This window comes from Amycolatopsis orientalis DSM 43388 (assembly GCF_000411975.1).
Classification (GTDB): domain Bacteria; phylum Actinomycetota; class Actinomycetes; order Mycobacteriales; family Pseudonocardiaceae; genus Amycolatopsis; species Amycolatopsis orientalis_D.
On sequence record NZ_ASXG01000122.1, the window covers coordinates 1 to 115,343 of the forward strand.

General features: G+C 69.7%; 110 protein-coding genes (1 of these 110 running past the window's edge). 48 read left to right on the plus strand and 62 right to left on the minus strand.

Annotated features, from left to right (window positions below; all coding sequences use genetic code 11):
• Positions 1-1,191 precede the first annotated feature (1,191 nt).
• A complete protein-coding gene (locus L942_RS23325; RefSeq protein ID WP_037364169.1) occupies positions 1,192-1,773 on the plus strand; it encodes a YqgE/AlgH family protein in 582 nt (193 codons plus the stop codon).
• On the opposite strand, the gene L942_RS23330 is transcribed toward L942_RS23325, so the two are convergent.
• Positions 1,770-2,189 carry an SdpI family protein gene (locus L942_RS23330; RefSeq protein WP_037364171.1) on the minus strand — a complete coding sequence of 140 codons (420 nt, stop codon included), beginning with the start codon at positions 2,187-2,189 and terminating at the stop codon, positions 1,770-1,772. The genes L942_RS23325 and L942_RS23330 overlap by 4 nt on opposite strands.
• A gap of 65 nt (positions 2,190-2,254) precedes the next feature.
• Here L942_RS23330 and L942_RS23335 point away from each other — a divergent pair, with 65 nt between their 5' ends.
• The 4 genes from L942_RS23335 (at position 2,255) to L942_RS44395 (ending at position 7,345) form a co-directional block, all read left to right on the plus strand.
• The gene (locus tag L942_RS23335) at positions 2,255-3,427 is read left to right on the plus strand and encodes an esterase-like activity of phytase family protein (RefSeq protein WP_037364173.1); all 1,173 of its coding nucleotides are present in this window, start codon (positions 2,255-2,257) and stop codon (positions 3,425-3,427) included.
• 157 nt (positions 3,428-3,584) lie between these two features.
• Positions 3,585-6,473 carry a leucine--tRNA ligase gene (gene leuS / locus L942_RS23340; protein ID WP_037364175.1) on the plus strand — a complete coding sequence of 963 codons (2,889 nt, stop codon included), beginning with the start codon at positions 3,585-3,587 and terminating at the stop codon, positions 6,471-6,473.
• A 51-nt stretch (positions 6,474-6,524) separates the two neighbouring features.
• Positions 6,525-7,154, plus strand: coding sequence for a hypothetical protein (locus L942_RS23345; protein ID WP_235079348.1), 630 nt, complete (start codon positions 6,525-6,527; stop codon positions 7,152-7,154).
• A 23-nt stretch (positions 7,155-7,177) separates the two neighbouring features.
• Positions 7,178-7,345 (plus strand): hypothetical protein, encoded by a 168-nt coding sequence (locus tag L942_RS44395; protein WP_158684515.1) that lies wholly within the window; start codon positions 7,178-7,180, stop codon positions 7,343-7,345.
• Positions 7,346-7,352: 7 nt separating this feature from the next.
• On the opposite strand, the gene L942_RS23350 is transcribed toward L942_RS44395, so the two are convergent.
• Positions 7,353-8,120 carry a hypothetical protein gene (locus L942_RS23350; protein WP_037364177.1) on the minus strand — a complete coding sequence of 256 codons (768 nt, stop codon included), beginning with the start codon at positions 8,118-8,120 and terminating at the stop codon, positions 7,353-7,355.
• Positions 8,117-8,992: an ATP-binding cassette domain-containing protein gene (locus L942_RS23355; RefSeq protein ID WP_037364179.1), complete on the minus strand. Its 876-nt coding sequence runs from the start codon at positions 8,990-8,992 to the stop codon at positions 8,117-8,119. Before L942_RS23355 ends, L942_RS23350 begins: the two co-directional genes overlap by 4 nt.
• 154 nt (positions 8,993-9,146) lie before the next feature.
• Between L942_RS23355 and L942_RS23360 the strand changes: the two genes are divergently transcribed.
• The gene (locus tag L942_RS23360; protein WP_037364182.1) at positions 9,147-9,884 is read left to right on the plus strand and encodes a 3-oxoacyl-ACP reductase family protein; all 738 of its coding nucleotides are present in this window, start codon (positions 9,147-9,149) and stop codon (positions 9,882-9,884) included.
• On the opposite strand, the gene L942_RS23365 is transcribed toward L942_RS23360, so the two are convergent.
• Positions 9,881-10,618: a TetR/AcrR family transcriptional regulator gene (locus L942_RS23365; RefSeq protein ID WP_037364185.1), complete on the minus strand. Its 738-nt coding sequence runs from the start codon at positions 10,616-10,618 to the stop codon at positions 9,881-9,883. The two genes, L942_RS23360 and L942_RS23365, sit on opposite strands and share 4 nt — an antisense overlap.
• A gap of 343 nt (positions 10,619-10,961) precedes the next feature.
• Here L942_RS23365 and L942_RS23370 point away from each other — a divergent pair, with 343 nt between their 5' ends.
• Entirely contained in the window at positions 10,962-11,831 is an 870-nt protein-coding gene (locus L942_RS23370) for a ribokinase (RefSeq protein WP_037364188.1), read from the plus strand.
• 192 nt (positions 11,832-12,023) lie between these two features.
• The gene (gene ptsP / locus L942_RS23375) at positions 12,024-13,700 is read left to right on the plus strand and encodes a phosphoenolpyruvate--protein phosphotransferase (protein ID WP_051166172.1); all 1,677 of its coding nucleotides are present in this window, start codon (positions 12,024-12,026) and stop codon (positions 13,698-13,700) included.
• A 56-nt stretch (positions 13,701-13,756) separates the two neighbouring features.
• On the opposite strand, the gene L942_RS23380 is transcribed toward ptsP, so the two are convergent.
• The gene (locus L942_RS23380) at positions 13,757-14,419 is read right to left on the minus strand and encodes a DUF1707 SHOCT-like domain-containing protein (protein ID WP_037364191.1); all 663 of its coding nucleotides are present in this window, start codon (positions 14,417-14,419) and stop codon (positions 13,757-13,759) included.
• 222 nt (positions 14,420-14,641) lie between these two features.
• On the opposite strand from L942_RS23380, the gene L942_RS23385 reads away from it, so the two are divergent.
• Positions 14,642-15,544, plus strand: coding sequence for a hypothetical protein (locus L942_RS23385; RefSeq protein ID WP_235079351.1), 903 nt, complete (start codon positions 14,642-14,644; stop codon positions 15,542-15,544).
• Positions 15,545-15,547: 3 nt separating this feature from the next.
• Here L942_RS23385 and L942_RS23390 read toward each other — a convergent pair whose 3' ends face one another.
• The 3 genes from L942_RS23390 to L942_RS23400 are packed head-to-tail and all read right to left on the minus strand — an operon-like array spanning position 15,548 to position 18,536.
• Positions 15,548-16,204 (minus strand): response regulator, encoded by a 657-nt coding sequence (locus L942_RS23390; RefSeq protein ID WP_037364196.1) that lies wholly within the window; start codon positions 16,202-16,204, stop codon positions 15,548-15,550.
• Positions 16,201-17,334 carry a MacS family sensor histidine kinase gene (gene macS / locus L942_RS23395; protein WP_037364199.1) on the minus strand — a complete coding sequence of 378 codons (1,134 nt, stop codon included), beginning with the start codon at positions 17,332-17,334 and terminating at the stop codon, positions 16,201-16,203. The genes L942_RS23390 and macS overlap by 4 nt, the downstream gene beginning before the upstream one ends.
• A complete protein-coding gene (locus L942_RS23400) occupies positions 17,331-18,536 on the minus strand; it encodes an AI-2E family transporter (protein WP_037364203.1) in 1,206 nt (401 codons plus the stop codon). Before L942_RS23400 ends, macS begins: the two co-directional genes overlap by 4 nt.
• A 296-nt stretch (positions 18,537-18,832) precedes the next feature.
• On the opposite strand from L942_RS23400, the gene L942_RS23405 reads away from it, so the two are divergent.
• Both L942_RS23405 and L942_RS23410 read left to right on the plus strand, forming a co-directional pair.
• Positions 18,833-19,864, plus strand: a complete 1,032-nt coding sequence (locus tag L942_RS23405) for a hypothetical protein (protein ID WP_037364205.1) — start codon at positions 18,833-18,835, stop codon at positions 19,862-19,864.
• Between the two features lie 190 nt (positions 19,865-20,054).
• Positions 20,055-23,183 (plus strand): beta strand repeat-containing protein, encoded by a 3,129-nt coding sequence (locus tag L942_RS23410; protein ID WP_235079353.1) that lies wholly within the window; start codon positions 20,055-20,057, stop codon positions 23,181-23,183.
• An 82-nt stretch (positions 23,184-23,265) separates the two neighbouring features.
• On the opposite strand, the gene L942_RS23415 is transcribed toward L942_RS23410, so the two are convergent.
• On the minus strand, positions 23,266-24,045 hold the full coding sequence (locus L942_RS23415) for a dioxygenase family protein (protein WP_037364206.1): 780 nt from the start codon (positions 24,043-24,045) through the stop codon (positions 23,266-23,268).
• Between the two features lie 103 nt (positions 24,046-24,148).
• Between L942_RS23415 and L942_RS23420 the strand changes: the two genes are divergently transcribed.
• On the plus strand, positions 24,149-24,688 hold the full coding sequence (locus L942_RS23420) for a YciI family protein (protein WP_037364407.1): 540 nt from the start codon (positions 24,149-24,151) through the stop codon (positions 24,686-24,688).
• A gap of 4 nt (positions 24,689-24,692) precedes the next feature.
• Here L942_RS23420 and L942_RS23425 read toward each other — a convergent pair whose 3' ends face one another.
• From L942_RS23425 to L942_RS23495, 14 genes are all read right to left on the minus strand, one after another.
• On the minus strand, positions 24,693-24,887 hold the full coding sequence (locus L942_RS23425; protein WP_037364208.1) for a hypothetical protein: 195 nt from the start codon (positions 24,885-24,887) through the stop codon (positions 24,693-24,695).
• A 361-nt stretch (positions 24,888-25,248) separates the two neighbouring features.
• Entirely contained in the window at positions 25,249-26,652 is a 1,404-nt protein-coding gene (gene dnaB / locus L942_RS23435; protein ID WP_037364212.1) for a replicative DNA helicase, read from the minus strand.
• 779 nt (positions 26,653-27,431) lie between these two features.
• Entirely contained in the window at positions 27,432-28,034 is a 603-nt protein-coding gene (locus L942_RS23440; protein WP_037364216.1) for a DUF3558 domain-containing protein, read from the minus strand.
• A 206-nt stretch (positions 28,035-28,240) separates the two neighbouring features.
• Positions 28,241-29,038: an ESX secretion-associated protein EspG gene (locus tag L942_RS23445; protein WP_235079355.1), complete on the minus strand. Its 798-nt coding sequence runs from the start codon at positions 29,036-29,038 to the stop codon at positions 28,241-28,243.
• Between the two features lie 11 nt (positions 29,039-29,049).
• Entirely contained in the window at positions 29,050-30,423 is a 1,374-nt protein-coding gene (locus L942_RS23450; protein WP_037364221.1) for a hypothetical protein, read from the minus strand.
• Between the two features lie 42 nt (positions 30,424-30,465).
• On the minus strand, positions 30,466-31,074 hold the full coding sequence (locus L942_RS23455; protein ID WP_037364224.1) for a DUF3558 domain-containing protein: 609 nt from the start codon (positions 31,072-31,074) through the stop codon (positions 30,466-30,468).
• A gap of 7 nt (positions 31,075-31,081) precedes the next feature.
• Complete coding sequence (locus L942_RS23460) at positions 31,082-31,444, minus strand: hypothetical protein (protein WP_081655193.1); 363 nt, start codon at positions 31,442-31,444, stop codon at positions 31,082-31,084.
• Between the two features lie 196 nt (positions 31,445-31,640).
• Complete coding sequence (gene rplI / locus L942_RS23465) at positions 31,641-32,105, minus strand: 50S ribosomal protein L9 (protein ID WP_037364230.1); 465 nt, start codon at positions 32,103-32,105, stop codon at positions 31,641-31,643.
• Positions 32,106-32,119: 14 nt separating this feature from the next.
• Complete coding sequence (gene rpsR, locus L942_RS23470) at positions 32,120-32,368, minus strand: 30S ribosomal protein S18 (protein WP_037364233.1); 249 nt, start codon at positions 32,366-32,368, stop codon at positions 32,120-32,122.
• A 35-nt stretch (positions 32,369-32,403) separates the two neighbouring features.
• Entirely contained in the window at positions 32,404-32,925 is a 522-nt protein-coding gene (locus tag L942_RS23475) for a single-stranded DNA-binding protein (RefSeq protein ID WP_037364236.1), read from the minus strand.
• Between the two features lie 30 nt (positions 32,926-32,955).
• On the minus strand, positions 32,956-33,279 hold the full coding sequence (gene rpsF, locus L942_RS23480) for a 30S ribosomal protein S6 (RefSeq protein WP_106964995.1): 324 nt from the start codon (positions 33,277-33,279) through the stop codon (positions 32,956-32,958).
• 101 nt (positions 33,280-33,380) lie between these two features.
• Positions 33,381-34,307 carry a hypothetical protein gene (locus L942_RS23485; protein WP_037364240.1) on the minus strand — a complete coding sequence of 309 codons (927 nt, stop codon included), beginning with the start codon at positions 34,305-34,307 and terminating at the stop codon, positions 33,381-33,383.
• Between the two features lie 79 nt (positions 34,308-34,386).
• Positions 34,387-35,283 carry a hypothetical protein gene (locus L942_RS23490; RefSeq protein ID WP_037364242.1) on the minus strand — a complete coding sequence of 299 codons (897 nt, stop codon included), beginning with the start codon at positions 35,281-35,283 and terminating at the stop codon, positions 34,387-34,389.
• A gap of 166 nt (positions 35,284-35,449) precedes the next feature.
• Positions 35,450-36,277 carry a hypothetical protein gene (locus L942_RS23495; RefSeq protein ID WP_037364244.1) on the minus strand — a complete coding sequence of 276 codons (828 nt, stop codon included), beginning with the start codon at positions 36,275-36,277 and terminating at the stop codon, positions 35,450-35,452.
• Between the two features lie 103 nt (positions 36,278-36,380).
• Between L942_RS23495 and L942_RS23500 the strand changes: the two genes are divergently transcribed.
• Positions 36,381-37,154, plus strand: coding sequence for a deoxyribonuclease IV (locus L942_RS23500; RefSeq protein WP_037364247.1), 774 nt, complete (start codon positions 36,381-36,383; stop codon positions 37,152-37,154).
• Positions 37,155-37,199: 45 nt separating this feature from the next.
• Here L942_RS23500 and L942_RS23505 read toward each other — a convergent pair whose 3' ends face one another.
• Positions 37,200-38,768: a glycosyltransferase family 87 protein gene (locus L942_RS23505; RefSeq protein ID WP_037364250.1), complete on the minus strand. Its 1,569-nt coding sequence runs from the start codon at positions 38,766-38,768 to the stop codon at positions 37,200-37,202.
• A 35-nt stretch (positions 38,769-38,803) separates the two neighbouring features.
• A complete protein-coding gene (locus L942_RS23510; protein ID WP_037364252.1) occupies positions 38,804-39,871 on the minus strand; it encodes an ROK family transcriptional regulator in 1,068 nt (355 codons plus the stop codon).
• 57 nt (positions 39,872-39,928) lie between these two features.
• Between L942_RS23510 and L942_RS23515 the strand changes: the two genes are divergently transcribed.
• Positions 39,929-40,987, plus strand: coding sequence for a Gfo/Idh/MocA family oxidoreductase (locus L942_RS23515; RefSeq protein WP_037364410.1), 1,059 nt, complete (start codon positions 39,929-39,931; stop codon positions 40,985-40,987).
• Positions 40,988-41,053: 66 nt separating this feature from the next.
• Here the strand turns inward: L942_RS23515 and L942_RS23520 are convergent, their stop codons facing one another.
• The 3 genes from L942_RS23520 to L942_RS23530 form a co-directional block, all read right to left on the minus strand.
• On the minus strand, positions 41,054-43,369 hold the full coding sequence (locus L942_RS23520) for a transglycosylase domain-containing protein (protein ID WP_200862901.1): 2,316 nt from the start codon (positions 43,367-43,369) through the stop codon (positions 41,054-41,056).
• 432 nt (positions 43,370-43,801) lie between these two features.
• Complete coding sequence (locus L942_RS23525) at positions 43,802-46,705, minus strand: transglycosylase domain-containing protein (protein ID WP_051166176.1); 2,904 nt, start codon at positions 46,703-46,705, stop codon at positions 43,802-43,804.
• 91 nt (positions 46,706-46,796) lie between these two features.
• Complete coding sequence (locus L942_RS23530) at positions 46,797-47,198, minus strand: DUF5318 domain-containing protein (protein ID WP_037364255.1); 402 nt, start codon at positions 47,196-47,198, stop codon at positions 46,797-46,799.
• 244 nt (positions 47,199-47,442) lie between these two features.
• On the opposite strand from L942_RS23530, the gene L942_RS23535 reads away from it, so the two are divergent.
• Together L942_RS23535 and L942_RS23540 are read left to right on the plus strand one after the other, a co-directional pair.
• The gene (locus L942_RS23535) at positions 47,443-48,000 is read left to right on the plus strand and encodes a PadR family transcriptional regulator (protein ID WP_037364258.1); all 558 of its coding nucleotides are present in this window, start codon (positions 47,443-47,445) and stop codon (positions 47,998-48,000) included.
• Positions 48,001-48,065: 65 nt separating this feature from the next.
• Positions 48,066-49,154: an inositol-3-phosphate synthase gene (locus L942_RS23540; protein WP_037364261.1), complete on the plus strand. Its 1,089-nt coding sequence runs from the start codon at positions 48,066-48,068 to the stop codon at positions 49,152-49,154.
• Positions 49,155-49,267: 113 nt separating this feature from the next.
• On the opposite strand, the gene L942_RS23545 is transcribed toward L942_RS23540, so the two are convergent.
• Together L942_RS23545 and L942_RS23550 are read right to left on the minus strand one after the other, a co-directional pair.
• Positions 49,268-50,125 (minus strand): SAM-dependent methyltransferase, encoded by an 858-nt coding sequence (locus L942_RS23545; protein WP_037364264.1) that lies wholly within the window; start codon positions 50,123-50,125, stop codon positions 49,268-49,270.
• 108 nt (positions 50,126-50,233) lie between these two features.
• A complete protein-coding gene (locus tag L942_RS23550; RefSeq protein ID WP_037364266.1) occupies positions 50,234-50,872 on the minus strand; it encodes an HAD family hydrolase in 639 nt (212 codons plus the stop codon).
• 85 nt (positions 50,873-50,957) lie between these two features.
• Between L942_RS23550 and L942_RS23555 the strand changes: the two genes are divergently transcribed.
• The 6 genes from L942_RS23555 (at position 50,958) to L942_RS23580 (ending at position 58,845) form a co-directional block, all read left to right on the plus strand.
• Positions 50,958-51,443 (plus strand): MarR family winged helix-turn-helix transcriptional regulator, encoded by a 486-nt coding sequence (locus L942_RS23555; RefSeq protein WP_037364268.1) that lies wholly within the window; start codon positions 50,958-50,960, stop codon positions 51,441-51,443.
• On the plus strand, positions 51,440-52,660 hold the full coding sequence (locus tag L942_RS23560) for an MFS transporter (RefSeq protein ID WP_037364270.1): 1,221 nt from the start codon (positions 51,440-51,442) through the stop codon (positions 52,658-52,660). Before L942_RS23555 ends, L942_RS23560 begins: the two co-directional genes overlap by 4 nt.
• Before the next feature lie 159 nt (positions 52,661-52,819).
• Positions 52,820-54,901 (plus strand): PhoX family protein, encoded by a 2,082-nt coding sequence (locus L942_RS23565; protein ID WP_037364271.1) that lies wholly within the window; start codon positions 52,820-52,822, stop codon positions 54,899-54,901.
• Between the two features lie 54 nt (positions 54,902-54,955).
• Positions 54,956-56,350, plus strand: coding sequence for a DUF7850 domain-containing protein (locus L942_RS23570; protein ID WP_051166177.1), 1,395 nt, complete (start codon positions 54,956-54,958; stop codon positions 56,348-56,350).
• A gap of 94 nt (positions 56,351-56,444) precedes the next feature.
• Positions 56,445-58,115 (plus strand): hypothetical protein, encoded by a 1,671-nt coding sequence (locus L942_RS23575; protein WP_037364274.1) that lies wholly within the window; start codon positions 56,445-56,447, stop codon positions 58,113-58,115.
• Between the two features lie 52 nt (positions 58,116-58,167).
• On the plus strand, positions 58,168-58,845 hold the full coding sequence (locus tag L942_RS23580; RefSeq protein WP_037364278.1) for an SDR family oxidoreductase: 678 nt from the start codon (positions 58,168-58,170) through the stop codon (positions 58,843-58,845).
• Positions 58,846-58,851: 6 nt separating this feature from the next.
• Here L942_RS23580 and L942_RS23585 read toward each other — a convergent pair whose 3' ends face one another.
• Genes L942_RS23585 through L942_RS23595 form a run of 3 tightly spaced genes read right to left on the minus strand, consistent with a single transcriptional unit; the run spans position 58,852 to position 62,642 of the window.
• The gene (locus tag L942_RS23585; protein WP_037364281.1) at positions 58,852-60,159 is read right to left on the minus strand and encodes an amidohydrolase family protein; all 1,308 of its coding nucleotides are present in this window, start codon (positions 60,157-60,159) and stop codon (positions 58,852-58,854) included.
• Between the two features lie 30 nt (positions 60,160-60,189).
• Positions 60,190-60,843 carry a response regulator gene (locus tag L942_RS23590; protein ID WP_037364284.1) on the minus strand — a complete coding sequence of 218 codons (654 nt, stop codon included), beginning with the start codon at positions 60,841-60,843 and terminating at the stop codon, positions 60,190-60,192.
• Entirely contained in the window at positions 60,840-62,642 is a 1,803-nt protein-coding gene (locus tag L942_RS23595; RefSeq protein WP_037364287.1) for a sensor histidine kinase, read from the minus strand. Before L942_RS23595 ends, L942_RS23590 begins: the two co-directional genes overlap by 4 nt.
• 181 nt (positions 62,643-62,823) lie before the next feature.
• Between L942_RS23595 and L942_RS23600 the strand changes: the two genes are divergently transcribed.
• Positions 62,824-63,519, plus strand: coding sequence for an ABC transporter ATP-binding protein (locus tag L942_RS23600; RefSeq protein WP_037364289.1), 696 nt, complete (start codon positions 62,824-62,826; stop codon positions 63,517-63,519).
• Positions 63,516-65,786: an FtsX-like permease family protein gene (locus L942_RS23605; protein WP_037364292.1), complete on the plus strand. Its 2,271-nt coding sequence runs from the start codon at positions 63,516-63,518 to the stop codon at positions 65,784-65,786. The genes L942_RS23600 and L942_RS23605 overlap by 4 nt, the downstream gene beginning before the upstream one ends.
• 108 nt (positions 65,787-65,894) lie before the next feature.
• On the opposite strand, the gene trmB is transcribed toward L942_RS23605, so the two are convergent.
• The 8 genes from trmB to L942_RS23645 form a co-directional block, all read right to left on the minus strand.
• Entirely contained in the window at positions 65,895-66,602 is a 708-nt protein-coding gene (gene trmB / locus L942_RS23610) for a tRNA (guanosine(46)-N7)-methyltransferase TrmB (protein ID WP_081655194.1), read from the minus strand.
• A gap of 20 nt (positions 66,603-66,622) precedes the next feature.
• Entirely contained in the window at positions 66,623-67,117 is a 495-nt protein-coding gene (locus L942_RS23615) for a hypothetical protein (RefSeq protein ID WP_235079357.1), read from the minus strand.
• 215 nt (positions 67,118-67,332) lie between these two features.
• Positions 67,333-68,076, minus strand: a complete 744-nt coding sequence (locus L942_RS23620) for an ABC transporter permease (RefSeq protein WP_037364297.1) — start codon at positions 68,074-68,076, stop codon at positions 67,333-67,335.
• Positions 68,073-68,981 carry an ABC transporter ATP-binding protein gene (locus tag L942_RS23625; RefSeq protein ID WP_037364299.1) on the minus strand — a complete coding sequence of 303 codons (909 nt, stop codon included), beginning with the start codon at positions 68,979-68,981 and terminating at the stop codon, positions 68,073-68,075. The genes L942_RS23620 and L942_RS23625 overlap by 4 nt, the downstream gene beginning before the upstream one ends.
• A gap of 155 nt (positions 68,982-69,136) precedes the next feature.
• The gene (locus L942_RS23630) at positions 69,137-69,877 is read right to left on the minus strand and encodes an ABC transporter permease (RefSeq protein WP_037364302.1); all 741 of its coding nucleotides are present in this window, start codon (positions 69,875-69,877) and stop codon (positions 69,137-69,139) included.
• A 28-nt stretch (positions 69,878-69,905) separates the two neighbouring features.
• On the minus strand, positions 69,906-70,841 hold the full coding sequence (locus L942_RS23635) for an ABC transporter ATP-binding protein (protein WP_037364304.1): 936 nt from the start codon (positions 70,839-70,841) through the stop codon (positions 69,906-69,908).
• A gap of 236 nt (positions 70,842-71,077) precedes the next feature.
• A complete protein-coding gene (locus tag L942_RS23640) occupies positions 71,078-71,734 on the minus strand; it encodes a response regulator (RefSeq protein ID WP_037364307.1) in 657 nt (218 codons plus the stop codon).
• A complete protein-coding gene (locus L942_RS23645; RefSeq protein WP_440201338.1) occupies positions 71,731-72,939 on the minus strand; it encodes a sensor histidine kinase in 1,209 nt (402 codons plus the stop codon). The genes L942_RS23640 and L942_RS23645 overlap by 4 nt, the downstream gene beginning before the upstream one ends.
• Before the next feature lie 151 nt (positions 72,940-73,090).
• Here L942_RS23645 and L942_RS23650 point away from each other — a divergent pair, with 151 nt between their 5' ends.
• The 13 genes from L942_RS23650 to L942_RS23710 all read left to right on the plus strand — a co-directional run bounded on the left by L942_RS23650 (position 73,091) and on the right by L942_RS23710 (position 85,863).
• A complete protein-coding gene (locus L942_RS23650; RefSeq protein ID WP_037364313.1) occupies positions 73,091-74,635 on the plus strand; it encodes a dynamin family protein in 1,545 nt (514 codons plus the stop codon).
• Positions 74,636-74,667: 32 nt separating this feature from the next.
• Complete coding sequence (locus L942_RS23655) at positions 74,668-75,261, plus strand: hypothetical protein (protein ID WP_037364314.1); 594 nt, start codon at positions 74,668-74,670, stop codon at positions 75,259-75,261.
• Positions 75,262-75,341: 80 nt separating this feature from the next.
• Complete coding sequence (locus L942_RS23660; RefSeq protein WP_037364424.1) at positions 75,342-75,821, plus strand: YqeB family protein; 480 nt, start codon at positions 75,342-75,344, stop codon at positions 75,819-75,821.
• Between the two features lie 7 nt (positions 75,822-75,828).
• A complete protein-coding gene (locus L942_RS23665; RefSeq protein ID WP_106964997.1) occupies positions 75,829-76,431 on the plus strand; it encodes a TetR/AcrR family transcriptional regulator in 603 nt (200 codons plus the stop codon).
• A gap of 69 nt (positions 76,432-76,500) precedes the next feature.
• Positions 76,501-76,965, plus strand: coding sequence for a nucleotide exchange factor GrpE (gene grpE, locus L942_RS23670; RefSeq protein ID WP_200862899.1), 465 nt, complete (start codon positions 76,501-76,503; stop codon positions 76,963-76,965).
• Positions 76,962-78,788 (plus strand): dynamin family protein, encoded by a 1,827-nt coding sequence (locus L942_RS23675; protein ID WP_037364316.1) that lies wholly within the window; start codon positions 76,962-76,964, stop codon positions 78,786-78,788. The genes grpE and L942_RS23675 overlap by 4 nt, the downstream gene beginning before the upstream one ends.
• 7 nt (positions 78,789-78,795) lie before the next feature.
• Positions 78,796-79,344 carry a hypothetical protein gene (locus L942_RS42090; protein WP_158684516.1) on the plus strand — a complete coding sequence of 183 codons (549 nt, stop codon included), beginning with the start codon at positions 78,796-78,798 and terminating at the stop codon, positions 79,342-79,344.
• A gap of 101 nt (positions 79,345-79,445) precedes the next feature.
• Positions 79,446-80,138 (plus strand): hypothetical protein, encoded by a 693-nt coding sequence (locus tag L942_RS23685; RefSeq protein WP_037364318.1) that lies wholly within the window; start codon positions 79,446-79,448, stop codon positions 80,136-80,138.
• Positions 80,139-80,577: 439 nt separating this feature from the next.
• Complete coding sequence (locus L942_RS23690; protein ID WP_037364322.1) at positions 80,578-82,398, plus strand: phosphoenolpyruvate carboxykinase (GTP); 1,821 nt, start codon at positions 80,578-80,580, stop codon at positions 82,396-82,398.
• 85 nt (positions 82,399-82,483) lie between these two features.
• Positions 82,484-83,377: a TIGR03621 family F420-dependent LLM class oxidoreductase gene (locus tag L942_RS23695; protein WP_051166179.1), complete on the plus strand. Its 894-nt coding sequence runs from the start codon at positions 82,484-82,486 to the stop codon at positions 83,375-83,377.
• Positions 83,374-83,979 carry an ABC transporter ATP-binding protein gene (locus L942_RS23700; protein WP_037364433.1) on the plus strand — a complete coding sequence of 202 codons (606 nt, stop codon included), beginning with the start codon at positions 83,374-83,376 and terminating at the stop codon, positions 83,977-83,979. The genes L942_RS23695 and L942_RS23700 overlap by 4 nt, the downstream gene beginning before the upstream one ends.
• Entirely contained in the window at positions 83,973-85,241 is a 1,269-nt protein-coding gene (locus tag L942_RS23705) for a DUF6297 family protein (protein WP_037364324.1), read from the plus strand. The genes L942_RS23700 and L942_RS23705 overlap by 7 nt, the downstream gene beginning before the upstream one ends.
• A 46-nt stretch (positions 85,242-85,287) precedes the next feature.
• The gene (locus L942_RS23710) at positions 85,288-85,863 is read left to right on the plus strand and encodes an EndoU domain-containing protein (protein WP_037364328.1); all 576 of its coding nucleotides are present in this window, start codon (positions 85,288-85,290) and stop codon (positions 85,861-85,863) included.
• A 381-nt stretch (positions 85,864-86,244) separates the two neighbouring features.
• Here the strand turns inward: L942_RS23710 and L942_RS23715 are convergent, their stop codons facing one another.
• Positions 86,245-86,514 (minus strand): helix-turn-helix domain-containing protein, encoded by a 270-nt coding sequence (locus tag L942_RS23715; RefSeq protein ID WP_009085150.1) that lies wholly within the window; start codon positions 86,512-86,514, stop codon positions 86,245-86,247.
• A gap of 304 nt (positions 86,515-86,818) precedes the next feature.
• Between L942_RS23715 and L942_RS23720 the strand changes: the two genes are divergently transcribed.
• Complete coding sequence (locus L942_RS23720; protein ID WP_037364331.1) at positions 86,819-87,097, plus strand: DUF3311 domain-containing protein; 279 nt, start codon at positions 86,819-86,821, stop codon at positions 87,095-87,097.
• Positions 87,094-88,758 (plus strand): monocarboxylate uptake permease MctP, encoded by a 1,665-nt coding sequence (gene mctP / locus L942_RS23725; RefSeq protein ID WP_037364333.1) that lies wholly within the window; start codon positions 87,094-87,096, stop codon positions 88,756-88,758. Before L942_RS23720 ends, mctP begins: the two co-directional genes overlap by 4 nt.
• Positions 88,759-88,784: 26 nt before the next feature.
• Here the strand turns inward: mctP and L942_RS23730 are convergent, their stop codons facing one another.
• Positions 88,785-89,414 carry a hypothetical protein gene (locus tag L942_RS23730; protein ID WP_037364334.1) on the minus strand — a complete coding sequence of 210 codons (630 nt, stop codon included), beginning with the start codon at positions 89,412-89,414 and terminating at the stop codon, positions 88,785-88,787.
• 214 nt (positions 89,415-89,628) lie between these two features.
• Here L942_RS23730 and L942_RS23735 point away from each other — a divergent pair, with 214 nt between their 5' ends.
• Entirely contained in the window at positions 89,629-90,204 is a 576-nt protein-coding gene (locus tag L942_RS23735; RefSeq protein WP_037364337.1) for a peroxidase-related enzyme, read from the plus strand.
• Here L942_RS23735 and L942_RS23740 read toward each other — a convergent pair.
• From L942_RS23740 to L942_RS23755, 5 genes are all read right to left on the minus strand, one after another.
• The gene (locus tag L942_RS23740) at positions 90,192-90,479 is read right to left on the minus strand and encodes a hypothetical protein (protein ID WP_037364338.1); all 288 of its coding nucleotides are present in this window, start codon (positions 90,477-90,479) and stop codon (positions 90,192-90,194) included. The genes L942_RS23735 and L942_RS23740 overlap by 13 nt on opposite strands.
• Positions 90,480-91,409 (minus strand): bifunctional helix-turn-helix transcriptional regulator/GNAT family N-acetyltransferase, encoded by a 930-nt coding sequence (locus tag L942_RS23745; RefSeq protein WP_037364340.1) that lies wholly within the window; start codon positions 91,407-91,409, stop codon positions 90,480-90,482.
• A gap of 264 nt (positions 91,410-91,673) precedes the next feature.
• Positions 91,674-91,823 carry a hypothetical protein gene (locus L942_RS44995; RefSeq protein WP_162836041.1) on the minus strand — a complete coding sequence of 50 codons (150 nt, stop codon included), beginning with the start codon at positions 91,821-91,823 and terminating at the stop codon, positions 91,674-91,676.
• Between the two features lie 256 nt (positions 91,824-92,079).
• Entirely contained in the window at positions 92,080-93,270 is a 1,191-nt protein-coding gene (locus L942_RS23750; RefSeq protein WP_009085137.1) for an ATP-binding protein, read from the minus strand.
• 169 nt (positions 93,271-93,439) lie between these two features.
• On the minus strand, positions 93,440-94,198 hold the full coding sequence (locus tag L942_RS23755) for a MerR family transcriptional regulator (protein WP_037364343.1): 759 nt from the start codon (positions 94,196-94,198) through the stop codon (positions 93,440-93,442).
• Between the two features lie 185 nt (positions 94,199-94,383).
• Between L942_RS23755 and L942_RS23760 the strand changes: the two genes are divergently transcribed.
• Positions 94,384-94,890, plus strand: a complete 507-nt coding sequence (locus L942_RS23760) for a DoxX family protein (RefSeq protein ID WP_037364346.1) — start codon at positions 94,384-94,386, stop codon at positions 94,888-94,890.
• Between the two features lie 62 nt (positions 94,891-94,952).
• Here L942_RS23760 and L942_RS23765 read toward each other — a convergent pair whose 3' ends face one another.
• Positions 94,953-96,242 carry an acetyl-CoA C-acetyltransferase gene (locus L942_RS23765; protein WP_037364349.1) on the minus strand — a complete coding sequence of 430 codons (1,290 nt, stop codon included), beginning with the start codon at positions 96,240-96,242 and terminating at the stop codon, positions 94,953-94,955.
• Between the two features lie 95 nt (positions 96,243-96,337).
• On the opposite strand from L942_RS23765, the gene L942_RS23770 reads away from it, so the two are divergent.
• Together L942_RS23770 and L942_RS23775 are read left to right on the plus strand one after the other, a co-directional pair.
• Positions 96,338-97,672: a 3-oxoacyl-ACP reductase gene (locus tag L942_RS23770; protein WP_037364350.1), complete on the plus strand. Its 1,335-nt coding sequence runs from the start codon at positions 96,338-96,340 to the stop codon at positions 97,670-97,672.
• A gap of 3 nt (positions 97,673-97,675) precedes the next feature.
• Positions 97,676-98,515, plus strand: a complete 840-nt coding sequence (locus L942_RS23775) for a MaoC/PaaZ C-terminal domain-containing protein (protein WP_037364352.1) — start codon at positions 97,676-97,678, stop codon at positions 98,513-98,515.
• On the opposite strand, the gene L942_RS23780 is transcribed toward L942_RS23775, so the two are convergent.
• Positions 98,504-99,163, minus strand: a complete 660-nt coding sequence (locus L942_RS23780) for a TetR/AcrR family transcriptional regulator (RefSeq protein WP_037364354.1) — start codon at positions 99,161-99,163, stop codon at positions 98,504-98,506. The genes L942_RS23775 and L942_RS23780 overlap by 12 nt on opposite strands.
• A gap of 118 nt (positions 99,164-99,281) precedes the next feature.
• On the opposite strand from L942_RS23780, the gene L942_RS23785 reads away from it, so the two are divergent.
• Together L942_RS23785 and L942_RS23790 are read left to right on the plus strand one after the other, a co-directional pair.
• Entirely contained in the window at positions 99,282-99,926 is a 645-nt protein-coding gene (locus tag L942_RS23785) for an SCP2 sterol-binding domain-containing protein (RefSeq protein ID WP_037364435.1), read from the plus strand.
• A gap of 63 nt (positions 99,927-99,989) precedes the next feature.
• Positions 99,990-100,535: an SCP2 sterol-binding domain-containing protein gene (locus tag L942_RS23790; protein WP_037364357.1), complete on the plus strand. Its 546-nt coding sequence runs from the start codon at positions 99,990-99,992 to the stop codon at positions 100,533-100,535.
• On the opposite strand, the gene L942_RS23795 is transcribed toward L942_RS23790, so the two are convergent.
• The 11 genes from L942_RS23795 to pdhA all read right to left on the minus strand — a co-directional run bounded on the left by L942_RS23795 (position 100,532) and on the right by pdhA (position 111,118).
• A complete protein-coding gene (locus L942_RS23795) occupies positions 100,532-101,647 on the minus strand; it encodes a DNA cytosine methyltransferase (RefSeq protein ID WP_037364359.1) in 1,116 nt (371 codons plus the stop codon). The two genes, L942_RS23790 and L942_RS23795, sit on opposite strands and share 4 nt — an antisense overlap.
• 10 nt (positions 101,648-101,657) lie before the next feature.
• Positions 101,658-102,086 carry a very short patch repair endonuclease gene (locus tag L942_RS23800; RefSeq protein WP_106964998.1) on the minus strand — a complete coding sequence of 143 codons (429 nt, stop codon included), beginning with the start codon at positions 102,084-102,086 and terminating at the stop codon, positions 101,658-101,660.
• A 12-nt stretch (positions 102,087-102,098) separates the two neighbouring features.
• The gene (locus L942_RS23805) at positions 102,099-102,563 is read right to left on the minus strand and encodes an FxsA family protein (RefSeq protein WP_037364362.1); all 465 of its coding nucleotides are present in this window, start codon (positions 102,561-102,563) and stop codon (positions 102,099-102,101) included.
• Between the two features lie 54 nt (positions 102,564-102,617).
• Positions 102,618-103,115: a DNA topology modulation protein FlaR gene (locus tag L942_RS23810; protein ID WP_037364365.1), complete on the minus strand. Its 498-nt coding sequence runs from the start codon at positions 103,113-103,115 to the stop codon at positions 102,618-102,620.
• Between the two features lie 17 nt (positions 103,116-103,132).
• Positions 103,133-104,317 carry a hypothetical protein gene (locus L942_RS23815; protein ID WP_037364368.1) on the minus strand — a complete coding sequence of 395 codons (1,185 nt, stop codon included), beginning with the start codon at positions 104,315-104,317 and terminating at the stop codon, positions 103,133-103,135.
• Complete coding sequence (locus L942_RS23820; RefSeq protein WP_037364440.1) at positions 104,314-104,898, minus strand: ABC transporter ATP-binding protein; 585 nt, start codon at positions 104,896-104,898, stop codon at positions 104,314-104,316. The genes L942_RS23815 and L942_RS23820 overlap by 4 nt, the downstream gene beginning before the upstream one ends.
• 31 nt (positions 104,899-104,929) lie before the next feature.
• On the minus strand, positions 104,930-106,864 hold the full coding sequence (locus L942_RS23825; protein ID WP_106965005.1) for an ABC transporter ATP-binding protein: 1,935 nt from the start codon (positions 106,862-106,864) through the stop codon (positions 104,930-104,932).
• 20 nt (positions 106,865-106,884) lie between these two features.
• Positions 106,885-107,451, minus strand: coding sequence for a TetR/AcrR family transcriptional regulator (locus tag L942_RS23830; protein ID WP_037364370.1), 567 nt, complete (start codon positions 107,449-107,451; stop codon positions 106,885-106,887).
• 109 nt (positions 107,452-107,560) lie between these two features.
• Complete coding sequence (locus L942_RS23835) at positions 107,561-108,880, minus strand: dihydrolipoamide acetyltransferase family protein (protein ID WP_037364371.1); 1,320 nt, start codon at positions 108,878-108,880, stop codon at positions 107,561-107,563.
• Between the two features lie 16 nt (positions 108,881-108,896).
• Positions 108,897-109,889 (minus strand): alpha-ketoacid dehydrogenase subunit beta, encoded by a 993-nt coding sequence (locus L942_RS23840; RefSeq protein WP_037364373.1) that lies wholly within the window; start codon positions 109,887-109,889, stop codon positions 108,897-108,899.
• Positions 109,889-111,118: a pyruvate dehydrogenase (acetyl-transferring) E1 component subunit alpha gene (gene pdhA, locus L942_RS23845; RefSeq protein WP_037364375.1), complete on the minus strand. Its 1,230-nt coding sequence runs from the start codon at positions 111,116-111,118 to the stop codon at positions 109,889-109,891. Before pdhA ends, L942_RS23840 begins: the two co-directional genes overlap by 1 nt.
• A 360-nt stretch (positions 111,119-111,478) precedes the next feature.
• Here pdhA and L942_RS23850 point away from each other — a divergent pair, with 360 nt between their 5' ends.
• The gene (locus L942_RS23850; RefSeq protein WP_037364378.1) at positions 111,479-112,900 is read left to right on the plus strand and encodes a M20/M25/M40 family metallo-hydrolase; all 1,422 of its coding nucleotides are present in this window, start codon (positions 111,479-111,481) and stop codon (positions 112,898-112,900) included.
• A gap of 45 nt (positions 112,901-112,945) precedes the next feature.
• On the opposite strand, the gene L942_RS23855 is transcribed toward L942_RS23850, so the two are convergent.
• Positions 112,946-113,959 carry an ABC transporter substrate-binding protein gene (locus L942_RS23855; protein ID WP_037364380.1) on the minus strand — a complete coding sequence of 338 codons (1,014 nt, stop codon included), beginning with the start codon at positions 113,957-113,959 and terminating at the stop codon, positions 112,946-112,948.
• Between the two features lie 62 nt (positions 113,960-114,021).
• Between L942_RS23855 and L942_RS23860 the strand changes: the two genes are divergently transcribed.
• Positions 114,022-115,038 carry a FecCD family ABC transporter permease gene (locus L942_RS23860; RefSeq protein ID WP_037364382.1) on the plus strand — a complete coding sequence of 339 codons (1,017 nt, stop codon included), beginning with the start codon at positions 114,022-114,024 and terminating at the stop codon, positions 115,036-115,038.
• Positions 115,035-115,343, plus strand: partial view of a FecCD family ABC transporter permease gene (locus tag L942_RS23865; protein ID WP_037364383.1) — the start only. It continues 672 nt past the right edge of the window; the window shows 309 of its 981 coding nt (coding positions 1-309); its start codon is at positions 115,035-115,037; its stop codon lies beyond the right edge, outside the window. The genes L942_RS23860 and L942_RS23865 overlap by 4 nt, the downstream gene beginning before the upstream one ends.

Sequence of the window (115,343 nt, forward strand, 5' to 3'; positions counted from 1 at the left end):
ACCGGAGCACCCGCCCCAGCATGGTCAAGATCACCCACCACCCACAAGATCACGGACAGGCCCCGCGGCGGCAACGGCTGCCAGAGAGATCCGGCCTCGCTCCCGGCGCTGATGCGGCTGCTGTTGCGGGAGGCTCAGCCTCGCTGCCGTGAGCTCGCGCTGAAGTTGCTGCGGTTGCCGGGGAGATTCGGCTTCGTGACCCTGGTGCCCCGCGCTGAGCTGGCTGCGGTTGTCGGGGAGGTTCGGCGTCGCGGCTGTGAGGTCGGCGCTGAAGTTGCTGCGGTTGCCGGGGAGATTCGGCTTCGTGACCCTGGTGCCCCGCGCCGAGCTGGCTGCGGTTGTCGGGGAGGTTCGGCGTCGCGGCTGTGAGGTCGGCGCTGAAGTTGCTGCGGTTACCAGGGAGATTCGGCTTCGTGACCTCGTGCCCCGCGCTCGGGTGGCTGCGGTAGCCAGAGAAGCTCGGCCTCGCCGCCTTGAGATCCGCGCTGAGGGCACTGCGGTTGCGAGGGGAGGCCTCGGCCCCGCTGCCCTGATCCGCGCTGAGGGCGCTGCGGCAGCCAGCGACTCGGCCCCGTGCCTTGAGACTCGCGGAAGTCGCTTCGGTCGCCAAAAGGGACTCTGCCTCGCGACCGCGCCGACCGCGCTGCGCCGCGACCAGAGGGATTTCCGACTCGCTACCTCGAGACGCGCCCGAAGCCACAGCGAAAACCAAACGGCGATCCGCCCCCACCCGAGAACTCGACGACCGCGCGGACGGCACTGCAGTAGCCGGCGGCGGCTTCCGCCCGAAGCCGCTACGAAACCCGGAGGAACTCTGTCCCAGCGCCGCAGAATTCCGCGGCGGAAACTGCACCCAAACCACTACGGCAGCCAAAGGGGGCTCCGCCCCCGACCCACCCGGAAACCGCACCGAAGGCACCGCGGGGGTCCGGGGGGCTCGGCCCCCCGGGTACTCGGCGCCGGTGAGGAGGGAAGGTGCGGAAAGCACCGAACAGGAGAAGCCGACACCGGCGCACTCGTTTCGCCTCTCGGCGGCTAGGCGCAGTGTGGCTCCGGCCGGACCGGTATTCCACAAAGGCGGTTCTTCAGTGAGCCCGGGGGACACGAGTGCGCCGGCTCGCTGTTCTCAACGAGGCGGGTGGTGCTGGTGTTCCCGTGCCGGGAGGATTTCCCGTGGCGGGTGATGGGATCATGGGTGGCGTGCCAGCGGACGCCGAGGTTGAACCGGGAACGCTCCTGGTCGCCGCACCCACGATGTTCGACCCGAACTTCAAGCGGACGGTGGTGTTCGTGATCGATCATCGGGCGGAGGGGACGCTCGGGGTGGTCTTGAACCGGCCGTCTGATGTTCCGGTGAATGACGTCCTGCCGGGGTGGGGCGCGCATGTCGCGGAGCCGCAGTCTGTTTTTGTCGGCGGGCCGGTCGACAAGAAGACCGCGTTGTGTCTCGCCGCGTTGCGGACTGGGGAGACCGCTGCCAGCGTTCCGGGCGTGGTCGCGGTGCGGGGGCCGGTCGCGCTGGTCGATCTGGACAGCGATCCGGAAGTGCTCGTGGCCAAGGTGCGGGGCGTGCGGGTGTTCGCCGGGTACGCCGGGTGGGATTCGGGGCAGCTCGCGGGCGAGATCGAGCGCGAGGACTGGGTGATCGTTCCCGCGTTGCCGAGCGACATTCTCGCGCCGCCGAGCCGGGATCTGTGGGGCCAGGTGCTGCGCCGCCAGGGGGTGCCGCTCGCGTTGCTGGCCACCCACCCTGGCGATTTGCAGCGGAATTAAGCCTCGCTGGACTTCTGCAGGACTCCGCAGCCGCCGGAACCGCACGCGCAGCCGCTGCATCCGGCCGGGACCGGCGACGGGGCGGGCACGGTCAGTGCGGCTCGCGCGCCCATCCGGGCGCCGGCGACCACCATCACCAGCAGGCCGAGCAGTCCGACGATCGCGGCCGCGACCAGGCCCGCGGTGGCGGGGATCGCGAGACCGGCGAGTCCGCAGACGACCGCGGCGGCGCCGCCGGCCAGGGTCGGGATTCCGGCGACCCGGTTGGCCAGTTTGAACGCCTCTTCGCTGCGCATCGAGGCTTCGGTCCGGACTCCGGCCCCGCTTGCCCGGCTCAGCCGTCCGCGCACGCCGAGGAAACCACCCCAGCCGACGACGACACCAAGGACGATCGGGACGAGCGCGATAGCGAACACCCTCTGAGGATAAGCGTGACCTCGCGGCAATGTCCCGGATACCCTCGTCGGCTGTGCTACGGGCCATGTCTTCGTCCACGCGAAACCGGTTGCTCGCCGCCGGGATCGCCACCTTGTCCTTCCTCGCCCCCGGAACCGCGAACGCCGCGAACACCGCGGATGCGCCGCGTCCGGTCCGGTTGCTCGGCGAGCAGCACGTACCGCACAACCTGCCGTTCCAGGGCACCACGGTCGGCGGGCTGTCCTCGGTCGACTTCGATCCGCGCACCGGCGGGTACGTCTTCATCAGCGACGACCGGTCCGCGATCAACCCGGCCCGCTTCTACACCGCGAAGTTCGACGTCAGCGCCAAGGGCGTGGGCCCGGTCACCTTCACCGGCACGCATCCGCTGCTGCGCCCGGACGGCACTCCCTACCCGCCGCTCGCGAAGAACGACCCGTCCGCTCCGCAGAACGAGCAGACGATCGACCCCGAGGAACTGCGCGTCGACCCGTGGAGCGGGCATTACGTCTGGTCGCAGGAAGGCGACCGGCTCGCCGACCAGCACCTGATCCAGCCGTCGATCCGCGAGGCCACCCGGGACGGGCATTACGTCCGTGACCTGCCGCTGCCCGCCGACGAACGGATGACTCCGGACGCCGGCCCGCGCCGGAACTACGTCCTCGAAGGCCTCGCCTACACCGGGTTCGGCACGCTGCTGGCCAGCGAGGTCGAGGCTCCGCTGCTGCAGGACGGACCGCCGCCCACGCCGACCTCGGGCGCGTTGTCGCGGATCACCCTGCAGAGCCGGTTCGGACCCGTGCTCGCGCAGTACGCGTACCCGCAGGAGAAGCTTTTCGCCGAGCCGAAGCCCGCCACCGGGTTCGCCGACACGGGCGTTTCCTCGATGCTCTCGGTGAACCAGGCGGACCCGACCAAATTCCTGATGATGGAGCGGTCCTTCGTCACCGGCGTCGGCAACAAGGTGCGCATCTTCGAGATCGACACCACCGGTGCGACGAACGTCCTCCACACGCGATCGCTGAAAGACGCGAAGGACGTCAAGCCGGTCAAGAAGAAGCTGCTCGCCGACCTCTCCGACCTGCCGCTTTCCACTGTGGACAACATCGAGGGGATGACGTGGGGTCCGGCGCTGCCGTCCGGGGAGCGCAGTCTCGTGCTCGTGAGCGACAACAACTTCTCCGCGACGCAGGTCACCCAGGTCGTCGCTTTGGCGGTCCCGTCGGAACGGCTTTGACCAGGGCGTTACGATGAGTGCGTGAACACGGCTCGGCTGCTCCTTGGCCTGCCGCGCTGACCTGGCCCGATGACCGGCTCGGCGCGGCGACCCCTCATGCCTTCTGGCTGGGGGGTCGAGTTGTTTCTGGAGTGGCTCGACACGGAGGAAGACGGCGATGACAGGGTCTGACGAGGCCACCGGGGCCGCGGCGAAGAACGCCGCGGACGCTGAGCAAACCCCGCCGTTCCGCTACACCGCGGAGCTGGCCGGGCAGATCGAGCAGCGCTGGCAGGACCACTGGTCCGACCACGGCACCTACCACGCGCCGAACCCGGTCGGCCCGCTCGCCGAAGAGGGCGAGCCGGTGCCCTCGGACAAGCTGTTCGTGCAGGACATGTTCCCGTACCCGTCCGGTTCCGGCCTGCACGTCGGGCACCCGCTGGGCTACATCGGGACCGACGTCTACGCGCGTTACCACCGGATGATCGGCCGGAACGTGCTGCACACGCTGGGCTACGACGCGTTCGGCCTGCCCGCCGAGCAGTACGCGGTGCAGACCGGCACGCACCCGCGCACCACGACCGAGCAGAACATCGCCACGATGCGCCGCCAGCTGAAGCGGCTGGGGCTGGGCCACGACGAGCGCCGGTCGATCGAGACGATCGATCCGGACTACTACAAGTGGACCCAGTGGATCTTCCTGCAGATCTTCAACTCCTACTACGACGAGGACGCCCGCAAAGCGCGACCGATCGAGGAGCTGGAGAAGGCGTACGCGGCGGGTGAGCGCGCGACGCCGGACGGCCGTCCGTGGGCCGAGCTGAGCCACGTCGAGCAGCGCAAGATCATCGACGACCACCGGCTGGTCTACATCTCCGAGGCCCCGGTGAACTGGGCGCCGGGCCTGGGCACCGTCGTGGCGAACGAGGAGGTGACCGCGGACGGCCGCAGCGACCGCGGCAACTTCCCGGTTTTCCGCAAGAGCCTGCGCCAGTGGATGATGCGGATCACCGCGTACGCCGACCGCCTGGTCGACGACCTGGAGCTGCTGGACTGGCCGGAGAAGGTCAAGTCCATGCAGCGCAACTGGGTCGGCCGCTCGCAGGGCGCGCGGGTCTCGTTCGCCGCGGGTGACGAGAAGATCGAGGTCTTCACCACCCGCCCGGACACCCTGTTCGGCGCCACCTACATGGTGATCGCGCCGGAGCACCCGCTGGTCGAGAAGCTGACCGCGGCGCAGTGGCCGGGCGAGCATCCGGAGACCTGGACCGGCGGCGCGAAGACGCCGACCGAGGCGGTCGCCGCGTACCGGGCCGCCGCGTCCCGCAAGTCCGATCTGGACCGCCAGGAGAACAAGGACAAGACCGGCGTCTTCACCGGCACCTACGCGGTGAACCCGGTCAACGGCAAGGAAATCCCGGTCTTCGTCGGCGACTACGTGCTGATGGGCTACGGCACCGGCGCGATCATGGCGGTGCCCGCGCAAGACCAGCGCGACTACGACTTCGCGAAGAAGTTCGGGCTGGAGATCATCCGCACGGTCGACCCGGGCGAGGGCTTCGAGGGCGAGGCGTTCACCGGCGACGGCCCGGCGATCAACTCCGCCAACGACACCGTCGACCTGAACGGCATGGGCGTCGCCGACGCCAAGAAGACGATCATCGCCTGGCTGGAGGACCGCGGCGCGGGCGAGGGCACTGTGCAGTACAAGCTGCGCGACTGGCTGTTCGCCCGCCAGCGCTACTGGGGCGAGCCGTTCCCGATCGTCTACGACGAGAACAACCTGCCGATCGCGCTGCCGGAGGACCAGCTGCCGGTCGTGCTGCCGGAGGTCGACGACTACTCGCCGAAGACGTTCGACCCGGACGACGCCGACTCCGAACCGTCGCCGCCGCTGTCGCGCGCGAAGGACTGGGTCGAGGTCACCCTGGACCTGGGCGACGGGCCGAAGAAGTACCGCCGCGACACCAACGTCATGCCGCAGTGGGCCGGTTCCTGCTGGTACCAGCTGCGCTATGTCGACCCGTCGAGCCAGGACGTGTTCTGCGCGCCGGAGAACGAGGCGTACTGGCTGGGCCCGCGCCCGGCCGAGCACGGGGTCGACGACCCGGGCGGCGTCGACCTGTACGTCGGCGGCGTCGAGCACGCGGTGCTGCACCTGCTGTACTCCCGGTTCTGGCACAAGGTGCTGTACGACCTGGGCCACGTGTCCTCGAAGGAGCCGTACCGCCGCCTGTTCAACCAGGGCTACATCGAGGCCTTCGCCTACACCGACAAGCGCGGGGTGTACGTGCCGGCGGAAGAGGTCGTCGAGCGCGACGGCAAGTTCTTCTTCGGCGACGAAGAGGTCAAGCAGGAATACGGCAAGATGGGCAAGAGCCTGAAGAATGCCGTGACGCCGGACGAAATGGCGGACACCTACGGCGCGGACACCTTCCGCGTGTACGAGATGTCGATGGGCCCGCTGGACATGTCGCGGCCCTGGGCGACCAAGGACGTCGTCGGCGCGCACCGGTTCCTGCAGCGGCTGTGGCGGCTGGTGGTCGACGAGCAGACCGGCGAACTGCGGGTCTCGGCGGACGAGGCGACCGAGGCGGACCGGAAGCTGTTGCACCGCACCATCGCCGGGGTTCGCGAGGACTACGCGGAGATGCGGTTCAACACCGCGGGCGCGAAGCTGATCGAGCTGAACAACCACCTGACCAAGGTGTACGGCTCGGCCGCGGCGACCCCGCGCGAACTGGCCGAACCGCTGGTGCTGCTGCTGGCCCCGCTGGCCCCGCACGTCGCCGAGGAGCTGTGGCACCGGATGGGCCACGCCGACTCGCTGGTGCACGGGCCGTTCCCGGTCGTGGACGAGAAGTACCTGGTCGAGGACTCGGTCGAGTACCCGATCCAGGTCAACGGCAAGGTCCGCTCGCGGATCACCGTGCCTGCGGACGCGAAGAACGACGCGGTGCAGGCGACCGCGCTGGCCGACGAGAAGATCGCCGCGCTGGTCGGCGACAAGACGCCGCGCAAGGTGATCGTGGTGCCGGGCCGGCTGGTCAACATCGTGCTCTGAAAAAGCGCGTTCCGGCCCGGGAGCCGATCCCGGGCCGGTACTGTGCTTTCCGTGCGTAACCGTGCGATCACCGCGATAGTTGTCGTCGCGGCGGCAGTGCTTGCCGGGTGCGCCGTCGCGCCCGCTCCGCCGCCGGGGAAACCCGCGCCGCGGCTGCCGGCGGATTCGATCGCTTACGACACGCTGCCGGTCATCACGAGCCGGCCGAAGCTGTTCCCCGGCGACTGTTCGCAGTTCGAGAAGGACCCGCGGTTGCTGGGCGCCCTCGGCGGCAGTTCGCCGATGTACGACCCGTACGCCAAGGCGTGCATCATGAAGCGGTCGGCGGGCACCCAGGTCGAGGTCGGCTCGATGGACCCGGACCAGCGCATCCCGGAGCCGTGGCCCGGCTGGTGGAAGGCCTACGACTACAGCGTCTACCACTTCCGCCGAATCCTGGTGCTGGACCGCTACTACGCGGTTTCCCAGCTCGACAGGTACGGCTGCCTGATCGCGGTGAATACCGGTTCGCTGCAGGTGGTCACCGTCCGGGTCGGTGCCGAACCAGGCCAAGGTCCCATCCCCGGCGACAACGTCGACGTCGATCGCCAGACCGCTCAGCGATTCTGCCCGGACGCGCAGAAGGCCACCGAGGACTACCTGAACGCGGTCGACCCCGGCGGCGGCTCGCTGGCCGGCTGACCCGGGGTCACGCCGCCTCTCGGGTGCCCGCCCGCCAGATCGCGACCCCGGCCAGGCCGATCCATCCCACGAGCGACGTGGTCAGCGCGACCGGGCCGTGCTTGGCGATCCCGGTCTGCCCGGACGCGCAGAAGGCCACCGAGGACTACCTGAACGCGGTCGACCCCGGCGGCGGCTCGCTGGCCGGCTGAGGCGGGGTCACGCCGCCTCTCGGGTGCCCGCCCGCCAGATCGCGACCCCGGCCAGGCCGATCCATCCCACGAGCGACGTGGTCAGCGCGACCGGTCCGTGCTTGGCGATCCCGGCGAGCTGCCGCGCGGGCTCGGCCGGATCGAACCATCCCGCGTAGTCGACGCTGCTCTGCAGGAACACCAGCAGCAGCGACAGCAGGACGTAGGCGGTGATCGCTCCGGCGGTGTTGGGAATCAGCCAGCCGACGGTGACCGCGAACAGGGTGAGGCAGAACCCGCCGAGCAGAATCGTCCCGGCCATCGCGCCCGGCCGGACGCCGAGCAGGAACTGCGTGTCGTAGGCGTCGTACCGGCTTCGGTAGTAGGTGAAGGTCATCAGCAGGTTCAAGCCGGAAGCGATCAGCCAGACCCCGAACGCGATGGTGGCCTGAGCGAGCACGTAGCGCAGCCGCGACGGCTGGGCGAGCAGGGTCGGCTGCGCGCTGCGGTAATGCCATTCCGCGGCGATCAGCTTCACGAGCACGACGTTCATCAGCACCGGCCCGAGCCGGAGCGTGATGAACACCGGCAGCAGCTGGTTGTCGAGCGTGTAGTCGTGCGTCCCGCCCTGCAAGAACAGCAGCGACAGCGTCACCAGCAGGACCGGTGCGGAGATCACGAGGATTTTGTCCGCCGCCGTCGCGGTCATCTTCCGCAGCTCGACGCCCACCAGGGTGCCGAACGAAGCGCGCCGCTGAGCGGGGGCCTGCCAGGCAGGCGCCTGCGCGGGAATCATCGGGCTCCTCCAGTGAGCTGGAAGAAAAGCTCTTCCAGGTTCTGCTGTTCCTCGCGCAGCTCCAGCACCTGCACGCGGGCGCTGAACGCGAGGTCGGACACCTGCCTCAGCGGGGCGGCGACGGATACCCCGTCCGCGCTGGTCTGCCGCAGTTCGAGCCGGGCGTTGCGCAATGCGGAGGTCAGCCGGGGCAGGTCGGTGGTGCGGATGAGCGTGCGGGCCGGTCCGGCGAAGCTCTCCAGCGGACCGTCGGCGACGACGCGGCCCTGGCCGATCATCACCACGCGGTCCGCGGTCTGGTCCACTTCGGACAGTACGTGGCTGGACAGCAGCACGGTGCCGCCCCGCTGGGCGTGCCCGCGCAGCAACTGCCGGGTGGAGCGGATGCCGTCCGGGTCGAGGCCGTTGATCGGTTCGTCGAGGATCAGCACCGGCGGATCGCACAGCACCGCCTGCGCGAGGCCGAGCCGCTGCCGCATGCCAAGGCTGTACTTGCCGATCCGCCGGTTCGCCGCGTCGGCGAGGCCGACCTGCGCGAGCACCTGGTCCACCCGGGCGGCGGGCAGCCGCATCAGTTTCGCGGCGTTGAGCAGGTGGTGCCTGCCGGTGCGGCCGGGATGCACGGCGGACGCGTCGAGCAGCACGCCCGCGACGTGCGCCGGGTTGGGCCATTCGCCGAAGCGGCGCCCGGCGATGGTCGCGGTGCCGGACGTCGGCGTGGTCAGACCGCAGATCATCCGCAGCGTGGTCGATTTGCCCGCGCCGTTCGGGCCGAGAAACGCGGTCACCGTGCCCGGCGCCAGGCTGAACGACACGGTGTCGACCACGCGGCGCTGGCCGTAGACCTTCACCAGCTTTTGGACGTGCAGCAACCCGTCCCCCTCCCCCGTTCTCCCGCTGGCAGGAGTTTGTCACACGCTGTGCCCGTCCGGGTGCGGAACCGGACTGTCACGGCCGAAAGACGCCAGCCTCGCCCGTCGGTCGGCGCTTCGATGGTTGAAAGCGAAACAAACGGAAAGGACGGACATGAACCTCGACGGCAAAGTGGCGCTGGTGACCGGCGGGAGCCGCGGAATCGGTGCGGCGACAGCACTGCGGCTCGCCGAGGCTGGGGCGGACGTGGTGCTCACCTACGCGGTGAACGCCGAGCAGGCGGCGGAAGTGGTCGACCGGATCAAGGCGCTCGGGCGACGGGCACTCGCCGTGGGTGCGGACAACGCGGATTCGGCGGCCGTGGAGGCCGCGGTGGAAGCGGCGGTCGCCGAGTTCGGACGGCTGGACGTACTGGTCAACAACGCGGGCGTCGGTTTCGTCGGGCCGCTGGAGCAGACCGGGATGGACGACGTCGACCGCGTGCTCGCGGTGAACGTGCGCGGCGTGCTGGCCGCGACCAAGGCGGCGGCCAAGCACCTCGGGGAAGGCGGCCGGGTGATCACGATCGGCAGCTGCGTGACCGATCGCGTGCCGGGTCCGGGAATGGTGCTGTACGCGGTCAGCAAGTCCGCGATGGTCGGGCTGACCAAGGCGCTGGCCCGCGAATTGGCGGCGAACGGCGTGACGGTGAACCTGGTGCACCCGGGGCCGACCGACACCGAGATGAACCCGGCCGACGGCCCGTACGCGGCGGACCAGGCGTCCATGACCGCGGTCGGCCGCTACGGCAAGCCCGCGGAAGTGGCCGACACGGTGGCCTTCCTGGCCTCGCCGGCGAGCGCGTACGTGACCGGCTCGACCATTTCGGTCGACGGCGGCCACGCGGCCTAATCGGTGTACAGGCCGACGTCGCGGGCGAGGTCGGTGAGCATGGCCTCGAACAGCACGTCCGGTTTGGAGACCGGGATCGGGTAATTGCCGAACACCTCGAGGGTCACGTGGCCGTAGAGCCGCGCCCAGAAGGTGATCATCAGGTAGGTGAGCCCGAGGTCCAGCTTCTCCGGCGGGATCTCCCGCCCGGACTCCTTGAGCACCGTGAGCAGGTCTTCCTGGAACGCGGTGAGGTCGTCGCGGAGCTCGGGCGGGACCACGTCGTTCGGCGGCATGACCAGGTCGTGCTGGGCGAGCACGTGCCCGGCCGCGGCGAGGAAGATGCGGCCGAACGGCTCGTCGAGCCTGCGCAGCGCGCTCCCGGTCGCGGTGCCGGTGGCCCCGGTCGGCGACGCGAACACCAGGGTGAACTCCTTGGTGTGCGTCAGCGCCCAGCGGCGGAACCCCTTGCAGATCTGGAACAGCTGCAGCAGGCCCTCGTCCTTCAGCTCCGCGATGTCCTCGGCGATTTCGGCGGCGAGGTCGGTGCAGACGTCGAGGCGGAGGTTTTCCAGCAGGTCGTCGCGGGATTCGTAGTAGCGGTACAGAGCCGGTGCGGTGATCCCCAGCTCGCGGGCGATGGCCCGCAGCGTGACGGCCTCCGGGCCCTGGCCTACCAGCAGGTTCCGCGCGGTCCGGCGGATGTCGGATTCGGTAGCCGCTCGCGCGCGACCCCTGCGTGTGGGGCTGCTCATCTGGGCAGTCTAGGTGGTCTGGACACCGGTTCGACCGAACGGCGCGAGAACCGGGGCGCCGCCGACGCCGATCACTCGGGGGGCTACGTGATCGGCGCCGGCGACCCGATGCCCTCCCCGGTGCGCTTCCGGTCGGGGCAACGTCATCGGCTCAAGGCCAGTGACGCTCGAAGAAGAGCGAAGCCCGCCGCAGAAGTGACGCCTGGGGGATGCGGATCCCCCGATCGAGTGACGGACTGTCGCTGTTCCGCCTGATTGTCGCACTGAGCGCCGAGAAAGTTACAAACGCTTTCACTTTCGGGCACATCTGGCGGAAAGGACGGGTCATGGCAGAGTGGCGGCCATGAGTGCGGTACTGGTGGTCGGCTCCGCGAATGCCGATTTGGTGGTGCCGGTCGACCGCCGCCCCGGCGGCGGCGAGACGGTGCTGGGCGGCGACACCGCGTTGTCCCCCGGCGGCAAGGGCGCGAATACCGCGGTCGCGGCGGGAAAACTCGGCGCGGACGTCGCGTTGCTCGGCGCGGTCGGCGACGACCCCTACGGCCGATTGCTGCGGGATTCGTTGGCGGATGCGGGAGTGGATACGCAATTCGTTAGGACCGTGGATCGGCCTACCGGAATCGCCTACATCACCGTGACTCCGGACGGGGAAAACTCAATCCTCGTCTCCCCTGGCGCGAACTCCGCGCTGGAACCGGGCGACATCACCGACGAGGTACTGGACGGCGTACGCGTGCTCGTCGCCTCGCTGGAAGTGCCGCTGCCGACGATCGAACGCGCGGTGGTGCGGGCCCGCGAAAAGGGCGTGCGGGTGCTGCTGAACCTGTCCCCGGCGGCCGAGGTGTCGCCGGAAACGCTGGTCGCGCTGGACGTCCTGCTGGTCAACGAGCACGAGGCCGCCTATCTCCTCGGTTCCGGCGACGCTGACCCGCGCAAGCTGCTCGACCTCGGTCCGCGCGCGGCAGTGGTCACGCTCGGAGCCAAGGGCGCGGCGGTGCTCGAAGGCGATAAGTCGACAACGATCGAGTCGTCGAAGGTGCACGCTGTCGACACGACGGGCGCGGGCGACGCGTTCGCCGGTGCGCTGGCGGCGGCGCTCGCCGACGGGGCCGACCTGGTCGAAGCCGCTGAGCGTGCGGTGCGGGTGGCCGCGGTGACGGTGACCCGGCACGGTGCTCAGCCGTCGTATCCGACGGCCGCCGAACTGGGATGACTCGCGCCGGCCTGGCTCGCGGACTCGGCGCGGGCCTGGGGTTTCCGGCAGACTTTGCGTGGGTCGACCGTGCGGAACCAGCCCGCGCGCGGTGGCACGAGGAGGTGCGTCCAGTGGTCGAACGGGTGCGAAATCGGGAAACGGGTGCGGCGCCTCGGCGGATTCCCGTCCCCGTGAGCTATGGTCTAGACCATGTCTGAGAGTGCTGCCGCTCCGGCCGAGTCCGCTGCCGGTTCCTCGCTGACCGGGGTCGCGGTGAGCCCCGGACGCGCGAGCGGACCCGTCGTGCGCGTCGCCGAGTCGCTCGGCGAACCCGCCAGCACGCCCGCGCCGGACGATCCGGCGGCGGAAGCGGCCCGGATCGAACCCGCCGCGCGCGCGGTCGCCGCCCGGCTCGAAGCACAGGCCGAGGCCGCGACCGGCGAGGCCGCGACGATCCTGGTCACGACCGCCGCGATGGCCGCCGACCCGGCGCTCGCCACTCAGGCTCAACAGCTGGTGACGGCGCGGAACCTACCCGCGGCCCGCGCCGTCTACCAGGCCGCCGAAGGGTTCGCGGAGGCACTCGCGGCCGCCGGCGGATACATGGCCGAGCGGGTCCGCGACGTCCGGGACGTGCGCGACCGGCTCGTCGCCGAACTGCTCGGGATCGCCCCGCCGGGGGTGCCCGAACTGGCGTCGCCGAGCGTTCTCGTCGCGCGCGACCTCGCGCCGGCCGACACCGCGGGGCTCGACCCGGCGAAGGTGCTCGCGCTGGTCACCGAGGAGGGCGGTCCGACGAGCCACACCGCGATTCTGGCGCGGGCGCTGGGAATTCCGGCGGTCGTCGCGGTGCGCGGACTGCTGGCCTCCGACGCCAAGGCGTTGTCGGTCGACGGCGACACCGGGGTGATCGAGGCGGTCGAGGAGTCCGCGCCGATCGTCACCGCCGCCGCGGCTGGACCGGCCGAATGGAACGGCGTCGGCGAATTGTCCGACGGGCACCGGGTGAAGGTGTACGGCAACGTCGGCTCCCCGGCCGACGCGCAGGCCGCCGCGGACGCGGGCGCGGAGGGCGTCGGCCTGTTCCGCACCGAGTTCTGCTACCTCGACGCGCCGGCCGAGCCGTCCGTCGAAGAGCAGCGAAAAGCTTATGCCGCAGTGCTTTCGCCGTTCCGCGGCAAGCCGGTCATCGTGCGGACGCTGGACGCGGGTGCGGACAAACCGCTCGCGTTCCTTTCGCCGGACGACGAACCCAACCCGGCGCTCGGCGTCCGCGGCCTGCGGATCGCGTTCGACCGGCCGGAGGTGCTCGACCGGCAGCTGGAAGCCATCGCGGGCGCGGCGGAGGACTCCGGCGCGGAAGTTTCGGTGATGGCCCCGATGGTCGGCACCGTCGAGGAAGCCGCCTGGTTCGCCGAACGCGTGCGCGCCGCCGGGATCGCGCGGGCGGGCGTGATGATCGAGATCCCCGCGGCGGCGGTGTTGGCTCAGGAGATTCTCGGCGTGGTCGACTTCGTGTCGGTCGGCACGAACGACCTGGCCCAGTACACCTTCGCGGCCGACCGCCAGCTCGGCGCGGTGGCGAAGCTGAACGACCCGTGGCAGCCCGGTTTGCTGCGCCTGCTGAAGCTGATCGGCGACGCGGCGGAAGCGACCGGCAAACCGGCGGGCGTGTGCGGCGAGGCGGCGGCCGATCCGCGGCTCGCGCTGGTGCTGGCCGGGCTCGGCCTGACCAGTCTGTCGATGAACGCCCCGGCGATCCGCGCGGTCGGCGCGAGCCTGGCGACGGTGTCGCGGGAACAGGCCCGCGAGATCGCGGCGGCGGCGCTGGCCACCGCCGATCCGGTCGCCGCGCGCAAGGCGGTCGCGGACGCGGTCTCCGCGTAAGGGGACGCCGGATCCGGGTGAGAGATGGGGTAACCGGATCCGGCGCCGGACGCTGGTCAGCCGAAGATGCCCCGCCGAGGGTGGCGGATGACCAGCGAGCCTCCGTGGATGCGGCCGGTGAGCACGTAGCGCGGGGTGCCCGCGCGGCCGTTGCTGCCGGTCTTGTCGTCGAGCGAGCCGAACTTGATCTCGGTGATCGAGTTGTAGTCCACCGCCGCGTGCTGCGGGATGATCAGCTCGACCGAACCCCACTTCGCATCGAGTTCGATCTGCACCACCGGGGTGGCGACGCGGGCCTCGGTGAAGTCGAGTTTGGTGCTGCCGTACTTGTTGCGCACCACCATCGCGGCCGGGACCTGCCACGGGCCGCTGCGCTGCAGTGACGAGTACTTGGCGTTGAGTTCGAGCCGCTGGCCCAGCCCGTAGTTCGGCCCGTAGCCGGGCGGTTCGGGCAGCGGCGCGTACTGCGGGGCCGCGCCGGGGTGCACCAGCCCGGGCAGGTCGGCGAGGACGGCGTTGAGATCGCCCCGGGTACGGGCCGCGAGCGCCTGGTCGGTGCGTTCGGTGAACTCGTCGAGGGTGAGCATCCCCTGTCCGATCGCTTTCTGCAGCACGCCGACGACGTGCTCGCGTTCGTCGTCGGACACTCGGATGTCGCGCGCGGTCAACGGCTTGGTCTCGGTCGCGGGCTGCGCGGCGGTCGTCTCTTCCTCGGCCATGGCATCGATGGTAGAACTCGATTTCCGCTGGCAGATCGGGGAAAAACCCTGAACGGACCCGTACTCCGCGCACTGGTCGCGCTGATCGCGGCCGGCTGTTTGCTGACCTCGTGCACGAGCGAGCCTCCCGCGCCCGTCGTCCCGGCGAGTTCGGCGCGCCCGACTCCGACCACTCCTCCGCCGACCGGGCTCGACGGACTCGTCGCCACCGGCGGCATCGGCGTGGAGTTGTTGCTGGCCACGTCGCCGCCGACGGTGTTCGACGCCGATTCGGGCGTGCGCGGAACCTTGCCCGGCGTGCCCGGCGGGCAACGGGTGGTGTCGGTGCTGCGCGTCGGCCACACCCCGGTCGTGCTGACCGCGCCGCCCTGCCAGCAGTCCGGCTGCGCGCCCGCCGAGGTGTACGTCTACCTGGGACTTTCGGCTCCGCGCTCGCTCGGCAAAGCGGTGAGCGCGGCCCCGGGCGCGGACGGCGCCAGCGTGTGGCTGATCCGCGAGGACGGTCCGGACCTCTGCCGGCTGGAGCACGTCGCGCTCACCGGCACCTCGTTCGGACGGGGCACGGTGGCGTCGTGCCGCACGCTCGTCCGGGTGGAGACGGCGCACGGGCTGCTGATCACCGTCGGCGGCGGTACCGCGGAGACCGTCGACGTGCTGATCGACCCGGCCACCGGACGCACCGTGCAGCAGTCGCCGCGCATCCTCGCCGCGGCTGGCGACCGGCTCGTGCTCGGCGGGCTCACCGACCTGACCGTGCTCGACCTGCGCAGCGGAGCACGGAAACCGGTGGCGTTGCCGGTGCCGCAGCCCAACCCGTACGTGCTGCCCAGCCGGGACGGCACCGTCGCCGCGGTCGATTTCGGCACCCCGTCGTTTCCCGGAACCGGCACGCAGACCCGCGATCTGTGGCTGCTGAACCTGACCGACGGCACCTGGCAACAGGCCCCGTCGATGCCGTACTCGACGGAGAACCTGAAGCACTCCGGCCTGGAGTGGACCGAAGCGGGCGACCTGGTCCTCGACGACGGGGTGGTCGGGGCGTGGCATCCGGGCGAACCGGCCTGGCGGCTGGGGAAGGCGAAACTCGCCGCCGCGCAGCAGGCCGCCGGGGTCGCGACTTCCTGAAGGTCAGTCCTCGTCCAGCCCGTGCTCGATCGCGTAGCGCGCCAGCTCGACCCGGTTGTGCAACTGGAGCTTGCGCAACGTGGATTGCACGTGGTTCTCCACCGTCCGGTGCGACAGCACCAGCCGCTCCGCGATCTGCCGCGCGGTCAATCCCTTCGCGACCAGCCGGAGCACGTCGGTCTCCCGGTCGGTGAGCCGCGGCGGCTCCGGGACGCCGTCCGGAGCGTCGGCCATCCGCCGGTACTCGCCGAGCACCAGGCCCGCCAGCCCGGCGGTGAACACCGGGTCGCCGTCGGCGGTTCGGCGCACCGCGTCCACCAGCTCCGCCGCGGACGCCGATTTCACCAGGTAGCCGGACGCGCCCGCCTTCACCGCTTCCAGCACGTCGCTGTGCTCGCCGCTGGCCGAGAGCACCAGCACGCGCGTGTCCGGCACGGCGGTGGTGATCTCGCGGGTCGCCTCGACGCCGGACGTGCCGCCGAGGTTCAGGTCCATCAGCACCACGTCCGGCCGCACCGCGCGCGCGATCCGGACCGCCGCCGGGGCGTCCGGCGCGGTCGCGGCCACCTCGAACCCGTTCTCGGACAGGTCGCGGGCCACGCCGTCGCGCCAGATCGGGTGGTCGTCGACCACCATCACGGAAATCGTCCGTTCCGTCATCGCCCGTCCCTCATCGTGGCTGGCACCCGCACTTCCCACTCCGTGCCCCGGCCGGGAGCGCTGTCCAGTACCGCGGTCCCGCCGAGGTCGGCCACCCGGCCGCGAATCGACTTCACTACTCCGAGACGGCCCTCGGCCGCCGCTCGTTCCAGCCTTCCGCTCTCGATCCCCGGCCCGTCGTCGCGGATGCTCACCACGACCTCGCCGCCGAGGTCTTCCAGCAGCACCCAGGCATGCGCGTCCGGACCAGCGTGTTTCTCCACGTTAGCCAGTGCTTCGCGGGTGATCGCGACGAGTTCCTCGGTGACGTGCGCGGGCAGGTCCACCGTGCCCGCCGGCGTCGACACCTGCACCGACGTGGTCGCCAGGAGCTGCAATGCCGAACGGAGATCCGCGGTGTCGCCGGACCGCGTCGGCTCGCTGCTCACCAACGCGCGCAACGCGATTTCCTGCTCTCCGGCGAGCTTCGCCAGCTCCGCTGCTTCACCGCCTGCTTCGAGACCGCGACGTCGTACGCGGGCGAGAACCTGAAGCACGCTGTCGTGAATCGAGCGGGCGAGCCGTTCGCGCTCGGCCGTCGCTGCTTCGGTGCGAAGGGCGCGCGCGAGCGCTTCGGCGGACGTACGCGCGAGCGTTGCCGCCATGCCGACGAGGAGACCGCTGGCGCACAACAGCACTCCGTCGCGGACCACATCGAGGTCGATCTTCTCGCGCGCAATCCCCGTTCCCACCGCGACGACGAGGCCGGCCACGACGCCACCGCGCGCGCCGAAGCGCGTTGCCGCAGCAAGCGGTCCAACCGCTGCCCACACGGTGGTGATCAGTGGCGAAGCTGCTTCGTACTGCGCGTCGGAAAGAATCCACGGCGACGTGAGCATGAGCGCCGTGGTGAGGGCGACGTCGAAAATCACCAGCCAGCGGTGCCGTCCGCTCTCGCGCATGTACGCGAGGCTCGACGCGGCAGACCACGCACCCATCACTCCGATGACGAGCCAGGCCAGCCACGGCCGTTGAAAGCCCGGGTGGTGCGCGATCACGACAGCTAGCGCGAACAGCCACGTGACGACACGCAGCACGACGACGCCGCGCCACAGCGGCGTCGCCGGATCTCGGGTGGAACGAACGCTCACTTCTTGTCTTCTGTGCTTTCTTCGGACTCGTCGTCCTCTTCGGGATCGGCGTTGGGGTTGGCGGCTTGGCTGTGCAACGCGTCGACGGTCGCCGGATCGGGATCGTGTTCGTGCAGCAGCGACCGCACTCCGGAATTCAGCACGGCCAGCAGCGGCACCGCGAGCAGCGCGCCCGCGATGCCCGCGGCGACCAGGCCGATGGCGATCGCCAGCACCACCGCGAGCGGGTGCAGCCGCACCGCGCGGCCGAGCAGCAACGGCTGCAGCACATGGCTTTCCAGCTGCATCACGCCGACCACGATGGCCAGCACGACGACCGCGCCGATGATGCCCTTCGACACGAGCGCGATCAGCACCGCGACGCCGCCGGTGATCAGCGCGCCGATGATCGGGATGAACGCGCCGAGGAACACCAGCGTCGCCAGCGGGATCACCAGCGGCACGCCGACGATCCACAGCCCGATGCCGATGCCGACCGCGTCGACCACGGCCACCGCCGCCGTCGCGCGGATGTAGCTGACCAGCGAGGCGAACCCGCGCCGTCCCGCCACGTTCACCCGGTTCCGCACCCGCTGCGGCACGCCGCGCACCAGGAAGGTCCAGATGCCGTCGCCGCCGGCGAGGAAGAAGATCGTGACGAACAGGGTCAGCACGAACCCGGTGAGGATCTCGCCGACGGTGCCCGCGGTGGTCAGCGCGGTGGTGGTGAGCGAGGCCTGGTTGTTCTGCAGGAAGCCGATCGCCTGGTTGATGAAGTCCTGGATCTGCTCCTGGCGCAGGTGCAGCGGACCGTTGATCAGCCAGTCCTTGATCTGGTTGAGGCTCGTGGTCAGCTGCTGCTGCAGTTCGGGAAGGCCGCTGGAGAACTGGGTGATCACGAACGTCAGCAGCCCGCCGAGCACCGCGAGCCCGGCCACGAGCACGATCGCCGTGGCGAGCCCGCGCGGGAAGCGGATCTGCACGAGCCGCGACACCGCCGGGGCCAGCAGCGCCGAAAGCAGCAGCGCGATCGACACCGGCACGACGACCGAGGCGAGATAGCCCAGCAGCCACACCACCGCGTACAGCGCGGCGATCACGACGATGAAGCGCCACGACAGCGCGGCGGACACGCGCAGGCCGCGCGGGATGAAGCCGGTGACGTCGGGGACTGGTTCGGAAAGGGACCGTTGTTCGCGTTGTCCGCGCCCTGGCTGGCTCACGGGGACAACCGTATCGGCCCGGCAGGCCAAAACTGGGCGGATCGCCCAGCGGTCGGGCGAATCACCGCTTCGCCGGGTGCTCGCGACCCGACTCCGGAGTAACCGGCCGTCTTCTCCGGGGATGACCCATCGTGAGACCCGGCCACACTCTGTGTTGTTCACACGATGGTGGCATCAAGTCGTGTCAAGGATGCGCGGCGGGCCGGGAATTTGGTTGTCTCGGTTTTGCACCACCGCGGAACTGTGCCGTTCCCGCCGAAAAACCGAAATCTTTTTTACCCGAGGAGAATTCACCTGTGACGAACGACGCTGTGCACGAGAGGCGGGGCGCGACGCGCTTCGGCCGTCTCGCGTCGCGTGCGTTGTTCGTCGTCGGCGGCGCGCTCGCGGCCACCGCGGCCGCGTGGGCCGTCTCCTCGTCCGCCGCTTCGGCCGACCCTGTCGACGCGAGCGTCACGCCGGTCACCGACGCGACGGCCGCCGGAATCGGCGACGTCACCGACGGCGTGGCCCGGTTCGCCGGCGACGTCACCGGTGTGGCGCAAGGGCTTTCGTCGTGCGGCCAGGGCGCCACCACGTGGTCTGAACCAGGCGCGGCGCGGCCTGCCTGCTCGCTCGACCAGCTCGGCTCCGCGCACCGCGACGACCTGGCCGGCAGCCAGGAGGCCGCCGGAAAAGTCAGCGACGCGGTGAGCGACCTCGGCCAGCACGCGGTCGTGAAGCCGGTGCAGCGCACGCTCGGCTCGCTCGAGCACATCGCGCGCAAGCCGGAGGACGCGCGGCAGGTGATCGCCGACGCGACCACCCCGCCGCCCGCCGCACAGGATTTCGGCCGGAAGCTGTGGGATCTGCTCGACCCGAGCGCTCCCGCGGACCTGGTCGACCTGCCGAAACTCCCGTCGGCTCCGGCCCCCGGTTCCGAGCAGCTTCCCGCGCCCGGCGTTCCCGAGCAGCCCGCCGAGGCGGAGCAAAACCTCGGCGCCGCCGCGATGACGACGTCCGACGCACTGCAGTCGGTCTTCCCGGCGATGGACGCGCAGTCCGTCGTTCCGGGGCAGAGCAGCGAACTGCCGCAGCGGCACCACGGCGACCGCGATCTGCCCGGCGCCCCGTTCTCCCCGGCGCAGCTTCCCGCCGCGCCGCTTTCCATCCCGAACTCCCCCGCCGGTGGCAACACCGCTCCCGGCGGACACCTCGACGGCCTGCACTTCGGCGTTCCCTCCTGGGTCACCGCCGCCGTCGACAACGCCGTGGCGGGTTCGACCCGCACCGGCCTCGCGCACACGCCGCGCACCCCGGGCGAGCAGCCCGGCGTCACTCCTGACTGATCCACTTCACCCGCGGGGTCTTTGCCGAGCCCTCGGACGCCTACGCGTTCCGTCGCCGTCATCGACAGATAACCCGCGGGTTTTTCGCGCGCTGCGCAATTTCCGCGCACGCATTCCCCGGTGCATTCCTGAGCTGCAGGAGCACCGCCACGAACCCGCAAGGGACCCCGATATGAAGGAGAAAAATCCCATGCAGACCTGGGCAAAGCGCGGACTCCAGACCGCGTTGGTCACGGGTGGGTTGCTGATGCTGGGCACCGGCATCGCCTCGGCCGACGAGAACGTGAACCCGGACACCCCGGCCTCCCCGCTTGATCTCAACGTCACCGTCCCGATCGACGAAGCCAACAACGCGATCGGCACCCCGCTCGGGCAGGTCGACCTCCCGGCGCACCACAACGAGATCAGCACCAAGCCCGTCACCTCCGCCGTCAAGGGAGCGCTCGCCTCGGCGAAGACGCCCGGCGGCTCCGCGGGCAGCCTGACCGACAGCCTCCCGAAGACGGACGCGCCGCGGCAGCTCACGCCGACCCACGACGCGTTCAAGGGCAACAAGGTCAACGGCGACGTCGTCGTCCCGATCCAGATCGTCGACAACGCGGTGGGCGTCATCGGCGACGCGCACGTGCAGGGTGGCGACCACACCCAGACCTACAGCCACAACCAGGACGTCGCGACCGACGGCAAGTACTCCGGCATCGCGGGCAACGTCGTGGCGCTCGACTACGCGCTCCCGGTGCAGATCGCGGGCAACGGCGTCGGCCTGGCCGGCGGCAGCGGTGCGGTGCACGGCGGTTCGGCGCACCAGAGCACCAGCGAGACCGGCAACATCGACACCACCGGCGAGGGCTCCGGCCTGTCCGGCAACGTCGTCGGCGGCCAGTTCGCGACCCCGGTCCAGGTGACCGGCAACGCCGCGTCCTGGATCCTCGGCAACGCCTACAGCGGCGGCTACAACGCCGACACCACCGCCACCTCCGGCGGCTCGATGAAGTCCAACGGCAAGGGCGCCGCGGGCAGCGGCAACGTGGTCGGCGCTCCGATCGCGCTGCCGGTCAAGTTCAACGGCAACGCCGGCGGCGTGTGGGGCTCGGACGCGGACTCCACCTCCAGCTCCTCGGCCGACGCCAAGGCGGGCGACACCCGCACCGGCAAGCTGAACCACATCCCGACCTACATCGAGACCGACGGCGACCAGTCGTTCCTGTCCGGCAACGCCGGGGCCGCGCAGGCCAGCCCGGTCGCGAACGTCGCGTCCGTCGCCGGCTCGTGGATCGGCAACGCCACCACCGGCCAGGCGCTCGACCGCCAGGCGTCCTCCTCCGCCCACGAGACCACCGCCACCTCCGGCGGCTTCGTGGAGACGAGCGGCAACGACGCCGCCGGCTCGGCCAACGTGGTCGACCCGGCAGTGGCGCTCCCGGTCGAGGCGTGCGGCGTGGGCGGCACCTACATCGGCCGCGCGGTCGCCAACTGCGACAACACCACCACCGCCACCTCCGGCGACGGCAGCTACACCCGCGGCAACGGCTCGACGCTGACCGGCAACATCGTCAACACCCAGATCGCCGGCGCCCCCGAGGTGCACGGCATCGGCGGCAGCCACATCGGCAACGCCTCGGGCACCTCGACCGAGACCAAGACGGTCACGGCGGGCAACTACGACGGCACCCAGGGCAACGACTCGTCCGGCTCGGGCAACATCGTCCAGGTCCCGGTCGCCGCGCCGGCCGAGGTGTTCGGCGTGGGCGGCTCGTTCATCGGGCAGGGCTCGGGCGACGGCTCCGAGACCAAGGTCGTGAAGGCGGGCGGCGGCGGCAACACCGCTGACGACAACGGCTTCCTCAGCTCGAACCTCGGCACCGTCCCGGTGTCGACCCCGGTGCAGCTGTTCGGCATCGGCGGCTCGTTCGTCGGCCAGGGCCACGGCAAGGCCAGCAACGACACCACCTCCACCGCGGGCCACGACGTGCACGCGACCGGCGCGCAGGGCGCGGGCGCGGGCAACCTCATCGAGGCCCCGGTCTCGCTGCCGGTTCAGGGCCACGGCGTCGGCGGCTCGGTGGCCGGCATCGGCACCGGCATGTCGGACAACCTGACCGACTCGAAGGCGGGCGGCAACGCCAGCGCCGACGGCAAGGACGGCGCGCTCGCCGGCAACATCGTCAAGGCTCCGATCGCCGGCGCCGGGACGATCTTCGGCGACGGGCTCGCGGGCGGCGCGATCGGCCACGGCACCGCCACCAACGACATCACCTCGACGGCGGGCGGCGACGCCATCACCAACGGCGACGGCGGCGCGGTCGCGGGCGACATCGTGGGCGTGGACCCGGCCCCGGTGGCGCAGGTCTTCGGCGACGCGGTCTCGGTCGCGGGCGTGTCCTCGGGCGACGCCACGAACAACACCGTCGTCACCGACGCCGGCAAGGACACCACCTCGGGCGTGGAGGGCTCGCTCTCGGGCGACATCCTCGACTTCCCGGTCCCGGTCGTCGCGCAGGTCTTCGGCGACGCGGTCGCCGTGGGCGGCGTGGCGCACGCGGTCGGCGACAACGTCACCACGGTGACCGACGGCAACGACGCCACCAGCACCGACGGCACCGGCGAAGCCCTGTCCGGCTTCGACTACTACCACCCGCTGGGTGCGCTGGTGCAGATCTACGGCGTGCCGCTGGAGGTGCTCGGCGTCGCCACCGCCGAGGCCCCCAACTCGACCACGGTCGACCCCGAGCCGGCCATCGACGTGCCGTTCGGCGGCGAGATGGGCGCTGACCAGCTCCCCGCGCTCCCCGCGGTGCCGGGTCTGCCGGGCGGTTCCTCGGCCGCGCCGTCGCTGCCGTCGGCTCCGGCCCTGCCGGGCCTGTCCGGTCTGCCCACCGCGACCACGCTGCCCGCCCCGGCCCTGCCGGGTACCCAGCGGGCCGACGTGCCGCAGGTCAGCGGCCTGTCCGCGCTGGGTCAGCTGAACCAGCTGAAGGGCGCTTCGGTGCTGCCTTCGGTGTCCGGGCTGCAGAACGGCGTCCACCTGCCGTCGCTTCCGGCCGTTCCGGGTCTGCCGGGCGTTCCGGCCCTGCCGGGTGCGGGTGCCGAGCGGGCCGACGTTCCGGCCGTTCCGGCTCAGCTGCCGGTGAAGGCCTCGCTGCCGACGCTGAACCAGCTGCCGGCCGTCGCCAAGCTGCCCGCCGTGCCGGGTGCGCCGACGACCCTGCCGACCACGATGCCGACCGCTCCGGCCGTGCCGGCGATCGGTGACGCGACCGGTCCGCTGGGTGCGTTCCAGAAGCTGGCCGCGAAGGTGACCGGCTTCTTCAAGAAGTGAACCGTTTCGCCTGAAACGGACCGGGGATGACCCGGGCGGGCCCGGAAGCCACGTGCTTCCGGGCCCGTTTTCTGTTGGTGCGTCAGGAGAATTCGAGCGACCGCTTCGCCAGGCCGTGCCAGAAACCGTCGATCACCGTGCGGCCCTCGCCTTCGGCCGAGCTGGCGCCGAGCGAAACGAACAGCGGCGCGAAGTGCTCGATCCGGGGGTGCGCCATCGCGGCGGCCGGGGCCTTGTGCCGGAAGTCGAGCAACGCGTCGAGGTCGTGGGCGCGCAGGGCCTCGTCGCCCCAGTGGTCGAATTCCGCGGACCATTCCGGCGGAGTTCCGTTGGCGCCGTTGACTTCCTGCATCGCGCGGAGGTTGTGGGTGAAGAATCCGCTGCCGATGATCAGCACGCCCTCGTCGCGCAGCGGCGCGAGCTTGCGGCCGAGGTCATATAGCGCCCGCGGGTCGAGCGAGGGCATCGAGATCTGCAGCACCGGGACGTCGGCTTCGGGGAACATTTCCACGAGCGGGACGTACGCGCCGTGGTCGAGGCCGCGGTCCGGGGCGTCGTGCACTGGGGTTTCGGTCGAATGCAGCAGCTTGCGCACCTGCGCGGCCAGTTCCGGAGCACCCGGTGCCGCGTATTTCACCTGGTAGTAGCGCTCGGGGAAGCCCCAGAAGTCGTAGACCAGCGGGACCGTCGTGGTCGCCCCGAGCGTCAGCGGGGCCTCTTCCCAGTGCGCTGAAACGACCAGGATCGCGCGAGGTTTCGCCAGGTCCGCGGACCATTCCGCGAGCTGGCGGGTCCACGTCGCGTCGTCCGCGAGCGGCGGCGCACCGTGGCTCAGGTACAGGACCGGCGTGCGGGTCGCCATGGCTGCCTCCAAGTGTTTGAAAGTTCAACTACTACCGTACGCCTTGTTCGCGGACTTGGCGAATTCGTCCTCGGCGGACGCCTCGGTGCGGCAGACTCGCCCGGTGAAGTTCTTCTGCTATCACCGGGACCGTCCCGGCTCCGCCGCGTTGCGGGCCGAGCTGCTGGAAGCCCACTGGTCCTATATGGACGGTTTCGCCGCCGAACTGATCGCCCGCGGCCCGACCCTGGACGGCGACGTCCCGACCGGCAGCGTGCACATCGTCGACCTCCCGGACGTCGCCGCGGTCCGCGAATTCGCTTTCGCGGAACCGAATTACCAGGCCGGTGCCTATCGGGACATCCTGATCCGCCGCTGGGACAACGCCCTCGGCCGCACCATGTGGGAATTCCCCGGCGATCCGGAGGCCGCGAACCTGTATTTGGTGCTGGGCTTGGGTTCTGGCCCCGCCGTCGACCTCGAACCGTCCGCCCCGGAGTCCTTGATCGCCTACGGTCCGCTCTGGTCCGACGACGGCACCGCTTGGCTCGGCACGGCAGCCTTGGTCCAAGCTGCCGACGCCGAGACAGCTCGCGGACTGCTTACTGCGGACCACTATGCCGCGATCGAGGTGCACGACTGGGCACCCGGCGGTCGTTCCTGACCCATCAGCGAGCCGTGCGCCACACGATTCCGCCAGCGGTCAGCGCGGCGAGTGCGAGAACCGTCGCGAAAAGGGTGGATCCGGTAGCGATTCCGAGGGCGTCACTGAGATAGCCAGTGCCGACGGGCAGCAGTGCGGCCGGGAGGTAGCCGCCGAAGTTGAGCAGAGCGTTGGCCTCGGCGCGCCGCCGCTCGGGCACGTGCGTGCTGATCAGGGTGAGGCCGCCGAGCTGCCCGAGTCCCTGCGCGGCTAGGAACAGCTCGCCCCGAGGTTGAACGCCGCCTCGGCGACAGCGACGACCCGCCCGGGCTGCGCTGCCAGGCGATCGTCGCCACCGCACTCGCCTGCCTCGACGTCGCCACCGCCATCTGGCTGCAGCGCGGCGGGAAGGGCGGGCTCGACGAGCTCAATCGGCTCTGCGACCGAGCGCTCGCCGTCGTCCGCGCCGGCTAAGCAGGACACCTCGCGGCAGTGCGCTCCAAGCCGCGGTGAACGGCTCGGCTGGTCCCCCTTGGGCTTCGCCGCTAGCAGTCAGCTTGGAGAAACCGCGCCAGCCGGGGTCAGTCGTGGGCCAGGTCGGCGAACCGGCTGTAGTGCAGCTGGTGTGCGACCACGATCGTGCTCGTCGGGCCCGCACGGTGCTTCGCCAGGATCAGGTCGGCTTCCCCGGCGCGCGGGTCGTCGCGTTCCCAGGCGTCCGGGCGGTTGATCAGGATGACGATGTCCGCGTCCTGCTCCAGCGACCCGGATTCACGCAGGTCCGACAGCATCGGTTTCTTGTCGGTGCGCTGTTCTGGACCACGGTTCAGCTGGGAGATCGCGATCACCGGCACCTCGATCTCCTTCGCCAGCAGCTTCAGCTGACGGGAGAACTCCGAGACCTCCTGCTGCCGCGATTCGACGCGCTTGCCTGACGTCATCAGCTGCAGATAGTCGACGACCACGAGCCGCAGGTCGTGCCGCTGCTTGAGCCGACGGGCCTTGGCGCGGATCTCCATCATCGTCATGTTCGGCGAGTCGTCGACGAACAGCGGGGCCTCCGACACCTCGCTCATCCGCCGGGCCAGCCGCGTCCAGTCGTCGTCGGACATCTTGCCGCCGCGCATGTCGGCGAGGCGGATTTTCGCCTCGGCCGACAGCATGCGCATCACGATCTCGGTCCGGCTCATTTCCAGCGAGAAGATGACGCTGGTCAGGCCGTGCTTGATGGACGCCGAACGCACGAAGTCCAGCCCCAGAGTCGACTTGCCGACACCGGGACGGGCCGCGACGATGATCATCTGGCCGGGGTGCAGGCCGTTGGTCAGCTCGTCGAAGTCGGCGAATCCAGTCGGGATGCCCTGGGACTGGCCGCCGCGCGAGGCGATCGCGTCGATCTCGTCCATGGTCGGCTGGAGCAGGTCCTCCAGCGCGACGTAGTCCTCGCTGGTGCGGCGCTCGGTTACGTCGTAGATCGCGGCCTGCGCGCGGTCGACGACCTCGTCGATGTTCGCGCCGTCGGCCGCGGCCGCGCCGTAGCCGTACTGCACGATGCGCGTGCCCGCTTCCACGAGCCGGCGCAGCACTGCTTTTTCGGCCACGATCTCGGCGTAGTAGCCCGCGTTGGCCGCGGTGGGCACGGTCGCGATGAGCGTGTGCAGGTACGGCGCGCCGCCGACGCGGCCGAGTTCACCGCGCCGTTCCAGCTCGGCGGCGACGGTGATCGGGTCGGCCGGCTCGCCTCGGCCGTAGAGGTCGAGGATGCAGTCGTACACGGCCTGGTGCGCGGGCCGGTAGAAATCGCCGGGGCCGAGCGCCTCGATGACGTCGGCGACCGCGTCCTTCGACAGCAGCATGCCGCCGAGCACCGACTGCTCCGCCGCGATGTCCTGCGGCGGCTGGCGGTCGAACCCGCCAGGGCCGGGGTCGCTCGGACCCGGATCGGACTCCGCGTAAGCCGGACCGCGGTCATCGGTCACCGCCACTGCCCGGACACCTCCCTCGCCCGGCCGCCGTTCCGGCCGTCCCCGTTCGTCTCGCGTGCGCCTGTCCTGTGCCGAACCGCGTCCGCCGCCTGCCTCGCGAAGAGACCAGTGCAGGCGAACACCTGTTCGAGTATGCCGGAGTCGGCCCGGCTTTCCCACCCGTCCGCCCGGTCCTCTTCGATGATGGACCGGTCGGTTCCCCGCGCCGGTGACCGCCACGCGGAGCCACCGGGAGTACTGAGCGCGAACGCACGCTAGATCCCCCGGAAGGACGAGCGCAATTCCGGGTGTTGACCGTGCTGTGGACAACCTGTGGATGACTGGCGGCAACGAATCACAGGTGTCCGTGAGCCTGTGGACAAAGTGGGGACAGTGCGGATCGGCCCTATCAAACCCGCAGGTCAAGGCCTGTGTAGAGACTGTGGAGAACTTCCCGAAAACTCGTCCGGCGTGTCGCGTCGAACTGCTTCTTCGGCGTGTCGCGCGCCGGTCCGTCCACCACCCTGTGGATGGTTGCTACGCACGGTAGATCACCGACCCGATAGGCTGAACGAAGGAGAATTCCCCACGCGGCCCAGCCGACGGCTGCACACAGTGAGCGACCAGGCAAAACCGCAGGTTAACCGCATGCAAACGCGAAACCGGGTGGGATTCACCGGCTGGACACCTCGCGGTGCCGCGCCGGGGAACCCCACCCGGAGTAACACTCGGGGCGCTCAGCCCAAGGCGCTTAGCGCAGCCGTTCGGAGATCCTGATCGCTTTGCCAGAGGAATGACGATCACGACGCCTGCTGGAGATGCCCGATCATCGCGGTAGCGAACTTCTTCGCGACGGCGCAAGGGTCCTTTTTGTTCGAACCCATGCTGATATTCGGCAGGACCGAGACAGCGAGCTGATCGGTGACGCCGACCCAGAGGGTGCAGATGCCGTTCGCGCGGCTGTCCTCGGTACCAGCGAAGACGGCCGGGTAGCCGTTGACCGTGGTGGGTTCGAAGTAGGCCTGCTTGGCCTTCTGGTCGTAGATGTCGCTGATCCCGCGCTTGTTCTGCTCGATCGGCGTGTTGTTCACGAAGTTCAGGTTGCTTCCGGAGGAAGTCCAGCGGCAGCCGTTCAACACCCCGGTGCTCTTCTCGCCGGGATACTTGAGGCCGACCTGTTCTGCCTCCGAGGCGCTGAGCACGCTGCACGGATTGGCGATCAAGTCCTTGGTAGGCAGCGGGGCAGGCACCTTGGGACCCGAGCCGCCACTGTCGGCTGGAGCGCTTGAGCCTGCACTGCCCGGCGGCTGAGCAGTTCCTCCGGCCCCACCGCAGGCGGAGGCGGCGAACAAGCCAATCGTGGCAACCGCAGCTGCGGCGAGCCGGACGGTGCGGTGCGGCATTTGGTGCTCAGACTTCCTTTGCCAGCTGGTTCTTTGATGGCCGAGTCAACCTCGTCCTAGCGTCCGCCGCCCGGTCGACAGCTGCTGGGCCAAGGTAGCGTGATCCGGCAGAAGCGCAGGTCAAACGCGAAACCGGGTGAGGTTCGCCGACCGGACACCTCGCGGTGCCGTGCCGGGAACCCCACCCGGAGTAACGCTCGGGGCGCTCAGCCCAAGGCGCTTTGCGCTTGGCGCAGCCGTTCGGAAATCGCCTGCATCGTGCCGGGCGTGAACACGATCAGCGAGTCCTGTCCTGGCCGCTCCTCCATCAGCCAGCGGCCCTCGCTGGTGTCGATGAAGTTGACCGGCTTCGGGATGCGTCGCCGCCGTCCGCCGTTCGGGCGGGCCGCGACGTAAAGTGCGCCGCTGCCGGTGCGCGGCAGCTTGAGGATCCGCTGGATCTCCTTGAGCGGGGAAACCTGCTCGGTGCGCTGCCCGCTCTGCATGATCGAGCCCTGCGAAACTTCATCCGACCCGGCTGACCGGCCGCTCTGGTATTCGCTGCGGCTGGTGATCAGCGGCTGCCCGCTCGCCGGCTTGCCCGCGGGCAGGAGATCGAGGAACGTCTGCAGCAGCAGGTCCGGCCGCTGACGCGACACCGTGACGGTGTTCTCGCCGATGATCCGGAGCAGCCCGAAGCCGCCGCCGTTCCCGCTGCCGCACAGCACCGAGTAGTTGCCCGGGCTGCCGTCTTCGAACGTGCCGTCGAACCAGCCGTAGAACTCCAGGTGCGGATGCGAAATGGACTCGATCAGCGCGAGCAGATCGCGGTCCATGCCGCGCGGTCCCATCAGGCCGGACTCGGTCAACGCCTCGTTGACCTGCTGGTCCAGCTTCCGTTCGGCGTCCGGGTCGTGGAACACCGGGGTCTCGGCGATGGCCTGATGGGGCTCACCGCCCCGACGCCGGATCAGGTTGTACAGCGTCGGGAGGGTGAACTTGGTGGGTCGGTCAAGCGTGATCACGTCGGTCGGCCTCATTCACCGATGACCGGCGGAACGGTCAGCTGGTCGGAGCCGAAGAGTTCGTTGGAGTCCTCTTCCACCAGGTACTTCGTCTGGTGCTCCTCGTCCTCCTGACCCTTGCCGCCCTTCGCGCCGGCACCCATGCCGCCCATGCCGGCCGCACCGGGCTTGCCCGCCGCGCCGCCACGCATGCCGGAGCCCATGCCGCCCGCACCGGCGCCGCCGGCCATCCCGCCCGCGGCCGCACCGGATCCGGAGCCGCCGGGACCGAAGCCCGCGCCCGCGCCGAACGCACCCGGACCGAAGGCAGCGCCGGCACCGGAGCCCGCGCCGCCACCGCCGCCGGGACCGAACTGGCCTGCCCCGCCGCCGGGACCGAAGGCGCTCGGGCTGAACTTGCTCGGGTCGGTCGTCGGAGGCGTCCAGCCCGAGGTGGTCACGCCGTCGTTCCCGCTGCCGGGGTAGTGGCCGGTCGGGTCGGTCACGCCGCCGTGGCCAGGACCGCCCGGACCACTCGGGCCGCCGGGGAAAGTCGTGTGCGGCGGGGTGCCGGGCGGATTGGTCGGGGTGAACTTGGGCGGATCCATCTTCGGCGGGGTGAAGCCGCCGCCTCCGCCGCCGGGGCCGCCGCCGAAGTTGCCGCCGGAGCCGCCCGGACCGCCGCCGAAGTCGCCCGGACCGCCGCCCGGGTTGGAGATGTTGTTGCCCTGCCAGGCGCTGTACTGCGGCAGCTGGCTCGCGTTCTGCCCGCTGGCGTTGAAGTAGTTGGTGTAGGCCTGGACGTTCGCCTTGCCGGTCTCGTTGTACTGGTTGATCTCGTCGTCTTTGTCGCTGAACGGGTTGATCCCGTCGACGAACCCGGCGTGCGGCGGGTCCTTGGCGATCTCCTGGACCTTGCTCTTGACCGTGGAGAAGCAGTCGACCTGGGTGTTCAGGTACGTGTGGCTCTTGCCGAGGTTGTTGACCGAGTCCTGGAGCCAGACACCGAGCGGGTGCGCGCCGGCCTGTGCCGCGGTGGCACCACCGCCCTGCCAGGCGGCGTCCATCTTCTTGTTCAGGTTGTCGATCTCGGTGACCCGGTCGTTGTGCACGGTCTTGAGATTGTTGGCCGCGCTGACGCCGGTCTGCAGCGACGAGCTGTCGCCGACGTGGATTTTCTCCCAGATCGTGCGCGCGTCGATCGAACGGCCGCCGAGGTCCGCCTCGGCGAGCTTCGCGTCCGGACCTCCGCTGAACAGGCCGACGAGGCTGCCGACCAGCGCCCCACCCGCCGCACCGACCGCGGTGCCGATCACCGGCACGACTGAACCGACCGCGGCGCCGGCGACGGCACCGCCTGCCGCGTACTTCAATTCCTTGCCTACGGTGTTGGCGTCATTCCCCATGATGAGCCACTCCTTCCGAGCCGGGCACCGGCCGCCGGGCGGTCATGCCGCCTTGAGATGTTTGACCACTGCGCCCGCGAACTTCTGCGCGAGACCGCATGGGTTGCTCTTGTTCGGGCCGACCCCGATCGCCGGAATCACCGCGACCGCGAGCTGGTCGGTGACCCCGAGCCACAGCGTGCACGTGCCGGAAGGACGGCCGTCCTGGGTATCGGCGTAGACGCCCGGATAGCCGTCGACGGTAACCGGCTGGAAATACGCCTGCCGTGCCTTCTGGGCGTAGATGTCGCTGATGCCGTGCGGGGTCTGCGATGGAGACACTCGCAGACCGATGGAGTTCTGGGCTTCGTCGGCCGACCTCCAGTCACAGCCGGGAACCTGCCCGGTGGCCTTTTCTCCAGGTGCGACCAGCCCGAAATCGGTCGCTTCGGCGTTGGTCAGAACCTTGCAGGGGTTGTCGCCCACCAAGTCCTGGGTGTTCAGCGGAGCGGGAACCTTCGGGCCTGACCCGTCGCCCGCTGCTGTCGAGCTGGCGGCGGCGGAAGAAGGCGGAGTGTTTCCTCGGCCGGGGTTTCCTCCGCCGCTGCATGCGGTCAGCAGACCGAGAGCGGCGACGGCAGCGGCGGCAATCCGGGTGGTGCGGTGCGGCATGGGCAGCTCAGACCTTTGTCTTGCTTGCGGCGTCGCGTGCTTCCTGCTCGGCGACGGTGATTTTGTTTTTGGCGGCCTTCAGTGCGGTGATGAAGTTCGTCACGTAGTCGACCATGCGCTGGTGCTGCTCAAGCAGGGTCTGCCCGGAAGGGTTCGCGCCTTTGTCGATGAAGTCGTTGCTGGCGAACTCGTCCGCCGGACGCTTGACGTCAGCGATGAACCGCGCGTCGGTGAGATCCTTGTTCAGGTTCACCCGCAGGTCTTCCCACTGCTTGATGACCGAGTCGACCTCGTCCTCGCTGAACTTGTACCCGCCTGCCGTTCCGTAGCCGCCGACCATGATCGGCGCGGGCGGTGGTACGTCAGACATCCCGGTGACCCCCTTTGGCACAGTTCTCGCTCCCCAAGCGGCGAGATCAGCAAGTTGGATGGTAACGCACGCCAGTTGGTTCCCGCTGCGCGTTCAGTTGTTTCGAGAGTTGGCCCCGAGCTGCGGGAAGACGCCGAAAACGAGACCGCCCCCGGGACGATCTCCCGGGGGCGGCTTCGCGGAAAAGACGCGAGCGTCAGTTGGCGGCCACGGCCTTGACCTCGAGCCGGAGGTCCACCTTCACGTTCGGGTGCAGGCGGGCGTTGACCGAGTGCTTGCCGACCGTCTTGATGTGGTCGCGCAGGTCCAGGACGCGCTTGTCGAGCAGCGGGCCGCCCTGGGCCTTGATCGCGTCGACGATTTCGCCGGCGGTGATGGAGCCGAAGAGCTTCTTCGAGCCCGCCGCGGCCTTGCCGGTCAGCTGGATCGCGCCGAGGCCCTCGAGCGTCGCCTTGATTTCCTTGGCGTGGTCGAGGTCGCGGATGCGGCGGGATTCCTGTGCGCGCTGGATCGTGCGCACGTTCTTCTCCGCACCCTTGGTGGCCACGATGGCGTAGCCGCGCGGCAGCAGGTAGTTGCGGGCGTAGCCGTCCTTGACCTCGACGATGTCGCCGGGGCCGCCGAGGTTCGCCACGTCCGTGGTGAGAATGATCTTCGCCATGACTAGTGCTCCCCTCAGCGCGCGGTGGACGTGTAGGGCAGCAGAGCCATCTCGCGCGAGTTCTTCACCGCGATGGCGATGTCGCGCTGGTGCTGGCTGCAGTTGCCGGTGACGCGACGGGCACGGATCTTGCCGCGGTCGGAGATGTACTTCCGCAGCAGGTTGGTGTCCTTGTAGTCGATCGCTTCCGGACGGCCCTTCTTCTCGGCCTTGCAGAACACGCAGACCTTCTTCTTGGGCTTGCGAATGGGTGGCTTGGCCACTGGTGTACTCCTGGAATTCTAGAAAGAGAATGAGATCAGAACGGGGGTTCGTCGGAGAAGCCTCCGCCGCCACCGCCCGCGGGCGGGGCCGAGCCCCACGGGTCGTCGGCGGGCGCGCTGTTGCCTCCGCCGCGATTGCCGCCTCCGCTGAAGCCGCCTCCGCCGCCGAAGTCACCACCGCCGCCGCCACCGCGGCTGACCTTGTTGACCTTCGCCGTCGCGTAGCGCAGCGAGGGGCCGATCTCGTCGACCTCGAGTTCGACGACGGTGCGCTTCTCGCCTTCCTTGGTCTCGAACGACCGCTGCTTCAGCCGCCCCTGCACCACCACGCGGGCGCCCCGCGTGAGCGACTCGGCGACGTTCTCCGCCGCCTGCCGCCAGATGTTGCAGCGCAGGAACAGCGCCTCGCCGTCCTTCCACTCGCCGGTCTGCCGGTCGAGCGTGCGCGGGGTGGACGCGACGGTGAAGTTCGCGACCGCCGCCCCGGACGGGGTGAAGCGCAGCTCCGGGTCGGACGTGAGGTTCCCGACCACGGTGATGACGGTGTCTCCAGCCACGGATGGCGTCCCTTCGGAATCGGGCTCGGATCAGGCCTTGGCGGGCGCGGGCTTGGCCGCGGCCTTGACCTCGCGGCGCATGACCTTGGTGCGCAGCACGGTTTCCTGCAGCGACAGCTGGCGGTCCAGTTCCTTGACGGCCTCGGCCGACGAGTTCAGGTCCAGCAGCGCGTAGATGCCCTCGGCGTTCTTCTTGATCTCGTACGCCAAGCGACGGCGGCCCCACACGTCGACCTTCTCGACGCTTCCGCCCGAAGTGCGGATCACGTTGAGGAAGTTGTCCAGCGTGGGCGCGACCGTGCGCTCGTCGAGCGTCGGGTCCAGGATGACCATTACCTCGTAATGGCGTGACATAACCACTCACCTCCTATGGGCTCGCGGTCACGGCGCTTCCGTGACAGGAGGGTTTGTCCAGGTAAGCGTACCCGGCGGGTCCGACAGTCCGGCGCGGCGGGTCAGCTGGCGCGGCGCAGCACCCAGGTGCGGACGAGCCCGGCGGTGACGCCGGCCAGCACGATCACCGCGAGCAGCATCGGCAGCTGGACGTCCGAGGCTCCGCCCTGGCTCGCCAGCGCTTCGGCGTTGCCCGCGTTGCGGATGTCCGGGCCCTGCTGTCCCTGCGGGTCCTGGCCGGCCGACGGCTGCTGCGGCAGCGCGCCGGAACCGGGCAGGGAGCCGTAGCGCGCGCCGGGGGCGATCGCGGTGCCCAGGACGCCCGGGGTGCCCGGGGTCGCGGTCGGGATGTTGCCGTAGTCGCGCGGCGGGGCGATCCCGGTCGAGCCCGGCTGGTAGTTGCCGAGCGGGTTGCCGCCGCCGCTCTGCGCGGGCGCGGCGCCGTTTCCGTTCGACGGGGCGCCGCCGTTCGACGGGGAGTTCGGGGACGACGGCGCCTGGTAGTTGTTCGCCGTCGTGGTGAGCCCGCACGCGGACGCGACCCCGCTGCGGATGCCGTTCAGCACCTTGGTCTTGGTGTCCGGCAGGACGCCGAGTCCCCACTCGTCCTTCAGCGCGTTCGCGACGACCTGGCCGATCGCGTCGCCGCTGATCGTGCCGCCCGCGGCGTTCGGGATCGAGCCGACCGGCAGGTTGCCCTTGTTCGCGATGGCGTTGGCCAGCGAATCCGGCCACACGGTCAGCAGCCGCCAGAAGTTGACCTGGTCCTGGGCCGACTTGCGGACGATCTCCTTGACCGCCGAACCGGGGACGGCGACCGAATCGCCCATGCCGCCGGTGACCGCGCCGGTGCACTGGTTCGCGAGCGTCGTCGCCGCGGACGCGGTGCCGGTTCCCAGGAACGTGCCGCCGGTGAAGAGGGCGGCGAGAGCGGTGACGGTGAGTGCTCGACGGGTTCGCTTCCAGGTGGGGAGTTTCCGCACGAGCACTATCCTCCGGGGTCCGCGGGCATGGTTCGTCGCATCTAGGACAACGAATGGACTCCGGCAAAGATACTGGTGAGTTGGCTTAACCTGCAGCGGCCATTCGGCGGAGTACCCAGGTGCGGACCAGGCCCGCGCTGACTCCGGAGAGTGCCAAAACTGCCACCAGAACCGGCCAGTCCAACCCGTTCGTGTGGTTTCCGCCGGTGCCCGGCAAGGCTTCGGCGTTACCGGCGTTCTGGACCGTGCGGTCGCCGCCTGACGAGCCGTCCGGGTTGGAAAGGCCGTATTGCGGCGCGTAACCCGGGATCTGGCTGCCGTATCGCAGCGACGGCGACGGGCTGAACAATCCGGCCATCGCCATCGGGATGCCGCTGTAGTCGCGCATCGGCGCGTAGCCGGTGCTGTAGCCGTACGACAGGTCGCTGAAGTTCGGCAGGAAGGCCGAGAACGGCGCGGCTCCTCCGCCGGCGCCGCCGTAATCGCCGAGCACCGGGCTGGTCGAACCGGGCATCTGGGACTGCTGCTGTCCGGGCGAACCACCCTGCTGCGGGCTGCCGCCGTTGCCGCCGGACGGCGGTTGCTGCGGGTTCTGCCCCGGGCTTTGCTTGCCCGGCTGGCTGCCGCTGAGGGCCTGGCCCGCCGCGGCGACGCCCTGCTGGACCGCGTTCGCGCCGCCCGCGACCGCGCCGTTGACCGCGCTCGCGGCCGGCGGGCCGACCACCGGGACCGGCGCGACGACCGTGTTGACCACGTTCACCGTGACTTTGCAGAGCGCGTCGACAGTGCTGGTGAGAACGCCGGAGGCCTGGCCGACGATGCCGAGGTCGAGCGGGAGACCGAGTAGAGGTGTGGCCTGGATGTGGTCACCCGGTTTGGCCGTGATGGTGGAACCGCACTTAGCGGTCAAGGTGTCCGCCGACGCGGTGCCTGGTGCGGCGAGCGCGGCCGAGCCGGCCAGGACGAAAGCGGCGGCGCCCACCGCGGTGGCCCTCCGTGCCCGGTGCTGCTGCATGGCCGTCGACCCTTTCGCCGCGTCCGTTGTACCTGCCTCCCTGTGGACAACGACGGTAACGAAGACGAGTGACGCCCGCCTCCCCTCCGAGGTCAGGCATTCGGGTGGAAGCGGGCGCTACTCAGGGTGAGAGTCAGGCGGGCTTGCGGCGCAGCCACGCGCGCACCAGCGCGGCGGCCACCATCGCGAGCGCCAGCACGGCGATCAGCAGCGGGAGCCGGGCGGGCGGGGTGGCCGCGGGCAGAGCTTCCGCGGTGCCGGACTTCTTCGCGTCGACCGTCGGCGCCTGGCCCTGCGGCAGCTGGCCGGGGACGACCTGGGTGACGATCGGGGCCTGCACGAAACTCGCCGGGAGCATCGCGGCCCCGGTGAAGATGCCGGACACCGAATCGAGGCCGGACAGTCCGCCGGCCGACGTCACCGGGCCGAGCGTGTCGCCGCCGGGAGCGGGCTGGCCCGGACCGCCGGGTCCGGGCGCTGGGGACGGCGGGTTGGGCGTGGGGTTCGGCGGCTTGGGGGTCGGCTGCGGCGGCCCTGGGATCGGGTTTCCGGGAAGGCCGCCGACCAGTCCCTGGGTGGCGTTGCCGACGCCGTTCGCCGTGGCCTGCACCATCGGGCAGGTGTCCTTCGCGGCCGTGTCGCCGACCACCGGGACCTCGCCGACGCCCAGCGTGCGCACGGTGTCGCCGACCGGGAGGGTGAGCAACGTGTTGTTGCCGTCGCTCTGCTTCGCCTTCGAATCGAGGCCGACGGTGACCCGGTTCGGCGCGTTGAGCGGAGCGCCCGCGTCGAGCGCGAGGCCAGCGCCGTTCTTGCCGTTCCGCAGCGTGGATTCGCAGTCGCCGCTCACCGTGGGGCTCGGGTCCGCGGCGGCGGCGGCGGGGAAGGCCAGAGCCGCGGAAAGCAGCGGCGCCGCGAGCGCGACCCCCAGTGAAATCGTCCGTCCAGCGCGTTTCCGCATGCCTTTCCTCCCCCGACTGGATCACGGAACGCGCTCACGGTACTCCACGAGCGTCACCAACTCAGGCGGAAGGGGGAGATTCGCCCGGTAGTAGCGTCAGGGCATGCAGATTGGCGCCCATGTCCGCGACGACGATCCGCTGGCCGCCGTCGCCGAGCGAGAAGCCGACGTCGTCCAGTTCTTCCTCTCCGACCCGCAGGGGTGGAAGGCACCGAAACCGCATCCGCACGGCGAGGAGATCAAGGCCTCCCCGGTCGAGGTGTTCATCCACGCGCCGTACCTGATCAACGTCGCGTCCAAGAACAACCGGATCCGCATCCCGTCCCGGAAGAACGTCACGCAGCACGCCGACGGGGCCGCCGCGATCGGCGCGAAGGGCCTGATCGTGCACGGCGGGCACGTCGGCGCGGGCGACGACGTCGAGGAGGGCTTGGTCAACTGGCGCAAGCTTTTCGAGCGCGAGGCGGAAAAGGGCGGCTTCGCGGTGCCGATCCTGATCGAGAACACCGCGGGCGGCGACAACGCGATGACCCGCGAACTCGACGTGATCGCCCGGCTGTGGGACAAGGTCGGCGAGTTCGGCGCGGGCTTCTGCCTCGACACCTGCCACGCCTACGCGGCGGGCTGGGATCTCTCGACCGCGGTGGAGAAGGTCAAGGCCATCACCGGCCGGATCGACCTGGTGCACTGCAACAACTCCCGCGACGAGCACGGTTCCAACCGCGACCGGCACGCGTCGATCGTCGACGGCGACGGCACGATCGAACCGGAGCTGCTCGCCGAGGTCGTGCGCCAGGCGGGTGCGCCGGTGGTCGTCGAAACCCCGGGCGAAGGACAGGCCGCCGACATCGCCTACCTGCGCAAACAGCTCTCCTGAGGCCTGGGAAGGACTCCTCGCGGCAAGCCGGGAGTCCTTCCCGGATCACGCGACTGGCTGCTGAGCGGGAGTGCGGGGGCGGCGCAACGGCGCGAAGGTGACCTTGTCGCGGGTCCGCTCCAGCACGCCGCCCGCCGGGTCGTCGTCGCCGGAAAGCCGGACCAGGTCGGTGCGCGGACGGTAGATCTCGCGGAGCACCAGCACGCAGATCCCGGCGACGGCGAGGTCGCGCAGGACCACTCCGCCGAGGAACCAGCCCGCCGGCAGTCCCTTGTGGTCGACGCCGAGGTAATAGAACATCCGGGGCGCCCACACCGCCGCGTCGAGCACCATCCAGCCGAGCAGCAGCCGCCAGCGCGGGATCGCCAGCACCGCCAGCGGGACGAGCCACAGCGAGTACTGCGGGCTCCACACCTTGTTCGTCAGCAGGAACGCCGCCACGATGAGGAAAGCCAGCTGCCCGAACCGCGGCCGTCGGGGCGCGGTGAGCGCGACGTAGGCGATTCCCGCGCAGCAGGCCAGGAACAGCACCGCGACCACGATGTTCAGCACGGTCGGCGGCTGTCCTTTTTGGAGCACGCCGTCGAAGCCCGCCCAGCCGGTGGCGTAGGAAACGACGTTGTAGAGCGAATCCGGATCCATCGGACGCAGCGTGTTGAGCCGGAAGAATTCCCACCAGCCGCGGGGCGCGGCCACGATGAACGGGACGTTCACCACCAGCCAGGCCAGCACGGTGAACGCCGCGGTCCGGCTCCACGCGCGCAGTTTCCCGGCGCGCAGGCACAACAGGAACAGCACGCCCAGCAACAGCAACGGATACAGCTTGGTGGCGACGCCGAGTCCGAACAGGACACCGGCGACCTCCGGGCGTTTCCGCGACCAGGCCAGGATCCCGGCGGCGGCGGCCGCGGTGGCGAGCGCGTCGAAGTTCGTAAAGGTATGGACCAGCACGAGCGGCGAGATGGCGACGAGCACCGCGTCCCACGGCCGGCGTTTCGTCGTCCGCCCGGTCGCCCACACCGTGACCAGCCAGGCGAGCGCGAGCCAGAACGCGGTGATGTTGAAGTAGATCGCCACCGGCAGCGCGCCGGGCAGCCAGCCGGCGTTCGCGACCGCGGTCCAGGCAGCCGCGAGCTTCGCGTTGATCCACTGGAACAACCCGGTGACCACCGGGTACTCCATGTACCGGGTCTGGTTCTCCGCGGTCTGCGAATCCTCCTGCCACGACGTGACGTAGGGGAAGGTGTGCGAATCGTCGAGCTTTTCCGAGCTGTAGAGCGGGACGATGTCGGAGTAGCACATGGCGACGAACGGGCGGCCGGACCGCCAGTCGAGCTGGAGCGCCCCGTTGGAATCGCTGTACTGCTGGATGCACGACGCCTTGCCGAACCAGCACACCACCAGCGCGAGCACGGCCATCGCGAGCCCGACGCGCTGCGGCGACCAGAACCACTGCCTGCCCACCGCCGCGTGCTCGCCGAGCGGGCCGCCGACGGGTCTCGTCGCCGCGGCCACCAGCGGGTCGTGCCGGCTGGGGGCGATCCGCTCGGCCGGGGTGAGCGTGCGGGGAGCCGAATCCGGCTCGTCGGCGGCGGGGTCGGAGACGCGGGACACGTCGGGATGCTATCGGTCCGCGAGTGGGGTGCCGGTCATTTCGGATCCTCGTAAAACCCGGCAAGCACCTCGAATGCGGCGCCGAGCGCGACCGCTTCCTCGTCGAGGTCGCTCAATTCGACGTCGATGCGCTGCCAATACGGCACCGGCAGCAGGTCTCGCAGCTGCTGCGAGACCGTTTCGCGGTAGATCTCGGGCGCGCCGCGCACGGTCCGTCCGAACAGGACGATCCGTTCGAGATCGAGCACCTGCACCAGGTCGGCGAGTCCGATGCCGAGCAGCCGGGCGGCGTCGTGCGGGGTGCCGGCGGCGCGGTGCATGACCTCGACGCAGCCGCGCCGTCCGCAGGCGCAGCGCGGTCCGGCGTAGGCGATGGTGGTGTGGCCGAATTCACCGGCGTTGGTGCGCGGGCCCCGGTAGACGCGTCCGTCGATCAGCAGGCCGACACCGATTCCGGTGCCGACGAGCACCACCGCCGTCGCGGCCGCGGTTTCCTCCGGCCAGGCGTGCGCGAAGGCGGCGGAGTTGGTGTTCTTGTCCAGCGTGACCGGCAGGCCGGTGCGTTCGGCGAGCAGGTCGCGCAGCGGGACGTCGTGCCAGCCGGGCATGTTGGTGGCGTCGCGGACGCGGCCCGCGTGGTGGTCGAGCGGTCCCACCGCGCCGACGCCGAGCCCGAGCACCCGCGCCGGATCGACGTCGGCGACCAGTTTGCGCACCCCGTCGGCGATCGCGGTCACCGCGGTCTCCGGGCCGAAGCCGACCGGCAGCGGGCCTTCCACGATCTCCTCGACCTCGCCGGTCAGGCCGGTGCGCAGGACGAGAAAGCCGTCCCGGTCGAGCTGCGCGCCGAGGGCGCAGCGGGCTTCCGCGCGCAGCCGCAGCATCGTGCGTGGTTTGCCGACTCCGGCCGCGGGCGCGCGTTCGACGTCCAGCAATCCTTCCGGAAGCAGGTCGGACACGATTTTCGACACGGCCTGCTGGGTCAGCCCGGACCGCTGTGCCAGCTCGACCCGGCTCAGCCCGCCCGCGCGCAGGATGTGCCCGAGCAGCAGCGCGCGGTTGTGGCGGCGCAGCCCGCGCAGGTTGACGCCGGTTTCCGCCATCGATAGATCATCGCGGACGGGTGGCCTATTACGCAACAGTGTTGTTTAATGGCGGTCATGGCTGATGACGCGCGGGTCGGCATTCTCGGGTACGGAATCGGCGGCCGGGTTTTCCACGCGCCGCTGGTCGCGGCGACGCCCGGGCTGGTCCCGGCCGTGCTGGTGACCGCGAACCCGGACCGGGCGGCGCAGGCGCGCGCCGAGCATCCCGACGCCGAGGTGGTCCCGGACGCGGACGCGCTTTTCGCCCGTGCGGGTGACCTCGACCTGATCGTGGTGACCACGCCGAACCGCACGCACGTGCCGCTCGCGCTGCGTGCGATCGACGCCGGGATTCCGGTGGTCGTGGACAAGCCGTTCGCGCCGACCGCGGCCGAAGCACAACAGGTCGTCGACGCGGCGAAAGCCAACGGCGTCGGGCTCACGGTCTTTCAGAACCGCCGCTGGGACTCGGACTTCCGCACCGTCGGCAAGGTGCTCGAGTCCGGCCGCCTCGGCACCGTGTTCCGTTTCGAATCCCGTTACGACCGCTGGGTGCCGAAGATCAAGGACAACTGGCGCGAGTTCGGCGACCCGGCCGAGGCCGGCGGTCTGCTCTACGACCTCGGCGCGCACATCGTCGACCAGGCACTGCAGTTGTTCGGTCCGGTCACGCAGGTTTACGCGGAGGTCGACCGCCGCCGCCCCGGCGTCCAGGTGGACGACGACGTCTTCGTGGCTCTGCACCACGAGAACGGCGTGCGGTCGCACCTGTGGTCGTCCGCGCTCGCCGGTACCCGCAACCCGCGTTTCCGCGTGCTCGGCGATCAGGCGACCTTCACCAAATACGGCCTCGACGTCCAGGAACCGCAGATCAAGGCCGGTCTCCGTCCCGGCGACGAGGGCTGGGGCGTGGAGCCGGAAAGCGACGCCGGTGTGCTCGGTGTGAACGACGACACCGAAACGGTGCCGACCGAAACCGGTTGCTACGAAGCGTTTTACATCCAGGTCCGGGACGCGCTGCGCGGTGAAGCGGAGTTCCCGGTGGACCCGGCGAGCGCCGTCGAGGCGTTGCGCGTGATCGAAGCCGCGCACCGCTCGGGTGCCGAAGGCCGCGTGGTCACCCTCGGCGGCTGACGCCGCCCACTGAACGGCCGTGGCCGCGACGGCCTCCCCCCACCGTCGTGGCCACGGCCTTTTTCGTCACTCCTGCGGCGGATCCTCGCCGGTCGACGGACCGCCGCTGGGCGGGTTGTGCGACGACGGCTTGCCCGACGGCCAGTGCGGAAGCCCGCTCGGCCAGTGCGGCTGGCTCGGCCCGCCGGAGATCGGCCCGCCGTGGTCGTTCCCGTTGCCGGGATCGTCCGGCTCGTTGCCGTTGGTCTGCGGCGGCGGTTGCTCGTCGCCCGCGTTCTGGTCGCCCTGCTGCTGCGGCGGGGCCTGCGCGCCGATCAGCGCCACCTGGTCGAACTTCTCGGCGGGCTTGCCCTTGAGATAGCCGTCGAGGAACTTCTGCCACATCGGACCGGCGATCGTCGATCCGTAGATCGGCGACGTGCCCGGACCGTGCAGCGCCTGGTCGCCGTCCGCGCCGACCCACGCGGCGACCGAGACCGACGGCGTGTAGCCGACCATCCAGGTCTGCGCGTTCGCGTTCGCCGCCCACGCCGGCTCGCCCGGCCGCTTGGTGTGCTGCTGGGTACCGGTCTTGCCGGCGCAGTCGTGGCCGGACGGGCACTTCAGGTGCGAGAAGTCGATCACCGGGCCGAGCGCCATGGTCACGTTGCCGGCGATCTGCTTGCTCTTGTCCGCGCTGCTGTCGAACGCGGGCTTGCCCGGGCTCGGCTGCGCCTCGTAGGCGACCTCATTCTGTGCGTTGGTCACCTTCTGCACGAAGTGCCGGTCGCGCTGGACGCCATTGGCGGCGAAGGTCGCGTACGCGCTGGCCATGTCAGCGGGGGTGATCTGGGTGTTTCCGCCGCCGAGCGCGATGTTCGCGTCCTCGGTGGAAATCAGCGACTGACCGCCCTTGTCCTTGGTCTTCACGCCGGCTTCCTGGGCGGCCTGCCCGACCGGTCCGGGATGCGTCTGGTTCAGCACCATGTCGTAGAACACCGTGTTCGCCGACCGTTTCATCGCCTCGGCGACCGTGCACTGTCCGGAGCAACTGGAGCTGGGACCCGCGTTGCGCACGACGCGGCCGTCGAAGACCCGGTTGTTGCTGCCGTCGAAGGTCTCGTTGATCCCCTTGCCCATCTTCAGGAAAGCGGTGAGGTCGAACGCCTTCATCGACGAACCGGGGTTCTGCGGCGTGTTCGCCCAGTCGCGCGCGCCCTGCTTCTTCCCGTTCACTTCGACGGTCGCCGGCCCGCCGTAGTACGCGAGCACCCCGCCGGTCTTCGGATCGACCGCCACCAGCGAATCGAGCAGCCGATCGTCCGTCTGGTCCTTCAGCGCGTCGGTCGCGGTCTTCGTCGCGAGCTCTTGCGCGCGCTTGTCGATGGTGGTCTGGACGATGTAGCCGCCCGCGTAGTACTTGTCGTCGTCGATGCCGTGCTGCGCCAGTTCGGCCCGCACCTGGGCGGTGATGAACTTGTAGGGCGCGTTCGAGTCGTCCTTCGATTCCTCGAGCGGGATCACGTCCGGGAACTTCGCCGCTTGCCGCTGCTGCGGGGTGATGTATTTGTTCTCGAGCATCCGGTCGAGCGCGGTGTTCCAGCGGCCCTGCGCCACCTTCGGGTTCTCCGAACGGCCCGGCTGCTGGATCAGCCCGGCCAGCAGCGCGGCCTCGGAGTAGTCCAGCTTCGAGACGTCCTTGTGGAAGAAGGCCTGCGACGCCGCGCCGATGCCGTACGCCCCGCGCCCGAAGTAAATGATGTTCAGGTACGCGGTGATGATGTCCTGTTTCTCGTACGTCTGGTTCATCTTGAAGGACTTCGCCAGCTCGGTCCATTTGCGGGTGAGCGTCGGGGCGTCGTTGTCGGTGGCCTTCTTGATGTACTGCTGCGAGATCGTGGACCCGCCGCCGGTGCCGCCGGTGAGGTTGTTGAAGACCGCGCGGAGCAGGCCGGTGACGTCGAAGCCGGAGTTGGTCTCGAACGTCGAGTCCTCGGTCGCGATCACCGCGTGCTTCACCACGTCCGGGATCTGCTGCGGGGTGAGGATCTGCCGGTTGCCGCCTGAGGGCACGTCCTTGCCCATCGGGCTGCCGTCGGCATACAGGTAGGTGACGGCCTGGTTCTGGCCCTGCGCGACGCTCTGCGGCGAGGGCACGTCGACCAGGAAATAGGTGATCACGAAAGCGATCGCCGGCAGCACGATGAAGAGGCCGACGAAGGCGTACGCACAGCGCCGGATGATCTTCCAGCGTCTCTTCTTGCGCTGCGCGGGCGTGCGGCCCTTCTTGTCCAGGTCCTCCGGCGGATAGCCGTCGTCCGGGCCGAGCGGTCCCTCGTCGCGGTAGCCGGCGTCCCGATAACCAGGATCGCGGTAGTCGTCCTCGATCATCCGGTGCGTCATCAGCTCCGGCTCGCGCTGCGGCGGCGGCACCGGGCGACGGCCGGGCGGCGGCGGACGGCGGCCCGGCGGCGGAGAACCCGCCGGACCGGTCGGGCCGGCGGCCGGACGCTGCGGGCCGCGCGCCCACGGCGGCGGCCCGGGCTGGGACGGGGGTGGTTGACGCCGCGGGTCGGGATCCCGGTCGGGCCAGGAGCGGCTGCGGTCGTCGTTCACTGCGGATCCTCTTCTCGGACACGGGCAGCCTGCGGACGCAGAAGGCCCTCTGTTGACCAGACGCGGCGACCCCGGCCGAGGTTCACTCTCCTGGCCGATCCCCTCCGCGGGGGAGGAAACCGTCGGTGAACCTACCGCACCCCCTGCCCGGCGGTACCGGCAAAAAGAGGCTCCTCTCCGGGGGTGGAGAGGAGCCTCTTCGCGGGGGTCAGGCGCGGATCAGCCGGTGCGCCGCGGCGGTTCGCCGTTCACGACGGGACCTCCGCCGCTGCCCGGATTGCCGGGTTCGGTGCCGCCGCCGAAGATGCCGCCCGGCCGGGTCGGGCTGGTCGTCGTCGAGGACGTCGGGTGCGAAGAACTGGTCGGCGGCTCCGACGACGAGGACGTGGTGGACGGCGGCGGCGGTTGCTCGCTGGAGGTCTGCCGCGGCGGCGGGGCCGTCTTGCTCGACGTGACGACCTCGTCCGCGTCCTTGCCGATCGGCTGCACCTTGTCGAACTTCTCGTCCGGCTTGTCCTTCAGGTAGTTCGTCATGAAGTCCTGCCAGGCCGGGCCCGCGATGGTCTTACCGAAGATCGGCTTGCCGTTCTGGTCGTGCAGCGGCTTGTTGCCGTCGCCGCCGATCCAGATCGCGGCCGCCACCGACGGGGTGTACCCGACCATCCAGGTCTGGGCGTTGCGGTCCTTGTACGAACTCGGGTCGCCCTCTTGCGGGTCGTACTGCTGGGTGCCGGTCTTACCCGCGCATTCGTGTCCGCTCGGGCACTTCAGGTGCGATTCGGCGATCACCGGGATGAGCGCGTCGGTGACGTTCCCGGCGATCTGCTTGCTCTTGTCCGCGTTGTCGTCGAACGCGGGCTTTCCCTGCCCGTTGGTGTCGTCGAAGATGACCTCGTCCTGGGAGTTGGTGAGCTTCGCGACGAAGTGCTGGTCGCGCCGCACGCCTCCGGAGGCGAACGACGAGTACCCGGCGGCCATGTCCTCCGGGGTGACCGCGGTGGCGCCACCGCCGAGGGCGATGTTGGCGTCGCTCGTGCCGAGCTTGGCCTTGCCCTTCGGCGCGGGCTGCACGCCCGCCTCCTTCGCGGCTTCCGCGACCCGGGCCGGCTTCGTCCAGTTCAGCACCATGTCGTAGAACACGGTGTTCGCCGAGACCTCCATGGCCTTCTTGACCGTGCACTGCGGACCGCAGCTGGCGCTTTCGCCCGCGTTGCGGACCACGCGCCCGCCGAGTTCCCGGTTGTTGGTGCCGTCGAAGGTCTCGCCGAGCCCCTTGCCCATCTTGAGCCAGGCGGTGAGGTCGTAGGCCTTCATCGACGAACCGGGGTTCTGCGGGGTGTTCGCCCAGTCCGTGGCGAGCGTGTCCTTGCCCTGGTCGTTCTTCACCGTGGTCGGCCCGCCGTAATAGGCGACCACGCCACCGGTTCTCGGGTCGATGGCGACCAGCGCTCCCCGGAGGTTCTCGTCGGTCTGGCCCTGCATGTTGTCCTGCACGGACTGCACCGCGAGCTTCTGTGCGTTCGGGTCGATCGTGGTGTAGATCTTCGCGCCGGTGGAGTACAGCTTGTTCTCGTCGTAGCCCTTGGCGTCCAGCTCCTGCATGATGCGCTGCTGGATGAAGTAGTCCAGGGTGCCCGCGTCCTGCTTCTTCTGCGCGTCGCGCGGGACCATCGTGGGCAGCTGCGCCGCCTTGCGGTCGGCGGGCGAGAGCCAGTGGTTGGCCACCATCTGGTCCATCACGTAGTTCCACCGCTTCTGCACGTACGCGGTGTCGCGATCGCGGCTCGGGCCCTGGATCATCCCGGCGAGCAGCGCCGCCTCGGAGGCGTTGAGCTGCCCGACGTCCTTGCCGAAATACGCCTTCGAGGCGGCGGCGATGCCGTTCGCGCCGCGGCCGAAGAAGACGATGTTCAGGTAGCCGGTGATGATGTCCGATTTGGACGCTTCGTTGTTCAGCTTGAACGACTTCGCCAGCTCGGTCCATTTGCGCGTCAGCGTCGGGGCGTCGTTTTTGGTCGCCTGCTTGATGTACTGCTGCGAAATGGTCGAACCACCGCCGGTGCCGCCGGTCGCCTGGTTGAAGACCGAACGCAGGATCGCCATCACGTTGAAGCCGGAGTTGGTCTCGAAGGTCGCGTCCTCCGCCGCGTAGACGGCGTGCTTGACGACCTCGGGCACCTGGTTGGGCTGCAGCAGCTGGCGGTCGCCGCCCTCCGGGACCGAACGGCCCATCACCGATTTGTCGGCGTAGTAGAAGGTGATCGGCTGGCTTTGCTGGGCGAGCACTTCCTGCGGCGAGGGCACGTCGACCAGGAAATAGGTGATCACGAACGCGATCGCGGGCACCACGACGAACAGGCCGAACATCGCATACAGCACCCGCCGGACGATCTTCCACCGGCGTTTGCGGCGCTGCCTCGGCGTGAGGTCGGCCTTGCTCTTCTTGCCGCCCTCCTGACCTTCCGGGTCGTCCTCGAAGTCCGCGTCGTCCGAGTACTGGGCGAGGCGCGTTTCCTCGTCGTACGGGTCGTGGTCGTCGTACCGGTCGTCGTAAGGCGCGTAGCCGTTGTGCGCGGCATGCGTGATCAGGTCCGGTTCGCGGTCGGTCTCCGGATAGGACGGCGGAGGCGGCGGCGGGACGCGACGGCCTTGCGGCGGCCGTCCGCCCGGCGGCGGTTGCCGCAAACCTTGGGTGGCGTTCCCGTTGGGGCCGCCGTTCGGAACGGGACGGCCGCCCGGAGGCTGGCGACGCGGCGGCGGCGCGCCCTGTCCGTCGAGGATCTGCGACGCACGGGTGGCCGAACCGCGGTCCTGCGGGCCGGGTCCTTGCGGCGGACGGCCCTGCGGGGCGCGGTTCTGCGGGGCGCGCTGCGGACGGCGCGGCTCGTCGGCGGCGGGCCACTGCGGAGCGCCTTCGTCGCCGCTCGGCCATTGCGGTGCGGCGTCGGCACGCGGGGCGCGGGGCGGGCGCGGCCCGCCGGCGGGAGGACGGCGGGGCGGCGCGGGGCGCCGGGGGGCGTCATCGGCGGGCCAGGCGGGACCGGGGTCCTCCTGCGGGCGCCGGGCACGGCGAGGTGCATCTGGCTCCTGGCTGGGCCAGGAGCGGTCGCGGTCGTCGTTCACGAATGGGCCTCCGAGGGCTGCACTGCCGGCGCCGTCGTCCGGGACGAACGGCGGCGCACCGCCCTGCGTTCTGCAGCGGTTGTGGTACTCGTCACTGCCCGGCAGTCCTTCGCGGCCGGGTCGGCTGGGGCTCTCCCGTGCCGAGGACGTAGGACAGGACCAGGTGGTTCCAATGGCACGTCCGGCACACCTCTACGTCATAGACGGTGAATTCCGCGAAAATCCCGGACATCCGGGTCAGTTCGGCGGGGGTGCGTGCCGATCCCGAGACGTGCTTGAGCTCGTCGCCGTACACCCAGGAGACGAGGTGCAGCGGGGCCCGGCGGCACATCGGGCAGGCCCGGTCCTCGGGTCTGCCGTGGAATTTGGCCGCGCGGAGCAGGTACGGGCTCGCGTCGCAGACCTCGTGGTCTCCGACGCGTCCGGAGCGGACGCCGGCCAGCAGCGCACGGCGCTGCAAGGCGTAATCCACAACCTGCCGCTGGTTTCGCACGAGGACAGAGTACGGGCTCTTGCTGTGCCCGCGGTGCCCCCTGCTTTCCCGCACCCAGGGCGACCGCTCGGACACGCCGAAAGTTTGCTAACGCTCTGGTCACGGATCGCCGGGCGCGTGCTGGTCGCGGGTTACTTCCGCCACTTCGATGTATCGAGGCGATATACTCGGCGAGTAGGTTGGCTGAGCCGGTCCCGGTGATCAACGAGGCTGGCCGCGGCGTATTCCCGGAATGGGGTGTGGTGTGCTCGAACTCGCGATCCTCGGATTGCTGCACGAGGCGCCCATGCACGGGTACGTGCTCCGCAAACGTTTGCACGAGACGCTCGGGATGTTCCGGACGTTCTCGTACGGCTCGCTGTATCCGACCCTGCGCCGGCTGCTGCGGGCCGGCTACCTCGTCGAGGAGTTCGACGAGGCGGACGACCGGGCGTGGTCCCGGCGCGGCCGCCGCGTCTACAAGCTCACCGCCGAGGGCAAGGAACGCTTCGCCGAACTGCTCGGCGACGCGGGACCGCAGACGTGGGACGACGAGGGATTCGGCGTCCACCTGGCGTTCTTCTCGCGGACACCGGCCGACGTCAGGATGCGAATCCTGGAAGGCCGCCGCCGCCGCGTCGAAGAGCGGCGCGAAGGTTTGCGGGACGCGCTGGCCAGGGCCGAGGAAAAGATCGACCGCTACACCCGCGAGCTGCACCGGCTGGGGCTGGAGTCGAGCGAGCGGGAGGTGCGCTGGCTCAACGAGCTGATCGCGCACGAACAAGCCGAGCAGCGCGGCCCGGAGCAGCCGGGACTGAGTTGAGCGGCGGCCGCAACGGGGCGGCAGACCTGCAGATGCAAGTGAATGAGATTGAAGGAGAAACCGGCATGGGCTCCAACCGCCGCGTTCGGGTGGCCATCGTGGGCGTCGGCAACTGCGCCTCGTCGCTGGTCCAGGGCGTGCAGTACTACCGTGACGCGGATCCCGGTACGCGCGTCCCCGGTTTGATGCACGTCCAGTTCGGCGACTACCACGTGCGCGACGTCGAGTTCGTCGCCGCGTTCGACGTCGACGCGAAGAAGGTCGGCCGGGATCTCTCGGAGGCGATCTCCGCCAGCGAGAACAACACGATCAAGATCGCCGACGTGCCGCCGCTCGGCGTCACCGTCCAGCGCGGCCACACCTACGACGGTCTCGGCCGGTTCTACCGCGAGACCATCGAGGAGTCCGACGAGGCTCCGGTCGACGTGGTCGCCGCGCTGCGCGACGCGCAGGTCGACGTGCTCGTCTCCTATCTTCCCGTCGGGTCCGAAGAGGCCGACAAGTTCTACGCGCAGGCCGCGATCGACGCGGGCGTCGCGTTCGTCAACGCGCTGCCGGTCTTCATCGCCTCCGACCCGGAGTGGGCGAAGAAGTTCGCCGACGCGGGCGTCCCGATCGTCGGCGACGACATCAAGTCCCAGGTCGGCGCCACTATCACGCACCGCGTGCTGGCGAAGCTGTTCGAGGACCGCGGCGTGCAGCTCGACCGCACGATGCAGCTCAACGTGGGCGGGAACATGGACTTCCTGAACATGAAGGAGCTGGAGCGGCTCGAGTCGAAGAAGATCTCCAAGACCCAGTCGGTCACGTCGCAGGTGGACCGCGAGCTCGGCAAGGGCAATGTCCACATCGGACCGTCGGACTACGTGCAGTGGCTCGACGACCGCAAGTGGGCCTACGTCCGGCTCGAGGGCCGCGCGTTCGGCGACGTGCCGCTGAACCTGGAGTACAAGCTCGAGGTGTGGGACTCCCCCAACTCGGCGGGCATCATCATCGACGCGGTGCGCGCGGCGAAGATCGCCAAGGACCGCGGCATCGGCGGCCCGATCCTGTCCGCGTCGTCCTACTTCATGAAGTCGCCGCCGGAGCAGTACGACGACTCGACCGCACGCGACGCGGTCGACGCCTTCATCCGCGGCGAAGTGGAGCGCTGACCCAGCCTGAAGGTGAACGTACGTGAGGGGAACCCTGAGGGAATCAGATTCCCTCAGGGTTCCCCTCACGTCTATTCACCGGGGTCACGCGGCTTAAGTTCTGGCATTGGCGTTTAGGGCAGGTCGGCGGTGACCAGTTCGGTTTTGGTCATGGCGTCGCCGAGCGGGTCGGGCAGGTGTTTGCCGTAACTGGCGGCGAGGTCGCCCGCGCGGTCGACGGCCGTCTGCCAGCCTTGTCGGGCGAGCCATTCGACCGGGTTGCGGCGCGGTTCGGTCGAAAGCACGTCGTTCACGTCGAGGCCCAGCCGCGCTCCGGCGTCTGACGACCGGATGGTGTCGAGGATGTCGGTGCTGCCGAGGTCGGGGATGTGCTCGATGCCGATCCGGCTGCCCGGCGCGCTGCGGGCGTGCACGAGGTCGAACAGCAGCTCCTCCGCCCGCGGGGGCAGGTACGGCAGCAATCCCTCGGCGATCCACACTGCCGGGCGGCCGCGGTCGAATCCGGCGTTTTCCAAGGCGGCGGGCCAGTCCTCGCGCAGGTCGGCTCCGATCGCGTGCCGGCGGCAACGCGGCACCGCGCCGAGGCCGTCCAGCACTTCCTGTTTGAACGCGAGCACCCGCGGCTGGTCCACCTCGAAGACGTCTCGGCCGGAGAGGTCCAGCCGGTACGCGCGGGCGTCGAGCCCCGCGGCGAGGATCACCACCTGCGGCGCGTCCGTGCCGGTGACCACCTCGTCGAAGAACCGGGACCGCACCGCGAGGTACTCGGCCATCGCCATCCAGAGCGCGTCGTCGACCGGTTCGATCGGCATCGGCCGCGGCGGTTTCGCGGCGCGGACGAACTCCGCCGCGTACCGGTCTTCGATCAGCGGATCAGGGGACACCGTCGCGATCGCCCGGCCCGCGGCGACCCCGAGCGCGGTGAGCCCGACGCTGCTGACGATGTCCCAATCCTGGTCTGGTGCAGCCATTTCCACCCCTGATGGCGATCTTGTTGGCAGACGTTCAGGATGGCGCCGCGCGACCGGGCGGATACCCGCTGCGACCCGATTTGGGGTTATTTGCCGCTGTGGTCTGCGTCACTCACTGAGCGCGGCGGGCAACGCGGCCAAATTCGGCAGCACCGTGGCGTCCCGCAGCGCCTCCGGGTCCGGCGGGAAGTGCGGGTTCGGCACCGCGAAGACCGTCATGTTCGCCGCGAACGCCGCGCGCAGGCCGTTGGTCGAGTCCTCCACGGCGGCGCAGCGCGAAGCTTCGACGCCCAGCAGCATCGCTGCCCGCAGGTATACGTCGGGCTCGGGTTTGCCGGCGGCCACTTCCTCGCTCGACACCGCGACCGGGACCAGCGACGTCAGGTCGCACGCGGTGAGGAACGAGTGGATCAGCACCGGCGGCGACGAGCTGGCGATCGCGACCGGCCAGCGCCGGGCGATCTCCCGGACGACCTGGTCGGCGCCGTCGATCACCGGCGGGCGGTCGGCGTAGCGGGCGGCCATCTCGTCGATCACCGTGCGGGCGATTTCGTCCGGGCTGAGCCGCGCGCCCAGGGTGTCCACCAGGTAGCGCGCCCATTCCGGGGTGCTCATCCCCTGTTGCGCACGGGTCGCTTCGGGCCGCCAGGTGCCGCCGTGTTCGGCGACTACGGCGCGGCGCACCTCGTCCCACGTCGTCTCGGAGTCCACCAGTACGCCGTCGAGGTCGAAGATCACCGCGTCCACTTCACCAGCCTAGGCGTCCTGGACTGGACCACCTTGTGAGCCGAATTACTTCGCTACCCTAACTAATTTTTGTTAGCCTAGCTAAGTGACTTCCTCGAGAGGCGATCTGGCGCAGCGGCTCCGGCCGGTGGTGTTCCGGCTGTACTACCTGGTGCGCCGCGAATCCGCGCAGCTGCTGACCCTGACCCAGGGGTCGGTGCTGTCGGAGCTGGTCGGCCGCGGGCCGAGCCGGATGAGCCGGCTTTCCCGTCTCGAGCGGGTGCGGATGCCGTCGATGACCGACGTCGTGCGCAGGCTGGAGCGGCTCGGCATGGTGACCCGCCGTCCCGATCCCGAGGACGGGCGCGCCGTGCTCGTGGAGGCCACCCCGGAAGGCGAGCGGTTCTACGCCGAGATGATCGCGGGCCGGGAGGCGGAGCTGCGGGCGCGGCTCGACCGGCTCGACCCGGACGAGCGCGCCGCCATCGACGCCGCGCTGCCCGCGCTCACGAAGCTGATCGCCGACTTCCACCGTGACGACCCCGCCGCGGAACTCGCCGTACTGTCTGAAGGAGGAACTGATCCGCGATGAGCGCTGAGCACCACTCAAGCCTGCTGGACGCGGTCAAGGGCCAGCCCAAACAGGTGTGGATCACCGCGTTCGCCGCGGTCATCGCGTTCATGGGCATCGGCCTCGTCGACCCGATCCTGCTGTCCATCGCCAAGGGGCTGAACGCTTCGCCGTCCCAGGTCACCCTGCTGTTCACGTCGTATCTCGGCGTGCAGGTGATCGCCATGCTCTTCACTGGCGCGATGTCCGCCCGGTTCGGGGCGAAGCGGACCGTGCTGGTCGGGCTGACCCTGATCGTCGCCGCGACCGCGTTGTGTGCCGCGGCGGGTTCGATCGAACAGCTCGTCGGCCTGCGTGCGGTGTGGGGCCTGGGCAACGCTTTCTTCATCGCCACCGCGCTGTCGGTGATCGTCGGTGCCGCGACTGGTGGCCAATCCGGCGCGATTCTGCTTTACGAGGCCGCACTGGGCGTCGGGCTCGCTGTGGGTCCGCTGCTCGGTGCGCTGCTGGGCACCATCTCGTGGCGCGGTCCGTTCCTCGGTACCGCGGTGCTGATGATCGCCGCGCTGGTGCTGTGCTCGATCTTCCTGAAGAGCGACTCGGCCGAGAAACGCCAGCCGATCAAGCTGCTCGACCCGCTGCGGGCGCTCAAGCACCCCGGTCTGCTGCGGACGTCGATCGCCTCCGCGCTGTACACCGCCGCGTTCTTCGCGGTGCTCGCCTGGTCGCCGTTCGTGCTCGGCTGGAACGCCATCGCCGTCGGCCTGATCTTCTGCGGCTGGGGCCTGTGCGTGGCGATCGCCGGCGTGGTGCTCGCGCCGAAGATGGCCGCCCGCTTCGGCGAACGGCACGCGGCCGCGCTGGCGGTGGCCGGATACACCGTGCTGATGCTGGTGCTGGCCATCCCGAGCAAGCCGGTGGTGGTCGTCGGGATCATCGTGTCCGGGCTGGTTTCCGGGCTGCTGAACACGCTGTTCACCGGCACCGCGATGTCGATCAGCGACGCGCCGCGGCCGGTCGCGAGCGCCGGGTACAACTTCTGCCGCTGGTTCGGCGGCGCGATCGCGGCCACGCTCGTCGGCCACGTCGCCGAGTGGATGGGCTGGGAGCAGGGACCGTTCCTGGTCGCCGCCGTCCTCTGCTTGATCGCCGCCGTGCTGCTTTCGCAGCGCGAGAAGAAGGCCGACCCGCACACCGTGCCGAAGGAGGCCGCGCTCGTCGGCGACGAGGAGTTCTGACCTCTTCCGCACGCACCGCGATCGCCTCCGGACCGTCTGTTCGGGGGCGATCGTCGTCTTTGGCCGAATACACCCGCTGTTCACCTTTTGGTCCGGTTAAGGGGGTTTTCACCGCATACGGTCGCTGCGTTCCCACCGAGAAGCGACCCTGGAGGCCCCGTGTCCCTGGAGCCCGGACGACTGCTGCCCTTGTTCACCGCGCATTCCGGCGGCCGGTCACCGATCACCTGCGAGTACCGCTGCGGCAACGCGTGTGCGCACGAGGCCCCGAACCCGACCGGCAACGAGTACTTCGGCGACATCGCCAAGGGCGTCTCGCGGCGCGGCGTGTTCAAGGCCGGCGCGGTGATGGCCGCGGCCGCGGGCGGGTTCGCCGCGCTGTCCGGCACCGCTGCCGCGGCCACGCCTACCCAGGCGCCGGCACCGCTGGCGAAGGGCCGGGCAGTGCCCGGCACCGACTTCACGCCGGTGCCGCCGAACAAGCTCGACGCGGTCAGCATCCCCGACGGCTACGCCCAGCACGTGGTGATCCGCTGGGGCGACCCGGTGGTGCCCGGCGCGCCGAAGTTCGATTTCCGCAAGCAGACCGCGGCCGCGCAGGCCAAGCAGTTCGGCTACAACAACGACTTCGTCGGCCTGATCCCGCAGGATCCGCTCGGCCTGCGCAACCTGCTGGTGGTCAACCACGAGTACACCACCGAGGTGCACCTCTTCCCGGCCGATCAGTACGACCCGGCCAACCCCACCGAGGAACAGGTGAAAATCGCCTGGGCGGCACACGGGTTGTCGGTGGTGCAGACGCTGCGCGACCCGATCGGCGGCGCGCTGCGCACCGTTCCGAGCCCGCTGAACCGGCGGATCACGCTGGACACGATTTTCGAGGTGCGCGGCCCGGCGGCCGGTTCGAAGTACCTCAAGACGTCGGCCGACCCGTCCGGCAAGCGCGTGCGCGGGACGCAGAACAACTGTTCCGGTGGCGTCACGCCGTGGGGCACCGTGCTGTCCGGGGAGGAGAACTTCCACCAGTACTTCGCGCACGCGGACAAGGTGACCGACCCGGCCGAGGCCGCGCGGCTCAAGCGGTATGCGATCGGGACCGGCGAGAGCACGCGGAAGTGGGAGCGCTTCGACCAGCGCTGGGACGTTTCGCGCGAGCCCAACGAGCCCAACCGGTTCGGCTGGGTCGTGGAAATCGACCCGAACGACCCGCATTCGACGCCGGTGAAGCACACCGCGCTCGGCCGGTTCAAGCACGAGGCGGCGAACGTCAAGATCACCGCGGACGGCCGGGTCGCGGTGTACTCCGGCGACGACGAACGGTTCGAGTACATCTACAAATTCGTGTCGAAGGGCAAGTACAAGAAGGGGAACTCCGCGCTCGCCCGGCGGCACAATTCGGCGTTGCTGGACGACGGAACCCTGTACGTCGCCAAGTTCTCCGGCAACAGCCCGGGCGAGATCGACGGCTCCGGCAAGCTGCCCGCCGACGGCGAATTCGACGGCACCGGCGAGTGGATTCCCCTCGCCAGCGGCGACAAGTCCTTTGTGGACGGATTCACCGCGGAGGAGGTCTACGTGTTCACCCGCCAAGCCGCCGACCGCGCCGGAGCGACCAAAATGGACCGTCCGGAGGACATCGAGCCGAACCCGGTCAACGGCCGGATCTACGCCGCGCTCACCAACAACTCCGACCGCGGCGCGGCGGGCAAGGCGGGCCCGGACGAGGCGAACCCGCGCATCCGCAACAAAAACGGGCACATCCTCGAATGGGACGAGGACCGCGGCGACGCCGCCTCGACCCGGTTCTCCTGGCGGCTGCTGCTCGTCTGCGGCGATCCGGCCACGGCCGACACCTACTTCGGCGGGTTCCCGAAGGACCAGGTCAGCCCGATCTCCTGCCCGGACAACGTGGCCTTCGACCCGCACGGCAACCTGTGGATCTCGACCGACGGCAACACCCTCGGCGCGAACGACGGCCTGTTCTCGGTTCCGGTCACCGGACCGGAACGCGGGCACGTGAAGCAGTTCCTGTCCGTCCCGGTCGGCGCCGAGACGTGCGGTCCGGTCGTCACCGAGAACCTCGTGCTCGTCGCGGTGCAGCACCCCGGCGAGGACGCGGCCAGTTCGGCGAACCCGACCTCGCACTGGCCGGACGGCGGCAGCTCCCAGCCGCGGCCGGCGATCGTGTCGGTGTGGAAGAAGGGCGCCTTCGGCTTGCCCGGCCGGATCGGCCGCCGGTAACACTTTGGGGTGTTTCTTACCGCCGATCGGGCTTGCCGGGTCTAGCTTCACCGCGTGAGGCGGGCAAGGAAAGTCGCGATCGGACGTACGGCGGGCGCGGCGGCGGGCACTGCGATGCTGGTCGGCGCGCTCGCCGTCGTCACTCCCGGGTCGGCTCCCGCCGAGGGAGCCCCGGACTGCGGCGGCATCGCGGCCAACCCGAGCGTGGAGGACGCCGGCGTGCCCGGCGGACCGCCGCGCGGGTATGTGTTCAGTCCCGCCGCACCGGTTCCGCGCAGCACTCCGGCCGACCGGGTGCCGAAGCTGGTCACCAGCACCGCGCACGCGGTCGACGGGCACGTCAACGCCCAGATCCAGACGCCGGACGGCCGGGTCAGCTCGGCCAGCCAGCAGGTGAAAGCGGTGCCCGGCGGGCAATACTCGCTGTCGGTGTGGGCGGGGACGGCACAGTCCGGCCTCGGTTCGCGGGCGAGCGCGACCACCGGGCTGCGCTTCTCCGACGGCGCCGGGCGCGTGCTGGTGGAGAAACCGCTCGCGGTGACGCACGACGTCGCGTCCGACGGGAGGCTCGCGCGGCAGGAGCTGCCGCCGGTCACCGCGCCGGACGAGACCGCGGCGGTTTCGTTTTTCGCCGGCACCAACCACAACTGGGTCCTGTGGGACTGCGTGCACGTGGCTCTCGCCGCGTTCACGGCGAAGATGGAGGTGCGGAATCCCGCGGACGGAACGTGGGCCTCGTCGGCTGCCATCCCGGCCGGCGATACCGCGCATTTCCGCATCTCCGTCTCCAACACCGGCTCCCAGCCGCTCGCCGGGCTGCTCGTGAAGGACCCGTGGTGCTCCGGGCTTCCCGGTGCCTTCGACCTCGCCGGCGGTGCGTCGCGGGAACTCACCTGCGACCACCCGAACCTCACCGAGGACGACAACGGGCACGTCAACACCGCGAAGGTCACCGGCAACGGCCCGGGCGGTCCGCTCGCCGAGCAGAAGACGAGCGCGACGGTCACCGTCACGCCGCTGCCCGCGGTCGGCAAGATCGGCGACCGCGCGTGGAAAGACCTGAACCGCAACGGCATGCAGGACGACGACGAACCCGGTTTCCCGGATCTTCCGGTGACGCTCAAGGACGGCGCGGGCGGCACGGTCGCCACCGCGCGCACCAACGCCGACGGCAGCTACCTGTTCGACCAGCGCAAAGACGGCACCTATCAGGTGTGCTTCGACGTGTCGAAGCTGCCGGCCGGGCTCACCGTCACCCAGCGCGGCGCGGGCGGCGCGCCCGGCCTGGACTCGGCCGTCGACCCAGCGACCGGCTGCACGTCGCCGTTCACCCTCGGCGGCAAGGAGCGGGAGCGGATGGACCTGGACATCGGCCTCGCCCCGCCCGCCCCCGCACCTCCGACCGCTCCGCCGTCCCCGACCGCGTCCGCCGCCTCCGCTCCGGAGTAGCCGCCACGACCTTGGCGGCAACCACTGAGCGTCGCGTTCGGGCGGATGCGAGACTGTGGCTGCACACCACGTCTCGGGGAGGTCTGGACCAATCATGACCGCGGCCGCCGACCCGACCTCGTGGTACCGCCGCCCGATGACGTGGACGTGGGCCGCCACCGGGGCGGTGCTCGTGCTGTACGCGGTGCTCGCCTGGCAGCGCCGGTGGATGAGCGACGACGGGCTGCTCGTGCTCCGCACCGTCCGGCAGATCCTCGCCGGGAACGGGCCGGTGTTCAACGTCGGCGAGCGCGTCGAGGCGAGCACGAGTCCGTTGTGGACCTGGCTGCTCGCCGGCCTCGGAACGATCCCCGGCCCGCCGCTGGAATGGATCGCGGTCATCACCGGCCTGCTGTGCGCGGTCGGCGGTTTGTTCTTCGGCCTGGACGGCGCCCGCCGGCTTTACGCCGGACCGGTGGCACCCGCCGGTGCGCTGGTCGTGTGCGCCCTCCCGCCGTTCCGCGACTTCGCGACTTCTGGCCTGGAAACCGGCTTGGTACTGCTGTGGCTCGGGCTGAGCTGGTGGCTGCTGGTGCGCGGCAAAGCGCCGGTCGCCACCACGATCGTGCTCGGGCTCGGCCCACTCGTCCGACCGGATCTGGCGTTGTTCAGCGTGGCCGGTTTCGTCGCGTTGGTGTTGTCGCTCCGCCCGCGCTGGCTTGCCGCGCTTGGCTGGCTCGGGGCCGGGATCGCGATTCCGGTGGCGTACCAAGTGTTTCGGATGGGCTACTACGGTTTGCTCACGCCGAACACCGCGCTCGCCAAGGAAGCGGCCAACAGCGATTGGCCGCGTGGCTTCGCGTACCTGGCGGATCTGGTCAACCCGTACGTGCTGTGGATTCCGTTGCTGCTGCTGGTGCTTGCCGCGGTGCTCGTGCGCCGGTCCCGGGTTCTGTTGCTGACTTCGTTGGCAGGCGCGCTTTTGCTCGCGCTGTACGTCGTGCGCGTCGGCGGCGATTTCATGCACGGCCGGATGCTGCTGCCCGCGTTGTTCGTGCTGCTGCTTCCCGTCCTGGCGATCCCGTTGACCCGCAAGACAATTGCGTTCGTGGCCGGGGTCGCCGCGTGGTCGGTGGTCGCGGGCGGCTGGCTGCGCGTGCCGTACGAGGGCACTCATCTCGCCGTGAGCGTCACCGACGAACGCAGCTACTGGGCCTGGGCGACCGGCCATGAGCACCCGGTGCTGGCAACGGATTACCTCGGTCAGGACGTCATCCGGCACGCCGTCGACGCGGTGCAAGCGACCAAACAGCCAGCCGTGCTCGTCTACAGCTACGGCGACGTGAAGCAGTGGTTCCGCTTCCCGACCGACCGGCCGTACGTGACCATGGCGGCCGACAGCATGGGCGCGATCAGCAACATCGTGTCTCTCGACGTCCGCATCCACGACGGCTACGGCCTGGCCAGCGACCTGGCCGCGCACTCGTCGTCCATCCCGGGCGGCCGCCCCGGACACTCGAAATGGCTGGTCGCGGCCTGGGAAATCGCCGAAGCCGGACACGGCGACTACGCGACCGACGGCCAGATCCGGATCTTCCAGCCCGTCGAGATCGACGCCGCCCGCCAGGCGCTGCGCTGCCCCGACGTGCGGGAGGTGCTGGCCTCCACGCGCGAGCCGCTCACCTGGAGTCGGTTTGTCGACAATTTCACCGGCGCACTTCCTCGGACGGAGATCCGCTACCCGCGCGACCCGCGGGCCGCCGCCCAGTGCGCTCCGGCGAAGTGATCGACGACTCCCCCAGCTGGCGAATCAGCGGCGGACGCCTACCGTGGCCGGTATGACCGACCTCCCGCTCGCCCTGATCACCGGTGCCTCGCGCGGCATCGGCGCGGCAATCGCGCACCAGCTCTCCCCGACGCACCGGCTGCTCCTGGGCGGCCGCGACACCGACGCCCTCGCGAAGGTGGCCGAGGAACTGCCCGGCGCACAGCCCTGGCCGGTCGACCTCACCGATGCCGCTTCGCTGGAGGCCGCGGCCAGCAAGATCGACCGCCTGGACGTGCTGGTCCACTCCGCGGGCACCGGCACGATCGGCGCCGTCGCCGACTCGCCGTCCTCGGTCTGGCGCACGAACCTCGAGGTGAACGTCATCGCGGTCGCCGAGCTGACCCGCCTGCTGCTCCCTGCCCTCCGCGCGGCGAACGGCCACGTCGTGGTCATCAACTCCGGCGCCGGGTACACCGCCCGCCCCGGCTGGGGTCCTTACGCGGCAAGCAAATTCGCCGTCCGCGCCTTCGCCGACTCCCTCCGCGCCGAAGAACCGGACCTGCGCGTGACGTCAATCTTCCCCGGCCGCACCGACACCGACATGCAACGCCAGGTGCGCGTCCAGGAGGGCGGCAGCTACGAGGTCGACAAGTACCTGCGGCCGGATTCCGTCGCCACGGCCGTGCTCACCGCGGTCACCGCCACCCCCGAGGCGCACTTCACCGAAATCCAGGTCCGCCCCCGCTGACCGACCTCAGGCCCGCAGCCGGGCGGCGGTGTCGGCCACCGTCGCCTGGATCTCGCGGCGGTCGACCCGGGTCGGCTCGGCGTCGGCGACCACCTGCTCGCCCGCGACCCACACGTCGCGCACCCGCCGGGACCCGGCCGCCCACACGAGGTTCGCCAGCAACTGCTCGTCCGGCACGTCCAAGCCGGCGGCGAACGCCGGGTCGTCGAGGTCGACGTGCACCAGGTCGGCCCAGCGTCCCGGCTCCAGCACCCCGAGATCGGACCGGCCCAGCGCTTCCGCGCCGCCGCGCGTGGCCATGAGGAACACGTCCTTCGCGGTCACCACGGTGGAATCGTCGTTGGCCAGCCGGGCCAGCATCGCCGTCAGCTGCAGCTCTTCCCACAGGTCGATGTCGTCGTTGGACGCCGGACCGTCGGTGCCGAGCCCGATCGCGACGCCCGCCGCCCGCAGGTCCTTGATCCGCGCGATCCCGGAAGCCAGCTTCGCGTTCGAGCCCGGGCAGTGCGCCATCCCGACTCCCCGGGCGGCGAAGAGCGCGATGTCCTCGTCCGACAAATGCACCGAATGCGCGGCGAGCGTCCGCCCGTCGAACATCCCCAGCGAATCCAGCAGCCGCGGCACCGAGCCGTATTCCTTGCGCTGCTCCAGATCCTCCGCGGCGGCCTCGGCGACGTGAATCTGCACCAACGCGCCCCGCGCCGCCGCGGATTCCGCGGTCGCGCGCAATCCTTCCGGGTTCAGCATGTACGCGGAATGCGGCCCGTAGCCCAGCTCGATCCGCTCTCCGGGACCGAACCGCAGCCCGTCGGCGTCGATCCACCGGTCGATCGCGGTCAGCGTCGCCCGCCAGTCCATCCCGGGCAGTTCGATCACCGGCGGCGCGACGAGCACCCGGCCGCCGGTCGTGAGCACCGCGTCGACCAGCTGCTCGCCCTCGAAATACATTTCCGCGCTGGTCGTCACGCCGTGCCGGAGCATTTCGACCGATCCGAGCAGCATGCCGGTGCGCACGTCGGCGGGCTTCAGCTTCGCCTCGGTCGGCCAGATGATCTCGCGCAGCCAGCGCAGCAGCGGCAGGTCGCCGCCCATGCCGCGCAGGAGCGTCATCGGGCTGTGCGCGTGCGCGTTCACCAAGCCGGGCAACAGGATCCCGGTCAGCCGGGTGACCTCGCCGGCGAACTCCGGCGCGCTCGAAGCCGGTCCGGCGAACGAAATCCGGCCTTCGTCGTCGACATCCACGACGGCGTCGCGGAGCAGCGAGCAGGACGGGTCGGCGGGCAGGACTACCGGGGCGTGGAAGCGACGCGACATAACGAGATAGTACGGGCGTGCCAGTAGCGGTTACTCCACTACGCCGCTACGCCAGGCCCAAGCCGCGATTTCCACCCGGTTACGCGCGCCGACTTTGCCCTGCACGGAAGCCAAATGGGTCTTGACCGTGGACAGCGACAGAAACAGCTCCGCGCCGATTTCGGTGTTGGTGAGCCCGCGGGCGGCGGCCTTCACCACGTCCAGTTCGCGCGCGGTCAGCGGTTCCGACGGGGCCGGGGCCTCGCGCTTGGCGGTGTTCCCGCCGTCGAAATGCTTCAGCAGCCGCACGGTGACCTGCGGCGACACCAGCGCGTCGCCGCGATCGGCCGCGCGCACCGCCTCGATCAGCAGCGCCGGCCCGGCGTCCTTGAGCAGGAAGCCGCTCGCGCCGTTGCGCAGCGCGGTGTGCACGTATTCGTCGAGGTCGAAGGTGGTGACCACGACGACCTTCAGCGGGTCGGCGACGTCCGGGCCGGCCAGCTGGCGGGTGACCTCTAGCCCGTCCAGGCCCGGCATGCGGATGTCGAGCAGGCAGACGTCCGGGCGCAGTTCGCGCGCCTTGGCGACCGCGGAGACGCCGTCCGGCACGTCCGCGACCACCTCGATGTCGTCCTGGGCGTCCAGGATCATGCGGAACCCCATCCGCACCATTTCCTGGTCGTCCGCGATCAGTACCCGGATCACCCGTCTGTCTCCCCGTTCGCCTCGAGCGGCAGCCACGCCTCGACCCGCCAGCCGCCGTCCGGCTCGCGGCCTGCCGAAAGCCTGCCGTGCAGCAGCGCGACGCGTTCGCGCATGCCGACCAGACCGTATCCGCCCGACCCGCCGGCCGGGCGATGAGTCTGCCCGCTGCCGTTGTCGGTCACCCGCAGGTGCAGTTCGCCGTCGACGACCTCGGCGAGCACGAGCGCCTCGGTGGCGTCCGCGGCGTGCTTGCCGACGTTGGTGAGCGACTCCTGGATCAGCCGCAGCGCGGACCGGCCGACCTCGTGCGGCAGGTCCGGCGGAAGGTCGAGCCGCAGCCGCGTCGGGATGCCGTGGTTGCCCGCTTCGACGAGCCTTCGCAGGTCAGCGGCCAGGTCAGTGGTCGCCTGTTCGTTGAACTCTCCCGAACCGGCCTGCGCGTCGCCGCGCATGCTGCGGACCAGACGGCGCATCGCGGCGAGTGCCTCGACGCCGGCGTTCTCGATCCGGCCCATCGCCTCCAGCGCGAGTTCCGGATTCTTCTCCCCCATCATCCGCGCGGCCTGCGCCTGCACGACGATGCCGGTCACGTGGTGCGCGACGACGTCGTGCAGCTCGCGGGCGAGCGCCATCCGCTCGGCCGTCTGTGCGTCGGTGACCGCCGATTTCACCACCTGCGCGCGTTCGGAATCGCGCGAGCGCAGGTACAGGCCGATCGCGATGGCGATGCCGAGCAGCAGGACCGCGACGGTGGCGAGCATCCCGAGCGTCGCCGGGTCGGTGAGCAGCCGTCCGACGCGGTACGAGCCGAAGTTCAGCACCGAGCCGATCGCGACCGCGCCGGACAGCACCACGATCCGCGGCCAGGCCCTCGCGAGCGGCACCGCCCGCACGACGTTCACCACCACGCCGAACCCGGCCACGATCTGGGTCGGCGGGATGCCGCCGAGCAGCTGGTAGCTGTGGCTGGGGTGCAGGAACGGCGTCATCAGCGCGGACAGCAGGAGAATCCCGGCGACCACGAGGATCGAATCCCGCGGCCGCCGCGGCGACAGCGCGGTCACCGCGGCGGCGCTGATCGAGCAGGCCAGCAGCGGGAAACCGCGGCTGCCGCTTTCGTAGGTGTAGCCGAATTCGATCAGCACGCCGATGCCGAGCATGCCGATCAACGGCCACTGGCCGCGCACCAATTCGGTGAACCGGTGCATGCTCCGCAGACGTTCCGCGGTCGCCGGGTCCCGTTCGCGGCGCGGTCGCCCGACCGCGCCGGTGACCACCGTCGCGACGAGCAGCAGGAAACCGAAGAGCAGCGACTGCAGGACGTTGCTGGTGTAGAGCCGGTTGTCGTATTCGCGGCCGAACACCGCGGTGAGCGCGCCCAGGACCAACGCGCTGATCACCGCGAACGCGACTCCCGGACGGGCGCGGCGGGCGAGGAAATACACCATTTCGATCCCGGCCACCACCTCGGTGATGGACAGGTTCGCCAGCACGCTCGAGTAGGTCGGGATGGAGAGATAGCGGATGGCGAAGGTGCAGAACATCAGTGCCAGCGCACCCACTACGCCCGCGACCGCCGCGCGTTTGCGCGCCCAGAACGCGCACCCCGCCATCGCGAAAATGCCCGGGAACAGGCCGAGATCCACAAACCGCGGTCCGACGTCGTCGAGTGCCGCGTCGGTCACGAACACGAGGTCGAACGCCAGCGCCGCGAACAATACGAGCACGGACATGTCGAGCCGGCGGGCGAGTTCGGTCGCCCGCGCGGCCAGCGTTTTCGACGGCGGGGTGTGCGGCACACCGTGACGGTAGATGATCCGCGGTCGCGCGCACCTTGGCCACGTGGTTCGTCGCCATCGGCCGATCGGCCGATGGCGGCCGGGCAGGGACCGGCCGTCTGCCCGAAGTGGACACTCGGCCGAATCCGCGAAGCTGCCTTCCGTCGCAGACCACTGACGGAGACAGGGAGAGAGCTGGCGGATGACGAATCCACACCTGAGCGCCGGACCGGTGTTGTCGGGGCGCGGGCTGGTGAAGCGCTACGGGCAGCAGCACGCATTGGCCGGAATCGACATCGACGTCCAGCCCGGCGAGGCGATCGCCATCGTCGGTCCGTCCGGCTCCGGCAAAACTTCGCTGCTGCACGTGCTGGCGGGCATCCTGCGCGCGGACAGCGGGGAAATCTGGTTGCAGGGACAGCGGATCGACCAGTTCGGCGAAAAACGGCGCAGCGAACTGCGGCGCACCGAATTCGGTTTTGTCTTCCAGTCCGGAATGCTCGTGTCCGAGCTGACCGCTGAGGAGAATGTCGCGCTGCCTTCGCTGCTGGCCGGCGGAACTCGGGGCGAATCGATTGCCGCGGCGCGGGAATGGCTCGGCAAGCTCGGGCTGGCCGGCAAGGAAGCGCGGCTGCCCGGCGAGCTTTCCGGCGGCGAGGCGCAGCGCGTGGCGATCGCCCGTGCGCTCACCCACCGGCCGAAGGTGATCTTCGCCGACGAGCCGACCGGCGCGCTCGACACTCGCACCGGCCGCGAGACGATGGACGCGCTGCTGTCCGCCGCGCGGGCGTCCGGAGCCGCGGTGCTCGTGGTGACCCACGACCGGGACCTCGCCGAATCGATGCCGCGCACCGTGGCGATCCGCGACGGCCTGATCGCGACGAGGCTCGCGGCATGAACCCGTTCCAGCTCGCCCTGCGGGTGCTGCGCGGCGACCGGCGGACCCGCACCTCGGCGATCCTCACCGCGGTCGGCGTCGCCGTCGCGACCGGGCTCGTGCTGCTGCTGGCGACCTTGCCGTACGCCACCCAGGCGCGCGAGCAGCGGGCGCTGTGGCAGAGCAGCGGCCACTACGACTCCGGCCAGCAGCACACCCTGCTCGTCAATTCCTCCAAGGACTACTTCAACGGCAAGCAGGTCGCCCGCGTCGACATCGCGGTCACCGGCCCGGCCGGCTCGCTGCGGCTGCCCCCGGGCATCCCGCGACTGCCGGGACCCGGCGAGACCATCGTGTCGCCCGCGCTCGGCAAGCTGCTCAACGCCACTCCGGCCGACCAGCTCGGGAACCGCTTCGGCAAACCGGTCGCCGCGTTCGGCGAGGAGGCGCTGCGGTATCCGGAACAGCTCGTCGCGCTCGTCGGGCACAGCACGCAGGAGATGCGTCCGTACGGCCACCAGGACCAGCCTGGCCAGGACGCTTACCCGGCCTCGTCCTTCCCGGCCGGACAAGGGCATCCGGACGGCCTGCTCACGGTGTTGTCCTGGGTCGGCATCATCGTGCTGCTCGTGCCGAGCCTGGTGCTCGTCGCGTCGTCGGCCCGGCTGACCGCCGCCCGCCGCGAACAACGCCTCGCCGCGATCCGGCTGGCCGGTGCCACGCCGGGCCAGGTGACCGCGATGGTCGCCGCCGAAACCGGATTGTCCGCGGGCGTGGGCGCGCTGCTCGGTCTGCTGCTGAGCCCGGCGCTGCGCGGCCTGGCCACGTTCGTGCCGTGGGACGGCGGGACCTGGCTGGCCTCGGACTTCGCGCTGCCGGTGGGGCTGACCGTGCTCGCCGTGCTGCTGGTCCCGCTGCTCGTGGTGGCCGCCGGGGTGCTCGGCCTGCGCCGGGTGGTGCGCACGCCGTTGTTCGCGACCGGCGGGCACACCGTGAAGCCGTTGCGCTGGTGGCGGCTGCTCGCGCTGCCCGCGGCCGGATTGTTCTTCTTCTACACCGTTTTCGGCGCCCGCAACGGAGGCAACGGCAACCTGGTGCTGTTCGGCCTGTTGCTGGTGGTCGCTTCGGCGATGGTGGTCGGACCGTGGGTGACCTCGGCGGCCGGCGGCACGTTCGTGCGGATCTGGCGGCGGCCGTCGTCGCTGCTGGCCGGACGGCGGTTGCGCAACGACCCGAAGGGTTCCTACCGGGCTTCGGCCGGGATCGTGCTCGCGGTGTTCACCGGGTCGATGGCGCTCACCCTGCTGCCGTCGTTCGAATCCCTCGCCGGCGGCGGACGCCAGTACGTGGACTCGGCGCTGTACGTCGACGTCAGCGCGGCCCGGGCGCCGGAAGCGATCGAGCGGACCAATGCCACGCTCACGAAGGCCGGACTGTCCGAACGCGTCGTTCCGGTCGCCAGCGTCTACGTGATGCAGGGCGAGGGGAATTACCGGTCGATGCAGCGGGCATACGTGATGACCTGCGGCGATGCCGCCAAGCTGACCCGGCTCGGGATCACCCAGCAGGACTGCAAGCCCGGCGTCGGGCTGTACGCGCCGTATCAGCTGGACACGAGCAACCTGCGGGTCGCGCGGTACGGCGGCGAGGACAGCACGGGCACCCCGCTCGGTGCGGTCACCACCGGCACCTACCACCCGGAAAAGCACAACAACTACGGCGAGTACGTGATCGACCCGTCGGCGGTGCCGGCCGGGGTCAAACCGAGCCAGGTCACGCTGGTCGTGCCGACTGCCGAGACCAACCGCGAGGTCGTCCGGACCGCGCTGGTGCCCAACGCGGTCGGGCAGGAAATCGGCAGCCGCGAGCAGTACCTCTACGGACAGCAGGTGCAGCTCAGCGACCTGCGCCGGGTCACCGTCATCGGACTCGTCGCGGCGGGCATCCTGGCCGGCTGCAGCGCGGCGGTCGCGACCGCGGGCTCGGTGATGGACCGGCGGCGGACGTTCGGCGCGCTGATGGCGGCGGGCACGCCGGTGCGGGTGCTGTCCCGGGCGCTGCGGATGGAGGCCGCGCTGCCCTCGCTGGTGGCGACCATCGGCGCGGGCGTGACCGGCGTCGTGGTCGGACTGGGGCTGTTCATGGCGACGATGGAACGGGGGTCGGTCGTGTTCAGCCCGTGGATCGCCGCGCCGGTGGTGCTGGGCATCGGGGTCGCGCTGCTCGGCGCGTCGGTCTGCACGCCCGCGCTGAAGCGGGTGCAGGCGGAACCGCTGGCCGACGAATAGCTGGCGCCCGCCCCTCGTCGGGGGAGGGGCGGCACCGGGGGTGAAGGAAGCGAAGGGCCGTTGCCGGGGATGGGAACCCGGCAACGGCCCTTCGTCGTTTTGCGGGGCTCAGCGCTTCTCGAAGATCAAATCGTGCGAGACCCGGCCCTCCCGGTCGGCCCGCTGCTCGAACTTCGTCACCGGCCGCCATTCCGGCCGCGGCGCCCAGCCGCCAGGTTCGTCGGCGTACCGGTTCCGCAGCGCGGGCTCCGCCGAGCACACCTCGAGCATCTGCTCGGCGTAGTGCTCCCAGTCGGTCGCCAGATGGAAGGTCCCGCCCGGCGCGAGCCGCGACGCGATCAGCGCCACGAACTCCGGCTGCACGATCCGTCGCTTGTGGTGGCGCTTCTTCGGCCACGGGTCCGGGAAGAAGAGCCGCACCCCGGAGAGCGCGCCCGGTTCGACGTGCGAAGTCAGCAGGACCACCGCGTCGCCGTGCATCAGCCGCAGGTTCGTCACGCCGAGCTTCTCCGCGCGCAGCATCAGCTGCCCGAGCCCGGGGTCGTACACCTCGACGGCCACGTAGTTCAGCTCCGGCGCGGCGGCGGCCAGCTGCGACGTGGTCTCGCCCATGCCGGAACCGATCTCCAGCATCACTGGCGCTTCCCGGCCGAACCACTCGGTGAAGTCGACCGGGCCCTCCGGCAGTTCCGACACCGTCCGGCCGAGCCGCGGCCAGTGTTCTTCCCAGGCCCGCTGCTGGCCGACGGTCATCCGCCCGCCGCGTTTGACGTAACTGACCACGCTGCGCAGCCGTGGCTGGTCCTCGTTTTCCACCCGGACAACATACGGGCGGGTCAGCGGACCGCTTCGAACTCCCCGAGCCGGGAGCGCAGTCCGGCGAGCCCGGCCACCGCGACCGGCTCCGGGGCGGGGCCGGAATGCGCGGGCAAAACGTCGATCCAGCCGTCGTGCCGGTCGGTGTTCAGCACGGTCGTCGGGATGGAGTGGCCGGACTTGCCGCGTTCGGACGGCATGAACTCCCAGTACCCGGATTCGCCGTCGGCCGCCCACGGGACGAACTCCCAGCCCATCCGCTTGCCGAGCAGCTGCGCCACCCGGTCTTCGATGCGGAAGCCGAGTTCGCGCGATTCGAGCCGCCCGCTCGCGACCGCGCGCAGCCACCACGGCGCGGGCAGCACGTCGTCGGTTCCGCACGCGCGCCGGTACAGCCCGAGCACCGCGTCCTCGGGCGCGCGATGCACCCACGCCTGGCGGAGTTCGGCGGGCCGGGTCGCGGGCAGCGCGAACCGGGGCAGTTCGATCGCCTGGGACCATTCGAGGTCCAGCATCGGCTCGAGGCGGGGGGTCGGTACCGCAGCGTCGCGGGAAACGAGTAATTGATCAACGTCCACCGTCACGGTTCACCTCCGGAGAGCTGAGACGGGGCACTACGAATATCCGTCGCTTTCCGACAGTATGTCCGCTCGCTGTGAGAGAAGCCACACCGGTTTACGTGGTTTTAATCCACATGCCTTCCACGTAATCGGGAATGTGCACGTGCAGGTCAGGCGTCGCGGCGATTGGCGGTGGCCACGCCCGCGGCGAACAACACCGCGCTGATCGCCGCGAAATACGCGAGATATCCCCACGGACCGAAAGGCGGTGACAGTTTCAGTGTCGTCCTGGTGAAATCGCCACCGGCGAACTGCGAGGCCGCGTAGAACGGCATCCACTGGTAGAGGTCGCTGCCGATCTTGGGAATCAGCAGCACCAGGCCCTCGACCAGCTGGGTCCACACGAGCACGATCGCCAGCGTCAGCGCGGAACTGCGCAGCAGCAGGCCGACGCCGACGCCCAGCAGCCCGGTCAGCGCGAAGGTCAGCACCTGGCCGAACACGACGCGCCAGTCCGCTCCGGAGTGCAGGCCGAGGTCGGCGTCCGGGCGGACGAGATGCGCCATGCCCCACGAGCCGACCCCGGCGAGCAGGCCGAGCACCGCGCAGACCACGAACACCACCGCGCCCTTGGCGAGCAGCACCGGCGTCCGCGTCGGCACCGCCTGGAAGGTGAGCCGCAACGTGCCCCAGTTGAAGTCGGCCGTCGCGGCGAGCACCGCGAGCACCAGCGCGACCGTGCGGCCGGTGCTCGTCGCAAGCTGAGTATTGCTCACGTCCGCGGTGATTTCGGCCCCGGAAAGCCCGAGGAACATCGCGGTGAACCCGATCGGCGCGGCCACCGCGATCAGCGCGCACCACCACGGCGCGCGAGTGCTGAAAAGCTTGATCCGTTCCGCCCGCAGCACATTCACCGCGCACCTCCACTGGTGAATTCGGCTGCCTGACCGGTCAATTCGAGGTACGCGTGCTCGAGCGAACCGGCCAGCGGGCTCAGCTCGTGCAGCGTGGCGCGCGCGGCGAAAGCGAGTTCGCCGATCGCGTCACTGTCCATTTCGGACACGAGGAACGCACCGGAATCCTCGGTGAAAACCGCGCGCGCTTCGGTGAGCGCGGCGCGCAGCGCGTCGGCGTGCGGCGTGCGCACGCGGACCCCGCGCGAACCGGCGCGGGCCACGAAATCGGCCATCGTGCCCTGGTAGATGAGCTGACCGCGGCCGATCACCACGAGATCCTGCGCGGTCTGCTCCATCTCCGGCAGCAGGTGGCTCGACACGAACACCGTGCGGCCTTCCGCGGCGAGCCCGTGCAGCAGCTGGCGCACCCACTGCACGCCCTCGGGGTCGAGGCCGTTCACCGGCTCGTCGAACAGCAGCACGCGCGGATCGCCGAGCAACGCGCTCGCGATGCCGAGCCGCTGGAGCATGCCGAGCGAGAAGGTGCCCGCGCGCTTGCGCGCCACCGCGGACAGCCCGACCAGTTCCAGCACCTCGTCGGCGCGCCGGTCCGGCAGCCCGTTCGTCGCGGCGAGGAACCGCAGGTGCTGGCGGGCGGAGCGGCCCGGATGCCGCCACGTCGCGTCGAGCAGCGCGCCGACCGTGCGCAGCGGATCGGACAGCTGCCGGTACGGCTTGCCCTCGATGTGCGCGGTGCCCGCGGTGGGCGCGTCGAGCCCGAGCAGCAACCGCATCGTGGTGGATTTCCCCGCCCCGTTCGGGCCGAGGAATCCGGTGACGCGACCGGCTTGCGCGGTGAACGTCAGGTCCCGCACCGCGACGGTGTCGCCGTAGGACTTGGTGAGTCCAGTCGCTTCGAGCACGCCGCCCCCCTTCTCGTAAACCCGAACTCTACCGAACGAAAAGATCCGGGCCGCCCCCCGAATGGCGACCCGGATCTTGTTCCCCTTTTCCCCTTTTTCCCCTTGTTCGGCTCCGCCGGCCCCCGCCTGACTCGTCCGAACTCTCCTGTGGGTCTTTACGCGTCGCGCTTGTTCGCGACGCCGATCGCGATGGCCAGCAGCACCACGGCCACCCCGGCGAAGTAGGCCAGCGAACCCCACTGCGACAGGGCCGCCTCCGGCGCGCCCGGCCCCTGGTGGCTGCCGCCGAGGAACCGCTCCGCGACGGTGAACGGCATCCACTCGTGGATCTTCGGGCCGACGGTCGGGATCAGCTGGACGAGGTTTTCCACCGCCAGCACGTAGATCAGCAGCAGCGAGAGCGCGCCCGCGCTGTGCCGGATCAGGGTGCCGACCGCGACCGCGATGATCGCGGCGAAGGCGAACACCACGCCGACGCCGGCCACGTTGATCCAGTCCGCGGAGGTGCTCAGCGCCGCCGTGTCCGACGGGCGGATCGCGTAGCCGAGGCCCCACGAGGCGAAGGCGCCGATCTCGCCGATCACCAGCGACAGCAGCGCGACCACGGTGGCCTTCGCGACGAGCACGCTGCCGCGGTGCGGCACCGCCTGGAACGTCGTGCGGATCGTGCCGAAACGGTATTCGGTGGTGACCGCCAGCGCCGCCAGCACCATGATCACCGCGATGCCGAACTGGTGCCCGGCCTGGGTGTTGGCGACCGACAGCGGTTCCCCGCTCGGCAGCGAGCCCGCCATGAGGCCGGCGAACCCGATGGTGAGCGCGAGTGCGATGAGGGCGCACCACCACGGCGACCGGGTGGTGAAGAGCTTGATGCGTTCGACCGCGAGCAAAGTCATGAGTCTTCTCTTCCCAACGAGAGTGTGGTCAGCGGATGGCCGCGGCCTGCTGCGCCTCTGCTTCGAGGCCGGTGTGGTACTCGACGGCGTCGCCGGTGATCTGCATGAAGGCTTGTTCGAGCGAGCCGGTCTGCGGGCTCAGCTCGTGCAGCACGAGGTTCGCCGAAGCGGCGATCTCGCCGATCTTCGCACTGTCCATTCCGGACACGATGAGCGCTTCGCCGGCGTCGGTGACCTGTGCGCTGGCGGAGATCAGCTGCTGCCGCAGCGCCGAAAGCTGCGGCGAGCGCACCTTTACCGTGTTTTCCGCCGCCCGCGCCACGAATTCCTCAGTGGTGGACTGGGCGATCAGCTGGCCCTTGCCGATGACCACGAGGTCGGTCGCGGTGAGCGCCATCTCCGAAAGCAGGTGGCTCGACACGAACACGGTCCGGCCCTCGGCGGCGAGCCGCTGCATGAACTTGCGGATCCAGAGGATGCCCTCCGGGTCGAGGCCGTTCACCGGTTCGTCGAACAGCAGCACCTCCGGGTCGCCGAGCAGCGCGGCGGCGATCCCCAGCCGCTGCGACATGCCGAGCGAGAACCCGCCCGCCCGCTTGCCCGCGACGCTGGTGAGCCCGACGATGTCGAGCACCTCCTCCACCCGCGCCGCCGGGATCCGGTTGGACCGGGCCATCCACCGCAGGTGCGCCCGCGCCGAGCGGTTCGGGTGCACCCATTTCGCGTCGAGCAGCGCGCCGACCGTGCGCAGCGGCTCCTTCAGCTCGTGATAAAGCTTCCCCCCGATCCGGACCTGGCCCGCGGTCGGGTTGTCCAGGCCGAGGATCATGCGCATGGTCGTGGACTTGCCGGCGCCGTTCGGGCCGAGGAATCCGGTGACCTTCCCCGCTGCCACGCTGAACGACAGGTTGTTCACCGCGAGCGTGCTCCCGTAACGCTTGGTGAGACCTGTTGCCTCGATCATCCCCTGCTCCCTCTACGGCGGTGCGGACGGAATTCATCCTGTCCCAGCGCCGCCGTTTTCGCGTCATCCTGTGGATCGAACCGGCTACCCGACCTGAGTAGTACTCAATCGTGTCGCAGGGTTGAGCGGGATGGGGGATGCCCCTGAGCCGACCCTGAACTTTGCCCGAGCAGGCAAGGACCCCGCCGCTGAATCCGCAGTGGGGTCCGGTGTGGACAGTGTCCGAATTGGACGCTTCAGCCGATCCCCGGCCGGGCCAGCCCGGTCTCGTAGGCGAGGACCACCGCCTGCACCCGGTCGCGCAGGTCGAGCTTCGACAGGATCCGCCCGACGTGGGTTTTCACCGTAGCCTCGGAAAGGAACAACGTCTCGGCGATCTCGACGTTCGACATGCCTTTCGCGATCAGCACGAGCACTTCGCGTTCGCGGTCGGTCAGCACGTCGAGTTCGGCCGGATCGCGCATTTCCGAACCGCCGGCGCCGACGAACCGGTCGAGCAGCCTGCGGGTGACCGAGGGCGACATCACCGCGTCGCCGTCGGCGACCGAACGCAGCGCGGACACCAGGTAGTCGGGCTGGGTGTCCTTGAGCAGGAAGCCGGACGCCCCGCCCTGCAGCGCGGCGTAGACGTACTCGTCGAGATCGAAGGTGGTCATCACGAGCACCCGCGCGGTGCCCGCCGCGACGATCTGTTTCGTCGCCTCCACCCCGTCGAGCACCGGCATCCGCACGTCCATCAGCACGACGTCGGGCCGCAGCTCGGCGGCCATCCGCACGGCTTGCGCGCCGTCGCCCGCCTCGCCGACCACGTCGATGTCGGCCTGCGCGCCCAGCACCATCCGGAATCCGACGCGCATCAGTTCCTGGTCGTCGACGACCACCACTCGGATCACGAGTTCAACCTAACCGGCAGCACCGCTCGCACCTGCCAGCCACCGCCGGCGGCGGGGCCCACCTCCAGTGTCCCGCCGTACACGTGCGCCCGCTCCCGCATCCCGATCAGCCCGTTCCCGCCCGCGACCGACAGCCGCGGCTCCGGTTGCCGGGCCGCTCCCGTCGCGCCGTTCGCGCCGACCTGTTCGAGCCGCCGCGCCCGGCCGGCGCCGTCGTCGCGCACCAGCACCTCGACCTGGTCGCCGGTCCGCTGCACCCGAACCGCGGCGTGCGCTCCGGCCCCGGCGTGCTTGAGCGTGTTGGTGAGCGATTCCTGGACGATCCGGTAGATCCCGAGCGAGACCCCGGCGGGCAGTTCGTCCAGCCCGTCGCCGAGGGCGAGGTCCACCGGGACGCCCGCGGCGCGCATCCGCTCGGCGAGGTCGCCCAGCGCGGCCGCGTCCGGCTGCGGTACCCGGGGTTCGTCGTCGCCGCGGTCGTTGCGCAGCACGTCCAGCAGCCGGCGCAGTTCGCCGAGCGCGCCGCGGCCGGTTTCGGAGATCGTTCCCAGCGCGCGTCCGGCCAGCTCCGGATTGGTTTTCAGGGCGAGCGCCGCGCCGTCGGCCTGCACGACCATCACGCTCACCGAATGCGCCACGACGTCGTGCAGTTCCCGGGCGATCCGGCCGCGTTCCTCGGCCACCGCGATGCGCGCGGCCTGGTCCCGTTCGGTCTCCAGCAGATGCAGCCGGGCCTCCAGTTCGCGCTGGTAGGCGCGGCGGGCGTACATGAACTCGCCGAGCAGCCAGCAAAACGCGATGGTGAAGGCGCTGAACAGCAGCTGGGCGGCCATCGACGGCTCGGGCTTGACGATCGCGGTGACGACGCTGGCCACGACGAACGCGCCGCCGTAGAGGAGGCCTTGTTTCCGCCCGACGTACACCTGGACCGAGTAGAGGCTGATCGCGAGCGCGGCCAGTCCGGAAACCCCGAGGTCCAGCGCACTGTGCGCGTACGAGACGACGTAGGCGGCGTACGCGGCGAGCAGCGGCCGTTTGCGGCGGAACACCAGCGGCGCGACCACCGCGAGGTCGATCGGGACCGCGACGTACCAGGCCGGGCCGCGCACCTCGGGATCGAGGCCGCCGGTGGCGAACACCAGGATGTCGAACGCCGCGAGGAAGAGTGCGAGCAGCGAGTCCCCCACCATCGGGTGGGCACGCATCCACAGGCTGAGCCGTCGCACGACTCAACAGTAGGTCGCGGTGCGGGCGGCCGCGTCGGTCGCGGGTAGCACCTTCGGTGCGACCGAAGGATGACCGGCATGCGACGATTCCCGCACGGGCGAGCGAACGAGCCGGAAGGGGGCCGGGGCGGTGACGGGAACGGCGGAACGGGGACGCCTCGCCGGCCCACTGTCCGCGTCGGTGGCGGAGCTGTGCCACCGGCTGCGGTCCCAGGTGTCCCCGCGCACCGCGGCCGGGTTCGCCGAGGTGCTGCGCCGGCTCGGCGCGCCGCTGCAGGTGGCGGTCGCCGGGCGGATCAAATCCGGCAAGTCGACGCTGGTCAACGCGCTGATCGGGCGGCTGGTCGCGCCCACCGACGTCGGCGAGTGCACGCGGCTGGTCACCCGGTTCCAGTACGGCACCGTCGACCGGGTCGAGGTGGTGTTCCTCGACGGCCGCAAGCAGGTGCTGCCGTTCGCCGCGGACGGGTCGATCCCGGCCGAGCTGGGCGTCGACATCTCCGAGGTCTCGCACCTCGAGGCGTACCTCACCAACGCGGTGCTGCAGGACATGACCGTGATCGACACCCCCGGTCTCGGCTCGCTGGACGCCGCGTCGGTGTCGCGGACCGAGCAGCTGCTGGGCGCGGCCGAGCAGGACGAGGGCTCCGACGAGCTCGACGACACCTCGCGCAACGCCGTCGCGGGTGCCGAGGCCGTGCTCTATGTCGTGACCCAGGGCGTGCGCGCGGACGACCAGCAGGCGCTGGCCGCGTTCACCGCCGCGACGGCGAGCCGCGAAGCCGGGCCGGTCAACGCGATCGCGGTGTTGAACAAGGCGGACACGATCGTCGCGGAATCTGTCGAAGGCTCCGGCGGGGACGTCTGGAAGGCCGCGCAACTGCTCGCCGAGAAACAGGCCGCGACGCTCAAGCCGCGGGTCGCGGACGTGCTGCCGGTGATCGGCCTCATCGCCGAATCGGCCGAGTCCGGCGGGTTCACCTCCGCCGACGCCGAGGCGCTCGGCCAGCTCGCCGCGCTCGACGACGACGTTCTCGAAACGATGCTGATCGCTGCGGACATCTTCACCAGCTGGGAGTGCGACGTCCCGGCCGGGATCCGGTTGCGGCTGCTGGAGAAACTCGATCTGTTCGGAATCCGCTGCGCGGTCGACGCGATCCGCGCGGAACCGGAGATCACCGCGGGAGCGTTGCGCCGCAAGCTTCTCGACCTCTCCGGACTCGACGCGGTCCGCCGCCGGCTGTCGATCGTCTTCGCCGCTCGCGCGGACGGAATCAAGGCCGCGGCCGCGTTGGCGTCGGTGACCGCGCTCGCGCACGCGTCCGGCGACCCGGGCGAACGGCAGCGCGTGCACGACGCGATCGAGGTGCTGCTGGCTCGCCCGGAAGCGCATCAGCTGCGCTTGCTGGAAGCGCTGACGCTCGTCGCGTCCGGGGCGGTCGAAATGCCGGAAGACCTGGCGGAAGAGGTGCTTCGGGTCGGCAGCAACGCCGACCTCGGCGCGCAGCTCGGCCTTCCCGGCGCTTCGCGTCCGGAACTGGCGGCGCACGCGCTGGATCGCGCGGGCTGGTGGCGTTCTTTCGCGTCGTTCGGCGCGACTCCGGCGCAAAGCCGCGTGGCCCACGTCGTGCACCGTGCCTATTTCCTGATCTGGCAACAGATTCGCGAACAGTAAACAACCCCGCCGCGACGCGTAGGCTGAATGTCGTGCGGCTGGAGGACACCACCTCGTGGCGGGTGGACTGGGGGAGCGACCACGACGTCGACGTGGCGCTGTACCTCCGGGACGTCCTCGCGCTCTCGGTCGCCGACGGTCAGCTGCTGCCGCCGGTGGAGCCCGCCGTGCCAGTGCGCGTCCCGCCCGCCCTCGACCGCGCGGCGGTGCAGGCGCAGTGGGAACCGTGGTGGAACGGCCTGCTGATCTTCCTTCGCGAGCGCGGTTCCGTGCGCACGCGCCGGAAAAGCCCTGCTCCCGGCGACGGTTCGGCGATCGACCTGGCGGCCCAGCACTTCGCCCCGGCCGCCGCCGAACACTTCGCCGCGGCCCGGCGTCCGGTGTCGTCGGGCTTCCACCGCCGCCAGATCCTCGCCGGGGAACGGCTGGGCCGGCTGGTCCGGGAGACCGAGGTCGAGCTGGGCCGCCGCGCCCGGCCGTTCCGGCTGTCGGTGCTGGAGATCCCGGTCGCCGGCCGGGTGTGGCTGCGGACGGCGGAGCACCAGCTGCTGGTGTCCTCCCGGCTGGCCGCCGACGTTCCTGCGCTCGACCACGCGATGCGCTCGCTGATCCACGAACTCGCCTGAGCACCGCGCACCCGCTGGTCACCTGGGTTTCGCGCACCCTGGTTTTGATAAACCGAGTGCTCGGTCTAATAATGATCGGCATGGAGACAGTGGTCGACGAACCGGCGTGGCTGCGCCGCGCGTCCTGGCTGGCCTGCCCGGTCGCCGGGGCGGTGCTGGGCTGGGGCGGGCAGGCGCTGGCCGACTGGATCGCGTCGCTGCCGTGGTTCCCGGTGCAGGGCCCGTTCCGGTTGCTGCACCAGGTCCCGCAGCCGTGGCGGCTGATCGGCGCGGTCGTCGCCGGCCTGCTGCTCGGGGTGGCGTTCGCCTGGTTCTGGGCGTGGGACCGGTTGATCGTCACGGTGTCCGCCACGCGCGTCACCCTCGAACGCCGCGAACGCCGCCGGCGCATCGACACTCCCCTCGCCGCGGTGTTCGTCGACGACGGCAAACTCGTGCTGCTCGCCGAGGACGACCGGGAAATCGCCCGGGAGAAGACGGACTTGCCCCGCAAGCACTTGGCCGAGGCGTTCGCCGCGCACGGCCGCCCGTGGCTCGACGAACCGCCGCCTGAGCGATGATGTCCCCGTGGTGAGGACGGTCGACCCGGAGAAGCACGCGGCGAAACGCCGCGCGATTCTCGACGCGGCCGCCATCTGCTTCGCCCGCAACGGTTTCGAGAAGACCTCTACCGCGGACATCTGCCGCGCCGCCGGGATCAGCTCCGGCAGCCTGTTCCACTACTTCCCCAGCAAGCGTGCGGTTTTCGTCGGCATCTTCGAGGCGGACACCACCGAAAACGAGGAGCTGCTCGCCGCCGCGGCGGAAATGGCCGACCCGTGGGAAGCCGTGCTCGCGGTGGTCGAGCGGATGTCGGCGGCGATCGTGCTGCCCGGTGTCGTGCGGTTGATCCTCGAAGCGGCCGCGCAGGCCGCGCGCGATCCGGAGTTCAACGAACTGATCCGCAGCAACGACGACCTGCTGCGCGTCGGCCTCACGGGGTTGATCGAACGCGGCGTCCACACCGGCCGGCTGTCCCCCATGCTGTCCCCGGCCGACGCGGGCAACTGGGTCGTCGCGCTGGTCGACGCGCTGCTTTCCCGCGCGAGCCTCGATCCCGGCCTGGACGTCGAGCACGAGCAGGCAGTGCTGCGCCAGCTGCTGACCCGGATTCTCGGTCCGTCTGAGTGATCCGCCCCCGCCGCGCGGCGCGCTGCCGCAAACTGGTGGAATCACGGGGACTACCAGGGGAGGGACTCGATGGCGTGGTTCGGCCACGAGGAAGCCGGCGACGCGGCCGACGCGCCGACCGGCGAGATCAGCGCGGACGCCCTCGCGCGGATCATCGCCGAGGCGGACGGAACCGCCGCCGCGGCGGATGCGTCGGATCCCGATGTGGACCTCGTAGCTGCCCCGGGTGACCTCGAACGCGCGCTGTCCGATCGGCAGGCGCTCATCCAGCTCTGCCTGTACGCGATGGACCGCGCCCGCAGCACCGGCGTCGTGGAACGGCTCGAACACGGGCTCGCCGCCATCGGCGTCACGGCGTTGCGTGCCGAGGGCGAGCGGTTCGACCCGGCGCGGCACGAAGCGGGCGGTGCGGTGCCCACTGACGATCCGGAGCTGGAAGGCGTTGTCGCGGAGACCGAGGTCGTCGGGTTCGCCGACCAGGACCGGCTGTTGCGCGCGCCGATCGTCACCGTCTACGCGAAGCGGGCGCAGTGACCGCACCCACGCTTCCCGCGCAGGTCCAAGCCGCTCGCGAACAGCTGCTCGGCGTAGTCCGCGAGGCAGATCCGCAGGCCGCGAAGTGGGTCGAAGACCAGCGCAGGGCTCGTTCGGAGAAACCGTCCGTCGTGGTCGTCGGCGAGACGAACCGCGGAAAGAGTTCCCTGGTCAACGCGCTGCTCGCGACCCCGGGACTGTCCCCTGTGGACGCTGACGTGGCCACCGCGACCTACCTCGTCTTCGAGCACGCGCCGCAGTGGCGCGCGCAGGCTTGCTACCCCGGTCAGCTGGCGTCGGTGCCGTTCGACCTGACGCAGCTGGTCGACTGGGTGTCCGCCGCGCACGAACTGCCGCCGGGCCAGCTTCCGCCGCGCTACGTCGAGGTCTCCGGCCCGGTCCCGCTGCTGGAACGGCTGACCCTGGTCGACACCCCGGGCGTCGGCGGGCTCGACTCGCTGCACGGCGAGCTCGCCAAGGAGGCCGCCGCGGGCGCGACCGCGCTGGTGTTCGTGGTCGACGCGTCGGCCCCGTTCACCTCGACCGAGCTGCAGTTCCTGCGCGAGGTCGCCGACCGCGTCGAGACCGTGGTGTTCGTGCTGGCCAAAACCGACGCGTTCCGCGGCTGGCGCGAGATCCTTGATGCGGACCGGCAACTGCTCGCCGAACACGCGCCGCGGTTCGCCGACGCGGTTTTCCACCCGGTGTCGGCGCGCGTGTTCGAGAGCGCCGCGAAGGCACCGAACGAGCAGGTGGCCGCCATGCTGCGGGAGAAGTCCGGCATCGCGGCGGTGCAGGTCGCGTTGCAGGAACTGCTGGTCGGCCGGTCGATCATGCTCAAGGAAGCCAACACGCTCCGCTCGCTGTCGAGCGCGCTCGCCGGGATCAAGGCGAAGCTGCAAGCGGAAAGCCGGGCGTTGTCTGCCGGGGAGGCGGAAGCCGAGCAACTCCGCGCCCGCCGCGACGATCTTCAGTCCCAGCGCCGCACTTCCACCCGTGGCTGGCAACTGCGCTTGCGCGCCGAAATCCAGCGCACGCGGGTCGAGGTCGGGCACGAGAGCAGTCGCGAAATGCGCGAGGCCCAAGCACATTTCCGGCAACGCATCGACGCGGCGAAGCGCGACGAACTGGCCGCGCTCCCGCAGGAAGTCGACATCGCGTTGCAGACCGCTTCGCAGCGCGTCTCGATGCAGTTGTCGCAACGGCTGAACCAGGTCACGAACACGGCGCTGGCGGAGCTGTTCTCCGCCGAAGAACTCGACGTGATCCGCGCCCAGTTCGCCCGCGCCGGAGGCCCGCCGGTCGTGCTGCGGCCGCCGGACAAGAAACCGCCGACGGCCGAAGACAAACTGCTGGTGTTCATGGGCATTTCCGGCGGCGTCGGGGCGGGGAAGATCGCCGCGCTGCCGCTGGCCGGGGTCGCGATCCTCAACCCGGTCGTGCTCCCGGCGACGATCGTGATCGGACTCGGCGCGGGCTGGTGGATGGCGCGCACCCGCAAACACGCCTCGGACAAACAGCACCTGAAGCAATGGCTGGTCGAGGCGATCGCCGACGCCCGCTCGACGCTCGACCAGCTGATCGCCGAACAGCTCATCGAGGCCGAACAGCAACTGTCGCTCGCCCTCGACGAGGCGTTGGGCCGCCGCATCGAGGCGATCGAGGCGGAGCTCAAGGAGGTGGACCAGACGATCAAGATGAGCGCGCAGGAACGGGCGAAGAAGATCGCGATCGTCTCGAAACGCCTCAAGGACGTCACCGAGGGCCACACCCGGGCCGAAACGCTGCTTTCCCGCATCCGCACGGTCCGCGATCGGGCATGATCAGCCAGTGACATACGGATCTCCGCCTGGACCGCAACCTCCGCAGTGGGGAGTGCCGCCAGCTCCGCAATGGGGCGGTCCGCCGCCGCGGCAGTGGCAACCGCCCGCGCCGCCGAAGAAACGCCGGACCGGGCTCATCATCGGGATCTGCCTCGGCACCGTGGTGCTGCTCGGCGGCGGTGGCTTCGCGATCTTCGCCATTGCGACCGACGACAGCGTCGAGGTGCATCGTCCGGCAGGCGGTCCCGATGTCGTCGCCCAGGCTTATGTCGCAGCGGTCAACCAGCGAGATCCGATCGGCCTGCAGAACGTCAACTGCCACGCCTCCACCGAGTATCCGGCGACCCGGTCGGTCGCGGACTTCGAGCGGGACAACGTCCGGATGCGCCTCGGCAAGCCGACCACCGGGCCTGGCGGCGGCGCGTTCTTCGAGGTCGAGGTCAGCCGCGCCGCGCATCCGCCGACGACCACGCGGCTCGAGCTGAACCGCGAGGAGGCCGGGACCTGGTGCGTTTTCGTCACCGGCGGCGGCCTGCCGCCGAACCTGCCGCCGTGAGCAGGTGATCGGCTTGTGGACGGGAACCGAACCGGCCTAACGTGAGTCATACCGAGCGAAGCAACCAGCGGCAGACCCGGCGCAATAAGGGGGACCAACCCATGTGGGTCGACGAGAGCGGCGGCACCGACGCGACCGGCCCGGAGGCCATGACCGTCCACGTCGACGGCCAGGATTACCAGGCCGAGGTCAACTACGACACCGACCACGACGGGGTCGCCGACACCGCGGTCGTCGAGCACGACGACGGCACCGCGCAAGCGTTCGTCGACACCGACCACGACGGAGTCGCCGACCACTACGCGGTGCTCGACTCGACCGGGCACGTCGTGGACCAGGCGGTTTACGACGAGCAGAGCGGCAGCTGGGTCGAATCCGGCCACGGCCAGTCCGGCTCCGACGGCACCGATTCGCACTCCTCAGACACCTCGACCGGCGGGCACATCCACGCCGATCTCCCGGACGGCGACGTCGACGCCGGGGTCGCCACCATCGACACCGACCACGACGGGCACAACGACACCGCCGTGGTCGAGACGAAGTCCGGCGGCACGATCGCCTTCACCGACACCAACGGCGACGGCCAGGCCGACGTCGCGGTGCAGGTCGGCGCAGACGGATCCACCCACACTTTCGAGCACACCGGCCACGGCCAGTGGACCGAGACCGACGGCGGCGCGAACCACGCGGCCGACCCGGGCAGCGACTCCGCCTGGGGCGGCGAGGGCTCCCAGCTGCTCAGCGGTGTGGCGAAGATCGACAGCGGAACCGGGCAGTGGATCAGCCCCAACTGAGCCTTCGGTAACTGACGTCACACGAAAGACGGGTCCGGCCGCGCGCCGGGCCCGTTTCGTCGTCTCCAGGTCCCGAAAACGCCGGCCTCTCCGCTCGCGTCCGTCCCCGCGGGCCCCGCAGCGCCCCGGCAAGATCGGGGACCGCTCAGCCCGGCTCCCGGCATCGGGCACGAATGCGACGCGGGCCGCGCGGAAAGATTTTCGGCGCTGGACCGTTCCGGTGAAACTGAATCGATTCCCTTATCGTTCTTGTGAGAGAACCGACAGGTCAGCTCTCGGTTACCTGCCGTCCATCCGGCTACAGTCGGGGAATCCCAAAACCCGCACACCGGTCTTCCGCCGGTGTGCGAAGCCATTCGGTCGCCGGCAACGAAGCCCGCACCAAGAACACTGTCGTTCGCGGTGTGGGCTCTTTTGTCGTCGGAAGTCAGGAGTAGAGATGACCGCAGTCGCCATCCCCGGACTGGACAACGCGCCGACGACGCACAGTGGCGTGCTGTCCTGGGTCCGGGAGGTCGCCGAGCTGACCACCCCGGACCGCGTGGTGTGGGTCGACGGGTCTGATGAGGAAGCCGCCCGGATCAACCAGGAGCTGGTCGACGCCGGCACCTTTGTGAAGCTGGACGCCAAGCCGAACTCCTACTGGGCCACCTCGGACCCCGGAGACGTCGCGCGGGTCGAGGACCGCACCTTCATCTGCTCGAAGGAGGAGAAGGACGCGGGCCCGACGAACAACTGGGTCGACCCGGCCGAGATGAAGGCCACGATGACGGAGCTGTACCGCGGCTGCATGGCCGGCCGCACGATGTACGTCATCCCGTTCTGCATGGGCCCGCTCGGCGACGACAACCCCAAGCTCGGCATCGAAATCACCGACTTCGCCTACGTCGTCGCCTCGATGCGCGTGATGACCCGCGCCGGCAAGGCCGCGCTGGACAAGTTCATCGCGCCGGACGGCACGGAGCGCGAGTTCGTGCCCGCGCTGCACTCGGTCGGCAAGCCGCTGGCCCCGGGCGAGAAGGACGTCGCCTGGCCGTGCAACGAGACCAAGTACATCTCGCACTTCCCGGAGGAGCGGCTGATCTGGAGCTACGGCTCGGGCTACGGCGGCAACTCGTTGCTGGGCAAGAAGTGCTACTCGCTGCGCATCGGCTCGGTCATCGCCCGCGACGAGGGCTGGCTCGCCGAGCACATGCTGATCCTCAAGCTGATCTCGCCCGAGGACAAGGTCCACTACGTCGCGGCGGCGTTCCCGAGCGCCTGCGGCAAGACCAACCTCGCCATGCTGCAGCCGACCCTCCCGGGCTGGCGCGCGGAGACCCTCGGCGACGACATCGCGTGGATGCGCTTCGGCGAGGACGGCCGCCTGTACGCGGTGAACCCGGAGTTCGGTTTCTTCGGCGTCGCGCCGGGCACCGACAACCACACGAACCCGAACGCGATGCGCACCATCGAGAAGGGCAACACGGTCTTCACGAACGTGGCGCTCACCGACGACGGCGACGTGTGGTGGGAGGGCATGGAGAACACGCCCGAGCACGCCATCTCGTGGAAGCACCAGGACTGGACGCCGGACTCCGAGGAGAAGGCCGCCCACCCGAACTCGCGCTACTGCGTGCCGATGTCGCAGTGCCCGATCCTCGCACCGGAGTGGGACGACCCGAAGGGCGTGCCGATCTCGGCGATCCTGTTCGGCGGACGGCGCAAGACGACGGTGCCGCTGGTGAACGAGGCGCGCGACTGGCAGCACGGCGTGTTCATGGGCGCGACCATGTCGTCGGAGACCACCGCGGCGGCGGTCGGCGCGGTCGGCAACGTGCGCCGCGACCCGATGGCGATGCTGCCGTTCCTCGGCTACCACGCCGGTGACTACTTCAACCACTGGCTGGACCTGGGCAAGAACGCGGACGCGAACAAGCTGCCGAAGATCTTCTACGTCAACTGGTTCCGCCGCGGCGACGACGGCCGCTTCCTGTGGCCGGGCTTCAGCGAGAACTCGCGCGTGCTCAAGTGGGTCATCGAGCGCGTCGAGGGCAAGGGCAACGCCGCCGAGACCCCGATCGGGTTCGTGCCGAAGGCCGAGGACCTCGACCTCGAGGGCCTTTCCGAGCCCGTCGAGGACATCCAGGCCGCGCTGGAGGTGCGCAACGAGGAGTGGCGCGAGGAGCTGCCGCTGATCGAGGAGTGGTTCGCGAAGATCGGCGAGGTGCCGACCGCGCTGCGCGACGAGCTCGACGCGCTGGCCCAGCGGCTCGGCTGACCCCGCGCCAGCCTGACGGAGGGGACGTTCGCACCGGGCGCGGACGTCCCCTTCTTCGTGCGCGGAAAACGGCTAACGTGGGCGCATGGTCTCTGATGGGGAGAAGGCTTTCCGGTTCGGCGTGAACCTGGTGCGGCCCGGCTCGCGCGACGAATGGGTCGCGAAATGCCGCCGGGTCGAGGAACTCGGCTACCACGTGCTGAGCGTGGCCGACCACCTCGGGATCGCGCCGCCCTTTCCCGCGCTCGTGCTGGCCGGCGCGGTCACCGAACGGGTGCGGCTCAACACTTTCGTGCTCAACGCGCCGTTCTACCGTCCGTCGCTGCTCGCGCGCGAAGTCGCGGGCACGGACCAATTCGTGTCCGGGCGGCTCGAACTCGGGCTCGGCGCGGGATACGTCAAAGAGGAGTTCGAAGCGGCCGGAATGCCGTTTCCCGGCGCGGGTGCGCGGGTCGACCACCTCGAACTCACGATCAAGGAACTCGCGCGGCTTTACGCGGATCCGGAATACGCGCCGAAACCGGCCCAGCCCGGCGGTCCCCCGCTGATGATCGGCGGCCGCGGCGACCGGCTGCTGTCGCTCGCCGCCGAGCACGCGGCGACGATTGCCTTCAGCGGCATGGCCAAGGTGCGCGACGGTGCTCCGCTGATGCTGGCGACGGCGGACGCGGTCGAAGAGCGCACCCGGTTCGTCACCGAGCGGCTCGCTGGCCGCGACGCGGAATTCAACCTGCTCGTGCAGCTCGTCCAGGTCACCGAGGACCGCGAAGGCGCGTTGCGGGAAATCCATGCGCGGCTCAGCGATTCGATGACGCTCGACGAACTCGCCGAAATCCCCACCGTGCTGGTCGGCACCGTCGAGGAAATCGCGGAGCAGCTGGTCGCGCATCGCTCCCGGTTCGGATTCAGCTATTTCACCGTGCTGGAGCCGAATCTCGAAACGCTGGCTCCGGTGGTGGAGCTGCTGTGTCGCCGATAATCGACGCGCGCGGGCTCGGCGTGAAGGCCGGCGACCTGTGGTTGCTGGAGAACCTCGATTTCTCGGTCGACCCGGGGGAATGCGCGGTGCTGGTCGGGCCCAACGGCGTCGGCAAATCCACGCTGCTGCGGTGCCTGTACGGAATGCAGGAACCGCAGCGGGGCCGGGTGCTGGTCGACGGCGCGAAACCGGACGAACGCAGCGTTGCCTTCCGGCGCAAGGTGTCCGTGCTCTTCGACGATTCCGACTTCTTCGCCGAGCTCACTCCGATCCAGCACCTGGAACTGCTTTCCGGCTCGTTCGGCGAGCACCTCGGCGATTTCGAAGAATTGCTCGCGGACGCGGGCCTCGCCGAACGCGCTCGCGTCACCGCCGGGCATTTCTCGGCCGGGCAGCGTCGCCGGTTGCTGCTGCTGGGCGTCACCGCGCGGCCGCATCGGGTGCTGTTGCTGGACGAGCCGGAACGCGCGCTCGACATCGCGGGCAAGGAGTGGCTGGTCAAGCTGATCAGCCGCTCCACCGCGGCGGGCGCGGCAGTGGTCGTGGCCACGCACCATCAGCCGTTGCTGGACACGGCGGACAGCGTGCTCGAACTGTGGTGACCCGGTTGCGTGTCCCCGGCCGCAAGCGGTTCGGCGGCATTTTCAGCGGCGACAGCCCTACCTTCGTGCTGATCTTCGGCGTCGGATTCCTGTTCACCGCCTTTTTCCGCACCGACGCCTGGCATAGAGTCCTTTTTGGACCGTCTGCTGTGGACTACTCGGCGGTGCTCGGCCTGGTCGCGTTGTGCACCGCGGTGGGCTGGCGGAGCCTGCTGCGCCGCGGTTTCGTCTGGGCCGAACCGGCCGAGCTGACCTGGATGGATTTCGCCAAGGTGGACCGTCGCCGGGTCGTAGTGACCCGGCTGGCCAGCGTGCTCACCGGATTCGTGGTGGTGCTCGGGTATCTGGCCGCGCTGATGCTGGCGGTTGGCGGCAGTTCGATCGAGTGGTGGCGCGCCGCCGCGGCCCTGGTCGCCGGCGGCACGATCCTCGCGTTCACCACCGCGCGGCGCACCGCGTTCCTTTTCGAAGCCGCCGGACCACTGCTCCTGGCGGTGGCTGGGGTCGTGCTCGCCGCGGCTCGCCTGGACGCGACGGCGGTGCAGTACCTCGGTGCGGCGCTCGCGTTATGCGGTCTGCTGCTGGCTTTTGGCGGCGAGGCAGTGAGCGGTGCCGGCCGCGCGGTGCTGCTCGACGGCTGGAACGCGCGGGTCCTTCGGTCGATGGCCGTGACGTTCCTCGACCCGATGATGATGCTGCCGGAATCCGCGCCGGTGGGTTCCTGGTCGCTGCGCCCGCCCACCGCGTTGCGGCTCGCGTGGCTCGGCATCGTCGGCCGGTCCCGGTACGCGGGTGCGGTGTTGTTGGTGGCTTTCGCGGTCGCCGTTGGTCATGTTGCCGTACCCACTCTGCCTGGCCCGGTGCTCGTCGGGATCGGCGCGTACGTGGCGCTTACTCCTTTCGGGGCCGGTCTTGGCGTCCTGTGGCGGAATCCGGGGCGGCGACGGTGGCTGGGCTCGTCGTCGCGGGAGCTGGTGCTCGCCCACGGCGTCGCGCTGGTTGTCGTTGGTTTTGTCTGGTGCGCTTTGCTCTCAGTGGCGCTTTGGGCTTTGGGCACCGCGTTCTCCCCGCTCTCGTGGGTGACTGCTGCCCTGGCGGTGCTGTCGGTGTTGCGCACGGTCACGCGCCAGCCGGTCGACTACAGCAGCGCGGGTTTCGTCGACACCCCCGCTGGCCCGATGCCGGCAAACCTTATGCGGCAACTGTTCCGCGGTCCGGACCTGCTCGCGGTCGGAATCCTGGTGCTCGCACAACTCGGCTGAACGGCCGCGCCCGGGTTAGGCTCCGTGCCGACGAGAGGAGCCGAAGGTGGGCGGTGGACACGCTTCCGGCATCGGTCGCAGGGCGACGAGCGAGTTCCCGCCCGGATGGAGCGACGAGCAGATCATCGCGGTGGTCAAGGACGTCGCCAACGATCCGGGCGAACCCCGGCGGCAGCAGTACAACGGCCGCTGGCGCTGCGTCGGCGAACGGTACGGAGTGCGCGTGGTCGTCCTGGTCAACGGCGACGGCCTCGTGCACACCAGCTACCCGCTGCCGGGCCCCGGCGTCGTCCGGAATCCGGACAGCGCGCGGGACCCGGCGAACCCGACCGTCGACGACCAGGCGGGCAACCGGATCAGCTACTTCGTCGACAGCGTCCTGCGCCTGCTCGCCGACCGGATGCCGCCCGAGGACCTGGAGCACTACCGCGACCTGCAGTGGTCCGGCGAATGGGAGGAGCTGGCCGACACCCTCGCCGCGCACTTCCAGATCACCGGCATCCAGCTCAACCCGGACGAGTACGCGGATTTCGCGAAACTGCTGAACTCGTTCGACCTGCCCGTCCGCGACTGCCGCTACCTCAACGACCGGGAACGGATCCTCGCCGACCTGCGCGGCTGACCAGGGATTTCCCCGGCGCTCTCGAAGAACCCGCCGCACGGCTCGTCGTCCGCAGGGTCGCGACCTTGAGCGCGATCGCCCGGCTTAGCGGACGACCTCAAGACCCACGAGCTTCGCCGCGGCAGCTTCCCGGCGCACTCGTCAAGTCGGGACCCATCCGCTGGTGCTGGCGACCAAGGCCGGGCGTCGCACGAACTCCTGCTGGCCTCCGAACGGCCGCTCCCCCGCGCTAGCCGCGCCGCGCATGGCATCGCCTGCCGCCTCCGGAGCAGCGACTTATCCACAGTTGTCCACAGGTGGATAAGTCTCCCGGTCAGCTCGCCGATTCCACCCCGGACCGCCCGGACCCGACCGCGCTGCTCCAGGCGGCCAGGCTAACCCTCAGCTGGCCTGCGAAAACGCCGCCGCGTCCCCGGCGCACGCGACCCGCAGCTGGTCCAGCGGCATGCCCACCGCGTCGGCGATCGCCGCGACGGTGAAGAACGCGGGCGTCGGGATCCGACCGGTCTCGATTTTGCGCAGGGTTTCGACCGAAATGCCCGCTTCCGCGGCCACGTCGACCATGCTGCGGCTGGCCCGGGCGGCGCGCAGCACCAGGCCGAGCCGCTCGCCGCGGGAGCGTTCTTCGTCGGTGAGGGGCACGCGGACCATGCCGTTCAGTTTAGCCACAGAGTTGTCCACTGCCTGTGGATAACTCTGTGCACAAGCTGCCGGACCCCGTGGACAACCGCCGTCCGGCACAAGGTCTTGGGGCGTTCGGGGTGGTCCGATCCCGCCGATAGGGGTAGCGAACGGCTCGCCGGGACCGCGTCGGACCGGGTTGTCCCCGAGGTTGTCCACACCCTGGAACGTGTTCGTAGTGCTGATCGAATCGATATCGAAGCCGCATGACGGCGGGATGACCGGGGTCTAGGGTCAGGCGGTCGCGTGTCACGTGAGTGTTAGGTGAGGTTCGATGTCCACTGCCAAACCGGGCGGTCGGGTGCGCGGGTTCCAGTTCAGTGCCTGGAACCTGCTGTTGCTGATCCCGTTGCTGATCCTGGTCACGCCGCTGTTCAACTTCGACGGGCCGCGGCTGTTCGGCCTTCCGTTCTTCTACTGGTTCCAGCTGGCGTTCGTCGTGCTGGGCGTGCTGTGCACCGGCATCGTCTACCTGGCCACCAAGGACAAGCCGCGCAACGTGAGCCGGGACGAGCTGAGCGTCGAAGACCTGGACGAGGGGGAGACCCGATGAGCAACATTCAGTGGGTCGAACTGATCGTCTTCGCGTTCCTGTTCGTCGTGGTCACCGTGCTGGGCTTCGTCGCCTCGCGGTGGAAGGCCGGCGGCAGCCTCGACCACCTCGACGAATGGGGTCTCGGCGGCCGCAAGTTCGGTTCGTGGATCACCTGGTTCCTGCTCGGCGGCGACCTCTACACCGCCTACACGTTCGTCGCCGTGCCCGCGCTCGTGTTCAGCGCCGGCGCGCTCGGCCTGTACGCGCTGCCTTACACGATCGTCGTCTACCCGATCGTGCTGCTGCCCGCGCTGCGCATGTGGTCGGTCAGCCGTTCGCGCGGCTACGTGACCCCGGCCGACTTCGTCCGCGGCCGCTTCGGTTCGCCGACGCTGGCGTTGCTGGTTGCGATCACCGGCATCGTCGCGACCATGCCGTACATCGCGTTGCAGCTGGTCGGCCTCGAAGCGGTGCTGCGCACGATGGGCATCAACGGCTCCGGCATCGTCGGGCACCTGCCGCTGCTGGTCGCGTTCATCATCCTGGCGCTCTACACGTATCAGTCGGGCCTTCGCGCGCCCGCGCTGATCGCGTTCGTCAAGGACATCCTGATCTATCTCGTGATCATCGTGGCGGTCCTCTACCTGCCCTCGAAGCTCGGCGGCTGGGACCACATTTTCAGCACCGCCAAGGCCACCCTCGCCAAGCCGAACCCGAGCACCGGCAAGCCCGCCGGTTCGATCCTGCTCACCTCGAGCAACCAGCTCCAGTACGCGACGCTGGCGCTGGGTTCGGCGCTCGCGCTGTTCCTGTACCCGCACTCGCTCACCAGCGTGCTCGCCTCGCGCGGCCGCAACGTGATCAAGCGGAACATGGTGGCGCTGCCGGCCTACTCGTTCGTGCTGGGCCTGCTCGCGCTGCTGGGCTACGTCGCGATCTCGGCGGGCGTCAAGCCGCTGAAGAACGCGGCCACCGGAAAGCCGGACGGCAACACGATCGTCCCGCTGCTGTTCGACTCGCAGTTCACGAACTGGTTCGCGGGCATCGCCTTCGCCGCGATCGGCATCGGCGCCCTGGTGCCCGCCGCGATCATGTCGATCGCCGCGGCGAACCTGTGGACGCGCAATATCTACAAGGAATACCTCCGCAAGGACGCGACGCCGAAGCAGGAAGCGAAGCAGGCCAAACTGGCGTCGCTGGTGGTCAAACTGGGTGCGGTGCTGGTGATCATCCTGATCGACCCGCAGTTCTCCATCGACCTGCAGCTGATCGGCGGCGTGCTGATCCTGCAGACCCTGCCCGCGGTGGCGATCGCCCTGTACACGCGCTGGTTCCACAAGGCAGGCCTGATCGCCGGCTGGATCGTCGGCATGGGCTGGGGATTGATCATGCTGTACGGCATCCCCAACCCGGCCAACGGAAAACTCCACTTCGGCGGCTCGGCGCTGGCGATGGGCAACCTGTCGATCTTCGGCTGGCACCCGTTCCGCGGCACCGGTCTCGCGGTGGTCCAGATCTACCCCGGTTTCGTGGCCCTGATCGCGAACATCGTGGTGGCCGCGGTGGTTTCGGTCATCGCACGGGCCCTCAAGTGGAGCGCGGGCACCGACGAAACCGAACCCGAGGACTACCACGCCGACGAACACGACAAGGACCTGCGCCCGATCGGCGCACACTGAGTCCTTTGTAGACAGAGGCCCCCTCGCTAGCCCGGCGAGGGGGCCTCTCGCGTTTTGCCGATCATCGCCTTCGCGACGACGTACAGCACCACCGCGTTGAGCAAATGCCACAGAAAATGGGTGCCCACTGGGAAATCTCCGCAGACCACGCCGTCGATGGTGCGGAAGGACAACGACAACGCGAAAACCGCGGCGGCCATGACGAAGTGCAGCCAGTACGGGTCGCGCTTGACCGCCAACGCAACGGCGAACCCCGCGAGCCCGACGAGCGCGGGCAGATACAGCCCGCCGCCGAGCACCGCCGATACGCCGGTGAGGGCGAGGAACACCGGTGCCCCGAGCCACGCCCACGTGGCTTTCACCCGGAAGAACACCCTGGGGAAAACCGCGGCGTAGAACAGGGTGAAGATCAGGATGGCCGCGGAGTCGGCGACCGCTCCCCAGCGCGTGGCGACCAGATGAAACACACCGCTGGCAACGAAGATCAACCCGATCAGGGAGGCGAGCACCCGCCCAGTGCGCTGCCCGTCGGCCTGCCACCAGACCATCCCGGCAGCGCCGAGAAAGGCCAGGTTGGCCAGGTCGTTGAGCGGCTCTCCCCAGAGTCCGGGCGCGGTGCGCTCGCAGTAACCGTCCACATACGCGGTCCAGTTCACGGGGTAAGCAAACCCCTTCCGGGTGAACGGGGTGCATCCGGGGTCGGTGGGTTCGGGTGCGGGGCGCCCAGCACGATTCGGCCGAAGCTGGCGGCAAGTCTCGCCCTGGCCCGCGGCTTCGGAATCGGCCGCAACACCGGTCGCTCGTCCATCTGGTCACCGTGCCCCACCCGACCCCTGCCGTCTGCCGATCGCGCGGGTTAGCGTGGGCGGCATGAGCGACCCCGTGAGCCGGTTCCCCGTGACGGAACTCGAAGACCTTCCCGACGATCTCCGCGAGCGCATCGGCGCCATCGCGGAGAAATCCGGCTTCACGCCGAACATCTTCCGCGCCCTGGGCCACCGGCCCGCCGAACTCCGGGCCTTCCTCGACTACCACGACGCGCTCATGGAACGCGAAGGCGGACTCACCAAGGCCGAACGCGAGCTGGTCGTCGTAGCCACTTCCGGGGCGAACCACTGCACCTACTGCGTCGTCGCGCACGGGGCCATCCTGCGGATCCGCGCCAAGGACCCCGAGCTGTCCGATCGGGTCGCGACCAATCCGTGGCAGGTCGAACTCGACGAGCGCGGCCGGGCGATCGTCGATCTCGCCTTGGCGTTGTCCCACGATTCCGCGCTGTTCGGCGAGGGCGACCTGACGATGGCCCGCGAGGCGGGGCTGACCGAGGACGAGATCTGGGACGTCGGCGCGATCACCGCGTTGTTCGCGATGTCCAATCGGCTCGCGCATTTGACCGCGCTCAAGCCGAATCCGGAGTTTTACTCGATGGGGCGTCAGAAGCGATAGAACGGGCCGGGCAGGTCGCGGCTCATCTCGAACCGGGTGCGCAGCCAGCCGCGCAGGCGGTTCACCGGTTTCGTCCACACTCGCGGCGCGGGCCCGAAACACCTCGGGTCCGCGTGCGGGGTGAACGCGTCGCCGGTCAGGATGACTGCGTCGTGGCCCAGCGGGCAGTGCCCGGACACCGAGATCACGCCGCGCGTCAGGTTTTCCACCCAGTCGACCTCGTCGACGCCCAGCAGCGTGCGGCGATCGCACACGGCGCAGTACAAGACGAACATCTATAACTCCCGCCGCCACGTTTCGCCGGTCACGAGCGGACCGAACGCGTCCGTCTGTTCCTCGCCGACGAGTTCGAACCCAGCGCTGCGATAGATCCCGCGCGCGGCGGCGAGCAGCGACAGCGTCCACAGCTCCATCGACCGATACCCCCGCGCCTGTGCGAACTCGACGCATTCGCGCACCAGCCGCTTGCCGACGCCGTGTCCGCGCGCGGCCGGTTCCAGCAGGAGCAGGCGAAGTTTCGCGGTGCCTTCCTCCTCGCCGGGAGTGCAGAAGATGCTGCCGACCCGCTCGCCGTCGAGTTCGGCGATCCAGCCGGCCTGGCGCGGGTCGTCGCGGCGTTCGGCGAACTCGGCGACCACGCGGGCGACGAGGGCTTCGAAGCGTTCGTCGAGGTCGTACTCCTCGGCGTACAACGCTCCGTGCCGGTGCACTACCCAGCCGAGGTCGCCCGGGCGTGGGGCGCGCAGGGTGACCGTCGGTTCCGGTGCCGGTTCGCCGACGAGTGCGGTGATGGTCCCCATCGCGCCGAGCAGGCGGCGCTGGTCGGCGTCCGCGAACTGGTCGAGGAGGCTGCCGATCTGGCTGGCCGAACGGTGGTCGAGGTCGGCGAACGCGGCGCGCCCTTCCTCGGTGAGCGCCACGAGCTGGCGGCGCGCGTCGTCCGCGCAGCGCTCACGGGTGACCAGGCCGCGGTTTTCCAGCCGGCCGAGCAGCCTGCTCGCGTAGCCGCCGTCCAGGGACAGCCGTTTGCGCAGATCACTGACCTGCAGGCGGTCCTGTTGGGCGAGTTCGAACAACACCCGCGCTTCGCTCAGCGAGTACTCGGCGTCGGCCGGTCCCTCGTCGAGGACGCCGATCACGCCGGTGTAGAGCCGGTTGAAAGCGCGAACCGTGGCGACGCGTTCGGCGAGGACGGAATCCGGCATCGAGGACCACCTTGACTCGATCGTTGACTGAGTCAAGCATCGCTCCGCCGCCCGTTCGGGGCAAGCGAATTCATCCGGTGGGGGATGCCGGCGGCGAAAGTGGTCCAGACATATGGAAACCCCGTGATGCTGCCAGGTCGGGGGTCCGCCAGCATCACGGGGTCGTAGGGGGTATCGACGCGGCTCTCCGCGGTGTTACACCCTGGGTTGGCTGTGGTCTAGATCACTCGCGTGAGTGACCCACCAACAGGTTGGTTGTGCAGGTCAGCGCATGAACGGCTGACGCGCCTGGGCGAGCGCGATGAGCTCCTGCCGGACCGTCGAGGTGGCCGCGGTGTCGATCGCCCGGTTCAGCGCCCGGCGAGTGCGAGCCTCGGCGCGACGGGCACGGAGCTTGGCGGCGATGTTGCTCATTGTCTTCTGCATCCCCTTCAGAGGTCTTCGGTGGCTGTGTCTCTAGTATGCACCTTTTTTCACAAGGAAGCCAACGAATCTGCGGTGACATGGGGCACTTGCCGAATAATCATCGGCGAGTGCCTGAACTTCACCGGACAGATCACGTGTTGGCAATCACAACTCGCTAACGCGCTAACGGCTTCTACGGATATCTAGTGAAATAACTAGAAAGCTCTAGGCAGTCGGATAGACCGGTAGCGAGGGGAAGATTCGCTCAGTCGCGGCCGAGCAGGTAGTGCCCGAAGTGCGGCACGGTGAAGGCGATCTGCCCGCGTTCGGCGGAGTAGACCAGGCCTTTCTTCATCAGGCTGTCGCGCGCCGGCGACAGCGACGACGGCTTGCGCCCAAGGTAGACGGCCACATCGGCGGTGCCGGCGGCCTCGTCGCGGCCTTGGGTCAGCTCCGCCATCGCGAGCAGGTACTCGCGTTCGGCGGGCGTCGCGCGTTCGTAGCGCGAGCCGAAGAACCCGACCGCCAGCTCGGACTCCGCTTCCGGCGCGGCGACCTGCACGTCCTTGACCGTGATCGGGTCCGCGGGCGCGGCGTCCCAGGCGGCCTTGCCGTAGGCCTGGATGAAATACGGATACCCGCCGGACGCGTCGAACAGCGCGTCGAGCGCCTCCGGTTCGATCCCGGCGTCCTCGCGTTCGATCGGGGCCAGGACCGCGTAGTCGGCGTCCTCGCGGCTGAGCCGGTCGATGCGCGAGTAGCGGAAGAGCCGTTCGGAGTACGACTTCGACGCCGACAGCACCGCCGGCACATGCGGTAGCCCGGCGCCGACCACGACCAGCGGCGCGCCGGATTGCGACAGCTCATGGCAAGCCGCGCACAGCGCCGAGACATCGTCTGGCTGCAGATCCTGGATCTCGTCGATCAGCAGCGCGACCCCGGTGCCGACGTCCGCGGCCAGCTCGGCGACGTCGGTGAACAGCTCGACCAGGTCGATCTCGATGTCGCCGGAATCCGCCCGGCCCTGCGCGGCGGGCACGTCGATGCCGGGCTGCCAGCGGTCGCGCAGTTTCGCGTCCGGCTTGTTCGCCTTGAGCGCGAACGCCTTGAGCACCCCGAGCACTTCCTCGACCCGGTCCGGCGCGCGATGCCGCACCGCCAGGTCTCGGATCGCCCGATGCAACGCGGCCGACAGCGGACGCCGCAGTTCCGCGTCCGGGCGCGCCTCGATCTTGCCCGCACCCCAGCGCCGCCGGACGGCCATCGACCGCAGCTCCCCCAGCAGCACCGTCTTGCCGACGCCGCGCAGGCCGGTCAGCACGAGGCTGCGCTCCGGGCGTCCGCGAGCGACGCGTTCAAGAACGACCTCGAACGCCTTCAGCTCCCTTTCCCGGCCAGCCAGCTCCGGCGGCCGCTGCCCGGCACCGGGCGCGAAGGGGTTGCGGATGGGGTCCACTCTGTCACCGTATCGAGGTATCTAGAGCTGGACCGATATTTGGCCATAGACCGAGATAGCACAGCGTGGCGCAGCCACTCCGTTGAGGGCGGCGGAAGTGTTGTGCAGAAGGATGGCCGGGTCTGCAGCCCCGTCCATCCTTACCCCCAGCGCCCACTCTGACGGTGCGTTAGTCCGTCAGGTTCCGTTCCGCGTAGATCTTCATCGCGTCACGGATGTACTCGGCCGTGCCGGGGCCGTGCTTCTCGTCGTACGAGCCGTACCGCGGGTCGTCGACATAGAGCTGTCCGAGACCGGCGAAGTAGCTCTTCGACACGGTCCCCGCGGCCGGTCGCAGCCAGTTGTACAGCCGCGCGGCGACCGCCTGGGTCTCGTCCGAACCAGCGTCGTAGCCGTCCTTGCGGGCAGCGCCGAACGCCGCCGAGATGTCCAGCTGTTCCTGCTGGAAGGCCTTTTTCTCGTCGTCGGACAGCGACCGCCACCACTGGTCGCCCTTGCGGTAGGCGTCGGCGCCCCAGCGCTGGGTGACCTCTTCCCGGTACTGGGTGTGGTCGAACCCGTCGAACATTTCCTCTGCCATCAGTTGTTCACCTCCCTTCAGTTTTCGCAGCGTGGTCCGCACGGAATCGATCTGCCGCCCGATCCGCTGCTGCTCTTGCTTCAGCAGCGCCAGGTGCGTTTCGAGCGCCGCGACGCCGTCGCGCTGGCCGTCGAGCACCTCGGCGATCGCGGGCAGGCCCAGGCCCAGATCGCGCAGCAGCAGGATCCGCTGCAACCGGACGAGCGAGTTCTCGTCGTAGTAGCGGTAGCCGTTGCTGCCGATCCGCGTCGGCGGCAGGAGCCCGACGGCGTCGTAATGCCGCAGAGTCCGGCTCGTCGTGCCCGCGGACCGGGCGATGTCCTGGATCGACCATTCCGTCCTGACCACGGCTTCGACGGTAGAGGTTGACGTAGCGTCAAGGTCAAGCCCGAAGTCCGCTAGGTCTGTCTAGGTCAATCTAGGAAAAGAGCAATATTGGGCTAGGTATAGCTAGCCCGGTTCGGCGGGGAGCGGGGCGGGCAATCCCGGTTGTAGGTTCTTCTACAGGAATTCCAGACCAGAGAGGCGAGACCGTGATACTGCGCCGGGTGGCACGTCCACTGCTCGCGTCGATCTTCGTGTTCGGCGGCATCGGTGCCCTGCGCGACACCCAGGGCCACGCGAAGGCGGCCGAACCGTTCCTCACCGAGACCTTCGACAAGGTCGAGGGCCTGGTTCCGGACCAGGTCCCGCGCGATCCGGCCACGCTGGTGCGGATCGACGCGGCGGTCAAGATCGGGGCCGGGCTCGCGCTGGCGAGCGGCAAGGCGCCGCGGCTGGCGGCGGTGGCGCTGCTCGGGTCGCTGGTGCCGACCACGCTGGCCGCGCACCGGTTCTGGCAGCTGCCCGATCCGGGCGAGAAGCAGGCCCAGCAGATCCAGTTCATCAAGAACGCGTCGCTGGCCGGCGGTCTGCTGCTGGCCGCGAGCGACACGGCGGGCAAGCCGTCGCTGGGCTGGCGGGCCCGGCGCGCGGCGAAGAAGGCAGGCAAGCGCGCCGACAAACTGGCCAAGCGCGCGGAGAAGACGCTCACCGACTGAAGTCCGTGAGGGGAACCCTGAGGGAATCTGATTCCCTCAGGGTTCCCCTCACGGAACGTCGGCTACTTCTCCAGGATCGCGGTGACGCCCTGGCCGCCCGCCGCGCAGATGGAGATCAGGCCGCGCCCGGAACCCTTCTCATTCAGCAGTTTCGCGAGCGTCGCGACGATCCGGCCGCCGGTCGCGGCGAACGGGTGCCCGGCCGCGAGCGAGGAGCCGTTCACGTTCAGCTTGGCGCGGTCGATCGAGCCCAGCGGCGCGTCGAGACCGAGCTTCTCCTTGGCGAACGCCGGGTCCTCCCAAGCCTTGAGCGTGGCGAGCACCTGCGACGCGAACGCCTCGTGGATCTCGTAGAAGTCGAAGTCCTGCAAGGTCAATCCGGCGCGCTCCAGCATCCGCGGCACTGCGTACGCGGGGGCCATCAGCAGTCCCTCATCGCCGTGCACGTAGTCAACGGCGGCGGTCTGGCTGAACGTCAGGTACGCCAGAACCGGCAGCTTGTGCGCCTTCGCCCACTGCTCGGTGGCGAGCAGGACCGTCGACGCACCGTCGGTCAGCGGCGTCGAGTTGCCCGCGGTCATGGTGCCGTCCGGGCCGCCGTAGACCGGCTTGAGCTTCGCGAGCTTTTCGACCGACGAGTCCGGGCGGAGGTTCTGGTCGCGGGTGAGCTTGAGGTACGGCGTGACCAGGTCGTCGAAGAAGCCGCGGTCGTAGGCGGCGGCGAGGTTGCGGTGGCTGGTCGCGGCCAGTTCGTCCTGCGCCTCGCGGGTGATGTCCCAGACCTTCGCGGTGAGCGCGGCGTGCTCCCCCATCGACAGCCCGGTGCGCGGTTCGGCGTTGCGCGGGATCTCCGGGACGATGTGGCCCGGGCGGATCTTCGCGACCAGCTTGAGCCGGTCGGCGAGCGTCTTCGCCGCGTTGAGCTGCACGAGGATCTGGCGCAGCTGCGGGTTCACCGCCAGCGGCGCGTCACTCGTCGTGTCCACGCCGCCAGCGATCGCCGAATCGATTTCCCCGAGGGCGATCTTGTGGGCGACGTTGAGGACCGCCTGCAATCCGGTGCCGCACGCCATCTGCACGTCCGACGCCGGCGTCGCGGGCGAGAGCTTGCTGCCCAGCACGCTTTCGCGGGCGAGGTTGAAGTCCTTGGAGTGCTTGAGCACCGCGCCGGCGGCGACCTCTCCGATCACCTCGCCCTGCAGCGAAAACCGGCTGACGAGACCGTCCAGCGCGGCGGTGAACATGTCCTGGTTGGAGGCCCGGGAGTACGGGCCGTTCGACCGCGCGAACGGGATCCGGTTCCCGCCGACGATCGCGACCTTGCGCACCGCCGGGGTTTTCCTGGTCGCCATGCCGTCCACCTCTCTGGAGTCGTCCCTTTCACACTGTAACCTACTAGCGAGTAGGTTAGACTGCGACGTGACGCAGACTGCACGGGAGGCACGTGATGGCGGACAGGTACCAGCAGTTCACGAAGACCCCGCTGGGGAAGTTCGTGGTGCCGAAGCTCGGCCTGCCCAACCCCGCGACGTTGCGCCGGTACCGTCCCGGCCAACCCGCACTCGAGGGTCCCGCACTTCTCGGTGCCGCGCCGGGCGGACGGCTGGAGAAGACCGTCCGGGCGCAGCTCACCGAGGCGGGCATCGAGGTGATCAGCGCGTCCGCCGACCGGAACGCGGCGTTGGTCTTCGACGCCACCGGCGTGAAGGACCCGGGTCGGCTGCGTGAGGTCTACCGGTTCTTCCACCCGGTGATCCGCAAGGTTGGGCCGTCCGGCCGGGTCGTCGTGCTCGGCACGCCGCCGGAGCTGGCCGAGGGCCGCGAGCGGATCGCCCAGCGCGCGCTGGAAGGGTTCGTCCGCTCGGTCGGCAAGGAACTCAAGCGCGGCGCGACGGCGCAGCTGGTGTACGTCGCCGAAGGAGCCGAGGAAGCGGCCGAGTCGACGCTGCGGTTCCTGCTGTCGGCGAAGTCGGCGTTCGTGGACGGCCAGGTCATCCGCGTCGGCACGCACGCCAAGACCGCGCCCACGCCGGAGAACTGGGAAAAGCCGCTGGACGGCAAGGTCGCGCTGGTCACCGGTGCGTCGCGCGGCATCGGCGAGGCGATCGCCGAAACCCTCGCCCGCGACGGCGCGCACGTGGTCGCGCTCGACATCCCCGCGCAGGGCGGCGATCTGTCCACTGTGGCCAATCGGATCGGCGGTTCGGCGCTGCAGCTGGACATCACCGCGGCCGACGCGCCGGACAAGCTCGCCGAGTACCTGACTTCGCGCCACGGAGGCGTGGACATCGTGGTGCACAACGCTGGGATTACCCGCGACAAGACTCTCGGGAACCTGACCGAGAGCGGCTGGGATTCGGTGATCGCGGTCAACCTCGCGTCGCAGCTCGCGGTGAACGACAAACTGCTCGGCGACAAGATCCTGCGCGAGAACGGCCGCATCATCGGGGTTTCGTCGATCGCCGGCATCGCGGGCAACGTCGGCCAGACGAACTACGCGACGTCGAAGGCGGGCGTGATCGGGATGGTGAACGTCGGCGCGCCGCAGCTCGCGGAGTACGGCGGCACGATCAACGCGGTCGCGCCCGGGTTCATCGAGACCAAGATGACCGCCGCGGTACCGCTGTTCATCCGCGAGGCCGGGCGGCGGCTGTCCAGCCTCGGCCAGGGCGGCCTCCCGGTGGACGTCGCGGAAACCATTGCCTGGTATGCCAACCCGGCGTCGGCGGCGGTCAACGGGAACCTGGTCCGCGTGTGCGGCCAGGCACTGCTGGGGGCGTGAGCGATGGCCGTCCGTGAAGTGACGAGCGCGCCGAGCCTGGCGACGCTGTACCCGAAAGCCCTGCTGCGCCGCGGCGGCGGTTCGACTCTGCCGACCACCGAATTGGTGCGTCCGGAGGTCGTCGTGGACCCGGCGCATGTCGCGGCCTACAACGAGGTCTGCGGCTTCCGGTTCTCCGACGAGCTGCCGGCGACGTATCCGCACATGCTGGTCTTCGGACTGCAGATGGCGTTGATGACCGAGCCGGGCTTCCCGTTCCCGCTGCTGGGTCTGGTGCACGTCGAGAACCGGATCACCCAGCACCGTCCGCTGCTGCTCGGCGAGACGTTCCGGGTGAGCGTGCGCGCGGAAAACCTGCGTCCGCACGAAAAAGGCAGCCAGTTCGACATGGTGAGCGAGGTCCACTCCGGTGCGGACACCGTGTGGAGCGAGGTGTCGACCTATCTCCGCCGCACCGGTTCGGGCTCGGGTTCCTCAGGGCCGCGGACCCAGCTGACGCCCCCGAAACCGTCCGCGTTGTGGCACCTCCCGGGCGACATCGGCCGCCGCTACGCCGAGGTCTCCGGCGATCGCAACCCGATCCACCTGCACCCGCTGACCGCGCGCCTGTTCGGCTTCCCGCAGGCGATCGCGCACGGCATGTGGACGAAGGCGCACGCGCTGGCGTCCTTCGAGGGCCGCCTGCCGGACGCGTACACCGTCGCGGTGCGGTTCAAGCAGCCGGTGCTGCTGCCCGGCCGCGCGGCGTTCACCACCTGGCAGACCGATGACGGATGGGCCTTCGAGCTGTGGCACGCCCGGAAGCCGAAACCGCACCTGGACGGGGTGATCTCAGCCCTCTGAGGGCTTCCAGACCTGCCCCTCGACCAGGTCGTTGAACCCCAGCCACACCAGGTTCATCAGCCACGACGCGAGCACGCCGTCGGAGATCTCCGGGTGGTCCAGCGCCCAGTCGGCCAGCGATTCCGCCGCGCCGACCAGCGCCGCGGCCAGGCCGGGGCCGGAGAACTCCGTCTGCTCGCCGAGGCCCTTGCGGGTCCCCGCGGCTACCACGAGCGCCGCGACCAGCTCGATCGCGCGCGTGCGCATCGCGGTGATCTCCGCCGCGAACCCGCCGCCGACCGTCAGCGCCTGGCGGTGCAGCACGGTCCAGGACTCGCGGTATTCGGCGACGAAGCGGTAGAACGAGCGCAGGCCGTGCCACAGCTGCATGTCCGGCGGCAGATCGGGCTGCACGCCGGCCTGAATGGCTTCCAGCAGGCGGGTCGCCTCGCGCTGGATGCTCTTGCCGAACAGGTCTTCCTTCGAGCCGAGGTAGGTGTAGATCATCGGCTTGGAGACGCCCGCGACCTCGGAGATCTCGTCCATCGACGCCGAGTGGTAGCCGTGCTTCGAGAACACCTGCACCGCGGCGTCCAGAATCTGCCGTTCACGGACCGCCCTCGGGAGCCGTCTCGCTCGCTCGGGTGGGCGCTGATCTTCGTCGGGCACAGTGCTTCTTCCTCCCTCTCCTGCACGGACGGTACCCGTCCCCGGGTCGGCGGCGTTGCTTGCCGCACTACCTACTCACCGGTAGCCTTACGGCGGAAAGTTCCGGAAGGGGTGAATGATGGCCGACAACCCGGAGGCGACCAGCGCTGACCTGGCCGGCCTGCGCGGGGTCGCGCTGCTGGACGCGCTGGACCGCACCGAAGCCGTCGACGCGAGCGCGCTCGACGTCAACGCGGTCGCGGACGCCATCGACCCCCGAGAGCTGGGCCGCTCCGACATGAACCGGCTGCTGAAGGCGCTGGTCCGGCTGTCGGAGGAGGTGCCGGCGTTCTCGCTGGACAAGGTCGACCCGACGAAATTCGCCACCTTGGTCGCCCGGGCGTCGCGGGCGCAGCTGGAGGCCGTAGTCGCCGAACGTCCGCTGCGCGAGCGGGTGCTGGACGAGATCTTCGCGCGGATGGGAGCGCACATCCGGGCGAAGTCGCTGCGCGCGGTGGTGCACTGGCGGCTGTCCGGCGGTACCGGCGAGGGCGGCTACGACCGTTACGAGACGGTGCTTTCCGACGGAACCTGCACGGTGTCGCGCGAAATGCGCGAGAAGCCCCGCGTGACGATTACGCTTTCCCCCGTGGACTTCTTCCGCATCATCACCCACCAGGCCACGCCCGCGGTCCTGTTCGTCACCGGGAAACTGAAGGTCAAGGGCGACCTGGCCTTCGCCGCCGGCCTGGTCGGCCACTTCGACCTCCCCCGACCGGCCTGAGCCGCTCCGGTGTCCCGCTGGCGCTCGCGCACGCGTGCCGCGCACTCACCCGGTGAGCACGCGGTGAACGGTTTCGCCCGCACTCTCGAGGTGGGCAAACTGACCCCGGAACAGTTCGTGCAGGTCCTGGAGACGCTGCACATGCTCGGCACGGCCGGAGCCGGCATCGACATCGCCTCGCTGACCACGCAGTCCCTGGTCGATGTCGTGGCCGCGGCGACCCGCGAGCAGCTGAAAGGCATCGCCGACCACGACGAGCTGCGCGCGGTCTTCCTGGACGAGATCTTCCGCCGGATGTCGGAACACTTCCGCCCGGAACGAGCCCGGCACGTGGACGTCGTGGTCTCGTGGCGCTTCCCCGCCGGCGACGATTTCGACCGCTACCAAACGGTCATCGAGGACGGCCTGTGCGTGTCGAGCACCGAGCTGGCCCGCACCCCGGACACGACGATCACGGTGGCAGTCGAGGACTTCATCCGAATGGCGACCGGCAACGCGGCGGTGGCGGCGATGTTCGTGACCGGGAAGGTCAAGGTGAAGGGCGAGTACGCGCCGGCGGTTCGGTTGTCGGGGTACTTCGACATTCCTAAGCCGACCGGGTCGGACTAACCCGCGGCTTCGAGGCTCATTTCCCCACGCGCCAACGGCATCAGGTAATTCTCCGACAGCCACCGCACCACCGGCACGCACACCGCGTCCCCGAAGCCGAACAGGGCCTGGTTGTTTCGCAGTCCATCCAGCGCGTACTTCCCCGCGCCCATCAACCGGGCGTACTCGCGGGGCGTCATCCAGCGGACTCGTACTGAGCCACGGCCGGCTTGCACCACGGCCTGCTTAGACGACCCGCCGCGCGCGGTGCGCAGGCAGCCGGAGATGTCGTCCGGCCGGACTTCCCACACTGGCTTGCCATTGCGGGTGCGCCGGTAGGCCGTCCGGTACACCAGCTTCTTTCCCGCCTTCAGCTGCGTCAATCGTTCCAGCTGGAGCGGCGACAGCGACCCGATGAAGCCCGAGGTCCGCAGCGGATTCCACCACCGCTCGTCATCCGCGGGGAGGCGTTCGACGGCGGCGGACAGGCCGGTGACCAGCAACGGCGGGGGCGCGGGCAAGGCGGCGCGATGTGTCCGCAGGGAAGGGTCGAGGGCGAGCCAAGGCGGGCGAAGCGGGGAGGGCGCGGGCGAGTCCGACGGCGGGTTTTGTGCGCCGACAATGAACAACCGCGGCCGCGATTGCGGGACGAAGCGGCGGGCGTCCAGGGTCAGCACATCGGCGGAGTAGCCGAGCCGGTTCAGCTCGCGGATCGCGGCGCGGAGGTCGTCGCCGCCGTGGCTGGTGGCCAGGCCGACTACGTTTTCCAGCGCTACCACCGGCGGTCGGTCGGAGCCAAGTTCGTCGAGGATGCGGGTGAATTCCCAGAACGTCGACGAGTGCGAGCCCGCCAGGCCGCGGCGCCAGCCGGCGAGTGAGAGGTCCGTGCAGGGGAAGGACGCCCAGGCCAGGCTGAGGCCGGCGGGCAGATCGGCGCCGCGGAGGGCGGCGACATCCCCTAGTACGTACTGGTGGGTGCCCTGGTCGTTGAAGTGCGCCTCGTACATGGCCTGCTTCGCCGGTTCGATGTCGTTGGACCACGCGACGTCGAAGCCGGCCGGTTCGAGGCCTAGGCGCACGAGACCGATACCGGCGAAAAACTCCGCGGCGGTGGGCTGACCCGGTAGAGGCATGGCGCCAACATTAATGGGGCCGGCGTTCCTTCACGGTCTCGATCACGCGCGACGCGGCGACATCGGTCGCTTCGTGTTCCCAGATTCGGACCGACAGCCAGCCCGCTTCGAGCAGCAGCGCGTCGGTATTCGCGTCCCGGCGGCGGTTGGTTTCGATCTTGGTCCGCCAATAATCGGCGTTGTTCTTCGGCCACGTGCCGTGTTCGGGGCAGCCGTGCCAGAAGCAGCCGTCCACGAAAACCGCCACCCGGGCCGGGCCGAACACCAGGTCAGCCTCGCGGCGGACGCCCTTCACCGGACGGCGGTGCACTCGGTAGCGGTACCCGGCGGCGTGCAGGATCTTGCGCAGCGCCATTTCGATCCCGGTGTTGCGGGACTTCTGCCTGCTCATCCGGGCGCTCACCGCGGAGGTCGTTTCCAGCCGCTCCACGGGAGTCATTGTGGCAAAGGCTCAGCCTTCGACGATCCGGCCTTCGATCACCGGGTGGTTCGACGGCCGCGGTTCCTCGGAGACGACCTCGCTGTCCACCACCATCACCGGGCCGCGGCGCTGGTTGGCGTACCGGATGGCGCGCTTCTCCGCGCGGCGCAGCCAGAACCGCCGGGCGATCGAGCGGGTCGGCGGCAGCAGGAAGAGCAGGCCGAGCACGTCGCTGACGAAACCGGGGACCATGATCAGCACGCCGCCGAGCGCGACGAGCATGCCGTCGGTCAGCTCCTTCTCCGGGTTCCGCCCGGACTGCGCGGTCGCCAGGAACGCGCGCATCGCCTTGCCGCCCTCGCGGCGCGCCAGCCACGAGCCCACGAAGGCGCCCGCGATCAGCAGACCGATCGTGCCGAGCACACCGACGACCGAGCCGACCGCCCAGATGGCGGCGACTTCAGCGATGACGTATAGCAGGAACACGACAGCCATACCTAGTGAACGAACGAGTGCCGGGTTTTGCTCCCGGACTCGCAATAGCCCAGGTCAGAGGCCCCGGAGGAACGCGGACACCTCGCGGGGCGAGCGCAGCAGCACCTGCCGAGCGGACGGGGCCTCGGCGGCGATCCGCCGCAGCATCAGCGGGCGGCGCGTCGGCCACTTCCAGATCCACTGGACCAGCTCGGCGTCGATCTTCGACACGCATCCGGCGGCCTGCGTCTCCTGCCCCCACTCGCGCAGTTGCCGGCGCACGACGCGGGAAAGGCAGACGTAGCGGGAGGCGTCGAGCAGCACGACGGTGTCGGCGAACGGCAGCCGCAGGTCGAAGGTCTTGCTGTAGTTGCCGTCGATCACCCAGCTGTCCGTGCTGGCGGCCTCGGCGACGGCGGCGCGGAATTCCTCCGGCGGGGCCGGGACCCAGCCCGGCCGCCAGTAGAGCCGGTCCAGGTGCGTGACCGGGATGTCCAGGGCGGCACCGATCTGCCTGGCCAGGGTGGATTTTCCGGCCCCGGAGCAGCCGGTGACCATGATGCGTCGCCCCATGCGCACCGAGCCTAGGGCTAGCCCGGCAGGAAACTCGCGGCAATTAATCCCAGCACCAGCAGGTCCGGGCCGCGCACGAGTTGCCGCACCAGGCCAGCGGGGATCAGGACTCCCTCGTACAGCACCATTCCCATCGAGCTGAAGTCCAGCGGGCCGCGGGTCACCGAGCGGACGGCGGCGAGCGCGGCGAGCAGGACGGCGACCACCGCGCTGATCGACGCCGGGATGCCCAGCAGCAGGACCACGCCTGCCCAAATCAGCGCGAGCAGGCAGAGAAAAGCGCAGGTCACAGCGTGCAGGCGGAGGTTTGACGCGTCCAGCCAGCGGCGTAGCCCGGGCACTCGATGCAGCTGCGCGACGGGTGCGGTGAAGGGCAGCAGTGCGAGATAGCCGCCGATGCCGAGCAGCCACACCGACGTCACGGCGGGGAACGTCGCGTGGGTCGCGAGCACGGCGAGGGCCAGGAAGACCGGCAGGCCGAGCGTGTGCCGGCGCGCGAGAGTCCCCGTCACGACATACCGGGTGACGATGAAGCGTCCGGCGAGCGCGTTCTGCCACGGAACCGGGCGTCCGGCCGGGAGCAGGGCCCAGACGTCCAGGAAAGCGGCGGACGTCCGGCGCACCATGCGTTCGGTGTAGTGCCGGATCAACGTGCCGCGGGAAACCGTGTGCGGCAAGGAAGAGGACCAGGCCAAGGCGATCGCCGCCACACCGGCGACGGCGGCGTAGGTCCACAGTGGAACGACCAGCGCCAGCGCGACGGTAAGCGGCAGAAGGGATTCGCCGGGGAAGGTCCGGCGGCGGCCCAGCACCAAGGCCAGCGCGGCGACGGTGACGAATAACGCAAGAGGACCGGCGAGGGAGCTTGGGAATCCGATGAGCATGCCGGACACCGCGAAGAAATAAGCCGCCACGCCGAAGCGGGCGGCCCAGTCCAGGACGAGCCGCCGGGTCAGCGCAGCCGGGCGCTGGCCGTCGAAGTCGTCCCAGGTCAGCGTTGCCGGATGGGCCCAGACATACCCGCGCCGCAGCGTCGCTCGCCAGGCCAGCGCGAGACCGGTGCACAACACGAGCACGCTGCCCAGCGCGCCCACCGGTGCGCCGCCGATCAGCTGGCTGCGCACCAGTTCGGTGTTGTAGAACGGCGATCCCAGCAGGCCGACTGCGATGACCAGTGCCAGGACGAGATCCGGGCGTTTCACAGGTCCACCACGTAATCCGCGACCTCGTCCGCGAGCGGTGAGTGATGGCTCGCGACCACGACCGCCGCGCCGCGTTGGGTGCTGGTGGTGACCAGGCTGGACAGCCAGGCCCGGCCCTCGGCGTCGAGGGCGCGTTCCGGTTCGTCCAGCAGAAGCACCTCGTGCGGACGCGCGACCGCGGCGTGCAGCAGGAGCCGGCGGCGCTGGCCTGCCGACAGCTCTGCCGCGGGCACATCGGGGGCCGGGACCGGGCCTTCGGCCAGTTCGCCGCCGAAGGAGTTGCGCAGCAGGTCGAGATGCTGGCGCGGAGTGAGCTCGTCGAACAGCGCCGAATCGTCGAAAAGGACGGAAACGCGGCGGCGGAAAGCGGCGGACCGCTCGTCCGGCGGCCCGCCGCAGACCGACACGGAACCGGACGTCGGCTGCTGAGTCCCGTAGAGACAGCGCAGCAACGTCGATTTGCCCGCTCCGTTGGCACCGCGGACGACCAGGCATTCGCCGGCGTCGACGGCCAGGTCGAGACCGCTGAACAGCGCTGTCTCGCCCGCGGTGACCCCCAGGTCTTGAGTGGTGATGAGCACGAAACCCCCTCGGCTGATCACCCCAAGATAGTCACTTCAAGTACGCCTCCGCTTGCAGTGTGAACAATTCCGCGTATCCGGCGTCGGCCGCCATCAGCTCTTCATGCGTTCCGTATTCCGCGACTTTCCCGTGGTCCAGCAGCAGAATCCGCTCCGCTTGACGGACCGTCGAGAACCGGTGCGAGATGTACAGCGTCGTCCGCCCGCGCGACAACGTGTGCAGCCGGTCGAACAGGTCGTGCTCGGCTTGGGCGTCCAGCGCGGACGTGGGTTCGTCGAGGATCAGGATCGGAGCCTCCCGCTGGAAAGCCCTGGCCAGCGCGATTTTCTGCCATTCCCCGCCGGACAGCGACACGCCCTGGTCGAACCACCGGCCGAGCGGGCTGTCGTAACCGGTGGGCAGCCGGGCGATGCGTTCGTCGGCTCCGGCCCGGCGGGCGGAATCCTCGATGTGCTCGCGATCGGTGAGCCGGTTCAGGTCGCCGAGGCCGATGTTCTCCGCCGCGGTGCCTTGGTAGGTCACGTAATCCTGGAACATCGCGCTGATCGTGGTGCGCAGTTCGACCGGGTCGTACTCGCGGATGTCCACGCCGTCCAGCAGGATCCGGCCCGCGGTCGGGTCGTACAGCCGGCACAGCAGCTTGAACAGGGTCGACTTGCCCGCGCCGTTGCGCCCCACGACGGCGACCGTCTCGCCGGGGCGGATTTCGAAACTGACCCCGTGCAGTGCCGGCTCCTCCGCGCCCGGGTAACTGAAGCTCACCGACTCGAACTGAATGTGTCCTTCCACAGTGGACGGAAGCGGTCGCGGTTTCGCCGGCGCGGTGATTTCCGGTTTGGTGTCGAGGAATCGGTACAACGTGTCGAGGTAGAGATTGTTCTCGTACATCCCGGAAAACGCGGAGAACAACCCGGTCACCGAGCTTTGCACGGACGTCGCCGCAGCGGTGTACAACGCCAGATCGCCCAACGTGAGCCGTCCGCCGACCGCTTCCAGCGCGATGTACAACGCGATCGCCGAGCCGACCAACGTGCTCAGCAATCCCCAGGACGTCGAGCTGACGTTCCGTTTCACCGTCAGCTTTCGCTGCCGTTCGTAGGCCACCACACCCAGCTTCCGGAACCGGTCCACGAAGTACGGGCCGAGGCCGAACAGCTTGGTCTCCTTGGCATACGTGTCCGTTGTGACCAAAGAGGACAGATAGTCCATCCGCCGTTTGATCGGCGACATCATGAACGTGAGCCAGAACGCCCGCGAGCCGTATTTCGACTGCGAGATGAACGCCGGGATCGGGGCCAGCAACGCGACCAGCGCGAGCAGCGGGCTGATCGACACCAGCAAGGCGATCATGCTGGCGAAAGTGATCAGCGTCCGGATCAGGCCGAGCGCTGAGGTCATCATCGACAACGGACGCGTCGGCGCTTCCTGCGCGGCTTGGCGGAGCATGTCGTACGACGTCGAACCCTCGAAGTACGCCAGGTGCAGGTCGCTCGCGTGCCGCATGACCTGGTGCCGGATGGTGAGCGTCATCCGTTCCTGCAGCAGGGATTGCGCGATCGTGGTGATCGCGCTGCTGATCGCGGTCGCCGCCAGCACGGCGAACTGGAACACCGTGATGCGCACGATGTCCGCGGTCGTCCCGCGATGCTGGATGGCCGCGACCACCGAGTCCAGCAGGATTTTCGCGACGTACGCGGTGACCGTCGGCAGCAGCCCGGACGCCAGCGTGACCACCGCGAGCAGGATCGTCAGCGTCGGGCTCGCCTGCCAGGTCAGCTTCACGACCTTCGGCAGACCGCGGACCGTGCCGGCCACTGATGTGCGCATTCGCGACAGCCGCGCCCGCAGGCCTTTCGGCTGTTCCGGCTGCTCCGGTTCTGGAATGTCGACCGGCCCGGTGAGACCGCTGTCCGGCACGGATTGCGCCATCCGGCGGCGACCCCGGCGGCCCAGGACCATCTCGATCCCGCCCCCACCGCCGGGGATCACGCCAGCACCGAACCGTGCAGGAAGACGTCGATGACCTCGTCGGTCGTGGGAGCGCCCGGCATCTGGCGGGCTTGCGTGAACAGCAGCGCCAGGAACAGCGACGCGGCCTTGTCCACCGGCAGCCGCAGCCGGGCGGCGTCCGGGACGAACAACTCCCGCACCGCGCGCTGCATCGCCTCGAGGGACTCACGGCGGCTGTCCCCGGTCACCGACTTGCGGTTGCGCGCCTCCTCCGCGCGCGGCCGCCCCTTCACGGCCGCGGCCATCACCGCGCCCATCCGCCGCAGGTGCGCGTTCATCGCCTCGGCGGCCTCCGCCAGCCGCTTCTCCAGCGGCAGCTCAGCCGGGATCTCCCCGATCATCTCCAACGCCTCCGCCGGATCGAGCGCGGCTTCCACGCACGCGTCGAACAGTTCGTCCTTGTCCTGGAAAACCCGGAAGATGGTGCCTTCGCCAATCCCGGCGGCGCGGGCGATCTGCGCGGTCGTGACCCCGCGGCCGTGCTCGACGACCAGCGGAAGCACCGCGCGGACGATCATCCGCCGCCGGTCGTCGGGCGCCATCCCCGGCGCTCTTTTCCTCGTCTCCATGCGCCCCACGGTACGGAGTGAGTGCTCACTCCGTCAACGCGATAAACGCAAGGCCGTGCCCGCGTGGACACGGCCCTGTCGTTTAGTACGTGATCGCGACCGCCGGATCGGCGAGCAGCGCGCCGACGTCGGCGAGGAACTCCGACCCCTGCTGCCCGTCGACCACCCGGTGGTCGAAGCTCAGTGACAGCTGCATCACCTTGCGCACCTTGATCTCGCCGTCGACCACCCACGGGGTGTCGCGGATCGCCCCGACCGCCAGGATCGCCGACTCGCCCGGGTTGATGATGGGCGTGCCGGTGTCGACGCCGAACACGCCGACATTGGTGATCGTGAACGTGCCGCCCAGCATCGCCGCCGGCGTGGTCTTGCCCTCGCGCGCGACGTCGGTCAGCTCGGTGAGCGCGACCGCGAGTTCCTTGAGCGACAAGGAATCCGCGTCCCGGATCTTCGGCACCACGAGACCGCGCGGGGTCGCCGCCGCGATGCCGAGGTGCACGTAGTCCTTGTAGACGATCTCCTGCGCGGCCTCGTCCCACACCGCGTTCACGTCCGGCGTACGCTTCGCCGCGAGGCACACGGCCTTCGCCGCGAACGCCAGCGGAGTGAGCTTGACCCCGCTGAATTCGCGCGACTTCTTGAGCTTCTCGCGCAATTCCATCATCGGCGTGACGTCGACGGTGAGGAACTCCGTGACGTGCGGAGCGCTGTAGGCGCTCTGCACCATCGCGGCCGCGGTCGCCTTGCGGACGCCCTTGATCGGCACACGCCGTTCGCGAGTGGCCGGGTCGTAGCCGGAGTCGACAGTGGACGCCGCAGGTGCGGCGGATCCGTTGGCGGCGCGCTGGACGTCGTCGCGGGTGATCACGCCGCCGTCGGCACTGCCGGTGAGCGAACGCAGGTCGACGCCGAGGTCCTTGGCCAGCTTGCGCACCGGCGGTTTGGCCAGCGGGACGTAACCGCCACGCGGGGTTTCCGCCACCGGCGCGGGTGCGGTCGCCGCGGGAGCCGGAGCAGGAGTGGCGTTCTTGCGGGCCCGCCGGGTCGTCCCGGCCGCCTTGGAGCCGTAGCCGACCAGCGGCTTCATCTCCTCCTCGGCGGGAGCTGCGGGGGCAGCCGAAGCCGCGGGCTCCGCGGCGGGCGAGGCTTTCCCGTCCGGATCCACGTCCACGGTCAGGATCGGCGTCCCGACCTCGACGGTCTGCCCCGGTTCCACGTGCAGCTCGGTGACCACGCCGGCCCACGGGATCGGCAGCTCGACCGCGGCCTTCGCGGTCTCCACCTCGACCACGATCTGGTTGACCGTGACCTTGTCGCCCGGCTTGACGCGCCAGGCGATGATGTCGGCTTCGGTGAGCCCCTCCGCCGTGTCCGACAGGGGGAACTGTTTGTACTCGGGCATTTCTGAAGGAACCCCCTTACCAGGCGAGAGATCGGTCGACAGCGTGCAGGACCCGGTCGAGGTCGGGGAGGTAATGCTCCTCGAGCTTCGCAGGCGGGTACGGCGTGTCGAATCCGGTCACGCGCAGGACAGGGGACTCCAGGGAGTAGAAGCATTCCTGCTGGACCCGGGCGGCGATCTCCGAGGTCAGCGAGGATTCCGACGGCGCTTCGCTGACCGCGATGAGCCGTCCGGTCTTGCGGACCGACTCGAACACCGGCCCGAGGTCAAGCGGCGAAAGCGTGCGCAAGTCGATGACCTCCAACGACTTGCCCTCGGCCTCGGCGGCCGTGGCGGCGTCGAGCGCCACCTTCACCGACGGGCCGTACGCGACCACCGTGGCGTCCGTGCCCGCGCGCACCACGTGCGACGAGAACACGCGCGACGGCGCGGCCGACGTGTCGACCTCCATCTTCAGCGCGCCCGAGTGGTACAGCTTCTTGGGCTCGAAGAAGAGGATCGGGTCGTCCGAGCGGATCGCCTCCTGGATGCCCCAGTAGGCGTCGACCGCGTTGGAAATCGACACCACCTTGAGGCCGGCGATGTGCGCGAACAGCGATTCCGGCGACTCCGAGTGGTGCTCCACCGCGCCGATCCCGCCGCCGAACGGCACCCGGATCACCACGGGCATCTTGACCTTGCCCTGCGTGCGGTAGTGCAGTTTCGCCAGTTGCGACGAGATCTGGTCGAAGCCGGGGAAGATGAACCCCTCGAACTGGATCTCGCACACCGGCCGGAATCCGCGCACGGCGAGGCCGACCGCGGTGCCGATAATGCCCGATTCGGCCAGCGGCGTGTCCAGCACGCGCTGCTCGCCGAAGTCCTTCTGCAGTCCGTCGGTGATCCGGAAAACGCCGCCGAGCTTGCCGACGTCCTCCCCCATGATCAGGACCTTCGGGTCCTCCTCCATCGCGCGACGGAGACCGAGGTTGAGCGCCTTGCCGATGGTGAGCTTCTGCAGATCAGTCATCAGTGCTCACCTGCCGCGGCAAAACCGTCGAGATAGGACAGATACTCCTCGCGCTGCGCTTCCAGCACCGGCGAAGGTTCCGCGTACACCTGGGAAAACACCCGGTCCGGCGGCGGCTCCGGCATGTTGAACGTGTAGTCGCGCAGCTCCGCGGCGAACTGGTCGGCCTCGGCCTGGACGCTGTCGAAGAAGGCCTGGTCGGCGTGCCCGCCGCGGGCCAGGAACGCGCGCACGCGCTCGATCGGGTCCTTGAGCTTCCACTCCTCCAGCTCGTCGGAGAGCCGGTAGCGAGTGGGGTCGTCGGTGGTGGTGTGCGCGTCCATCCGGTAGGTGAACGCCTCGATCAGCACCGGGCCATTGCCGTGCCGGCATTCGTCGAGCGCCCACCGGGTGACGGCGAGGCAGGCGAGGACGTCGTTGCCGTCCACGCGGATGCCGGGGAAGCCGTAGCCGCGGGCACGCTGGTAGAGCGGCAGCCGCGACTGGCGTTCGGTCGGCTCGGAAATCGCCCACTGGTTGTTCTGGCAGAAGAAGACCAGCGGCGCGTCGTACACCGCGGCCCAGACGAACCCTTCGTGCACGTCGCCCTGCGAAGTCGCGCCGTCACCGAAGTAGCAGATGGTGGCCTCGTCAGTGCTTGATGGAGAACCGTCGCCGTCGGTGTTTCCAACCCTGCCCTCGAACTTCTGGCCCATCGCGTAACCGGCCGCGTTGAGCACCTGGTTGCCGATGACGATGGTGTACGGGTGGAACCGGTGAGCCTGGTAGTCCCAGCCGCTGTGGTCGGTGCACCGGAAGATGCCGATCAGGTCGCGCATGTCGACGCCGCGCGTGTACGCGACGCCGTGTTCGCGGTAGCTCGGGAACGCCATGTCCTGCGGCTGCAGTGCGCGTCCGGATCCGACCTGCGCGGCTTCCTGGCCGAGCAGCGGCACCCAGATGCCCAGCTGCCCCTGGCGCTGCATCGCGTTGGCCTCGCGGTCCGCGCGGCGCACCAGCACCATGTCGCGGTAGAGGTTTTTCAGCGTTTCGTCGTCGACGTCCTCGACGTAGCGGTCGAATCGCTCGGACGGGACGCGCTGGCCCTCGGGGGTGAGCAGCTGAGTGAGCTCAGCGCCACCTTCGCTTGTCGCTCGCAAACCGGCGATCACCTGTTCGGGGGAAGGCTGGGCCGCTACGGCGGCCGGGCCGTCTCCAGGTTCCGGGTGCGTCCACTGTTCGGACGGCATGAGCTGTTCTCCTCGGTGTCGGCGCCGCGAGCGGCCGCTTGTGGCGGCCACAGCGACTGCACCGGCGGGGACCGGCTCCTCGGGTCCGAGGCTCCCGGCCACCGTCGGCGTTGACGGTTCGTGGCCACATCCTGGCACGAGAATTGCTCCGATGGAGAGCGGCCTTTGCTGATTTGTTGCTGAGAAAACCTCGCTGAACAGGGGAAACGCTTGGAAGCCCGAGTATGGGAGAGGCGATGGTCGGGCGGCCATCCCGGGCCCTACCTGCCCTCGGGAGCGGCGTCGCCGGTTCTCCCCGGACTGAGCACTCGCGACGTTCAGTCGGACCGGTGACGTCGGTCACCGTGGCAAGATGGCGCTGTGGAACAAAAATCCGTACGCGAATCCGTGGTCTCGACGTGGATCAACGACGTCACGCCGAGCCTGTCCGGTCTGATCGCGATCCCCGCGCTGTCCCCGGCGTTCGACGCGGACTGGGCGTCGACCGGGCATCTCGCCGCCGCCGTCCAGCACGTCAAGGGCTACCTCGAAGGGCGCGACCTGCCGGGCGCGCGGATCGAGGTCGTCGAGCTGGAAGGCCGTTCCCCGCTGTTGTTCGTCGACGTGCCGGCCACCCCGGGCGCGACCGGCAAGGGCACCGTCTTGATGTACGGCCACCTGGACAAGCAGCCTCCGGTCGGCGGCTGGTCCGAGGGCCTCGACCCGTGGACGCCGGTGATCCGCGACGGGCGGCTGTACGGCCGCGGTTCGGTGGACGACGGCTACTCCGGGTACGCGGCCAGCACCGCGGTGGAAGCGGTGCACGCGGCCGGCGGCGAGCACGCGCGAATCGCGCTGCTGCTGGAAACCGGCGAGGAATCCGGCAGCCCGGACCTGCCCGCGTACCTGGAGCACCTGAGCACGCGGCTCGGCGAAGTCAGCCTCGTCGTGTGCCTCGACGCGGGCGGCATGGACTACGAGCGGCTCTGGCTCACCACCAGCCTGCGCGGCATGGTGCACCTGACGGTCACCGTCCAGCTCCTCGCCACCGCGCAGCACTCCGGCCTGGCCAGCGGCGTCGTCGCCAGCTCGTTCCGGGTGCTGCGGCAGCTGCTGGAGCGCATCGAGAACGCGGAAACCGGCGAGATCAAGCTGTCCGAGCTGAACGTCGAGGTGCCGGCCAGCCGTCTTGCCGAGATCGAAGCGGTCGCGGAAGTGGCTCCGGAGGCACTGCGCACCGCGTTCCCGTTGGTGAGCGGCGGAAAGACGGTGTCCGAGGACGCGCTTGAGCTGTTGCTGAACAACTACTGGCGGCCGACGCTGTCGATCATCGGCGGCGAAGGGCTTCCGAAGCCCGCCGAAGCCGGCAACGTGCTGCGGCAGAGCACCACGCTCACGCTCAGCTTCCGCCTGCCGCCCACGGCGGTCGCGGAAGACGCGCTGGCGGCGATCAAACGTGCGCTCACCACGGACGTCCCGTACGGCGCGAAGGTCACCATCGCCGACGACCAGCAGGCGGAGAACGGCTGGAACGCGCCCGAGGAAGCCCCGTGGCTCACCGACGCGCTGCGCCGGGTCGACGACGAGGTGTTCGGCCGTCCGCACCGCGCCGCGGGCATGGGCGGGTCGATCCCGTTCATGGGCCTGCTCGGCGAGAAGTACCCGGAGGCGCAGTTCCTGGTCACCGGTGCGTGCGGAGCGGATTCGAACATCCACGTGCCGGACGAGTGGCTGAACCTGGACTACGCCCAGCAGGTCACCGAAGCGGTGGCGCACCTGCTGGACGCGCACGCCCGCAGCTGACGTTCCCTCGTGAGCGCCTGCGCCGGTTAGAACCGGCGCAGGCACTCACGAGAACTTGGCCAAGGCGTCGGCGACCCGGGTCTGCTCGGGTGCGAACCGCTGGTAGGAGAACGGCGTCTCGTTGTTCCACGGGATCAGCCTGCCCGCCTTCACCGCGGGCAGCTGTTGCCAGGTCGGGACGCCGCCGAGCCCGTCCGGGCCGAGCGACAGCGAACCGCCGCGCGAGTCGTACATGATCACGTCGGCGGAGTACTTCCCGACGTTCTCCCAGCTCACCTGCTCGTAGTAGCCGCCCTGGCTCTCGTCGGGCTTCTCCGGCAGGACGAAGTGCATCCCCTTGTCCTGGTAGTGCTTCGAGGTCGCGAACTTCGCCGGGTTGGCCACGTACACCGTGTCCTTCTGCGCGGAGAGCAGCACGACCTTGAGCCCGGCCGTCTTCTTGACCGCTTCGGCGAACTTCGCGTCCGCGGCCTCGTACTTTTCCTTCGCCTGCTGGATTTCCGGCGTCGCGACGTTCGCGCCCAGCGCCTTCGCCAGCGCCTCGAACTTCGCGATCCCCTGCGGCATCGCGATGTCCTGCAGTCCAATGCCGACACTCGGCGCGGCCTTGTCCACCTTGTCCGCGATCGTGTCCGGCACGTACCACATCTGCTGCTTCAGGTACATCACGCTGACCAGCAGCTGCGGGTTCAACGACACGAACTTGTCGAAGTTGAACTCGTTCCAGACGTTGCCCAGCGAGGTCACCGACTTCAGGTCGATGCCGCCGGCCTGCGGGTCGGTCTTGCCGTCCGGGAGCCGAGACGGGCCGAAGATGCCCACCGATTTCACGCCGAAGTCCCACAGCGCGGCCGCCGCGGTCACCTGCGCGACGATCCGCTCCGGACGCGGGCCTTCGAGCTTGCGGACGCGGTCGTCGGTGAACGACCACGTCGCGCCGCCGCCGGAAGCCGGCTGGTCGTCTTGGTACCCGCAGGCGCTCAGCAGGCCGAGGGTGCCCGCGGCTGCGGTGCCGGCGAGAAAACCGCGGCGGGACAGCCGCGCCGGGGAGAGGGTCATCGGAACTCCGGAGGATCGGGTGCGGTACGGCCTGAGGTTAGCCTTGCCTTAGGGTGAATGCCATGGTCCTGCTTGGGGAGCGCGTCACATCCCGGCGCTGGGGCGTCCGCGCGACAGTCCTGGTGGCGGCGCTCGTCGCCCTGGTCGCGGTGGTGGTGCTGTCCATCGCCTTAGGCTCCAACCGGTTGCCGCTCGGCAGCGTCTGGCACGCGTTGTTCTCCTACAGCGGCACCTTCGAAGACGTGGTGATCCGCGACGACCGGCTGCCGCGCACGCTGCTCGGGCTGGCTGTCGGCGTCGGGCTCGGGTTGGCTGGCGCGCTGTTGCAGGCGATCACGCGCAACCCGGTCGCCGACCCGGGTCTGCTCGGCATCAACCACGGCGCCGCGGTCGCGATCGTCCTGGGCGGCGCGGTGTTCTCGGTGTCCTCGCCGCAGCAGCTGGTGTGGTTCGCCTTCTTCGGCGCATTGGCCGGAACGGTCCTGGTCACGGTGATCGGCGGCTCGGTGAGCCCGCTGCGGCTGGTGCTCGCGGGGGTCGCGGTGCAGGCCGTGTTCGTCGGGATCAACCAGGGCATGCAGATGATCAACACGCACAGCCTCGACCAGATGCGGTACTGGCTCGTCGGGTCGCTGGTGAACCGGGACCTCGACAGCCTCGCCGGGCTGCTGCCGTTCTTCCTGATCGCGGTGGTGCTCGCCGGAGTGCTCGCCCGGCCACTCAACGCAGTCGCGCTCGGCGACGACAGCGCGCGCGGTCTCGGCGCGAACCCGGCGCTGACCCGCGCGGCCGGCATGGTCGCGGTCGGCTTGCTGTCGGCGACCGCGACCGCGGCGTGCGGGCCGATCGCCTTCGTCGGGTTGATGATTCCGCATGTGGTGCGCGCGCTGGTCGGGCAGGACGAACGGTGGGTGCTGCCGTTGTCCGCGCTGCTCGGACCGGTGCTGCTGCTCGGCTGCGACGTGCTTGGCCGGTTGCTCGGCGGCAACGGCGAAATCCAGGTAGGCGTGATGACCGACGTGATCGGCGGCCTCGCCTTCGTGATCGTGGCGCGGCGGCTGAAGGCGGTGCGGCGATGAGGACGTGGGTGGTCGTCGGACTGTTGACCTTGGCGGCGGCGGTGCTGCTGGTGCTCGCCGTGGGCACCGGCGATTACGAGATGTCGCCGCTCGAAGTGCTGCGCACGCTCGCCGGATCCGGCACGAAGGCGCAGTACCTGGTGGTCACCGGCCGCCTGCCGCGCGCGTTGGTGGCGATCTTCGTCGGCATCGCGCTCGCGCTGGCGGGCACGGTTTTCCAGACGGTGACCCGCAACCCGCTCGGCAGCCCGGACATCATCGGCTTCACCACCGGCTCGGCGACCGGCGGGATCATGATGATCCTG

Coding starts and splice junctions, on each gene's coding strand:
- L942_RS23325 (WP_037364169.1), top strand. CDS start 1,192: ATGGGTGGCGTGCCAGCGGACGCCGAGGTTGAACCGGGAACGCTCCTG.
- L942_RS23335 (WP_037364173.1), top strand. CDS start 2,255: ATGTCTTCGTCCACGCGAAACCGGTTGCTCGCCGCCGGGATCGCCACC.
- leuS (WP_037364175.1), top strand. CDS start 3,585: ATGACAGGGTCTGACGAGGCCACCGGGGCCGCGGCGAAGAACGCCGCG.
- L942_RS23350 (WP_037364177.1), bottom strand. CDS start 8,120: ATGATTCCCGCGCAGGCGCCTGCCTGGCAGGCCCCCGCTCAGCGGCGC.
- L942_RS23360 (WP_037364182.1), top strand. CDS start 9,147: ATGAACCTCGACGGCAAAGTGGCGCTGGTGACCGGCGGGAGCCGCGGA.
- L942_RS23365 (WP_037364185.1), bottom strand. CDS start 10,618: ATGAGCAGCCCCACACGCAGGGGTCGCGCGCGAGCGGCTACCGAATCC.
- L942_RS23370 (WP_037364188.1), top strand. CDS start 10,962: ATGAGTGCGGTACTGGTGGTCGGCTCCGCGAATGCCGATTTGGTGGTG.
- ptsP (WP_051166172.1), top strand. CDS start 12,024: ATGTCTGAGAGTGCTGCCGCTCCGGCCGAGTCCGCTGCCGGTTCCTCG.
- L942_RS23380 (WP_037364191.1), bottom strand. CDS start 14,419: ATGGCCGAGGAAGAGACGACCGCCGCGCAGCCCGCGACCGAGACCAAG.
- L942_RS23390 (WP_037364196.1), bottom strand. CDS start 16,204: ATGACGGAACGGACGATTTCCGTGATGGTGGTCGACGACCACCCGATC.
- L942_RS23410 (WP_235079353.1), top strand. CDS start 20,055: ATGCAGACCTGGGCAAAGCGCGGACTCCAGACCGCGTTGGTCACGGGT.
- L942_RS23415 (WP_037364206.1), bottom strand. CDS start 24,045: ATGGCGACCCGCACGCCGGTCCTGTACCTGAGCCACGGTGCGCCGCCG.
- L942_RS23440 (WP_037364216.1), bottom strand. CDS start 28,034: ATGCCGCACCGCACCGTCCGGCTCGCCGCAGCTGCGGTTGCCACGATT.
- L942_RS23450 (WP_037364221.1), bottom strand. CDS start 30,423: ATGGGGAATGACGCCAACACCGTAGGCAAGGAATTGAAGTACGCGGCA.
- L942_RS23455 (WP_037364224.1), bottom strand. CDS start 31,074: ATGCCGCACCGCACCACCCGGATTGCCGCCGCTGCCGTCGCCGCTCTC.
- L942_RS23460 (WP_081655193.1), bottom strand. CDS start 31,444: ATGTCTGACGTACCACCGCCCGCGCCGATCATGGTCGGCGGCTACGGA.
- rplI (WP_037364230.1), bottom strand. CDS start 32,105: ATGGCGAAGATCATTCTCACCACGGACGTGGCGAACCTCGGCGGCCCC.
- rpsF (WP_106964995.1), bottom strand. CDS start 33,279: ATGTCACGCCATTACGAGGTAATGGTCATCCTGGACCCGACGCTCGAC.
- L942_RS23495 (WP_037364244.1), bottom strand. CDS start 36,277: ATGCGGAAACGCGCTGGACGGACGATTTCACTGGGGGTCGCGCTCGCG.
- L942_RS23500 (WP_037364247.1), top strand. CDS start 36,381: ATGCAGATTGGCGCCCATGTCCGCGACGACGATCCGCTGGCCGCCGTC.
- L942_RS23510 (WP_037364252.1), bottom strand. CDS start 39,871: ATGGCGGAAACCGGCGTCAACCTGCGCGGGCTGCGCCGCCACAACCGC.
- L942_RS23515 (WP_037364410.1), top strand. CDS start 39,929: ATGGCTGATGACGCGCGGGTCGGCATTCTCGGGTACGGAATCGGCGGC.
- L942_RS23520 (WP_200862901.1), bottom strand. CDS start 43,369: ATGACGCACCGGATGATCGAGGACGACTACCGCGATCCTGGTTATCGG.
- L942_RS23540 (WP_037364261.1), top strand. CDS start 48,066: ATGGGCTCCAACCGCCGCGTTCGGGTGGCCATCGTGGGCGTCGGCAAC.
- L942_RS23545 (WP_037364264.1), bottom strand. CDS start 50,125: ATGGCTGCACCAGACCAGGATTGGGACATCGTCAGCAGCGTCGGGCTC.
- L942_RS23560 (WP_037364270.1), top strand. CDS start 51,440: ATGAGCGCTGAGCACCACTCAAGCCTGCTGGACGCGGTCAAGGGCCAG.
- L942_RS23575 (WP_037364274.1), top strand. CDS start 56,445: ATGACCGCGGCCGCCGACCCGACCTCGTGGTACCGCCGCCCGATGACG.
- L942_RS23580 (WP_037364278.1), top strand. CDS start 58,168: ATGACCGACCTCCCGCTCGCCCTGATCACCGGTGCCTCGCGCGGCATC.
- L942_RS23585 (WP_037364281.1), bottom strand. CDS start 60,159: ATGTCGCGTCGCTTCCACGCCCCGGTAGTCCTGCCCGCCGACCCGTCC.
- L942_RS23600 (WP_037364289.1), top strand. CDS start 62,824: ATGACGAATCCACACCTGAGCGCCGGACCGGTGTTGTCGGGGCGCGGG.
- L942_RS23605 (WP_037364292.1), top strand. CDS start 63,516: ATGAACCCGTTCCAGCTCGCCCTGCGGGTGCTGCGCGGCGACCGGCGG.
- L942_RS23615 (WP_235079357.1), bottom strand. CDS start 67,117: ATGCTGGACCTCGAATGGTCCCAGGCGATCGAACTGCCCCGGTTCGCG.
- L942_RS23630 (WP_037364302.1), bottom strand. CDS start 69,877: ATGACTTTGCTCGCGGTCGAACGCATCAAGCTCTTCACCACCCGGTCG.
- L942_RS23635 (WP_037364304.1), bottom strand. CDS start 70,841: ATGATCGAGGCAACAGGTCTCACCAAGCGTTACGGGAGCACGCTCGCG.
- L942_RS23645 (WP_440201338.1), bottom strand. CDS start 72,939: ATGCGTGCCCACCCGATGGTGGGGGACTCGCTGCTCGCACTCTTCCTC.
- L942_RS23660 (WP_037364424.1), top strand. CDS start 75,342: ATGGAGACAGTGGTCGACGAACCGGCGTGGCTGCGCCGCGCGTCCTGG.
- grpE (WP_200862899.1), top strand. CDS start 76,501: ATGGCGTGGTTCGGCCACGAGGAAGCCGGCGACGCGGCCGACGCGCCG.
- L942_RS23685 (WP_037364318.1), top strand. CDS start 79,446: ATGTGGGTCGACGAGAGCGGCGGCACCGACGCGACCGGCCCGGAGGCC.
- L942_RS23690 (WP_037364322.1), top strand. CDS start 80,578: ATGACCGCAGTCGCCATCCCCGGACTGGACAACGCGCCGACGACGCAC.
- L942_RS23695 (WP_051166179.1), top strand. CDS start 82,484: ATGGTCTCTGATGGGGAGAAGGCTTTCCGGTTCGGCGTGAACCTGGTG.
- L942_RS23715 (WP_009085150.1), bottom strand. CDS start 86,514: ATGGTCCGCGTGCCCCTCACCGACGAAGAACGCTCCCGCGGCGAGCGG.
- L942_RS23720 (WP_037364331.1), top strand. CDS start 86,819: ATGTCCACTGCCAAACCGGGCGGTCGGGTGCGCGGGTTCCAGTTCAGT.
- mctP (WP_037364333.1), top strand. CDS start 87,094: ATGAGCAACATTCAGTGGGTCGAACTGATCGTCTTCGCGTTCCTGTTC.
- L942_RS23735 (WP_037364337.1), top strand. CDS start 89,629: ATGAGCGACCCCGTGAGCCGGTTCCCCGTGACGGAACTCGAAGACCTT.
- L942_RS23740 (WP_037364338.1), bottom strand. CDS start 90,479: ATGTTCGTCTTGTACTGCGCCGTGTGCGATCGCCGCACGCTGCTGGGC.
- L942_RS23745 (WP_037364340.1), bottom strand. CDS start 91,409: ATGCCGGATTCCGTCCTCGCCGAACGCGTCGCCACGGTTCGCGCTTTC.
- L942_RS44995 (WP_162836041.1), bottom strand. CDS start 91,823: ATGAGCAACATCGCCGCCAAGCTCCGTGCCCGTCGCGCCGAGGCTCGC.
- L942_RS23765 (WP_037364349.1), bottom strand. CDS start 96,242: ATGGCGACCAGGAAAACCCCGGCGGTGCGCAAGGTCGCGATCGTCGGC.
- L942_RS23770 (WP_037364350.1), top strand. CDS start 96,338: ATGGCGGACAGGTACCAGCAGTTCACGAAGACCCCGCTGGGGAAGTTC.
- L942_RS23775 (WP_037364352.1), top strand. CDS start 97,676: ATGGCCGTCCGTGAAGTGACGAGCGCGCCGAGCCTGGCGACGCTGTAC.
- L942_RS23785 (WP_037364435.1), top strand. CDS start 99,282: ATGGCCGACAACCCGGAGGCGACCAGCGCTGACCTGGCCGGCCTGCGC.
- L942_RS23795 (WP_037364359.1), bottom strand. CDS start 101,647: ATGCCTCTACCGGGTCAGCCCACCGCCGCGGAGTTTTTCGCCGGTATC.
- L942_RS23800 (WP_106964998.1), bottom strand. CDS start 102,086: ATGACTCCCGTGGAGCGGCTGGAAACGACCTCCGCGGTGAGCGCCCGG.
- L942_RS23805 (WP_037364362.1), bottom strand. CDS start 102,563: ATGGCTGTCGTGTTCCTGCTATACGTCATCGCTGAAGTCGCCGCCATC.
- L942_RS23810 (WP_037364365.1), bottom strand. CDS start 103,115: ATGGGGCGACGCATCATGGTCACCGGCTGCTCCGGGGCCGGAAAATCC.
- L942_RS23830 (WP_037364370.1), bottom strand. CDS start 107,451: ATGGCGCCCGACGACCGGCGGCGGATGATCGTCCGCGCGGTGCTTCCG.
- L942_RS23835 (WP_037364371.1), bottom strand. CDS start 108,880: ATGCCCGAGTACAAACAGTTCCCCCTGTCGGACACGGCGGAGGGGCTC.
- L942_RS23840 (WP_037364373.1), bottom strand. CDS start 109,889: ATGACTGATCTGCAGAAGCTCACCATCGGCAAGGCGCTCAACCTCGGT.
- pdhA (WP_037364375.1), bottom strand. CDS start 111,118: ATGCCGTCCGAACAGTGGACGCACCCGGAACCTGGAGACGGCCCGGCC.
- L942_RS23855 (WP_037364380.1), bottom strand. CDS start 113,959: ATGACCCTCTCCCCGGCGCGGCTGTCCCGCCGCGGTTTTCTCGCCGGC.
- L942_RS23860 (WP_037364382.1), top strand. CDS start 114,022: ATGGTCCTGCTTGGGGAGCGCGTCACATCCCGGCGCTGGGGCGTCCGC.